Source organism: Rhodopseudomonas sp. BR0M22 (assembly GCF_010907035.1).
In the GTDB taxonomy this organism is placed as follows: Bacteria; Pseudomonadota; Alphaproteobacteria; order Rhizobiales; family Xanthobacteraceae; genus Rhodopseudomonas.
Window position 1 is genome coordinate 1 of the sequence record NZ_QUMK01000004.1, and the last position, 110441, is coordinate 110441.

100 protein-coding genes are annotated in these 110441 nt (G+C 64.9%); 64 read left to right on the forward strand and 36 right to left on the reverse strand.

What is annotated here, in order from left to right:
• Positions 1–76: 76 nt before the first annotated feature.
• Positions 77–1495, reverse strand: coding sequence for a circularly permuted type 2 ATP-grasp protein (locus DY468_RS01955; protein ID WP_164601890.1), 1419 nt, complete (start codon positions 1493–1495; stop codon positions 77–79).
• Between the two features lie 227 nt (positions 1496–1722).
• Here DY468_RS01955 and DY468_RS01960 point away from each other — a divergent pair, with 227 nt between their 5' ends.
• The 3 genes from DY468_RS01960 to DY468_RS01970 all read left to right on the forward strand — a co-directional run bounded on the left by DY468_RS01960 (position 1723) and on the right by DY468_RS01970 (position 4109).
• The gene (locus tag DY468_RS01960) at positions 1723–2460 is read left to right on the forward strand and encodes a competence/damage-inducible protein A (RefSeq protein ID WP_164601892.1); all 738 of its coding nucleotides are present in this window, start codon (positions 1723–1725) and stop codon (positions 2458–2460) included.
• Between the two features lie 159 nt (positions 2461–2619).
• Positions 2620–3141 (forward strand): xanthine phosphoribosyltransferase, encoded by a 522-nt coding sequence (gene gpt, locus DY468_RS01965; protein WP_107355332.1) that lies wholly within the window; start codon positions 2620–2622, stop codon positions 3139–3141.
• A 293-nt stretch (positions 3142–3434) separates the two neighbouring features.
• Positions 3435–4109, forward strand: a complete 675-nt coding sequence (locus DY468_RS01970; protein ID WP_164601894.1) for a hypothetical protein — start codon at positions 3435–3437, stop codon at positions 4107–4109.
• Positions 4110–4301: 192 nt separating this feature from the next.
• Here the strand turns inward: DY468_RS01970 and DY468_RS01975 are convergent, their stop codons facing one another.
• Positions 4302–5324 (reverse strand): methionine synthase, encoded by a 1023-nt coding sequence (locus DY468_RS01975; RefSeq protein ID WP_164601895.1) that lies wholly within the window; start codon positions 5322–5324, stop codon positions 4302–4304.
• 139 nt (positions 5325–5463) lie between these two features.
• Here DY468_RS01975 and DY468_RS01980 point away from each other — a divergent pair, with 139 nt between their 5' ends.
• The 6 genes from DY468_RS01980 to DY468_RS02005 all read left to right on the forward strand — a co-directional run bounded on the left by DY468_RS01980 (position 5464) and on the right by DY468_RS02005 (position 10836).
• Positions 5464–6183 carry a glutathione S-transferase N-terminal domain-containing protein gene (locus tag DY468_RS01980; protein WP_164601897.1) on the forward strand — a complete coding sequence of 240 codons (720 nt, stop codon included), beginning with the start codon at positions 5464–5466 and terminating at the stop codon, positions 6181–6183.
• 105 nt (positions 6184–6288) lie between these two features.
• Positions 6289–6909, forward strand: coding sequence for a 2-hydroxychromene-2-carboxylate isomerase (locus tag DY468_RS01985; RefSeq protein ID WP_164601899.1), 621 nt, complete (start codon positions 6289–6291; stop codon positions 6907–6909).
• Positions 6909–7883, forward strand: coding sequence for an NADPH:quinone oxidoreductase family protein (locus DY468_RS01990; RefSeq protein WP_164601901.1), 975 nt, complete (start codon positions 6909–6911; stop codon positions 7881–7883). Before DY468_RS01985 ends, DY468_RS01990 begins: the two co-directional genes overlap by 1 nt.
• Before the next feature lie 91 nt (positions 7884–7974).
• On the forward strand, positions 7975–8442 hold the full coding sequence (locus DY468_RS01995) for a MaoC family dehydratase (protein WP_164601903.1): 468 nt from the start codon (positions 7975–7977) through the stop codon (positions 8440–8442).
• A gap of 18 nt (positions 8443–8460) precedes the next feature.
• Positions 8461–9378: an SDR family NAD(P)-dependent oxidoreductase gene (locus DY468_RS02000; protein ID WP_107355338.1), complete on the forward strand. Its 918-nt coding sequence runs from the start codon at positions 8461–8463 to the stop codon at positions 9376–9378.
• Positions 9379–9603: 225 nt separating this feature from the next.
• Positions 9604–10836 (forward strand): BaiN/RdsA family NAD(P)/FAD-dependent oxidoreductase, encoded by a 1233-nt coding sequence (locus tag DY468_RS02005; RefSeq protein WP_164601905.1) that lies wholly within the window; start codon positions 9604–9606, stop codon positions 10834–10836.
• 232 nt (positions 10837–11068) lie between these two features.
• On the opposite strand, the gene DY468_RS02010 is transcribed toward DY468_RS02005, so the two are convergent.
• Positions 11069–12886 (reverse strand): ABC-F family ATP-binding cassette domain-containing protein, encoded by a 1818-nt coding sequence (locus DY468_RS02010; protein ID WP_164601907.1) that lies wholly within the window; start codon positions 12884–12886, stop codon positions 11069–11071.
• Positions 12887–12894: 8 nt separating this feature from the next.
• Positions 12895–13371 (reverse strand): YaiI/YqxD family protein, encoded by a 477-nt coding sequence (locus tag DY468_RS02015; RefSeq protein ID WP_164601909.1) that lies wholly within the window; start codon positions 13369–13371, stop codon positions 12895–12897.
• A 101-nt stretch (positions 13372–13472) separates the two neighbouring features.
• Here DY468_RS02015 and DY468_RS02020 point away from each other — a divergent pair, with 101 nt between their 5' ends.
• Together DY468_RS02020 and DY468_RS02025 are read left to right on the forward strand one after the other, a co-directional pair.
• Positions 13473–14273 (forward strand): hotdog family protein, encoded by an 801-nt coding sequence (locus DY468_RS02020; protein ID WP_164601911.1) that lies wholly within the window; start codon positions 13473–13475, stop codon positions 14271–14273.
• A gap of 194 nt (positions 14274–14467) precedes the next feature.
• On the forward strand, positions 14468–15682 hold the full coding sequence (locus DY468_RS02025) for an ABC transporter substrate-binding protein (RefSeq protein ID WP_164601913.1): 1215 nt from the start codon (positions 14468–14470) through the stop codon (positions 15680–15682).
• A gap of 221 nt (positions 15683–15903) precedes the next feature.
• On the opposite strand, the gene DY468_RS02030 is transcribed toward DY468_RS02025, so the two are convergent.
• On the reverse strand, positions 15904–18279 hold the full coding sequence (locus tag DY468_RS02030; protein ID WP_164601915.1) for a xanthine dehydrogenase family protein molybdopterin-binding subunit: 2376 nt from the start codon (positions 18277–18279) through the stop codon (positions 15904–15906).
• A gap of 240 nt (positions 18280–18519) precedes the next feature.
• On the opposite strand from DY468_RS02030, the gene DY468_RS02035 reads away from it, so the two are divergent.
• The 7 genes from DY468_RS02035 to DY468_RS02065 all read left to right on the forward strand — a co-directional run bounded on the left by DY468_RS02035 (position 18520) and on the right by DY468_RS02065 (position 25289).
• Positions 18520–19581 (forward strand): Ppx/GppA phosphatase family protein, encoded by a 1062-nt coding sequence (locus DY468_RS02035; RefSeq protein WP_164601917.1) that lies wholly within the window; start codon positions 18520–18522, stop codon positions 19579–19581.
• A 72-nt stretch (positions 19582–19653) separates the two neighbouring features.
• Positions 19654–20367 (forward strand): RlmE family RNA methyltransferase, encoded by a 714-nt coding sequence (locus DY468_RS02040; RefSeq protein WP_164601919.1) that lies wholly within the window; start codon positions 19654–19656, stop codon positions 20365–20367.
• 161 nt (positions 20368–20528) lie between these two features.
• Positions 20529–20708 carry a hypothetical protein gene (locus DY468_RS02045; protein WP_164601921.1) on the forward strand — a complete coding sequence of 60 codons (180 nt, stop codon included), beginning with the start codon at positions 20529–20531 and terminating at the stop codon, positions 20706–20708.
• A 215-nt stretch (positions 20709–20923) separates the two neighbouring features.
• Entirely contained in the window at positions 20924–21826 is a 903-nt protein-coding gene (locus DY468_RS02050; protein ID WP_164601923.1) for a LysR family transcriptional regulator, read from the forward strand.
• A gap of 189 nt (positions 21827–22015) precedes the next feature.
• Positions 22016–22663: an RraA family protein gene (locus DY468_RS02055; RefSeq protein WP_164601925.1), complete on the forward strand. Its 648-nt coding sequence runs from the start codon at positions 22016–22018 to the stop codon at positions 22661–22663.
• 241 nt (positions 22664–22904) lie between these two features.
• Positions 22905–24275: an MFS transporter gene (locus DY468_RS02060; protein WP_164601927.1), complete on the forward strand. Its 1371-nt coding sequence runs from the start codon at positions 22905–22907 to the stop codon at positions 24273–24275.
• Between the two features lie 18 nt (positions 24276–24293).
• Entirely contained in the window at positions 24294–25289 is a 996-nt protein-coding gene (locus DY468_RS02065) for a phosphoglycerate dehydrogenase (RefSeq protein ID WP_164601929.1), read from the forward strand.
• A gap of 52 nt (positions 25290–25341) precedes the next feature.
• Here the strand turns inward: DY468_RS02065 and DY468_RS02070 are convergent, their stop codons facing one another.
• Entirely contained in the window at positions 25342–26817 is a 1476-nt protein-coding gene (locus DY468_RS02070) for a DHA2 family efflux MFS transporter permease subunit (protein WP_164601930.1), read from the reverse strand.
• Positions 26818–27008: 191 nt separating this feature from the next.
• Between DY468_RS02070 and DY468_RS02075 the strand changes: the two genes are divergently transcribed.
• The 7 genes from DY468_RS02075 to guaA all read left to right on the forward strand — a co-directional run bounded on the left by DY468_RS02075 (position 27009) and on the right by guaA (position 34662).
• Positions 27009–27257 carry a hypothetical protein gene (locus tag DY468_RS02075; protein ID WP_164601932.1) on the forward strand — a complete coding sequence of 83 codons (249 nt, stop codon included), beginning with the start codon at positions 27009–27011 and terminating at the stop codon, positions 27255–27257.
• Positions 27258–27332: 75 nt separating this feature from the next.
• A complete protein-coding gene (locus tag DY468_RS02080) occupies positions 27333–27653 on the forward strand; it encodes a hypothetical protein (RefSeq protein ID WP_164601934.1) in 321 nt (106 codons plus the stop codon).
• Complete coding sequence (locus tag DY468_RS02085; RefSeq protein ID WP_164601936.1) at positions 27637–28302, forward strand: nucleotidyl transferase AbiEii/AbiGii toxin family protein; 666 nt, start codon at positions 27637–27639, stop codon at positions 28300–28302. Before DY468_RS02080 ends, DY468_RS02085 begins: the two co-directional genes overlap by 17 nt.
• Positions 28303–28490: 188 nt before the next feature.
• On the forward strand, positions 28491–29987 hold the full coding sequence (gene guaB, locus DY468_RS02090; RefSeq protein WP_164601938.1) for an IMP dehydrogenase: 1497 nt from the start codon (positions 28491–28493) through the stop codon (positions 29985–29987).
• A 242-nt stretch (positions 29988–30229) separates the two neighbouring features.
• Positions 30230–31255: an NADPH-dependent curcumin/dihydrocurcumin reductase gene (gene curA, locus DY468_RS02095; RefSeq protein WP_164601939.1), complete on the forward strand. Its 1026-nt coding sequence runs from the start codon at positions 30230–30232 to the stop codon at positions 31253–31255.
• Positions 31256–31449: 194 nt separating this feature from the next.
• Complete coding sequence (locus tag DY468_RS02100) at positions 31450–32751, forward strand: RsmB/NOP family class I SAM-dependent RNA methyltransferase (RefSeq protein WP_164601941.1); 1302 nt, start codon at positions 31450–31452, stop codon at positions 32749–32751.
• A gap of 288 nt (positions 32752–33039) precedes the next feature.
• The gene (guaA, locus tag DY468_RS02105) at positions 33040–34662 is read left to right on the forward strand and encodes a glutamine-hydrolyzing GMP synthase (RefSeq protein ID WP_164601943.1); all 1623 of its coding nucleotides are present in this window, start codon (positions 33040–33042) and stop codon (positions 34660–34662) included.
• Between the two features lie 93 nt (positions 34663–34755).
• Here guaA and DY468_RS02110 read toward each other — a convergent pair whose 3' ends face one another.
• Positions 34756–35658 carry a DUF3313 domain-containing protein gene (locus DY468_RS02110; RefSeq protein WP_164601945.1) on the reverse strand — a complete coding sequence of 301 codons (903 nt, stop codon included), beginning with the start codon at positions 35656–35658 and terminating at the stop codon, positions 34756–34758.
• A gap of 125 nt (positions 35659–35783) precedes the next feature.
• Here DY468_RS02110 and DY468_RS02115 point away from each other — a divergent pair, with 125 nt between their 5' ends.
• Positions 35784–36395 carry a TetR family transcriptional regulator gene (locus DY468_RS02115; protein ID WP_013502946.1) on the forward strand — a complete coding sequence of 204 codons (612 nt, stop codon included), beginning with the start codon at positions 35784–35786 and terminating at the stop codon, positions 36393–36395.
• Positions 36396–36697: 302 nt separating this feature from the next.
• Here the strand turns inward: DY468_RS02115 and gltS are convergent, their stop codons facing one another.
• Together gltS and DY468_RS02125 are read right to left on the reverse strand one after the other, a co-directional pair.
• Positions 36698–37894, reverse strand: coding sequence for a sodium/glutamate symporter (gene gltS, locus DY468_RS02120; protein WP_164601947.1), 1197 nt, complete (start codon positions 37892–37894; stop codon positions 36698–36700).
• A 100-nt stretch (positions 37895–37994) separates the two neighbouring features.
• A complete protein-coding gene (locus DY468_RS02125; RefSeq protein WP_205511803.1) occupies positions 37995–38897 on the reverse strand; it encodes an AraC family transcriptional regulator in 903 nt (300 codons plus the stop codon).
• Between the two features lie 187 nt (positions 38898–39084).
• Here DY468_RS02125 and DY468_RS02130 point away from each other — a divergent pair, with 187 nt between their 5' ends.
• Positions 39085–39423 (forward strand): hypothetical protein, encoded by a 339-nt coding sequence (locus tag DY468_RS02130; RefSeq protein ID WP_349644231.1) that lies wholly within the window; start codon positions 39085–39087, stop codon positions 39421–39423.
• Positions 39424–39767: 344 nt separating this feature from the next.
• On the opposite strand, the gene DY468_RS02140 is transcribed toward DY468_RS02130, so the two are convergent.
• Positions 39768–40370 (reverse strand): AAA family ATPase, encoded by a 603-nt coding sequence (locus DY468_RS02140; RefSeq protein ID WP_246700853.1) that lies wholly within the window; start codon positions 40368–40370, stop codon positions 39768–39770.
• 172 nt (positions 40371–40542) lie between these two features.
• Positions 40543–41334 carry a phytanoyl-CoA dioxygenase family protein gene (locus DY468_RS02145; RefSeq protein ID WP_164601954.1) on the reverse strand — a complete coding sequence of 264 codons (792 nt, stop codon included), beginning with the start codon at positions 41332–41334 and terminating at the stop codon, positions 40543–40545.
• 574 nt (positions 41335–41908) lie between these two features.
• Between DY468_RS02145 and DY468_RS02150 the strand changes: the two genes are divergently transcribed.
• Positions 41909–42352 carry a hypothetical protein gene (locus tag DY468_RS02150; protein ID WP_164601956.1) on the forward strand — a complete coding sequence of 148 codons (444 nt, stop codon included), beginning with the start codon at positions 41909–41911 and terminating at the stop codon, positions 42350–42352.
• Here DY468_RS02150 and DY468_RS02155 read toward each other — a convergent pair.
• A complete protein-coding gene (locus DY468_RS02155; RefSeq protein ID WP_164601958.1) occupies positions 42342–43322 on the reverse strand; it encodes a helix-turn-helix transcriptional regulator in 981 nt (326 codons plus the stop codon). The genes DY468_RS02150 and DY468_RS02155 overlap by 11 nt on opposite strands.
• Positions 43323–43406: 84 nt before the next feature.
• Between DY468_RS02155 and DY468_RS02160 the strand changes: the two genes are divergently transcribed.
• Complete coding sequence (locus DY468_RS02160) at positions 43407–44051, forward strand: glutathione S-transferase family protein (protein WP_164601960.1); 645 nt, start codon at positions 43407–43409, stop codon at positions 44049–44051.
• A gap of 118 nt (positions 44052–44169) precedes the next feature.
• On the opposite strand, the gene DY468_RS02165 is transcribed toward DY468_RS02160, so the two are convergent.
• Entirely contained in the window at positions 44170–45273 is a 1104-nt protein-coding gene (locus DY468_RS02165; protein WP_164601962.1) for an endonuclease/exonuclease/phosphatase family protein, read from the reverse strand.
• Positions 45274–45391: 118 nt separating this feature from the next.
• On the opposite strand from DY468_RS02165, the gene DY468_RS02170 reads away from it, so the two are divergent.
• Positions 45392–45949, forward strand: coding sequence for a flavin reductase family protein (locus DY468_RS02170; protein WP_164601963.1), 558 nt, complete (start codon positions 45392–45394; stop codon positions 45947–45949).
• A 16-nt stretch (positions 45950–45965) separates the two neighbouring features.
• Here the strand turns inward: DY468_RS02170 and DY468_RS02175 are convergent, their stop codons facing one another.
• The 4 genes from DY468_RS02175 to DY468_RS02190 form a co-directional block, all read right to left on the reverse strand.
• A complete protein-coding gene (locus DY468_RS02175) occupies positions 45966–46355 on the reverse strand; it encodes a type II toxin-antitoxin system VapC family toxin (protein WP_164601965.1) in 390 nt (129 codons plus the stop codon).
• Positions 46342–46620: an AbrB/MazE/SpoVT family DNA-binding domain-containing protein gene (locus DY468_RS02180; protein ID WP_164601966.1), complete on the reverse strand. Its 279-nt coding sequence runs from the start codon at positions 46618–46620 to the stop codon at positions 46342–46344. Before DY468_RS02180 ends, DY468_RS02175 begins: the two co-directional genes overlap by 14 nt.
• 108 nt (positions 46621–46728) lie before the next feature.
• Positions 46729–48531 (reverse strand): NAD(P)/FAD-dependent oxidoreductase, encoded by a 1803-nt coding sequence (locus tag DY468_RS02185; RefSeq protein WP_164601968.1) that lies wholly within the window; start codon positions 48529–48531, stop codon positions 46729–46731.
• A 207-nt stretch (positions 48532–48738) separates the two neighbouring features.
• Entirely contained in the window at positions 48739–50217 is a 1479-nt protein-coding gene (locus DY468_RS02190) for a pyruvate kinase (RefSeq protein WP_164601970.1), read from the reverse strand.
• A gap of 184 nt (positions 50218–50401) precedes the next feature.
• Here DY468_RS02190 and DY468_RS02195 point away from each other — a divergent pair, with 184 nt between their 5' ends.
• From DY468_RS02195 to DY468_RS02215, 5 genes are all read left to right on the forward strand, one after another.
• The gene (locus tag DY468_RS02195) at positions 50402–50749 is read left to right on the forward strand and encodes an ArsC family reductase (RefSeq protein ID WP_164601972.1); all 348 of its coding nucleotides are present in this window, start codon (positions 50402–50404) and stop codon (positions 50747–50749) included.
• Positions 50750–50975: 226 nt separating this feature from the next.
• Positions 50976–51731: an ABC transporter ATP-binding protein gene (locus tag DY468_RS02200; protein ID WP_164601974.1), complete on the forward strand. Its 756-nt coding sequence runs from the start codon at positions 50976–50978 to the stop codon at positions 51729–51731.
• Positions 51724–52470 (forward strand): ABC transporter ATP-binding protein, encoded by a 747-nt coding sequence (locus DY468_RS02205; protein ID WP_164601976.1) that lies wholly within the window; start codon positions 51724–51726, stop codon positions 52468–52470. Before DY468_RS02200 ends, DY468_RS02205 begins: the two co-directional genes overlap by 8 nt.
• A 56-nt stretch (positions 52471–52526) precedes the next feature.
• Complete coding sequence (locus DY468_RS02210; protein WP_164601978.1) at positions 52527–53402, forward strand: branched-chain amino acid ABC transporter permease; 876 nt, start codon at positions 52527–52529, stop codon at positions 53400–53402.
• A gap of 1 nt (position 53403) precedes the next feature.
• Positions 53404–54375, forward strand: coding sequence for a branched-chain amino acid ABC transporter permease (locus tag DY468_RS02215; RefSeq protein WP_164601980.1), 972 nt, complete (start codon positions 53404–53406; stop codon positions 54373–54375).
• 153 nt (positions 54376–54528) lie between these two features.
• On the opposite strand, the gene DY468_RS02220 is transcribed toward DY468_RS02215, so the two are convergent.
• On the reverse strand, positions 54529–57129 hold the full coding sequence (locus DY468_RS02220) for a DUF4407 domain-containing protein (RefSeq protein WP_164601982.1): 2601 nt from the start codon (positions 57127–57129) through the stop codon (positions 54529–54531).
• Between the two features lie 563 nt (positions 57130–57692).
• Here DY468_RS02220 and DY468_RS02225 point away from each other — a divergent pair.
• Together DY468_RS02225 and DY468_RS02230 are read left to right on the forward strand one after the other, a co-directional pair.
• A complete protein-coding gene (locus DY468_RS02225) occupies positions 57693–58337 on the forward strand; it encodes a DUF47 domain-containing protein (protein WP_164601984.1) in 645 nt (214 codons plus the stop codon).
• 14 nt (positions 58338–58351) lie between these two features.
• Positions 58352–59362 carry an inorganic phosphate transporter gene (locus DY468_RS02230; protein WP_164601986.1) on the forward strand — a complete coding sequence of 337 codons (1011 nt, stop codon included), beginning with the start codon at positions 58352–58354 and terminating at the stop codon, positions 59360–59362.
• Positions 59363–59377: 15 nt separating this feature from the next.
• On the opposite strand, the gene sugE is transcribed toward DY468_RS02230, so the two are convergent.
• On the reverse strand, positions 59378–59692 hold the full coding sequence (sugE, locus tag DY468_RS02235; RefSeq protein WP_107355376.1) for a quaternary ammonium compound efflux SMR transporter SugE: 315 nt from the start codon (positions 59690–59692) through the stop codon (positions 59378–59380).
• A gap of 230 nt (positions 59693–59922) precedes the next feature.
• Here sugE and DY468_RS02240 point away from each other — a divergent pair, with 230 nt between their 5' ends.
• The 3 genes from DY468_RS02240 (at position 59923) to DY468_RS02250 (ending at position 66138) form a co-directional block, all read left to right on the forward strand.
• Positions 59923–61548, forward strand: a complete 1626-nt coding sequence (locus DY468_RS02240; protein WP_164601988.1) for a peptide chain release factor 3 — start codon at positions 59923–59925, stop codon at positions 61546–61548.
• Positions 61549–62621: 1073 nt separating this feature from the next.
• Complete coding sequence (locus tag DY468_RS02245; protein WP_164601990.1) at positions 62622–63623, forward strand: AAA family ATPase; 1002 nt, start codon at positions 62622–62624, stop codon at positions 63621–63623.
• A gap of 22 nt (positions 63624–63645) precedes the next feature.
• On the forward strand, positions 63646–66138 hold the full coding sequence (locus DY468_RS02250) for a S8 family peptidase (protein WP_164601992.1): 2493 nt from the start codon (positions 63646–63648) through the stop codon (positions 66136–66138).
• A 340-nt stretch (positions 66139–66478) separates the two neighbouring features.
• On the opposite strand, the gene DY468_RS02255 is transcribed toward DY468_RS02250, so the two are convergent.
• Entirely contained in the window at positions 66479–66940 is a 462-nt protein-coding gene (locus DY468_RS02255; protein ID WP_164601994.1) for an SRPBCC family protein, read from the reverse strand.
• 290 nt (positions 66941–67230) lie between these two features.
• Here DY468_RS02255 and DY468_RS02260 point away from each other — a divergent pair, with 290 nt between their 5' ends.
• Both DY468_RS02260 and DY468_RS02265 read left to right on the forward strand, forming a co-directional pair.
• Positions 67231–68559 carry a tetratricopeptide repeat protein gene (locus DY468_RS02260; protein ID WP_164601996.1) on the forward strand — a complete coding sequence of 443 codons (1329 nt, stop codon included), beginning with the start codon at positions 67231–67233 and terminating at the stop codon, positions 68557–68559.
• An 11-nt stretch (positions 68560–68570) separates the two neighbouring features.
• On the forward strand, positions 68571–70280 hold the full coding sequence (locus DY468_RS02265; RefSeq protein ID WP_164601997.1) for a FecR family protein: 1710 nt from the start codon (positions 68571–68573) through the stop codon (positions 70278–70280).
• A gap of 22 nt (positions 70281–70302) precedes the next feature.
• On the opposite strand, the gene DY468_RS02270 is transcribed toward DY468_RS02265, so the two are convergent.
• Complete coding sequence (locus DY468_RS02270) at positions 70303–70728, reverse strand: hypothetical protein (protein WP_164601998.1); 426 nt, start codon at positions 70726–70728, stop codon at positions 70303–70305.
• 180 nt (positions 70729–70908) lie between these two features.
• Between DY468_RS02270 and DY468_RS02275 the strand changes: the two genes are divergently transcribed.
• Entirely contained in the window at positions 70909–73203 is a 2295-nt protein-coding gene (locus DY468_RS02275; RefSeq protein ID WP_164601999.1) for a CHASE2 domain-containing protein, read from the forward strand.
• A 9-nt stretch (positions 73204–73212) separates the two neighbouring features.
• Here the strand turns inward: DY468_RS02275 and DY468_RS02280 are convergent, their stop codons facing one another.
• On the reverse strand, positions 73213–74631 hold the full coding sequence (locus DY468_RS02280; protein WP_164602000.1) for a sensor histidine kinase: 1419 nt from the start codon (positions 74629–74631) through the stop codon (positions 73213–73215).
• A gap of 553 nt (positions 74632–75184) precedes the next feature.
• Between DY468_RS02280 and irrA the strand changes: the two genes are divergently transcribed.
• The 3 genes from irrA (at position 75185) to DY468_RS02295 (ending at position 77130) form a co-directional block, all read left to right on the forward strand.
• On the forward strand, positions 75185–75676 hold the full coding sequence (gene irrA / locus DY468_RS02285) for an iron response transcriptional regulator IrrA (protein WP_164602001.1): 492 nt from the start codon (positions 75185–75187) through the stop codon (positions 75674–75676).
• A gap of 334 nt (positions 75677–76010) precedes the next feature.
• A complete protein-coding gene (locus DY468_RS02290) occupies positions 76011–76451 on the forward strand; it encodes a c-type cytochrome (RefSeq protein WP_164602002.1) in 441 nt (146 codons plus the stop codon).
• A 4-nt stretch (positions 76452–76455) separates the two neighbouring features.
• Complete coding sequence (locus tag DY468_RS02295; protein WP_164602003.1) at positions 76456–77130, forward strand: cytochrome b/b6 domain-containing protein; 675 nt, start codon at positions 76456–76458, stop codon at positions 77128–77130.
• 105 nt (positions 77131–77235) lie between these two features.
• Here the strand turns inward: DY468_RS02295 and DY468_RS02300 are convergent, their stop codons facing one another.
• The gene (locus tag DY468_RS02300; protein ID WP_349644232.1) at positions 77236–79398 is read right to left on the reverse strand and encodes a TonB-dependent receptor; all 2163 of its coding nucleotides are present in this window, start codon (positions 79396–79398) and stop codon (positions 77236–77238) included.
• Positions 79399–79951: 553 nt separating this feature from the next.
• Here DY468_RS02300 and DY468_RS02305 point away from each other — a divergent pair.
• The 3 genes from DY468_RS02305 to DY468_RS02315 are packed head-to-tail and all read left to right on the forward strand — an operon-like array spanning position 79952 to position 82826.
• Entirely contained in the window at positions 79952–80986 is a 1035-nt protein-coding gene (locus DY468_RS02305; RefSeq protein WP_246700855.1) for an ABC transporter substrate-binding protein, read from the forward strand.
• The gene (locus DY468_RS02310; RefSeq protein WP_164602006.1) at positions 80983–82059 is read left to right on the forward strand and encodes a FecCD family ABC transporter permease; all 1077 of its coding nucleotides are present in this window, start codon (positions 80983–80985) and stop codon (positions 82057–82059) included. The genes DY468_RS02305 and DY468_RS02310 overlap by 4 nt, the downstream gene beginning before the upstream one ends.
• Positions 82056–82826: an ABC transporter ATP-binding protein gene (locus tag DY468_RS02315; RefSeq protein ID WP_164602007.1), complete on the forward strand. Its 771-nt coding sequence runs from the start codon at positions 82056–82058 to the stop codon at positions 82824–82826. The genes DY468_RS02310 and DY468_RS02315 overlap by 4 nt, the downstream gene beginning before the upstream one ends.
• Here DY468_RS02315 and DY468_RS02320 read toward each other — a convergent pair.
• The 3 genes from DY468_RS02320 to DY468_RS02330 are packed head-to-tail and all read right to left on the reverse strand — an operon-like array spanning position 82821 to position 84595.
• Positions 82821–83450: a hypothetical protein gene (locus tag DY468_RS02320; RefSeq protein ID WP_164602008.1), complete on the reverse strand. Its 630-nt coding sequence runs from the start codon at positions 83448–83450 to the stop codon at positions 82821–82823. The two genes, DY468_RS02315 and DY468_RS02320, sit on opposite strands and share 6 nt — an antisense overlap.
• Positions 83447–84052, reverse strand: a complete 606-nt coding sequence (locus DY468_RS02325) for a hypothetical protein (protein ID WP_164602009.1) — start codon at positions 84050–84052, stop codon at positions 83447–83449. Before DY468_RS02325 ends, DY468_RS02320 begins: the two co-directional genes overlap by 4 nt.
• 15 nt (positions 84053–84067) lie before the next feature.
• Positions 84068–84595 carry a hypothetical protein gene (locus DY468_RS02330; RefSeq protein WP_164602010.1) on the reverse strand — a complete coding sequence of 176 codons (528 nt, stop codon included), beginning with the start codon at positions 84593–84595 and terminating at the stop codon, positions 84068–84070.
• A 382-nt stretch (positions 84596–84977) separates the two neighbouring features.
• Here DY468_RS02330 and DY468_RS02335 point away from each other — a divergent pair, with 382 nt between their 5' ends.
• Together DY468_RS02335 and DY468_RS02340 are read left to right on the forward strand one after the other, a co-directional pair.
• A complete protein-coding gene (locus DY468_RS02335; protein ID WP_502706206.1) occupies positions 84978–85310 on the forward strand; it encodes a YjhX family toxin in 333 nt (110 codons plus the stop codon).
• Between the two features lies 1 nt (position 85311).
• Entirely contained in the window at positions 85312–85812 is a 501-nt protein-coding gene (locus DY468_RS02340; protein WP_164602011.1) for a GNAT family N-acetyltransferase, read from the forward strand.
• A gap of 126 nt (positions 85813–85938) precedes the next feature.
• Here the strand turns inward: DY468_RS02340 and DY468_RS02345 are convergent, their stop codons facing one another.
• On the reverse strand, positions 85939–86814 hold the full coding sequence (locus DY468_RS02345) for a helix-turn-helix transcriptional regulator (RefSeq protein ID WP_164602013.1): 876 nt from the start codon (positions 86812–86814) through the stop codon (positions 85939–85941).
• Between the two features lie 74 nt (positions 86815–86888).
• Between DY468_RS02345 and DY468_RS02350 the strand changes: the two genes are divergently transcribed.
• Entirely contained in the window at positions 86889–88349 is a 1461-nt protein-coding gene (locus DY468_RS02350; RefSeq protein WP_164602014.1) for an MFS transporter, read from the forward strand.
• A gap of 38 nt (positions 88350–88387) precedes the next feature.
• On the opposite strand, the gene DY468_RS02355 is transcribed toward DY468_RS02350, so the two are convergent.
• Entirely contained in the window at positions 88388–89002 is a 615-nt protein-coding gene (locus tag DY468_RS02355) for a TetR/AcrR family transcriptional regulator (protein ID WP_164602016.1), read from the reverse strand.
• A gap of 79 nt (positions 89003–89081) precedes the next feature.
• Between DY468_RS02355 and DY468_RS02360 the strand changes: the two genes are divergently transcribed.
• Positions 89082–89444, forward strand: coding sequence for a darcynin family protein (locus DY468_RS02360; RefSeq protein ID WP_164602018.1), 363 nt, complete (start codon positions 89082–89084; stop codon positions 89442–89444).
• 538 nt (positions 89445–89982) lie between these two features.
• On the opposite strand, the gene DY468_RS02365 is transcribed toward DY468_RS02360, so the two are convergent.
• Entirely contained in the window at positions 89983–90495 is a 513-nt protein-coding gene (locus tag DY468_RS02365; RefSeq protein ID WP_164602020.1) for a GNAT family N-acetyltransferase, read from the reverse strand.
• A gap of 265 nt (positions 90496–90760) precedes the next feature.
• On the opposite strand from DY468_RS02365, the gene DY468_RS02370 reads away from it, so the two are divergent.
• The 11 genes from DY468_RS02370 to DY468_RS02420 all read left to right on the forward strand — a co-directional run bounded on the left by DY468_RS02370 (position 90761) and on the right by DY468_RS02420 (position 105681).
• Positions 90761–91651, forward strand: a complete 891-nt coding sequence (locus DY468_RS02370; protein ID WP_164602022.1) for a LysR substrate-binding domain-containing protein — start codon at positions 90761–90763, stop codon at positions 91649–91651.
• A 185-nt stretch (positions 91652–91836) separates the two neighbouring features.
• A complete protein-coding gene (gene gabT, locus DY468_RS02375; protein ID WP_164602024.1) occupies positions 91837–93111 on the forward strand; it encodes a 4-aminobutyrate--2-oxoglutarate transaminase in 1275 nt (424 codons plus the stop codon).
• Positions 93112–93148: 37 nt separating this feature from the next.
• Positions 93149–94600, forward strand: coding sequence for an NAD-dependent succinate-semialdehyde dehydrogenase (locus tag DY468_RS02380; protein ID WP_164602026.1), 1452 nt, complete (start codon positions 93149–93151; stop codon positions 94598–94600).
• Between the two features lie 50 nt (positions 94601–94650).
• Positions 94651–95949 (forward strand): ArgE/DapE family deacylase, encoded by a 1299-nt coding sequence (locus tag DY468_RS02385; protein ID WP_164602028.1) that lies wholly within the window; start codon positions 94651–94653, stop codon positions 95947–95949.
• Positions 95949–97529, forward strand: a complete 1581-nt coding sequence (locus tag DY468_RS02390) for an acetolactate synthase large subunit (RefSeq protein ID WP_164602030.1) — start codon at positions 95949–95951, stop codon at positions 97527–97529. The genes DY468_RS02385 and DY468_RS02390 overlap by 1 nt, the downstream gene beginning before the upstream one ends.
• An 82-nt stretch (positions 97530–97611) precedes the next feature.
• Entirely contained in the window at positions 97612–99201 is a 1590-nt protein-coding gene (locus tag DY468_RS02395; RefSeq protein ID WP_164602032.1) for an ABC transporter substrate-binding protein, read from the forward strand.
• Positions 99198–100220: an ABC transporter permease gene (locus tag DY468_RS02400; RefSeq protein ID WP_164602034.1), complete on the forward strand. Its 1023-nt coding sequence runs from the start codon at positions 99198–99200 to the stop codon at positions 100218–100220. The genes DY468_RS02395 and DY468_RS02400 overlap by 4 nt, the downstream gene beginning before the upstream one ends.
• Before the next feature lie 12 nt (positions 100221–100232).
• Positions 100233–101072, forward strand: coding sequence for an ABC transporter permease (locus DY468_RS02405; RefSeq protein WP_164602036.1), 840 nt, complete (start codon positions 100233–100235; stop codon positions 101070–101072).
• Entirely contained in the window at positions 101069–102727 is a 1659-nt protein-coding gene (locus DY468_RS02410; protein ID WP_164602038.1) for an ABC transporter ATP-binding protein, read from the forward strand. Before DY468_RS02405 ends, DY468_RS02410 begins: the two co-directional genes overlap by 4 nt.
• Positions 102728–102804: 77 nt before the next feature.
• The gene (gene ggt, locus DY468_RS02415) at positions 102805–104382 is read left to right on the forward strand and encodes a gamma-glutamyltransferase (RefSeq protein ID WP_164602040.1); all 1578 of its coding nucleotides are present in this window, start codon (positions 102805–102807) and stop codon (positions 104380–104382) included.
• Positions 104383–104649: 267 nt separating this feature from the next.
• The gene (locus DY468_RS02420) at positions 104650–105681 is read left to right on the forward strand and encodes a thermonuclease family protein (RefSeq protein ID WP_349644233.1); all 1032 of its coding nucleotides are present in this window, start codon (positions 104650–104652) and stop codon (positions 105679–105681) included.
• A 38-nt stretch (positions 105682–105719) separates the two neighbouring features.
• Here the strand turns inward: DY468_RS02420 and DY468_RS02425 are convergent, their stop codons facing one another.
• From DY468_RS02425 to DY468_RS02455, 7 genes are all read right to left on the reverse strand, one after another.
• Positions 105720–107822: a heavy metal translocating P-type ATPase gene (locus DY468_RS02425; RefSeq protein ID WP_164602044.1), complete on the reverse strand. Its 2103-nt coding sequence runs from the start codon at positions 107820–107822 to the stop codon at positions 105720–105722.
• Complete coding sequence (locus DY468_RS02430; RefSeq protein WP_011157887.1) at positions 107819–108157, reverse strand: hypothetical protein; 339 nt, start codon at positions 108155–108157, stop codon at positions 107819–107821. The genes DY468_RS02425 and DY468_RS02430 overlap by 4 nt, the downstream gene beginning before the upstream one ends.
• The gene (locus DY468_RS02435) at positions 108150–108491 is read right to left on the reverse strand and encodes a hypothetical protein (protein ID WP_164602045.1); all 342 of its coding nucleotides are present in this window, start codon (positions 108489–108491) and stop codon (positions 108150–108152) included. Before DY468_RS02435 ends, DY468_RS02430 begins: the two co-directional genes overlap by 8 nt.
• Complete coding sequence (locus DY468_RS02440) at positions 108478–108801, reverse strand: hypothetical protein (protein ID WP_164602047.1); 324 nt, start codon at positions 108799–108801, stop codon at positions 108478–108480. Before DY468_RS02440 ends, DY468_RS02435 begins: the two co-directional genes overlap by 14 nt.
• 17 nt (positions 108802–108818) lie before the next feature.
• Positions 108819–109151 (reverse strand): HMA2 domain-containing protein, encoded by a 333-nt coding sequence (locus DY468_RS02445; RefSeq protein ID WP_164602049.1) that lies wholly within the window; start codon positions 109149–109151, stop codon positions 108819–108821.
• Positions 109152–109158: 7 nt separating this feature from the next.
• Positions 109159–109581, reverse strand: a complete 423-nt coding sequence (locus tag DY468_RS02450) for a hypothetical protein (protein ID WP_246700856.1) — start codon at positions 109579–109581, stop codon at positions 109159–109161.
• A gap of 451 nt (positions 109582–110032) precedes the next feature.
• Positions 110033–110441: Hpt domain-containing protein (locus DY468_RS02455; protein WP_164602054.1), on the reverse strand; the 409-nt coding region annotated here is incomplete at its 5' end.

Here is a 110441-nt window from a genome sequence, read left to right on the forward strand (position 1 = left end):
GGCAGCGGCAGATGGTTATAAGGGACGGGGGGGGGGCCGGCTGCAATTGCGGCCGCATTGATCGTGAACGACGAACCTACTCATCCAGCACCCAGGTGTCCTTGGTGCCGCCGCCCTGGCTGGAATTCACCACCAGCGAGCCTTCCTGCAGGGCGACGCGGGTGAGACCGCCGGGGACGACGGTGATGCGGTCGCTGCCGGTCAGGACGAACGGGCGCAAGTCGACGTGGCGCGGGGCAAGGCCGGCCTCGGTGCAGGTCGGGCAGGTGGAGAGCGCCAGCGTCGGCTGAGCGATGAAGCCCTCCGGCTCGCGCTTCAGCTTCTCGCGGAACGCCTCGATGGTCGCCTTGGTGGCGGTGGGACCGATCAGCATGCCGTAGCCGCCGGAGCCGTGGACTTCCTTGACCACCAGCTCGGACAAATGGTCGAGCACATAGGCTAGGTCGCTCGGTTCGCGGCAGCGCCAGGTCGGGACGTTCTTCAGGATCGGCTCTTCGTCGAGATAGAACTTCACGATGTCCGGCATGTAGCTGTACACCGCCTTGTCGTCGGCGATGCCGGTGCCGACCGCGTTGGCCAGCGTGACGTTGCCGGCCCGATAGGCCGACATCAGTCCCGGCACGCCGAGTACCGAATCCGGGCGGAAGGTCAGAGGATCGATGAAGTCGTCGTCGACCCGGCGATAGATCACGTCGACCCGCTTCAGCCCTTCGGTGGTGCGCATGAACACTTCCTCGTTCTTGACGACGAGGTCGCGGCCTTCGACCAGTTCGATGCCGAGCTTGTCGGCGAGGAACGAGTGTTCGTAATAGGCGGAGTTGAACACGCCCGGCGTCATCAGTGCGACGGTCGGCTCCGACGATGAATGCGACGGGGCGACCGAGCGCAGCGCGGTGAGCAGTTCGTCCGGATAGCGCTCGACCGGCGCGATGCGGTGCCGCGCGAACAGATCCGGAAACAGCCGCATCATGATCTCGCGGTTTTCCAGCATGTAGGAGACGCCCGACGGCGTCCGTGCGTTGTCCTCCAGCACGTAGAAATGTTCGTCGTCGACTCGAACGATGTCGATACCGGCGATGTGGACGTAGACGTCGTGCGGTACCGCCTGACCGTTCATCTCCGGACGGAACACCGGGTTCTGAAAGATCAGATCGTCGGGAATGATGCCGGCGCGCAGAATGTCGCGGCCGTGATAGATGTCGCGCAGGAACATATTGAGCGCGCGCACCCGCTGCTTCAGCCCGAGTTCCATCCGCGCCCATTCCCGCGCCGATAGAATTCGGGGGATGACGTCGAATGGGATCAGCCGCTCCTGCGCCTCGGCATCGCCATACACCGCGAAGGTGATGCCGATCCTGCGGAACAACAGCTCCGCTTCCTGGCGTCGATTGGTGAGGGCTTCGGGCGGCGTTTCGCCGAGCCAGCGGGACAATTCCTGATAGGCCGCGCGTACATCGCCGCCGGGGCCCTTCATTTCATCGAACGCAACTGCCATGAAACCAGTCTGATTCCCATCGGTGCTGCGTGAGAGTGCAGCATTGAACACAGCAGTAGCAAGGGGCGGGCCAGCACGATATGGAAGGAGTGGACGGTTTTTGACCGCGGGCTCACGATGTTGCCTGCAATTCGGGCGGCGCACTGCCCAAATGAGTGGCAGGCGTCTATGGAGACGGCAACAGCGGTGGTTGTCCGGTAATGCGCAGCGGGGAAACGGAAGCATTCATGAGCGAGATCGTTACGGCGGGTATTCTGGTGATCGGCGACGAAATCCTGTCGGGCCGGACCAAGGACAAGAACATCGGTTTCATCGCCGAGTACCTGACCAACATTGCGATCGATTTGCGCGAAGTCCGCGTGGTTGCCGACGACGAGGCGGCGATCGTCGAGGCGCTGGATGCGCTGCGCAATCGCTACACCTACGTCTTCACCACCGGTGGGATCGGGCCGACCCATGACGACATTACCGCCGACTGTGTCGCCAAGGCGTTCGGTGTCGGGATTGATTATCACCCCGAGGTGGTGGCGCGGTTCCGCGAGCGCTTCTCCGAAGCCGGGCTGAACGAAGCGCGGTTACGCATGACGCGGATTCCGGATGGCGCCGAGCTGATCCAGAGCGCGACCATCATCGCGCCCGGCTTCAAGATCGGCAACGTCATCGTGATGGCCGGCGTGCCGTCGATCATGCAGGCGATGATGGACATCGTCGCGCCGACCCTGAAGTCCGGCGTCAAGATGCTGTCGGAGACGGTGAAGGCGAACGCGCGCGAGGGCGACATCGGCGGGCCGTTGCGCGAGATCGCCGCCGCGCATCCAGACGCGATGATCGGCAGCTATCCGTTCCTCGACGAAGAGCGCAAGCCGAACACCAACCTGGTGGTTCGCTCACGCGACCCGGAAAAGCTGCAGCAGGCGATGGCGGCGGTGAAGCAGATGCTGGCGGATCTGCAGGCGGCGAAATAGAGCAAGACAAGTAGGTAGCGGTCGTTGCGAGGGGCGCCGCGACGAAGCGATCCAGCAACGCCCGCGCGGTCGCTCGGTTTGCTTCGCGGAGCGTGTGTCCGGACGGTGCAAAGCATCCGATCCGGGTGCCCGCAATGAGCGTATAGTCGGAGTGAGTGGATGACGCAGAGTGAACCGACCGAGCAGAAGCGGGCGGGCCGACCGTTCCCGGTGTCGTGGGACCAGTTTCACCGCGACTGCCGGGCGTTGAGCTGGCGGCTGAACGAGCTCGGACCGTTTCACGCGGTGATCGCGATCACACGTGGCGGCTTGGTCCCTGCGGCGATCGTCGCGCGTGAGCTTGGCATGCGAGTGATCGATACGGTTTGCATCGCCAGCTACGAGCACGACAAGCAGGGCGAACTGCAAGTGCTGAAGGGCGTGTCCGATCAGACCGCCGCGCTCGGCGGCGGCACCGGCAAGGGCCTGTTGATCATCGACGATCTGGTCGACACCGGCAAAACCGGCCGAATGGTGCGGTCGATGCTGCCGGACGCACATTTCGCTGCGGTCTATGCCAAGCCGAAGGGGCGGCCATTGGTCGATACCTTCATCACCGAAGTGTCGCAGGACACCTGGATCTTCTTCCCCTGGGACACCGGGCTCAGCTTCCAACCGCCGCTGAAGGACGGGGCGGCGTAGAACGCGTGCTGGACGGCAGCCAATTTGTCGTCCCCGGCCTGACCAAGCGCCGCAGCCTAACCTCTCCCCGCGCGCGGGGAGAGGTCGGATTGCGTAGCAATCCGGGTGAGGGGGCGTCTCCACGAGTCCGAGCTTTCGGATGGCTCGCTGCGGTCGCCCGTGATCTGATTGTTGACAGCTGAGGGGCGCTCGGCTGCGCGGCGCCGCCCCCTCATCCCACCCTTCTCCCCGCGCGCGGGGAGAAGGAGCAGGCAGCGCGCGCTGAGCACCCTTTGCCTTGCAGGAGACAGTTGATGCCGCTGCAGAACCGCGTCACCCCGTTCGGCGAGATTGTCGCGGTGGCGGCGCGCGGGATGTTCACGGGCAATCGCGGCATCCTTCACGATCCGGCGACCAAGACGCTGCTTGCGCGGCGCTGGTCGAGCCGGGCTTGGATCACATGCACCTGCGAGTTCCGCGGTCGCCGCCGCGACGTGATGGCGACGCGGAGCTGGACCGAGCTGTTCTTCCTGGATGAGGCCACCGCGCTCGCTGCCGGACACCGGCCTTGTTACTATTGCCGCCGCGAGGATGCGCAGCGCTTCGCGGATGCCTTTGCCCGTGGCAATGGCTTGTCGTGCGTGAGCGCCAGGGAAATCGACGCCACCTTGCATCGCGAACGGCTCGATGGCCGCGCCAAGCGACTGCAACCGCTGCCGTGTGCGGTGAGTGAGTTGCCGGAGGGAGCGATGGTGGCGGACGTAAAGCCCGACGATGCCGGCGTCCGCGATCTTGCCTTGGCGGGCACTGCTTATCTTTCTACACAGGGCGCGCTTCTGCGGTGGTCGTTTGAGGGTTATCAGCCGGCCGAAGTGGTGGTGATCGACGGCTTGCAGGGTCGTCTCGTCCTCCTCACGCCACCATCGACGCTAAGGGCTCTCGACGCCGGGTACCAACCCGCACTGCATCCAACTTCACGCACAAACTAACCACGTCATTCCGGGGCGCTCGCGCAGCGAGCGAGCCCGGAATCCATACCCCCCGTGCATGTGATTGAGCACTGCGGCGCGGGCTTCGAGCTACATTTTCACTGGGGGTATGGATTCCGGGTTCGCGCTACGCGCGCCCCGGAATGACGAAAGAGCGGGCAATAATGCCTTGCGATCGGCGAGTTATGCTCACTACGCAAACCGCTGCCGTGCCAGTTCCGCCCCCGCGCCGAGCGCAAATAGCTTCGCCTCGGCGATCTCCCGCCGCATCGGGGCCATGCCGCAGTTGGTGGTGGCGATGATGTTGCTCTTGGGCACATGCTTCACCACCGCTTCGATCGTGGCGCAGACGTCGTCGGCTGTCTCGACCTCGTCGCTGGCGACATCGATAACGCCGGCCTGCACGATCTTGCCCTTCAGCAGCGACAGCAGCTCCAGCGGCACTTTCGAATTGCGGCACTCGACCGCGACCTGCTGGATTGCGCTCTTGTCGATCGCCGGGAAGATGTCCTCATATTGCCGCCACTCGGCGCCGAGCGTCTCTTTCCAGTCGGTGTTGGCCTTGATGCCGTAGCCGTAGCAGATGTGCACGGCGGTGGCGCAGCTAAGCCCCTGCGCGGCGCGCTCCAGCGCCTTGACGCCCCAGTCGGCAGCCTCGCTCATGTAGACATTGAACGCCGGCTCGTCGAACTGGATCATGTCGATGCCGTCCGCCTGCAGCGCCTTGGCTTCCTCGTTGAGCAGTTCGGCGAAGGCGAATGCCATCTTGACGCGGTCGCCGTAGTAGCGATCGGCGATGGTGTCGATGATCGTCATCGGGCCGGGCAGGGTGAACTTGATCTTGCGGGTTGTATGCGCTCGTGCGACCCGAGCTTCGAGACCGTGGACGCGCTCCCTCAGTCGCAGCGGCGCGACGACCTGCGGCACCATCGCTTTGTAGCGATCGTTGCGGATGCCCATCTCGACCTTGTGGGCGAAGTCGATGCCTTCGACGGCTTCGAGGAAGCCGTGGACGAAATGCTGCCGCGCCTGCTCGCCCTCGGTGACGATGTCGATGCCGGAATCCTCCTGCAGCTTCAGCGCCAGGATGGTGGCGTCGCGCTTGGCGCGGATCAGCTCGTCGCCGCTCGACTTCCACGGCGCCCACAACTTGTTCGGCTCGGCGAGCCATTCGGGCTTCGGCAGCGAGCCGGCGATCGTGGTCGGAAACAGCATGGTTCGCTCCCTCTGGGGCCTGATTGACGCCCTCTGTGCCACGTCCGCGGCGGGGCGTACAGAAGCGCGAGACCGAGGTGACAAGGCGGCCGAAGCCGGGCTAGGATCGGCTCAAACCCGTCAAGAGGACCCAGCGGCCATGATCGATCTGTATTACGCGCCGACGCCGAACGGCTGGAAGATCTCGATCATGCTGGAAGAGTGCGGCCTGCCGTACAAAGTGGTGCCGATGCAACTCGGCCGCGGCGACCAGCACAAGCCCGAATTTCTCGCGCTCAGCCCCAATGGACGGATGCCGGCGATCGTGGATCACGCGCCGCCGGGCGGCGGCGGGCCGCTTTCGGTGTTCGAGAGCGGGGCGATCCTGATCTATCTGGCGGAAAAATCCGGGCAGCTGATGCCGACGGAGACGCGGGCCCGGTTCGAGGTAATGCAGTGGCTGATGTGGCAGATGGCCGGGCTCGGGCCGATGCTCGGGCAGAACGGCCACTTCCTGCTGTATGCGCCGGAGAAGATCCCTTACGCGATCGACCGCTACGCCCGCGAAGCGAAGCGGCTGTACGGCGTGCTCGATCAGCGGCTGGCCGATCGCGACTATATCGCCGGCGACTACTCGATCGCCGACATCGCCTGTTTCCCCTGGATCATGACCCACAAGGCGCAGGGCCTGACGCTCGACGACCATCCCAACATCAAGCGCTGGTACGCGACGTTGCGCGCCCGGCCCAAGCTGCAGGCCGGTCTCGCCCTCGGCAAGGAGGACAAGAAGCCGATGGACGAACAGGCGCGCAAGCTCTTGTTTGGCGTCGATAAGCCGGCGCACGCCGACGCGCAGGCGCAGAGCGCGCAGCAGCAGTGAGGGCCGCTTATACAGTATCCGCGTTTGTCATTCCGGGTTCGCGCTGAGCGCGCCCCGGAATGACAAGATGAGAGACAATCAATAACAACAACGGAGGAAATCCCGATGCTCGAATTCTTCTTCGACTGCTCCAGCCCCTGGACGTATCTCGCCTTTCACAACATTCAGCCGCTGGCAAAAGAGATGGGCGAGGAGATCACCTGGCGGCCGATCCTGGTCGGCGGCATCTTCAACTCCGTCAATCCGAGCGTGTACGAGTCCCGCAAGACGCCGGTGCCGCTGAAGGCGCGTTACATGAAGAAGGATTTGGCGGACTGGGCGCGATCGTCCAATCTGGCGATCAAGATGCCGCCCAGCGTGTTTCCGGTGAACAGCGTCAAGGCGATGCGCGGCTGTCTCTGGTTGCTGCGCGACAAGCCCGACGCGATGGTGCCGTTTGCGACCGCGGTGTTCGAAGCGTACTGGGGCGACGATCAGGACATCTCCAAGGACGACGTGCTGACCGCCATCTGTGCTCGGTGCGGCCTCGACCCGCAGGCATTCTTCTCCGCGATCGCGGAGCAGAGCATCAAGGACCAGCTTAAGGACAACACCGACGAGGTGATGGCACGCGGCGGCTTCGGCTCGCCGACCATCTTTGTGGACAAGACCGACATGTATTTTGGTAACGACCGGCTGCCGTTGGTGCGCGAGGCGCTGGCGCGTCGCAAGGCGGGTGCAGCCTGATGCCGAAGGCTGTGGTGTGCCGCGAACTCGGACCTCCCGAGTCGCTGCGGTTTGAAGAGATCGAACGCAAGGCGTTGAAGTCTGGTGAGGTGCGCGTTGCGATCCGCGCCGCCGGCATCAACTTCCCCGACATCCTGATGTGCGCCGGCGAGTATCAGCTCAAGCCGGAGCTGCCGTTCATTCCAGGAATGGAAGCGGCCGGTGAGATCATCGAGCTCGGCGCAGATGTGACCAGCGTCAAGCTCGGCGATCGGGTGATCGTCAAGCTGCGGTTCGGTGCCTATGCCGAAGAGGTGGTGGCTGCGGCCTCGCAGCTCACGCCGGCACCGGCGAACTTCGATTTCGCCGAAGCTGCGACTTATCTGGCCGGCCATGGCACCGCCTGGCACGGCCTGGTCGAGCGTGGCCAGTTGCAGCCCGGCGAAGTTCTGCTGGTGCATGGCGCCGGCGGCGGCGTCGGGCTCGCGGCGGTCGAGGTCGGCAAGTATCTCGGCGCCACCGTGATCGCGGCGGCGTCGAGCGAAGAGAAGCTCGCGGTGGCACGGCAGCGCGGCGCCGACCATGGCATTCTCTACGGTGCCGAGCCTTTCAAGGATGCGGTGAAGCGCATCACCGAGGGCCGCGGCGCCGACGTGGTGTTCGATCCGGTCGGCGGGCAGATCTTCGAAGACAGCGTGCGCTGTATCAATTGGGGCGCGCGGTTGCTGGTGGTCGGCTTCACCGGCGGCATCGGGCTCGCGCGCACCAACCTGATCCTGATGAAGGGCGCAAGCGTGATCGGCGTCCGCGCCGGCGAGGCGGTGCGGCGTGATCCGGCGCGCGGCGAGCAGCGCACCGCCAAGCTGCTCGAGCTGGCCGCCAACGGCGTGCTTCGCCCCAACGTGTCGCATCGCTTGCCGCTCTCCGAGTGGGCACCGGCGATGCGTTTGCTGATCGACCGCAAGGCGATCGGCAGGGTGGCTTTGCTCCCGTAACACGGAATGTTCTGCACCCGCGCCGCGCGAAGATTTCGCTTGGCGCGGGTTTCGCGATGTGGAAAGTGCAGCGCGGAACAACGAGGTTGGAATGAGCACTGAACTGGAACTCGACGCCTATATGAAGCTGGTCGGCACCGAGATCGGCGTGTCGGAATGGCATGTGCTCGATCAGAAGCGGATCGATCAGTTCGCCGATTGCACCGAGGATTGGCAGTATATTCACGTCGATCCGGAGCGCGCCGCGCGCGAGACGCCGTTCGGCACCACGATCGCTCACGGCTTTCTGACGCTGTCGATGCTGAGCGTATTTTCCTACGAGGCGATGCCGAGGATCAAGGGCGTCACCATGGGTGTCAATTACGGCTTCGACCGTCTGCGCTTCATCTCGCCCGTAAAGGCGGGGTCGCGTGTGCGTGGCCGTTTCATGCTGGCTGAAGCCACTATGCGCAAGCCGGGCGAATTGTTGTCGCGTACCAGCGTCAACGTCGAAATCGAGGGCGAGAAACGCTCCGCGCTCGTGGCCGATTGGCTCGGCCTGATCTACTTCGAACAATAATCCGGGGAAGCAACACACATGGCTATCAGGTTCGACGGACGCGTCGCCATCGTCACCGGCGCGGGCAACGGTCTCGGCCGCGCGCATGCGCTGGGTCTCGCGGCGCGAGGCGCCAAGGTGGTGGTGAACGATTTCGGCGGTGCGCGTGACGGCACCGGCGGTTCGATGACCGCGGCCGAGACGGTGGTCGAAGAGATCAAGAAGGCTGGCGGCACCGCGATGGCCGACGGCGCCGACGTGTCGAACTACGAGCAGGTCCAGGCGATGGTCGCGAAGGCGACCAAGGAGTGGGGCAGCGTTGACCTGCTCGTCGCCAACGCCGGCATCCTGCGCGACAAGTCGTTCGGCAAGATGGAGCTGAGCGACTTCCAGAAGGTGATCGACGTGCATCTGGCCGGCACGTTCTACTGCTGCAAGGCGGTGTGGGACGGCATGAAGGAGCGCAACTACGGCCGCATCGTGCTGACCACCTCGTCGTCGGGCATGTTCGGCAATTTCGGCCAGGCCAACTACGGCGCGGCGAAGGCCGGCATCGTCGGGCTGATGAATGTGCTGGCGCAGGAAGGCCGCAAGACCGACATCCGCGTCAACACCGTCTCGCCGACCGCCGCGACCCGCATGACCGAAGAGCTGCTGCCGCCGCAGGCGCTGCAACTGATGAAGCCGGAGGCGATCACGCCCGCGGTGCTGTTCCTGCTCAGCGAGAACGCGCCGACCCGCACCACGCTCGGCGCCGGCGCCGGCTCGTTCGCGCAGATCAAGATCATCGAGACCGAAGGCATCAACCTGCCGGAATCCGAATGGACCCCCGACGCGATCGCGGCGCATTTCGCCGAGATCAGCGACGACTCCAAGGCCCAGGCGCTCGAAGGCGCGTTCCAGCAGACGCAGAAGTACGTGGCCCAGGCCGCCGCGCGCCTCGGCATCAAGATGTAATGCGGTCGTCATTCCGGGGCGCGCCGAAGGCGCGAACTCGGAATCTTAGCGTAGCAGAACAGCTCGGGATTCCGGGTTCGCTCGCTGGCGCGAGCGCCCCGGAATGACGGGGAAGGTGCTCTCCACGAGTCATTCCGGGGCACGCCGAAGGCGTGAACCCGGAATCTCTACGCCGATCCCGGTTGGTGTATAAGCGCCGGATGATTTTCTCCGGATACAGCCGTCGTGGCTGACATTCTCGACATCGACGCTGCCGTGATCGGCGCCGGCCCGGCCGGGCTGATGGCGGCCGAGCAGCTCGCACGCGGCGGGATGCGCGTCACCGTGTTCGACGGGATGGGTGCGCCGGCGCGGAAGTTTCTGCTGGCCGGCCGCGGCGGCCTCAACCTCACGCACAGCGAAGCACTGCCGGACTTCCTGGCGCGCTACGGCGCCGCGCAGGCTCACCTGACCCCGGCGATCGAGGTGTTCGGGCCGCAGCAGCTGCGTGCCTGGGCCGACGAGCTCGGACAGCCCACCTTCGTCGGCACGAGCGGGCGGGTGTTTCCGGTGGCGATGAAGGCGTCGCCGCTGCTGCGCGCCTGGCTGCGCCGGCTGGATGCGCAGGGCGTGCAGCTCCGCCTGAAGCATCGCTGGACCGGATGGGACGGCGAGGGGCGTCTGTCGTTCGACACGCCGGAAGGCCCGCGAAGCTTTGCGGCGGGGGCAACGGTGCTGGCACTCGGCGGCGCGAGCTGGCCGCGGCTCGGTTCGGATGGAAGCTGGAGCGATATGCTCGCCCGCAAAGGCGTTACGGTTGCGCCACTGAAGCCGGCGAATTGCGGTTTTGTGGCCGCATGGTCCGCGCTGTTCGCTGACAAGTATCAGGGCGCGCCGCTGAAGAATGTTGCGTTGTCGTTCGGCGGACGCACCGTGCGCGGCGAGGCGGTGATCACCCGCGACGGATTGGAAGGCGGCGCGATCTACGCGCTGTCGGCGCTGCTGCGCGATGCGATCCTGGCCGAGGGCGAAGCGAAGCTGTCGATCGCGCTGCGGCCCGATCTCACTACAGCCGATCTCGCCGCGCGATTAGCGAAGCCGAAGGGCAAGCAGTCGCTGTCGACGTATTTGCGCAAGACCGCCGGGCTGTCGCCGGCCGGCATCGGCCTGCTGCAGGAGGCCGCCCATGGATCGGGCGTCGCCCTGGCGACGTTGCCGGCTGATCAGCTCGCCGCGCTGATCAACGCTGTGCCGGTGCGTCTGGTTAGCACCACGCCGATCGAGAAGGCGATCTCGACCGCGGGCGGCATCGCGCTCGACGAGATCGACGCGAACTACATGCTGCATAAGCTACCCGGCGTCTTCGCCGCCGGCGAGATGCTCGACTGGGAAGCGCCGACCGGCGGCTATCTGCTCACGGCCTGCTTTGCGACGGGCCTCGCAGCGGGCCGTGGGGCGGCGAACTATCTGGGGCGATAACGCGAACGGCGGCGCGGTCGTTCGCGGGCGAACAGGTCGTCTCGTCATTGCGAGCGAAGCGAACCAATCCAACTCAGTGCTCGGGTTGGATGCTTCGTCGCTTCACTCCTCGCGATGACGGGAGTTGTCGTCATTCCGGGGCGCCGGGCAGCGGCGAACCCGGAATCTCTCTTGGTGCCAACTTCGGGGTTCCGGGTTCGCGCTTCGCGCGCCCCGGAACGACGCGGTGATCCTACGCGCTTTCGATCTCTTCGCGCAGCATCTCCAGCTCGAGCCAGCGCTGCTCGGCGGCGTGCAGCTCGTCGTGCGCCTTGGCCATCGCGGCCGAGACCTTGTCGAACTTGGCGCGGTCCTTGGCATAGAGCTGCGGATCGTCGAGCTGCTTCTGCAAGTTCGCGATCTCGGCTTCCAGCTTGGCGATGGTCTTCGGCAGCGTTTCCAGCGCGTGCTTCTCGTTGAAGCTCAGCTTGCGCTTCGGCGCGGGCGCGGCGGCGGGCGAGGGCGCCGCCTTCGCGGCCGTCGGCTCGGTCGCGGCGGCCTTGGCCGGCTGCCGGGTCAGGTCGGCACCGCGCTGCCCCAGCATGTCGGAATAGCCGCCGGCATATTCGATCCATTTGCCGCCACCGTCCGGCGCGATCACCGAGGTGACGACGCGGTCGAGGAAGTCGCGGTCGTGGCTGATCAGGATCACGGTGCCGTCGTAGTCGCCGAGCATCTCCTCGAGCACGTCGAGGGTTTCGAGGTCGAGGTCGTTGGTCGGCTCGTCGAGCACCAAGAGGTTGGACGGTTTCGCCAGCGAGCGCGCCAGCATCAGCCGGCCGCGTTCGCCGCCGGACAGCGCCTCCAGCGGCGTGCGCGCCTGCTCCTGGGTGAACAGGAAGTCCTTCATGTAGCCGATGACGTGGCGCGGCTTGCCGCCGACCATCACCTGGTCGCCGCGGCCGCCGGTCAGCGCGTCGGAGAGCGTCGATTTCGGATCCAGGCTGTCGCGGCTCTGGTCGAGCGTGGCGATCTCCAGATTGGTGCCGAGCCGCACCGTGCCGCTGTCGGGAGCAAGCGCGCCGGTCAGCAGGCTGATCAGCGTGGTCTTGCCGGCGCCGTTCGGGCCGACGATGCCGACGCGGTCGCCGCGATTGATCCGGATCGAGAACGCATCGACGATCGGCCGGTCGCCCCAGGCCTTGTTGATCGACTTGGCTTCGATCACCAGCTTGCCGGACTTGTCGGCTTCCGCAGCGGCGAGCGAGGCGGCGCCAGTCGGGCCGCGATAGTCGCGGCGCTGCGCGCGGAGCTCGTGCAGCCCGGCGAGCCGCTTGACGTTGCGCTTGCGGCGGCCGGAGACGCCGTAGCGCAGCCAGTGCTCTTCCATCACGATCTTGCGGTCGAGCTTGTGCTGATCGCGCTCCTCTTCGGCCAGCACGTCGTCGCGCCAGCTTTCGAACTGCGAGAAGCCGCGGTCGATCTGGCGGATCACGCCGCGGTCGAGCCAGGCGGTGGCGCGCGACAAATTGGTGAGGAAGCGGCGGTCGTGGCTGATCATCACGATCGCGCATCTGCGCTGGGCAAGATCGTTTTCCAGCCATTCGATCGTGGTCAAGTCGAGATGGTTGGTCGGCTCGTCGAGCAGCAGGATGTCGGGATCGGGCGCGAGAATCCGCGCCAGCGCCGCGCGCCGGGCTTCGCCGCCGGAGAGATTGGCCGGGTTCTCGTCGCCATGCAGGCCGAGCTGTTCGAGCAGATAGGCGGCCTGATAGTGATCGTCGCCCGGCGCGAGCCCGGCCTCGACGTAAGCCAGCGTGGTGGCGAAGCCGTCGAAATCCGGCTCCTGCGGCAGATAGCGCACCGTGGCACCGGGCTGCACGAAACGGCTGCCGCGATCGGGCTCGATCAGGCCGGCGACGATCTTCAAAAGCGTCGATTTGCCGGAGCCGTTGCGGCCGATAAGGCACAGCCGGTCGCCGGCGGAGACGGCGAGTTCGACGCCGTCGAACAGCGCCGATCCGCCGAAGGTCAGCGCGATGTCTTTCAATTGAATCAGCGGCGGCGCCATGGTTTGTCTCAGCTCTGGTCGGTGCGGCGGCGCGCGATCCGGCGGATCGCGCTGTCGAGCGCCGAAAGAAAGGTGGAGCGGTCGCGCGGCGAAAACGCGCGCGGGCCGCCGGTGATCTCGCCGGTCGAGCGCAGATCGGTCATCAGATTGCGCACCGCCAGCGTCATGCCGATCGACTCCTCGGTGAACGGCTTGCCGTTCGGAGCGATCGCGGTGGCGCCCGCTTTGACGCAGCGGCTCGCCAGCGGAATGTCCGCGGTGATGACGATATCGCCCGGTTTGATCCGCTCCGCAATCCAGTCGTCGGCCGCATCCATGCCGGAACCGGCAGCGACGCGCTCGATTCTCGGATGCTGCGGCACCCGGATGAAGCCGCCGGCCACCACCGTCACCGGAAGATGGTGACGCTCGGCCACCTTGTACACCTCGTCCTTCACCGGACAGGCGTCGGCGTCGACATAGATGCGGGTGAGGGCGTCGGTCATCGGGCGGTGTGCGGTTCTCTGGGCGGCCTTGCGTTGCCGGCGCAGTGGCGTAGCATCGCCGGCAACGATCGCCAACAAGATCGGGCAAACCGGGAGACACCATGGCCGCATCGCTTGCGCTCTGGCGCGTCAGCGCCTTCAACACCGCCAAACAATCCGAAAACAAGATGCACGACGACACCGTGGCCCGCCGCTTCGGCTTCACCGGCGGCCTGGTGCCCGGGGTCGAGGTGATGGCCTACATGATGCATCTGCCGGTCGCCCGCTGGGGGCGGGACTTCCTGGAGCGCGGGCTGATCGAGGCGCGGTTCGTGAGGCCGGTGTACGACGGCGAGACCGCGACGGTGACAGGCGAGGAGCAGGGCGAGGCCATCACGCTCGCGGTCGAGAGCCGCGGCGAGCTTTGTGCCACCGGCAGCGCATCACTGCCGGCACGGGCGCCGGCTGTCGATCTGGCCGCCTATCCGGAGACAGCCGCGGCGGCGAACCGGCCGCCGGTGGATGCGTCGTCGTTTCCCGAAGGGCACTGGTTCGGCACCGCACCGGTGAGCTGGGGCGGGGCGAAGCTGCGCGCGTATCTCGACGAGATCCGCGAGACCGATCCGATCTACCAAAGCGATGACCTGATCCATCCCGGGACGCTGCAGCGGATCATGAACCGCGTGCTGGTCGACAATGTCGTGCTCGGGCCGTGGATCCATGTCGGATCGAAGATGCAGCTGCTCGCCGCCGCACGCGGCGACGACGTGCTCACCGCGCGGGCCAGGGTGGTCGCCAACTACGACAAGAAGGGCCACCGCTTCGCCGAGTTCGACGCGCTGATCGTGGCGAATGGCGACCGGCCGGTGGCGCATTGTCACCACGTCGCGATCTTCGCCCCGCGACAGCAGGCGGCCGCGTAGCAGACGTTTATTCCGTCAGGCGGATAGCGGGCGACGTCATGCGACGTTCTGCCCCTCTCGCCTTGCGGGCGGGCGCAGCCAGAATGCTTGCCGACAATCACAGCAACCAGGAGGGCGGGGGCACATCCATTCATGCGCGGGAGCCGGCGATACGGCCGAACTGATAACAAATCAAAAAATCATCCGGAGGAAACATGACACTCGTTCAACGGGCGGCGGCGATGATGCTGGCTGCGCCGCTGCTGCTGGGCGCACCCGCCTTCGCGCAGCAACAGGCTCCGCTCAAGATCGGTCTGCTCGGCGACTTCCAGTCGGTGTATTCCGACATTGGCGGCCAGGGCAACGTCGAAGCCGCCAAAATGGCGATCGAGGAGATGGGCGGCACGATGTTCGGTCAGCCGATCGAGTTCATCTCGGCGGACGTGCAGAACAAGCCCGACATCGCCGCGTCGCTGGCGCGCAAATGGTACGAGAACGAAAACGTCGACATGATCGTCGATCTGCCGACCTCGGCCACCGCGCTTGCCGCGATGGAGATGAGCAAGAAGTTCGAGAAGATCATGATCGTCACCGACGCGGCGTCGTCGGACATCACCGGCAAATCGTGCTCGCCCTACACCGCGCACTGGACCTACGACACCTATTCTAACGCCCACACCGTCGGCTCGGCGATCGTCAAGAACGGCGGCGACACCTGGTTCTTCATCACCGCGGACTATCTGTTCGGCCATTCGATCGAACGCGACACCGGCGAGGTGGTGAAGGCGGCGGGCGGCAAGGTGCTCGGCAGCGCACGGCATCCCCTGAACAACGCCGACTTCTCCTCGTTCCTGCTGCAGGCGCAGTCGTCGAAGGCCAAGATCATCGGCATGGCCAATGGCGGTGGCGACACTATCAACACCATCAAACAGGCGGCCGAATTCGGCATCGTCACCGGCGGCCAGAAGCTCGCCGGCATCGTGATGTTCATCTCCGACATCCACAGCTTAGGGTTGAAGATGGCCAACGGCCTGATCATCACCGAGGCGTACTACTGGGACCTCAACGACCGCACCCGCGAGTTCGGCAAGAAGTACTTCGAACGCATGAAGCGGATGCCGACGATGAACCAGGCCGCGACCTACAGCGCGACACTGCACTATTTGAAGGCGGTGAAGGCGGCGAACAGCAAGGACACCAAGACGGTGCTGGCGAAGATGCGCGAACTGCCGGTGCGCGACGCCTTCACCGACAACGGCTTTCTGCGCGAGGACGGCCGAATGGTGCACTCGATGTTCCTGTTCGAAGTCAAGAAGCCGGAAGAGTCGAAAGCGCCGTGGGACTACTACAAAGTCCTCGCCGAAGTTCCCGGCGACCAAGCGTTCCGTCCCCTGAAAGACGGCGGCTGCCCGCTGGTGAAGGCGGAGTAGAGAGCAGGCTTCTGACGACTAGGTAACATCCTTGCCGCACAACAGACGTCGTCGCCGGGCTCGACCCGGCGACCCACCTTCTTGGATAGGACGTTGTCGTTTGCGCGCTCCTCGCGCGATGGATGCGCGGGTCAAGCCCGCGCATGACGATCTGGTTTGAGGAGGCGCAGTGCCACAAGCACAGCGTCATTCCCCGCATGCGCGGGCGATGACGGGGTGGACTACGCCGCCGTCTTTGCCTTGGCGTCGTGGATCGCCCGCCACACCTTCTCCGGCGTCAGCGGCATGTCGAGCGTCGTCACGCCGTAATCCTTCAGCGCATCGAGCGCGGCGTTGACGATGGTCGCAAGCGAGCCGGCGCAGCCGGCTTCGCCGCAGCCTTTGGTGCCGAGCGGATTGGTCTTGGCCGGCACCGGGTGATCACCGACCGCCATCAGCGGGACATCGTCGGCGCGCGGCAGTGCGTAGTCCTGCAGCGAGCCGGTGATCGGCTGGCCGTCGGCGTCATACGAAATCTTCTCCATCAGCGCCTGGCCGATGCCTTGCGCGACGCCGCCATGGAGCTGACCGGCGACGATCATCGGATTGACGACGGTGCCGAAATCGTTGACCGCGGTGTAGCGCACCACGCGGGTGACGCCGGTGTCCGGATCGATCTCGACCTCGGCGACATGGCAGCCGTTGGGGAAGGCGGAGGGGGCTCCTTCGGTGGTGTGGTCGACGTCGAGCGATGCCGGCACGCCGTCGGGCAGCTCAGTGCCGCGCAGCCGCTGCGCCAGCTCCATGATGCCGATGCTGCGGTCGGTGCCGGCGACGGTGAAGCGGCCAGCCTCGAATTCGATATCGGCTTCGGCAGTCTCCAGCAGATGCGCGGCGGCGCTCTTGCCCTTGGCGATCACCTTTTGCGACGCCTCGACGATCGCCATGCCGCTGGCGGTGATCGAACGCGAGCCGCCGGTGCCGTTGCCGCTGTGGACGATGTCGCTGTCGCCCTGTTCGAGCCGGATGCGATCGAACGGCACGCCGAGGAACGCGCTCAGCACCTGGGCGAACGGCGTGGCGTGGCCCTGGCCGTAGTCGAGCGTGCCGGTGATCAGCCGCACCGTGCCGTCGTCTTCGAACACGATCTTGCCGAGTTCGACGCTCGGCGGCGCGGTGACTTCCAGATACGAGCCGACCGCGATGCCGCGCAGCTTGCCGGCCTTGCGCGCGTCCTTCTTGCGTTTGGCGAAGCCTTGATAGTCGGACAGTTCCAGCGCCTGTCCGAACACGCCGGCGAAATCGCCGCTGTCGTAGGTGACACCGGAGCAGGCGGTGAACGGCATCTGCGCCGGCTTGATGAAGTTGCGCTTGCGCAGGGTGAGGCGGTCGATCCCCATCTCGTCGGCGGCGCGATCGATCAGCCGTTCCAGGAAGTAGTTGGCTTCAGGACGTCCGGCGCCGCGATAGGCACCCATCAGCGTGACATTGGTGACGACGCATTTGATGTCGACGCTGAGCAGCGGCGTGCGGTACACGCTGCCGATGTTCTTGCCGGTGTTGAGCGACAGCGGCAGCGGCGCGACGCCGGTGATTTGGGCGCCGAGATTGCCGGTGCCGGAGAGGCGGATCGCGAGAAAACGCCCGCCGGCGTCCAGCGCCAGCTCGGCGCGGATCTGCTGGCCGCGGCCCTGACTGTCGGACAGGAAGCTGGTCGAGCGCTCGTCGGTCCATTTCACCGGACGTCCGAGCGCTTTGGCGGCGTGCAGGATGCAGATGTACTCCGGATAGGAGATGTTCTTCATCCCGAACGAGCCGCCGACCTGGCCGGTCAGCACCCGCACCTTGTCGGTCGGCACGCCGAGCAGTTTGGCGAGCGTGTTCCGGTTGCCGGAGACACCCTGGGTCGGCAGTTGGATGGTGTAGCGGCCGTTCTGCTGATCGTAGGAAGCGAGCCCGACCCGCGGCTCCATCGGCACCGCGGCGACGCGGGTGTTCTCGATGTCCAGCGTAGTGACATGCGCGGCCGCGGTGAACGCCGCGTTCACCGCGGCGGTGTCGCCGAAGTGATAGTCGAGCGCGACGTTGTTCTCGATGTGATCGTAGAGCTGCGGCGCGCCGGGCTGCATCGCGGCTTCTGCATCGGTGACGGCCGGCAGCGGTTCGATGTCGAGTTCGACCGCTTCGGCGGCATCGCGGGCCTGCGCCAGCGTCTTGGCGACCACGCAGGCCACGGGTTCGCCGACGTAGCGCACCTTGTCGGTGGCCAGCGCGCCGTGATGGGTCTGTTTCAGCGGGGTGCCGTCTCGGCTCTTCAGCGGCAGGCCCGAGCTGAACGGTGCGTAACCTGCGGCGGCGAGGTCGGTGCCGGTGTAGATCGCGCAGACACCCGGCATTGCCTTGGCGGCCTCGGTGCCGATGCCGCGGATGATGCCGTGCGGATGGGGGCTGCGCACCATCACGGCATAGAGTTGCCCGGGCAGGTTGCAATCGTCGGTGTAGCGGCCCTTGCCGCGCAACAGTGTCTCGTCCTCCTTGCGCCGGACCGGCTGGCCCACGCCGAATTTGTGCAGCGCGAGGGACGTGTCGAGCGACGCGTTGGCGGGGCGGTCCTGCATGAGGCTGATTTCCGGCGTAAGAGACGTGCGTGACGGGAAAAAGCCGCGTGTGGCGGCTCTTCTGCGCGGGCAATGTCAGTGCTGATAGTGTTTAGGGATAACGCAGCCGACCGCACGCGACAACGCATGAAACCGCATGCTTCGCCCGCAGGTGGGTTGCGCCCGGACGGTGCGCTGCTAAACTTTCCGTGAATGATGATTTCGACGTCGGTCGCGCGCGGCCGCGGAAAGACGAATTAGATGGACGACGAAACGCGGCTTCGCCCGGGCTCGCTGCCGGGCGAGGATCCGCACGCGATCGTTGCGATCGCTGAGGAGGAGCGCGCGCCACACGGCGACGGCGTCTACGCCGCGCTCGACCTCGGCACCAACAACTGCCGGTTGCTGATCGCGCGACCGGCAGGCGATGGCTTTCGCGTCATCGACTCGTTTTCGAGGATCATTCGGCTCGGGGAGGGCGTCGCCACCACCGGCCGGATCAGCGACGCGGCGATCGCGCGTGCGATTTCGGCGCTGGCGGTGTGCCGCGACAAGATCGACGCCCGCCACGCCAAGCGGCAGCGGTTGATCGCGACCGAAGCCTGCCGCGCCGCCAGCAATGCCGACGAGTTTTGTGACAAGGTCGCGCAGGCCACCGGCATCCGGCTGGAGATCATCGACCGCGAGACCGAAGCGCGGCTCGCCGCCACCGGCTGTTCGCCGCTGCTCGATCCGAATGGCCGCGGCGCGATCCTGTTCGACATCGGCGGCGGCTCCAGCGAACTGGTGCGGATCGCCCGCGATCCGGAGCGGCCCGAGCTGGCGCCACGGATCGACGCCTGGATGTCGGTGCCGCTCGGCGTGGTGACGCTGGCGGAAGCGTTCGGCGGCAGGGTGGTGACGCAGGAGACCTATGAGGCGATGGTCGCCGAAGTCGCCAAGCACGTCGCGCCGTTCGCCGCGAAGCATGGCGGCGATCTCGGCCGGATGCATCTGCTCGGCACGTCGGGCACCGTGACCACGCTGGCGGGGCTGTATCTCGATCTGATCCGCTACGACCGTCGCCGGGTCGACGGCATCTGGATGAACGACGACGAACTCAGCGCCACCGTCGAGAGACTGCGCAGCATGAGTTATCACGACCGCGCCCACAACCATTGCATCGGCAACGAGCGCGCCGATCTGGTGCTGGCCGGCTGTGCCATCCTGGACGCGGTGCGCGCCGCCTTTCCGCTGCCAAGGCTGCGGGTCGCCGATCGCGGGCTGCGCGAGGGGATGCTGGTCGAAATGATGCGTGAAGACGGTGTGCTGGGGGCCGTGTAGGCCGCTTCCGCACTGGTTTTTCCGGGCCCGTCTGCTAAGCAGCGGCCTTATCCCTCGATCGTAAGCAAAGCCATGGCCAAAGACACAACCGGACGAATGCGCGTCACCGTCAAGAGCGGCGGGCGGATGAAGCTGTCGTCGAAGCTGTGGCTGGAGCGCCAGCTCAACGATCCCTATGTGGCGCAGGCCAAGCGCGACGGCTATCGCTCGCGCGCCGCCTACAAGCTGACCGAGATCGACGACAAGTTTCGTCTGCTGAAGTCAGGCATGGCGGTGGTCGATCTCGGCGCTGCGCCAGGAGGCTGGAGTCAGGTCGCCGCCAAGAAGGTCGGCGCCGCCGAAGGCCGCGGCAAGGTGGTGGCGATCGATCTTCTGGAGATGGGCGAGGTGCCCGGCGTCATCTTCGCGCAGCTTGATTTCCTCGACCCGTCGGCGCCGGACCGGCTCCGCGAGATGCTGGGTGGCGGCGCCGACCTGGTGATGAGCGACATGGCCGCCAACACCACCGGCCATCGCAAGACCGACCAGCTCCGCATCGTCGGCCTGGTCGAGACCGCGGCGATGTTCGCGGCCGAAGTGTTGAAGCCGGGCGGGGCGTTTCTCGCCAAGGTGTTTCAGAGCGGCGCCGATGCGGCGCTGATGGCCGAGCTGAAGCGCGACTATGCCAGCGTGAAACACGTCAAGCCGGCGGCGAGCCGTAAGGACTCGTCCGAGCGCTACCTGCTGGCGACCGGATTTCGCGGTGGTGCCGCCAGCGCCCCGGCGGCGGACGGCGAGATGGCGTGAGTGCGTTCGGTTCTTAGGTTGATTAGCTAAAGTGCGAATTAGTTGCGCATCAAATCGGGAATTCATCTGGTTAATTGTTGGTAGAGGTAGCTTTCTACAGAGAACTTCTCCGTAGTTCTCATAGGCTGATCGGTATCCATCGGGCGAATCGGGAGGGACCAATGGAGATTCCTACGCCGATGTGCAGAACCTGCGGGGTCGATCGCGAGCTGATCGAGATCGAGCACGCCAATGCGTCGTTCGACGTGCCGCATTATCGCTGCCCGATCTGCAACGACGTGCTGCGCCTGGCTGTCCGTCATGCCGACCTCACACCGAATCGCGGCGACAATCGTCATTAGCACGACCACCGAGACGGGGGTGGAGTTCGGTCCGCCGCCGGCTCAGCCAGTCCGATAACGATCAACCAGCATCGCATAATCGAACAACGCGCGGCCGGCGCAGGACGCGGGTGAGCGTAGCCATCGGCCGACAGGTCAGAAGGTGATGGTAATGTTCATTGAATGATCGCTCCAAAGAATGTAGGGGGTGCACGGCATTCGTCAGGGAGATCGCCATGTCCATCACCCTCAAGCAGATCGAGGCGCTTCACTGGGTGGTCCAATTGGGCACGTTCGACCGCGCAGCGAACCGGCTCCACACCAGCCAATCGGCTGTATCGAAGCGGATCATGGAGCTCGAAGCGACGGTCGGCGTTCCGATCTTCGATCGGAGCCAGCGGGGCGCCCGGCTGACGGAGCAGGGTGAGCACTTGCTTGCCCTCAGTCAGGACATGCTGGACATTCAGGATCGCATGATGGCGCTCAAGGACGCGGGCACCATGCCGGCGCGACGCCTGCGGCTCGGAATTACCGAACTGTCCGCGCTCACTTGGCTTCCACGGCTGATTTCCGTGCTACGCGAGACGTTTCCCACTCTGGAGATCGAGCCGGACGTTGACACGAGCCGCGATCTTTACGCGCGATTGCAGGAAGACGAGCTCGATCTGATCGTCATTCCGGAATGCTTCGTCGATCCGGAGATTGTGTCCGATCGGTTGGCGGAGGTCGGCAACGTTTGGTTTGCCCGGCCGGGTCTCGTGAAATCGCGGCGGGCGCTGACGCTGGAGGAGCTTGCGGCCTATCCGGTGCTGATCCAGGGGCGCCGGTCGGGGTCGGGCCTGTTCGTCAATAAATGGCTGAAATCCCAAGGTGTGGCGTTTCCGCGGGTGTTGTCCAGCGACAACCTGACGACCGTATTGGCTTTGGCGGTGGCTGGGCTTGGGATCGGATATCTGCCACGGCAGTGTTTTCGATCGATGGTGACCGAAGGCAAGCTGGTGACGGTGCCGACCAAGCCGTCGCTGCCGCTGGTTCCCTATTCGGCGATGTATCGGAACGATCGCCCGTCGATGTTCATCGCGAAGGTCGTGGAGATCGCCAAAGAGGTTTGCGATTTCTCGGTTCAATTCCAAGCGTAGAGTCCAGTCTGCCGATGAGCCGCGCGGCGTCGACGGCACCGCAGCAGCTCGCCCGTCACTCAGGGGAGCTGCTGTCTTTTTCGATATATGCGCGGAGAGAATGAATCGGGATGAATTAATATCGTTTTTCCGACGGCGCTGTGGACGCTAGTGCTGCGTCCACACAAGTGAAACTCGTGGGGAGAACTTATGATTGGTGATCGTCGTCATCCGAATGCAGCTCAGGCCGACGCCGGCTTGATCGAAGCGTTCAAAACCGCGGCAACCGCGATCATCAGCGACAATCTCGGCCGTTTGCCGGGAGCCGTCGGGTTGCGGGCATTCCATCGTGCGGACCGGGTAATGGTCGGTACCGCGCTCACGGTGAGCACGCGCGCTGGGGACAATCTAGCGATCCACAAGGCGCTGGACATGGTTCGTCCTGGCGATGTGATCGTCGTCGACGGTGGCGGTGATACCAGCAGGGCGCTGGTCGGCGAAATCATGATGACCATCGCACAGGTTCGCGGCGCCGCTGGCTACGTGATCGACGGATCGATCCGGGATTGCGGCGCCTTTGCGCGCGCCGACTTCCCTTGTTTCGCAAAAACCGCCATTCACCGCGGCCCCTACAAGAACGGGCCAGGTGAGATCAATGTGCCCGTCACTGTCGGGGGAATGGTGGTCGAGCCCGGCGATATCGTCGTCGGCGATGAAGATGGTGTCGTTGCCTTCCCGCAATCTATCGCCACGGAGTTGCTGCAGGCTGTACGTGCTCAAGAGAGCAGGGAGGCGGAGATCCTGCAAAGCATCCGAGAGGGGCGGTACACCGGGGTCTACGGTAAGACCGCCGGATAGCCGAGGACGACCGATACGACGCGTCGGCGCTTGCGTTGAATCGAGCATGACGGCTCGGGATCGCTGCGTCGTAACGGCAGACCGATCTTTCAATTCGCTGTTCACGATGTGCGGAGCGGAGCCCCTTTGAGGGGGCCAGCTTCGAGCAGTCGAGCGCGTCGTTCGGCAGCGTCATGCAGTTCGAAGCGATTGCAGAACAATAGTCGTCTCCGACGACACAACAAAACGTGGGAAAGCGCCGATGGCCTCACAGTCTCAAGCAAGCCGATATCGTTGGATCGTGCTCCTGCTGATTTTTCTGTCCTACATGATCGCCGGTGCCGACAGGGCGAACATCGGTGTCGTTGTCCCGTTCATGAAGAAGGAATTCGAACTCAGCAACACTGATATCGGTGCGATGGCGAGCCTGTTCTACCTTGGCTATGCGTTCATCCAGGTCCCGGTCGGTCTGCTGTATGAGAAGTTCGGCGTGCGGCGCATCTTCACTTTCGCAATGGTGGCGACGTCGTTGTCGACGATGTTTCTCGGCTTCGCGCACAGTGCTTTGCAACTGAAGATCGGTCGCGTGCTGCTTGGCCTGGCGGAAGGGCCGATCAATGTCGGCATTCTCACCGTCATCAATCGCTGGTTTCCGCCCCACGAGAAGGCGACCGCGGTCGGGGTGTTCATGTCGTCGATTAAATTCGCGCCAGCGGTCGTGCCGCCGCTTTGCGCGTTCATCATCTACACTTTCGGGTGGCGCGAGGTCTTCTACATCTTCGCGCTGCCGGGACTGTTCATTGCCGCCATCTGGTTCTTCTGCGTGAGTGACGATCCGCGGCGCAGCCGCTTCGCGAATGCGCAGGAGGTCGCATACATCGAGTCGACCGCGGTGACCGATGGCAGTGCGCCGACCGACGGCGTGAAGACCCGCGCAGGCTGGCCGATCCTGGATCGACTGATCATGGCGCGCGAGATCCAGCCCCTTGCTGACAATGTCGCCATTCTGCGGTCGTGGAACGTCTGGGGATGCGCGCTCGGATACGGCTTCATCGTTGGCGTCGCCTATGCCATCATGACCTGGGTGCCGACCTATCTGATTAACGTAAAGCACTATCCCCTTTTTCAGATGGGGTTTGTTGCCGCGACGCCGTGGGTTGGAGCAATTATCGGCAATCTGATAGGCGGCGTGTTGTCCGATCGGTTGTTCGACAAGCGTCGCAAGCCGGTGATGATCCTGACGGCGGCGTCGACGGTGCTGATGATGTACGCGCTGATCTATTCACCGGGCGATCCGTTCCTGCTCGCGGGGTTGTTCATCGCCACCGGCATTCTTCTCAACCTCGGCTATTCCACGTTCTTGGTTTATCCGATGGGGCTGGTCGCCAAGGACAAGGTGCCGCTGGCATCCGCCATTGTGAATACCGTGGGGTCGCTCGGTGGTGCGTTTGCGCCGTTCGTCGTGGGCATGATTCTCGATCGCTACAGCTGGGACATGGTGTTCCTGTTCCTTGCCGCATCTTCGCTCGCCACTCTGGCGCTCGTCCTCACGATCATCGAGCCGATCGCGCTGTTTCGCCAGGCGCCTTCGGCTCCGGTGACGGAAGTCCCCCGCACCGAGCCGATCGCATAGCTGGGAAGGGCATTGCCAATGACGACCAAGCATAAAGTGCTGGTGACTACGCGCTTCTTCGATGACGCGGCAGAGGCGTATCTGCGGCAACACGGGTGCTCGATCGTCACCGCCGGCCTGCCGCATGGCCAGACCGATGTCGAATTGTCTGCCGCTCGCTTGCACGAGTTGCTCGCGGGTGTCAGCGGTTGGGTCGTGGGAGTGGCTCCGGTGACGCGGGAGGTCCTGGCGGCTTCCCCTGAGCTTCGGGTCATCGCTCGCCGCGGCGTCGGCTACGACAATGTCGACGTGGCGGCGGCTAAGGAGTTTGGCAAAGTCGTGACGATCGCGGCCGGAGGTAACGAGGCTTCGGTCGCCGACCATGCGATTGCGATGATGCTCGCACTCGCCAAACGGCTGCGCGAGACGCACGAGCGCATGACGGCGGGCCACTGGATTCCGCTGAGTGGCTCGGAACTGTACCGCAAGACCGTGGGACTCGTGGGCCTGGGACGGATCGCCCGCGGCGTCGCGCAGCGGTTACGCGGGTTCGAGGCCAAGATCCTGACTTACGATGTCGCGCCGGATCTGGCCTATGCCGAAAGCCACGACATTTCGGTGGTGGATCTGCCGACACTGTTGTCACAGAGCGATTATGTGAGCCTCCACCTTCCGTTGCTGCCGCAGACGGCGCATTTGATCGACGCGGCGGCTCTGGCGCTGATGAAACCCTCGGCGATTCTCATCAATACGGCGCGCGGCGGATTGATCGACGAGGCGGCGCTGCTGGCGGCGCTGCAGGACGGCCGGATCGCTGGTGCAGGTTTGGATGTTTTCGAGGCGGAAACTGACTCCAGCAAACGGCCCACGGCCGACGCACTGCTAGGGCTGCCCAATGTGATCGCATCGCCGCATGCTGGAGGGGCAAGTCGAGAGGCGCTGGCGCGCGCCAATCTGATTGCGGCGCAGACCGTCATCGATGTGCTCGACAATCGGACGCCTGCGGCCGAGCGTGTTGTCGTCGATGGGCGGTAGACCCGGCCGGGCGCGGCGCGTAATCCGCTCCCGCACTTCGCCCGGTTCGTCGTCAACCGAGCCGCTGATCGCGTGCGTCCTGGGTTTCTTCCGACGCTGCTTTGGTGGCCGCCGCCGCCACGCCCTTCTTGCTGGCGATCGCGATCGCCTTGCGGCCTGAGATTTCGTGGCCGGCGTCGTCCGGCATCTGCCAGAAGAAGTACGCCGACAGCGCTGCCAGGACCGCGACGACCACGAAGGCCGGACCGAAATCGCCGGCGCTGAGCTCGGTGACGTGGCGCAGCGCCATCGTGGTCTCCACCGAGAACGCGCCGATTGCCACGCCGGCGGAGATCGCGAGCTGCTGGCCGACACTGACCAGCGTGGTCGCCCGGCTCATCTGTGCCTGCTCGACTTCGGCATAGGCGACGGTGTTGATCGCGGTGAATTGCAGCGAGCGGAAGAAGCCCCCGACCACCAGGATGATCATGATCAGCAGCAGCGGGGTGCCGGGGGTGAACAGCGCGCAGGCGGCGAGAAACACCGAGCTGACCACGGCGTTCACCGTCATGATGTTGCGGAAGCCGAAGGTGCGGATGATCCGCGCCGCCAGCGTCTTCATCCCGATCGCGCCGACCGCGGAGGCGAAAGTGACCAGACCGGAGTGAAACGGCGACAGGCCGAAGCCGATCTGCATCAACAGCGGCAGCAGGAACGGCAGCGCGCCGATGCCGAGCCGGAACAGGAATCCGCCGACCAGGCTGGAGCGCAGCGTCGTCAGGCGCAGCAGCGAGAAGTCCAGCACCGGCGCGGGCACCCGGCGGGAATGGAACACGTACAGCGTCATTGCGATCGCGCCGACGCCGATCAGCGCGGTCACCACGGTCCATGGCAGCAGATTGAGGCCGGCGACCGACAGCCCGAAAGCGATACCGGCGACGCCGATCCCGGCCAGCACCAGCCCCCACAGGTCGAACTTTTCGAGGTGGTCGCTGCGGATCGGGTCGATATACCGCAGCGCCATCACGATCCCGATGAGCCCGATCGGAATGTTGATCAGGAAGATCCAGTGCCAGGAGAAGTACGTGGTGATGAAGCCGCCGAGCGGCGGCCCGATCACCGGGCCGATCAGTGCCGGTACGGTCACCCAGGCCATCGCCCCGACCAGCGCGCTCTTGTCGATCGAGCGCAGCAGCACCAACCGCCCGACAGGAGTCATCATCGCCCCTCCGATGCCCTGGACGATGCGGGCGATGACGAAATCGGTGATCGAGCTCGACAATGCGCAGCCGATCGAGCCGACCATGAACACCGCAATCGCGATCGAGAAAACCGTGCGTGCGCCGAACCGGTCGGCGGTCCAGCCCGACGCCGGAATGAAAACTGCCAGCGACAGCAGATAAGACGTGATCGCCAGTTTCAGCGTCAGCGGCGAGGTGCCGATGTCGGCGGCGATCGCCGGCAATGAGGTCGCGATCACGGTGGCGTCCATGTTCTCCATGAACAGCGCGGCAGCCACGATCAGCGGAATAACTCGATCTTTGTTCATCGGAGATTTCGACCAGAGGAGGGCGCTCGGGCTGTAGCACCGTGTCGCGGCCCCGGCTATTGCGGAGCTTGCGCGGTTACCTAAATCCTCCGTGACCGGGCCACATTCCTCATGGCGGAATCGCTTTGAGATGTGCAGCCGGTGATCACGATGAGCGGCGCCTCGATCGGTTCCGCGACGGAGATTGGCCGATGATCTACCTGCTCGCTGCCTTCCTGCCGCCGCTCGGCCTGTTGTTCAACGGCCAGCCACTGTCGGCGGTGTTCAACCTCGTGCTGCTGGTGGTGTGCATCGTCCTCGGACTGATCTTCCACCCGCTGCTGGTGATCCCCTCGCTACACGCGCTGATTGCCGTGCGGATGGAGCGCGAAAAGCGCATGCACCGCGAAGTCGTGGAGGCGATCCGCGAACACGGCCTTCCGCCGGGCTATCGGCGCTGAGCGCGCCGTCGGCAAAACGCCTCATGGACAATGGGAATCGTCGCAAAAGCAGCGGTTTCGTGCTAGTCTGCCACAATGACCGTCGCCCTTCGGATGCCTCCTGATTTTGCGGCCGAGCTGGAGCGGAAGTATTTCTGGTGGGAGGCTGTCGACGCCGCGCCGCGCACGGAGGCCCGCATCCTGGCACAGGCGATGAGCTTCGCCAATTTCGATGAGGTGCGGAGGCTGGAGACCGTGCTGGGTCCCGACGCGCTGGTCGAAGTGATGCTGGCGGCGCAGCCGGGTTGGATCGATCCGCGCTCCTGGGAGTTCTGGCGGGGTCGCCTGCAGCGGGCGACCGGCCGGTCGATCCCGGACATCCCGCCGCAGAGAAAGTTCGATGCCGGAGACGTTTGAGCCGTGCCTTGAGGTGCTGCCGGAAGCCCAGCGACAGATTTGGCCGCTGCTCGGATTCAGCTCCGGCCTGAACTTCGTGCTCTATGGCGGGACCGCGGTCGCGCTGCATCTCGGCCATCGCGTTTCGGTCGATTTCGACTTTTTCCGTTCCGAGCCTCTCGACAAGCATCAGGTGGGCGCCGCCCTCGATCGACTTCCCAATTCCGACATCGTCCAGGAAGCCAAGGATACGCTGGTGGTTCGGGTGGCGATGCCGGCCGGTGCGGTCAAGTTGTCATTCTTCGGCGGCCTCAACTTCGGCAGGCTCGCCCCGCCATTGCTGACCGCTGACCGTGTGATGCGGGTTGCGTCGCGCCAGGATTTGCTGGCAACCAAGCTGAAGGCGATCTTGGACCGGGCCGAAGCCAAGGATTATCGGGACATCGCGGCGTTACTGGCGTCGGGCGAATCGTTGCCCCGTTCGTTGGCAGGCTTTTCGAAGATGTTCGGCCGCGATCCCGCTCTGCCATTGCGGGCGATTGGATTCTTTGAGGACGGCGACCTCGCCGCGGTACCCGAAGCGGACCGCCGAGTGCTCCGCTCGGCCCGCGATGCCGTCAGCGAAATCCCTGAAATTGCGTTGATTTCCGGCTCGCCGGCGGGCCCTTGAGGAATGCTTGGGGAGCGGGGCGGGGCTGTCGTGCTTGCCTCTTTGATTCGTCATATCCCCATGCTATCGACCACCGCCAACCCTACCGACGGGCTCGATTCGACGGTGCCGCACCCAGCGGCGCCGAACGTGCCTCCCGTCCCCGCAAAATCGAGCGCGGCCTTCGGCGCCGCTGAACGGAGTTGGCCATGGCGTCAGTGAGCGCATCCCCGCAATTTGTCGAAGCTCTCACCTTCGACGACGTGCTGCTGAAGCCCGGCCTGTCGGACGTGCTGCCGTCCGAGGTCGACATCCGCTCGCGCATCACCCGCGCGATCCCGCTCAACATCCCGATCATCGCCTCGGCCATGGACACGGTCACCGAAGCCCGGATGGCCATCGCGATGGCGCAGGCCGGCGGCATCGGTGTGATCCATCGTAACTTCGATCCGGAAGGGCAGGCCGCGCAGGTCCGCCAGGTCAAGAAGTTCGAGTCCGGCATGGTGGTCAACCCGCTCACCATCAGCCCGGACGCCAAGCTGGCCGACGCGCTAGCGCTGATGAATCAGTACGGCTTCTCCGGCATTCCGGTGGTCACCGGCGCCCAGGGCCACGGCCCCGGCAAGCTGGTGGGCATCCTGACCAATCGCGACGTGCGCTTCGCCACCGATCCGTCCCAGAAGGTCTCGGAGCTGATGACGCACGAGAATCTCGTCACCGTGCGTGAGGGCGTCAGCCAGGGCGAGGCCAAGAAGCTGCTGCATCAGCACCGCATCGAGAAGCTGCTGGTGGTCGACGATCAGTATCGCTGCGTTGGCCTGATCACCGTCAAGGACATGGAGAAGGCGGTCGCGCATCCGCTGGCGTCGAAGGATGCGCAGGGCCGGCTCCGCGTCGCCGCCGCGACCACCGTGGGCGAGGGCGGTTATGAGCGTACCGAGCGGCTGATCGAAGCCGGCGTCGACGTCGTCGTGGTCGACACCGCGCACGGCCATTCGGCCCGTGTGCTCGACGCGGTCACCCGCATCAAGCGGATCTCCAATGAGGTTCAGGTGATCGCCGGCAACATCGCCACCCGCGACGGCGCTCAGGCGCTGATCGATTCCGGCGCCGACGCGGTCAAGGTCGGCATCGGTCCGGGTTCGATCTGCACGACGCGCATCGTCGCCGGCGTCGGCGTGCCGCAGCTCACCGCAATCATGGACGCGGTCGAGGCCTGCAAGAAGGCCGACGTGCCGGTGATCGCCGACGGCGGCATCAAGTACTCGGGCGACCTCGCCAAGGCGCTCGCTGCCGGCGCCGATATCGCCATGGTCGGCTCGCTGCTCGCCGGCACCGACGAGACTCCCGGCGAAGTGTTCCTGTGGCAGGGCCGCTCCTACAAGGCGTATCGCGGCATGGGCTCGGTCGGCGCGATGGCGCGCGGCTCGGCCGATCGTTACTTCCAGCAGGACATCAAGGACACGCTGAAGCTGGTGCCGGAAGGCATCGAGGGCCAAGTGCCGTACAAGGGCCCGGTCGGCAACGTCGTGCATCAGCTCGCCGGCGGCCTGCGCGCTGCAATGGGCTATGTCGGTGCTAAGGACCTCGGCGAATTCCACACCAAGGCGCAATTCGTCCGCATCACCGGCGCGGGACTGCGCGAAAGCCACGTCCACGACGTCACCATCACCCGCGAAAGCCCGAACTATCCGGGCGGGGTGTGAGGCGGCTGACTTAAGTAACGACCTCTTCTCAGTCATTCCGGGGCGCGCGTGAAACGCGCGAACCCGGAATCTGGAGATCGTCGCCGTCTCTGAGGTGCGCCGAACTGCGAGATTCCGGGTTCGCGCTTCGCGCGCCCCGGAATGACGATGAAGGCTGCCTGCACGGCTGCGCAGTTGGCGAATGCGGTGGTGTCGCTTACAGTCGCGGCCCTGACGACAACGAACATCAAAAAGGAAACGAAATGCCCAAGGGTCAGCGTATCGTGCTCGCGTCGCGTCCGGTCGGCGAGCCGACGCCGCAGAATTTCCGCCTCGAAGAGTTCGACGTTCCGGCGCCCGGCGAGGGGCAGGTACTGCTGCGGACGATCTGGCTGTCGCTCGATCCGTATATGCGCGGCCGCATGAGCGATGGTCCGTCCTACGCGCAGCCGGTGCCGGTTGGCGGCGTGATGGAAGGCGGCACCGTTTGTGAAGTGATCGATAGCAAGAGCCCGGCTTTTGCCAAGGGTGACATCGTGCTCGCGCATTCGGGCTGGGCGACGCATGCGGTCGCCGATGCCAAGCCGCTGCGCAAGATCGACCCGGCGCTGGGCCCGATCTCGACCGCGGTCGGCGTGCTCGGCATGCCGGGCATGACTGCCTATACCGGCCTTTTGGACATCGGGCAGCCGAAAGAAGGCGAGACTGTCGTTGTGGCTGCCGCGTCCGGCGCGGTCGGCTCCGCGGTGGGGCAGATCGCGAAAGTGAAGGGCGCGCGGGCGATCGGCATCGCTGGCGGCAGGGCCAAATGCGACTACGTCAAGCAGGAACTCGGCTTCGACGATTGCCTCGATCACCGCGACCCCGATCTCGCCGCAAAGCTGAAGGCGGCGTGTCCGAACGGCATCGACGTGTACTTCGAGAATGTCGGTGGCGAAGTGTTCGAGGCAGTGTTTCCGCTGTTCAACAACTTTGCCCGTATGCCGGTGTGCGGCCTGATCGCGCAGTACAACGCGTTCGAGACGCCGCCGACGCCGAAATGGGCGACCGCTTTGATGCGCCACGTGCTGACCAAGCGGCTCACCATCCGCGGCTTCATCGTCAGCGATTTCGCCGGCCGCCGTCAGGAATTCTTGCGCGAGATGTCGGAGTGGGTGCGCGACGGCAAGGTGAAGTACAAGGAGTTCGTCACCGAGGGCGTCGAGAGCGCGCCGGAGGCGTTCATCGGTCTGCTCAAGGGCGCGAATTTCGGCAAGCAGCTGGTCCGCGTCGGGCCGGACAAGGCGTAACCGGAAGCGCGGCGTGGCGGAGCCCCGGCATCGCCGGGACTCTGCGTTGCGGTGGCTCGATTGTCATCGGCGGGGGCGGCGGTTATAGCGGGGGCCGGAAAGCGTCGGACCGACAGTGCCCTTTGCGCAGGTCGCGTCCATGTTGTGACGCCGCTCGGCGCGTTGCGCGCCCTCGACCTGATTGAAAGCTCCGCATGACCCCCGCCGCACGGCTTTCCGCAGCCATCGATCTGATTTCGACCATCGACAGTCAGCGCATTCCCGCTGCCAAGGCCCTGAAAGAATGGGGGACCGCGCATCGCTACGCCGGGTCCGGGGATCGGGCGGCGATTGCCGGCCTGGTCTGGGACGTGCTGCGCCGGCGCGCGTCCAGCGCCTTCATCATGGATTCCGATACCGCCCGGGCGCGGGTGCTCGGCATGCTGAAGCTGGAGCGCGGGATGACGGCGGAGGCGATCGCGGCGCTGTGCGACGGTAGCCGGTTCGCGCCGGCGCCGCTGACCGACGCCGAACACGCCGCGCTGTCGGGGCGGACGCTGGACGGAGCGCCGCCGCATATCGCCGGCGACTATCCGGAATGGCTCGACGGCGCGCTCGCCGAGATGTTCGGCGAGGCCCGCGTCGCCGAGGCCGCAGCGATGGCCAGCCGGGCGCCGCTCGACCTGCGCGTCAACACGCTGAAAGCCGCGCGCGACAAGGTGCTGGCCTCGCTGGCGCATCTGCGCGCCAAGGCGTCGCCATGGTCGCCCTGGGGGCTGCGGATCGAACTGCCGGCCGACGCACGCAATCCCGGCGTCCAGGCAGAGCCGGATTTCATCAAGGGCGCGGTCGAGGTCCAGGACGAGGGCTCGCAGCTCGCGGCACTGTTTTCCGCCGCCAAGCCCGGCGAGCAGGTGATCGACCTCTGCGCCGGGGCCGGCGGCAAGACCCTGGCGCTGGCGGCGATGATGCAGGGCAAGGGCCGGCTGATCGCCACCGACGCCGACAAGCGCCAGCTCGCCCCGATCCACGAGCGGCTGTCGCGCGCCGGCGTCCACAACGCCGAGGTGAGGGCGCCGAAGGGCGAGGCCGATCCGCTGGCCGACATCAAGGGCAGCGCCGATCTGGTGCTTGTCGACGCGCCGTGCACCGGCACCGGCACCTGGCGTCGCAACCCGGACGCGAAATGGCGGATGCGCCCCGGCGCGCTGGACATCCGCCTCAAGGACCAGGCCGAGGTGCTCGGCCGTGCCGCGCGGCTGGTCAAGCCCGGTGGGCGGATCGCCTATGTCACCTGCTCGGTGCTGGCGCCCGAAAATACCGGCCAGATCCAGGCGTTTACCGCCGCCCATCCGGAGTTCGCCGTCGTCCCGCCGGCCGAGGTTGCGGCTGCGCTGTGGGACAAGACCGAGCTGTTCCTGGCCGCCGCCTGGACCTCGCCCGAAGGCCTGCTGATGACCCCGCGCCGCACCGGCACCGACGGGTTTTTCGTCAGCGTGCTGAAGCGCAGAGCCTGAACCGGGCGGGGCGCAGCGCTTCTTTTTTGAGTCCGCGTCCGCCCCAAGCACGGCGCGCTCCCTCTCCCGCGCACTGGAGAGGGCTGGGGTGAGGGCGCCCCAGGTACAGTGCGCTCCCTCGCCCCGCCCTTGCGGGGAGAGGGTTGGGTTGAGGGGCGCTGCGGGCACTGAGTCTCGGCCTTGCGGAGGCGCCCCTCACCCGACCCGCATGGGGAGAGGTCAGGGGACGCTGCCGCTCATCCTGTTTTCCCCGTTGCGAGCCGGGCTGCGGTCGCGTATCTGCTGCCCATGACAGCCCCCAGCACATCCTCCGCTTCGTCCGTCGTCCCCTCTGGCGCCGACACCTCGCCGCACGTCGCTGCGATCCACGAGAAGATCCTGATCGTCGACTTCGGCTCGCAGGTCACCCAGCTGATCGCCCGCCGCGTCCGCGAGGAGGGCGTGTATTCCGAGATCGTGCCGTTCCAGAAGGCGGAGGCCGCCTTCGCCGAGATGAAGCCGAAAGCCGTGATCCTGTCCGGCGGCCCGGCCTCGGTGCTGGACGACAACGCCCCCAGCGCACCGATGGCGATCCTGGAGGCCGGCGTGCCGGTGCTCGGCATCTGCTACGGCGAGCAGACCCTGGCCAAGCAGCTCGGCGGCACCGTCGAGGGCGGCCACCACCGCGAATTCGGCCGCGCCCAGATCGAGATCACCGACGACTGCGCGCTGTTCGACGGCGTCTGGCAGAAGGGCGGCAAATACGACGTCTGGATGAGCCATGGCGACCGCGTCACCAAGCTGCCTGACGGTTTCCGTGCAGTGGCGCAGGCGCCGGGTTCGCCGATCTCGGTGATCGCCGACGACACCCGCAAGTTCTACGCGATGCAGTTCCACCCCGAAGTGGTGCACACCCCGGACGGCGCCAAGCTGCTGCGCAACTTCGTCCGCAAGGTCGCAGGCCTGACCGGCGACTGGACGATGCGCGCCTTCCGCGAGGAAGCGATCGAGAAGATCCGCGCCCAGGTCGGCAGCGGCAAGGTGATCTGCGGCCTGTCCGGCGGCGTCGATAGCGCGGTGGCGGCGGTGCTGATCCATGAGGCGATCGGCGATCAGCTCACCTGCGTGTTCGTCGACCACGGCCTGCTCCGCAAGGACGAGGGCAAGACCGTCGTCGACCTGTTCCGCCACCACTACAACATCCCGCTGGTGCACGTGGATGCGTCGGAGACCTTCCTCGGCGCGCTGAAGGGCGTCACCGATCCGGAGCAGAAGCGCAAGACCATCGGCAAGCTGTTCATCGACGTGTTCGAGGCCGAAGCCAGACGCGTCGGCGGCGCCGACTTCTTGGCGCAGGGCACGCTGTACCCGGACGTGATCGAAAGCGTGTCGTTCACCGGCGGTCCGTCGGTGACGATCAAGTCGCATCACAACGTCGGCGGCTTGCCCGAACGCATGAACATGAAGCTGGTCGAACCCTTGCGCGAACTGTTCAAGGACGAAGTCCGCGCATTGGGGCGTGAGCTCGGGCTGCCCGACGTGTTCGTCGGCCGCCATCCGTTCCCGGGTCCCGGCCTCGCGATCCGCTGCCCCGGCGAGATCACCGAAGAGAAGCTCGAAATCCTGCGCAACGCGGACGCGGTGTATATCGACCAGATCCGCAAGGCCGGCCTCTACGACGACATCTGGCAGGCGTTCGCCGTGCTGCTCCCGGTCCGCACTGTCGGCGTGATGGGCGACGGCCGCACCTATGAGTACGTCGTCGGCCTGCGCGCCGTAACGTCCACCGACGGCATGACCGCCGACTTCTACCCGTTTGAAATGTCCTTCCTCGGCGCCACCGCGACGCGGATCATCAACGAAGTGAAGGGCGTCAATCGCGTGGTGTACGACGTCACGAGCAAGCCGCCGGGGACGATTGAGTGGGAATGATTTTGTCGACCCATAGGATGAGTATTCGGTGTTGATGGGGGGGGATCACCTCTAATTTCTCACGGTGCTGAGCACGATGGCGGCAACAAATCGTTATTGGGTTGCTGCTGCGTCGCGGTTAGCGAGTGTCGGCGGGGGAGGATTTTGTTTGCCTCCCTGGTCTGTCCAGCCGGGCGGCAGGCCGATGCCGTCTCCGAGCAGGCCGACGACGCCGGGCAACCTTCCGAAAGCTTCGCAGGCTGGATATTTGGGTGCAGCGCCGAGGGCAGCCATCAGCGCGTTGGCCGACGGAGCTGAAGGGAGGCCACCGAACGGCGTCTTCCCGATCACGAGCATCTTGCTGAAATCGTCACCGAACGATGCCGCGAGACCATAGGCGTCGCCTTCCTCGGCCACCCGACCCGGATCGAGCGCTGTGGCGCCGCGGCCCCAGACCATCGCAGCCTTTTGGTTGCCGCGGTCGTCGGTCGCTTCGGCCTCGAGCGACAGGCTGCCGAGGCCGATCGGGATGCGCGGAATGGGGAAGGGGACGCCGGGAAGAAGCACTGTTTTGGCCACGAACGCGCCTTTGGAGAGGCCGACTGCCACGGTGTTGGTTGGTGTGACGTGGGTGATGACGGCTCGCACGGTGAGATCGGCCGGCTCCGCTCCGCTCACGACCCGAAAACGCTCACTCAAACCATAACAGAGTGTCCTGTCGGCGGCATTCGTGACGAGTCTGCGCTGTGTCGCCGTGAGCGGTCCGCGACCGTCGGGGTCCGGAAACGCCGTCGGAACAATCCGCACCGTCTTTGCTGCAAGTACGTCTTCCCGGCTCACCTTCAGGAGTGAGCGGGTCACGAGCCCGTCCGACGGCTTGAGATCGGCATAGCCGTGGAGCGATCCGGCACGGTTCAGGGGGGCGGTGGCGCATCCCGACATCAATCCCGACAGAACCACCGCCGTGCAACAGGTGAAGTCGGCCGAACGGCGAAGGGACGGCGCGGGAGGGGGCATAAGGATGGTTTCCGAGATGCGTGAATAATTGCACTCGGGTGTAATTTAAAAGTGCGGCCGTTTTGTGAAAACATTGCACTCAGGTGTAATTTTACTTCGAGCGCAATTGATGGGAAAAGGCGCTCATGAAAGAGCTGCAGACAAAACAGGACGTTTCCGAGAAGCCGGAAGGCCTTCGCGAGCGAAAGCGGCGCGAGACCTTGCAGCGCATCTCCGACGCCGCGCTCGAGCTGTTTCTCAACAAGGGCTTTGATGCGACGACGCTGGATGAGATCGCCGAGGCCGCCGGCATCTCCCGCAGAACCTTCTTCTACTATTTCGCGAGCAAGGACGACATTCTCACCGCATATCTTGGCCGACGCACGGACGAACTGAGGGCGGCTGTGCTCCAGAGCTCATCGGCTGGCGAGCCCATCGATGTGGTTTGCAACGCGTTGCTCAAGCTCGCGTCCAAGTTTGGCGATCGCAAAACGATTGCGACCGCGGGGCTGGTGTCAGGCAGCGAGTTCTTGGGTACTCGCGCTCAGAGCCGGTATCAGACATTCGAGCAAGGTGTTGCCGACGCGCTGTTCGAGATCTGGCCAAAGAAGGATCGCCGCGACGGCTTGCGGTTGGTCGCCATGGTCTCGATCGGCGCCCTGCGGCTTGGCGTCGATCGATGGCTCGAACACGGTGGCAAGCGTCCGCTCGCCAAGTACATCGAGGACGCCTTCAGGAATTTGAAGGCAGAGATCTAAGCTCTGGTCGGGATACCCGGACCGGAGCAAGCAGTGCCGGCTATCTCCGCCCGCTCACCCCGTCCGCAGCATCGCCGCCGCGAAGTTCCGATACGTGTGCAGCGGCCTGCCCAGCAGCTTGGTGAGCCGCTAGACATCTCCGGTCTCCGGGATCGTGCCGTCGCTGACGTCGCGTTCGGCCATGAGGTGCATTTTGTAGGCAGTTCTTTCGGCCTGAAGCTCACCATGGTCTGCTCGAAGCCGCTCGGATCGTCGCCGGAAAAGATCCACGAAGGATACCCGAACCGTGATATCGCGCTCTCTCAACCGACAAAGACGGAAATGATCAGGGCGTTGACGATGTCGATGAAGAAGCCGCACACTAGGGGCACGACGATGAAGGCGCGGTGGGCGGCGCCGTATTGCTGGGTGACCGCTGTCATGTTGGCAATGGCCGTGGCTGTCGAGCCCAGCGCGATTCCGCCGAAGCCCGCCGAGATCACCACAGCCTCGTAGTCCTTCCCCATAAACCGGAACACGATCGATATGGCGAAGATGACCGCCAGGATGATCTGCACGACAAGGGCCGAGGCGACGAAGGTGAAGACGCCATTGAGCTGCCAGAGCTGAAGTCCCATGAGCGCCATGGTCAGGAACAGGCCGAGGGCGAGGTCGGAGACGAGCGCCAGCCCGTCGTCCACGCCGGGCCAAAGTTTCTGGACGCGCGAGCTGACGGCGATGGGCATGAGGTTGCGGATCAGGATTCCGGCCATCAGGCAGCTCACGAAGGCGGGCAGGTTCAGGCCTGTGCGTGTCAGCGCATCATGAATGCCGAGCCCGAGGATGATGGCGAGGTTCAAAGCCAGCACTGCCCAAAGGATGCAGAAGTAGTCGAGCTTGGGCTGACGGCCGTCATTGGAAACGCCGATGGAGAGTTCAGGGTCGTCGGTGGCGGCGACGCTGTGACGCTTCATCAGGAAGGCGGCCACGGGGCCGCCGATCATGCAGGCCGCGATCAGCCCGACTGTGTTGGCCGCAACCCCCAATTCCATGGCGTTCGGGATGCCCAGCTGCTCGGTGAATGTCGGGGCCCAGGCGAGCGTCGTGCCGATGCCACCGGTCAGCGAGATCGAGCCCACCATCAGTCCGGCCTTGGCTTCGAGTCCGAACAGCGAAGCCATGCCCATGCCGGCGAAGTTCTGGATCAGCATGAGGACGACAGCGAGCGACAGCAGGATGACCAGCGGTCGGCCGCCGGCCAGAAGCATCTTGACCTCGGCCTTCAGTCCGATGCCGGCAAAAAACAACAGCAGCAGAAAGTCGCGCATCGCGAGATCGAAGGTGACCGGCCGATCGAAAAGCGTGTAGCTGAGCGCAACCACCGCTGTGCACAGGAAGCCGCCGATGACCGGCTCGGGAATGGAGTATTTGCGCAGCAGCGGCGCGTTCAGTGTCGCGATCTTGCCGGTCAGAAGCAGGATGACGGCGATCGTGAACGTATAGAAGGCATCGATTTCCATAGGCTTTTCGGATTCCAATGGGGACCAGGCAGGGACAGCAGTTTTGTCATCACTGCGGACGGGGGGATCGGGCTGCTCGCTCAACGCGCGCGATTGGCAGTCACCGGGAGGGGCGGGCGTGGGACACCGCGATGCGCTTATGCCGGCGAAGGCGTGGTTTGGGCGGGTCTGAGCTCCGAAGAGAAACGCTTGTCTGCCGTTCCACGAGATAGCGGATCGGCGGCTTGCCGACCATCTTGCGAAACATCGTCACGAAACTGCTGGCGCTCTCGTAGCCAAGGTCGAGAGCGACGGTCTGGACCGTCTCGCCCGCGCTCAGCCGCCGCAGCGCGAGGATGACGTGGAGCTGGCGACGCCAGTGGCCGAAACTCATGCCGATCTCGTCCATCAATATGCGGCTGAGACTGCGCTCGCTGAGCGCGACCCGACCGGCCCATTCCGCAACGGTCGCATGGTCCGCCGGCGATGACACTAACAGCTCGGCGAGCTGTTTCAGTCGCTGATCGGAGGGGATCGGAAGGCAGAGCTGCTCGACCGGAGCTTTGGCGAGCTCATCGAGAATCACCGCAACGATGCGGCCGTCGGGGCCATCGACGTCGTAGCGCTCCGGCAACTCGCTCGCCCTGATCAGCAGATGCCTCAGCAGATCCGAAATCGCGATCGTGCAACATGTGACCGGCCGGCCCGCGGCCGCATCCGGCGCGACGAAAAGGCAGATGCATTCCACCTCGCCGGAGCCGAAGGCCGCATGCGGCAGACCGCCGGGAATCCAGATGGCGCATTGCGGCGGCACGATCCAGACGCCGTCTTCGACCTCGCAGTTGATGACGCCTCTGGCGCAATACAGCAGCTGCGCCTTGTCGTGACGATGCCGCTTGGATTGCTCGATGCTCTCGAGGCTGCCGACACCATTCGCTGCGACGAGGTCGCGCGGGACCTCATCGACATACGATGACCAATCTCCTCGGAGAGTCCGATCCACGGGGCTCGCTGCGACAACCATTTGGCCGGTTTAAAACATGCAATGTCGTGGTTGCGCAATGACGCCAATTGCGCGTCGCTCTATCGTCGAGGCTAGGCTCAGGTTGACGCGGCTCGCCGCCGCCGACCGATCGTAGATGGATGGACCTGGGATGGACGACAGCAGACAAATCCAGCTTCCGCTCGTTTGGCTGATCACGGCGGTCGGCGTGACGATCTACGGCATGATTCAGATTTTCACCTACCTGGCGCATGCCGGCGCGCAAGAGGCAACGCCGCCGCTGAACTTCACCGCCGCGCAAGTGTGGACGATCGCGGCCTTCTACGGTGCTTGGGTGATCCCGGCTCTGCTGGCGCTGATCGAGCGACGCGTGGCCCATTGGGCGTCACTGATCCTCGGCGGGATTCTCGTGGTGCTGACGACGCTCGCGGGCGTGTTCGACGGCATCCGCGACGGCGGCCATCTTGTTGTCTTGGTGCTGTTGGCCGTCACGCTTCCCGGCGCAGCCGCGACCGCGCTGTCGTGGCGGCGGCTTCGGGCCGCCTGATCAGTACGACAGACCGATAAGGAGCAAGCCATGCCGATGGACAACTCGAATTTCCCTTTCGTCTGGATGAGCTACACAGACGGCCCCGGTCACGATCATGACGAGGACTTCGCATCGTTTGAAGAGAATCTGAAGCGCGGCGAGCCGTTCGTGGTGCTGACCGATTCCGCCCCGAGCGAAGACCATGAGCATTCGCAGACGGAACGAAAGCGGACGTCGCTGTGGATGAAGAAGCACAAGGCCGAGCTGCGGAAGCTCGTGCTGGCCATGATCATCGTCGAGCCGAGCGCCGCCAAGCGCCTCGCGTTGAAGGCGTTCGGCATCACGTTCCAGAAGTTCTGGGGCTACCCGATGCTGCTCGCCTCGTCGCGCGACGAGGCGATGGCGATCGGTCGCAAACTGCTGTCGGATCGCGCCGGGCCGAACGCTGCCAGCACGAAATCGGCGCGGGCTGCGGTGGGGAGCTTGGGGAGCGGTACGACGTCGTAGCCCAGCGCCGGATAGGCTGCGGATAGGCGGTCGTATTCGGCAACGGCCTCGTCGAAACCGTGGCGGCGGCCGTCGTCGGCGACGTAGATCTCGGGCCAGGGCGGGGCCATGAACATGCGAGGGTGATAACGGTGCGCCGCGGCCAGCGGGCGCAGCACGTCGTCGCCGGTCAGGGCCTGCAGCGCCGCTGCCGCATCGATCAGGCCGCGGTCGAAGAAGGTCCAGCCGGTGTTCTTCGCCGCCGCCGCATGGTCGGCGATTGCCATCGCGATCGCGCGGCGCAGGAACGCGGCGAGATCGCACCACGGCAGCGCGCTGCCACCGACAGCCGTCTCCTCGGCGATGATGCGGCGGCCGGGCTCTTCGACCACGCGATGTCCTCTCGCCTTTAACTCGGCGAGCAGGCTGGATTTTCCGCCGCCGGAGCAGCCGGAGATCACCACAAGTCCACCGTTCAAACCTGACACTCCTGTGTTGCGGATTGACGCTGCGCGATTGAAGCGAAGTCTGCGGCGTGAGGAGCGCATCGAAGATCGCTGATCGGGTTGCTACGGCTCCCGAAGGGGGACGGCCCGGGCCCTCGACGTCGCGTGTTTGGGCCCGCTACGTCGTGTCCCGGGCCCGTTCAGCTTACCCCATCATCCCGATCGCCTTGCGATTTGCGATCTGGACGGGTGAAGCTGGAAGTGACGGGTCGAACTCACCCTTTGGTAGCAGCGGGGGTTGAGCCAAGAAGCGCGGCTGAGACCCTCGATGCGGTTGTGCCGAATGCACGAGGAAGGGATGGCAAAGATAGACCGTTCCTGCCTCGCCGGTGGCGAGCACCACATCGTAATTCTCGGTCGAAGCGAAGTTGTCGGCTGCGAGTTCACCGAGGGTGAGGCCTCGCTCGCCATGCGGCAACAACTGCCTGGCTATCGGCAGATGCGAGCCACAGCGGATGCGGGTCGGCGCATCATTCTCTCCGATGTCCGAGAAGAGGAACAGCATCAGCAGAGCACGTCCGCTGCTCTTGACGTTGGCGCGCCATTGCAGGAAGTCGGGATGATCGGTCCCGAAGCTGACGTCGATGTGCCATCCCGTGTCGCCGGGATCGATCGCAGAGGGGAAGCGGATGGGAAACGTCCCAAGCCCGTTTGGCCTCAGCCAGCGTCCAGCACCCACCAGAGCGTCATATGCGCGGTGCAGGATCGGCGTGTTCGCGGCCTCAACAAACGGGCCGCAAGTCATGAAGCCAAGACGAACGACCGGCTGTTTCCAAGTCTCCGGTGCATCTGGCGAAAGGCCCATGGCGTTCCACAGTTGATCCCGCCCCAGACGAGCGAGTTCGTTATCGAAAGCACCTGCGAGCTTGAGATATCCGTGGTCGATGAAGTGCTCGATCTGAGCGGGGCTTAGATCTGAATGATATGGGTCCGACATTCAATAAATCTCCGCACGACCTCCACTCGGGAACGGCCGTTGATGATCCAGACGGCATAGAAGTGCCGCGACGACGAACGCCGTCAGATCAGCGGAAAGTATGTGGATTTGAACATCATTGCCCCGATAATTTAGCGATACGTGGCCTCACAGGCAAGACACACGGGCAGACAGATCGATGCATGTCCGGGACCACAAAGCGCAGCGATCTGTACGTTTTTGTATTTGGTCGGCGTGATCGCGATTGTCGTATCGCCTGACCATCGTCGTGCGGCGGAGCGAGCGGCTCGCCCCGGCCGGAGATCGCCACGTCGCGATGATTCAAGCCCCACACTCTCTGTGCTGCGGTCGGAGCGGTCGCGACGGGCGTTTCGCGGTCCTCCGGTGCGGCAAAGATCGACCGGCACCCGGCAACAGTTTCCTGCATTCCGTGGAGCGCGATGCGCGCGTCATCGTCGGTTCGTTCAGAAACAACGAGAAATCATGCGGTTCCGGATGGCACGGCGGTTGCTTCGAGTCCGGCTGAGCGATTGGGTCGAAGAGTCCAGTCGAGCGATGGGATCGAAGGTGCGCCATGAGCATTTCCGGCATCGGGTCGTCTGCTGCGGCCCAGAGCATCACCCCGTGGAGCAGCAGCGCCAAGAGCGCGTCGGCTGCACCGGCATCTGCCGGCGGCGCGACGTCATCGGCATCGGGCAGCGGCGGTGTACAGAGGACCGACTTCACTCAGATGACCCGCAAGGATCTGTTCGACTGGATCAACAGCAAGATCGCCAGCGGCGAGATGAGTTTCGACGAGAGTTCGACCTTCGTCAGCATGACGGTGAGCTTTCGCGAAGACGGCACGTCCTCGGGGCTGGACGACACGCAGCAGGTCGATTTCATGCAGGCGCTGAGGGACGGCATGGCACGGGCGCAGAAGACCAACGATTCAGAGCTGTTCGACCGGCTGCAAGCCGCACTCCGCACCATGCAGCGCTATCAGGGCGAAGTCCGCGGCGTCGACATCACGGCGTGAGCGCTTTTGCGTATCGCGCAGCCATGGCACGCGCCATCTCTGCGATCGTGTCACGTAGATCGGTGGGATGCAGCACCTCGACCTCCGGACCGAGCCGGAGGAGTTCGGCTGCTGCGTGCCAGCAGGTTCTGCCAATCGGAATTCTTGCCGTGCGCCAGCCGTCGGCATCGGCGACATCGTCGAGCTGCGTCCGCGTTCTGACGTAAGGCTGGCTCAGCGCATTCAGCAGCTTAACGCCGATCGGCGACAGTCGGACGGTCGCCAGGTTGGGATGTAGTTCGGCCTCCATGCGTAGCGTCGCGCTCTGCCAGTAGGCGGCGAGATCGAAATCGGCCGGACGTTTGAAGCTGTCGTCGAGCGCCGTGCAGTCGAGCACGCGCGAGATCCGATAGGTCCGGACGCTGCGATCCACCTGTCCGGCGAGATACCAGCTACCGCCCTTCAACACCAGGCCGAGCGGGGCGACGCGGCGGCGCTTCTGCCCACGCCAGCTCTCGTAGCGGATGTCGATCAGCGTGCCGCGCAGCACAGCGCCGGCGACGGCGCGCAGATGCGCGGGTTCTTCGGACTCGCCGAACCAGCCCGGCGCATCGAGATGAAAGCGCTCCTGCATCCGCGCTGCGTCGTCGCGCAAATTCGCCGGCAGCGCAGCCATCAGCTTGTTCTGTCCGGCAATCATCGCCGCATCGAGCCCGAGCGCTGCGGCGGGGCCGGGCAGGCCGGCGAGGAACAGCGCTCCGGCTTCGCTCTGCGACAGCCCGTTCAGCCGCACGCGATAGCCGTCGAGCAGCCGATAGCCGCCGTCCGCTCCGCGGTCGGCATAGACCGGCACGCCCGACGCTGAGAGCGCGTCGATGTCGCGATAGATCGTCCGGACCGAGACTTCACAAGCCTCAGCCAGCTCCGGCGCGGTGGCGCGGCCCTTGGCCTGCAGGGTGGTGAGGATCGACAACATTCGGCTCGCTCGCATGAATCATTGAACCATACCTGACACAAGATGTCAGGTATGGGCTGCTACGACGGTCGCCTCGTAAGATGGCCGATGGAGACCGCCTTGACCGATCCGAACCGACTGACCCTGTTCTATTCGCCGCAAACCCGGGCAACCGGCGCGCGCGTGCTTCTGGAGGAATTGGGCGCGCCCTACGACCTCCATGTGCTCAACATGAAGGCCGGCGAGCAGCGCCAGCCGGCGTATCTCGCGGTCAATCCACTCGGCAAGGTGCCGGCGATCCGCTACAGCGACGCGCTGGTGACCGAGCAGGTCGCCATCACGATCTATCTCGCTGATCTGTTTCCGCAGGCGGGCCTCGCGCCGGCGCTGGATGATCCGCTGCGTGGTCCTTACTTGCGCTGGATCGCGTATTACGGCTCCTCCTTCGAACCGGCGGTCGTGGACAGGTTCATGCAACGCGAGCCAGCGCCCATTACGATGTCGCCCTATGCCGACTACGACACGATGCTCGGTGCCCTCGAAGCTCAACTCGCGCGCGGGCCGTATCTGCTCGGCGACCGCTTTACCGCCGCGGACGTGCTGTGGGGGATGGCGCTCGACTGGACGATGAATTTCGGCCTGGTGCCGAAGAACGACGTCTTCGTGCGCTACGCAGAGAGCATCACGGCGCGGCCCGCGTTTCAGCTTGTCAACGCGGCCGATGCCGAGATGGCGGCGCAGCATGCCGCCGCGACAGGTGCCTGAACCGGCATAATGGTTTAGAAACCGGCGACGGCGGACACCGCCGCGCGGATCAGTGCCTTCATCGCGCGTACCCCGACGCGCGATGATCCGCAATCCGCGTCAGGACCGGATGCTCTATCTAAATGTCCAGCTCGGCCCAGATCGCCGCGTGATCGGATGCCGCTTCGGCTTGTTTTGTGATCTCCGGATAGTGCGGGAACAGTTTTCCGTTCTTTCCGCCCCACACCCCCTTCCTGAAGATGCCACCGGCCGTCGCCTTGTCGAACAGCGCAGGCGACAGCAGGATGTAGTCGATCTTATTGGATGCCGTACCGTTCTTGTAGGTGCCCGGTCGGCCGTCATCGTCGAATCCCGGGATTTCGCTGATGTCCTTGAGGCCGGTCTGATGGAACAGCGGGCTGATTGGATCACTGTCGGGGGTGTCGTTGAAGTCGCCGATGATGGCGATATAGTCGTGCTGCTGCCGGATCTGCCGATAGATCGTCGCGACCCGTGACGCTTGGCGTTTGCGCTTCGCGTTCGAGCTGGCGAAGCTGCCGAATCCCTTGCTCTTGAAATGATTGATCAGCACGATCAGACGGTTGCCGTTGGCGGTAGATACTTCGTACTGCGCGCAGTCGCGGCTGAAGATCGTGCCGTCCTCGTCGGCGTCGTCGACATGACTGACGATCGAGAGAATATCGAACTTGTTGCGCGTCATCAGTCCGACGTCGATGCCGCGTTCGTCGTTGCCGTCGACGAGCATGATGTGATCGTAGGGTTTTCCGGCGACCGCGGGCAGGACATAGTTGGAAAAACGCACGAGCGCCGGCCGGCTTTCAGCCTCGACCACGCCGAGGACGTCGGCATCGATGTCGACGATGACCCGCGCGGTGTTCCGGGTCGCGCTCTCATTGACCTGCTCGACGACGAGATCGACCCAACCGATCCAGTCGCTCCGTCCGTCGGCGACAACGGTGATCTCGCCGCCGCTCCGCTTGACCAGATGGCCGCGGTTCTGGCGCAGAATAGCGAATTTGCTGTCGTCGGAGTTCTTCAGGCCGAGCTGGTCGAGCAGTTCGATGATCTTCGATTTGTCGGCGGTGGTATAACGTTGCTTGCCGAGGATGCGATTGATGTCGGCCTGAGCCTTCAGGATCTCACGCCCTTCCGCGAAGGTTTCGTTGTTGAGGGCGCGGGCCCGCAAAAACAGGTTCTCGACGTTGAACGAGGCGAGCTTCATCGCAATCACTCCGTTAAGAATTTGTCATGATACAAATGAATGGCAGTCGATCTGGAGAGTGACCGCAAAGCCCGATTCTGCCAACTCACATTCTGGCGGTCGACGGGGAAAGAGCCGCATGCGCCGTATCGCAAAATCCGACTTTCCGGTCTCTCGCGTGCGCCGCTATCTCGAGCCGGGGCCGATCGTGCTGGTGAGCTCGCATTGGCGCGGCGCGCACAACGTCATGACGCTCGGCTGGCACGTCGTGCTGGAATTTGCCCCCTCGCTGATCGGCCTGATGATCTCGAGCGGTAACCACTCGTTCGAGATGATCCGCGGCTCCGGCGAATGCGTTGTCAATCTGCCGACCACGGCGCTGACCGATATCGTCGTCGGCATCGGCAACACGTCGGGCGCCGAGATCGACAAGTTCGCCCATTTCGGACTGACGGCGGAGAAGGCGACGGCGGTTGCGGCGCCGCTGATCGCCGAATGCCACGCCGCGTTCGAATGCCGGCTGCACGACGATGCCATGGTCGACAAGTACAACTTCTTCATCTTCGAAGTCGTCAAAGCCCACGTCGCCGCCCGGCCGAAGCATCCGGAGACGCTGCATTACACCGGCGACGGCGTATTCATGGTCGCCGGCAAGACGATCAGCCGCAAATCGCTGTTCCGACCGGGGATGCTGTGAGTGCGGGCGGCGCCAATCAGGGCGCCGAAACGTTTGTGAGACCAACTGCCTTGGCGGCGCGGATTAAGCGTTGATCGAACGTGACGAAGCCATCGCAGGCCTCCGCGCAGCCGAGATGCAGGGCATCGGCGAAGTCCAGGCCGGCCTCGACGCGGTCGAGGGCGGCGGCGACCAGCGCTGGGTTCTCAAGCGTGACGCTGGGCAATCCGGCGAAGCTGCGGAGCGCGTGACATACCGCGGAACCATCGAACTCGTAGGCGCTGCGCAGCACCCATTCTGTCTCGAGCATCACCGTCGTGGCGACGAAGACGTCCTCGCCATCGATGGTGACGCGGGCTCGGGCGGATTGCATGGGATGATCACCGGTCAGATACCGGACGATCAGATTGGTATCAATCGCGCGCATGACGACGCCGTGCTTCCGCGGCTACCGCGGCGGCCATGTCGTCCAGCGATTTCGGTGGCCCGTCGAAGCGTAGCGAGGCGTAAACCTGATCCGGCCGGGTCGAAGCGAACAGCGGAGCAGGGCGCAGCAGCACGCCGTCAGGCGTCTCTTCGACGGTCAGTCGGGTGCCGGCCGGCCACTGCCGGCGCTGCCGGATCGCCTTGGGCAGGATGACCTGCCCCTTGGTCGAGACTGTCGTCGTTAGCTTGTCGGCCGGTGCTGCCATTGGTCGTGCCCTGTAAGACGAACGTAAGATAGGGCGGGCTTCGCCGGTCGACAAGCCAGAGCGATGCCGGAGGGTGGCTGTAGCCGCTCCCCAGGGGGCGGTAGTCACTCAACCCAGGTGATGCACCTGTTGCAAGCCATAGACCGGGGTGGGTAGGCCTTCCATCCGGGCTTTGAGCTGCAGCGCCAGGAACTGCGAGTAGTGGCGCGACTGGTGCAGATTGCCGCCGTGGAACCACAAGCCTTCCTGTTGGGTCGGCTTCCACATGTTGCGCTGCTCGCCTTCCCACGGGCCGGGGTCTTTGCGGGTGTTGGAGCCGAGGCCCCAGACTTTGCCGACCTTGTCGGCGACCTCTTTCGAGATCAGGTCCGCGGCCCAGCCGTTCATCGAGCCATAGCCGGTGGCGTAGACGACGAGATCGGCCGGCAGCTCGGTGCCGTCGCTGAGGATGACGGAATTTTCGGTCAGACGCTGAACGTCGACGCCGCTCTTCAGCTTGATCCGGCCGTCGGCGACCAGTTCGGAGGCGCCGACGTCGATGTAGTAGCCCGAGCCGCGGCGCAGATACTTCATGAACAGGCCGGAATCGTCGTCGCCGTAGTCGAGCATGAAGCCGGCCGCTTCCAGCCGCTTATAGAACTCGGCGTCGCGCTCCCGGATCGCGTTGTAAATCGGGATCTGGAATTCGTGCAGAATCTTGTAGGGCAGCGAGGCGAAGATCAGGTCGGCCTTGGCGGTGGTGATGCCGTTCTGCACCGCCTGCTCGGAGTAGAGACCCGCGAGCCCGAGCTCCATCAGCGAGTTCGACTTGACGATGTGGGTCGACGAGCGTTGCACCATGGTGACATCGGCGCCGGCTTCCCATAGCGCCGCGCAGATGTCGTGCGCCGAGTTGTTCGAGCCGATCACCACCGCCTTCTTGCCCTTCCACGCATCCGGCCCGGGATGCTGTGAGGAGTGGTGCTGATCGCCCTTGAACACGTCCATGCCCTCGAATTTCGGCATGTTCGGCTTGGCCGACATTCCGGTGGCGAGCACGAGCTGCTTCGGCTTCAGCGTGATCTCCTGGCCGTCGCGCTCGACCACCACGGTCCATTGCTTGGTGGCGTCATCGTAGGAGGCGCGCTTGCAGACGGTGGAGCCCCAGTAGTTCAGCTCCATCACCTTGGTGTACATCTCCAGCCAGTCGCCGATCTTGTCTTTCGGCGCAAACACCGGCCAGTTCGGCGGGAACGGCAGATAGGGCAGGTGGTCGTACCACACCGGGTCGTGCAGGCAGAGCGACTTGTAGCGCTTGCGCCAGCTGTCGCCTGGGCGCTCGTTCTTCTCGATGATGAGCGTCGGCACGCCGAGCTGGCGTAGCCGCGCGCCGAGCGCGATGCCGCCCTGGCCGCCGCCGATGATCACGCAGTAAGGCTGACGGGTGATGCCGAGTTCGGCGGCCTCGGCGTCGCGTTCTTCCTTCCAGGTCTTGCGGCTGGGATCAGCGCCGTGCCTGACGCCCATCGGGCGCTGAAAGCCTTGCGGCTCTTCGAAGCCTTTCAGTTCGGCCATGGTGGTGAGCAGCGTCCAGATCCGGCCGTCCTTGATGCGGAGATGGCCGACGCCGCGGGCGAGCGCGGTGTCGAACTGAATGAAGCACTCGACGATGCCGTCGGTCTCGGCGGCGTCCTCGCCGTCGGCGATCCGCCAATGCGACGGCTTGGTATCGGCGAGCCGTGCGGTCAGCATGTCGCGGACCTGGTCCTTACCTTCCATGGTCTTGATGTTCCAGGTGAAGGCGATCAGATCGCGCCAGTAGCAGTCGGTCTGAAACAGATCGACTGCGCAGTCGATGTCGCCGGCGCTCAGCGCGTCGTCGAGTTGTCCGAGGAGCGTGGTGACTTTGCCGTTCGGTGCGGTGTCGAGCATGCTGATCCTCCCATCGTGATTTGTTGCGGCGCGATAGGCGCTCTTGTTAGTTCGACGATCCTAACATCGGCCGCCCGGGAGGCGAGGGCGAAGCCGGTGCGGTCCAGCAATCGTGATCATGCGTTCGCAGGCGCATCATGGGCGCCGCAAACCGGATTGCACGAGAATCGGAAGAGGATCGGCGAGCGCGCTTGCGGGGCGGGGCGCTCAGCCCCAGCTCTGCAGCCGGCGAAGCTGCGGCGTTTTCTTGTGCTGATGGTCGGCCATCCGACCGAGCAACGTATCGAGTTCGGTGATCGCCTTGAACAGATACGGGCCCTTGTTCAGCATCACACACTCGGCGCGCGCTGCCATCGCGGCGTCGGTCATCTCGCCGCGCGACGGCGTGCCCTTCTTCACCAGATGTTCGAGCACCTGGGTGGCCCAGATCACCGGGACATGGGCGGCTTCACCGATCCACAGGATCTCTTCCTGCATCTCGGCGAGCCGGGCAAAGCCGATCTCGACCGCCAGATCGCCGCGCGCGATCATCACCGCGGTCGGCTGGCGGCCGGCGGCCTGGACCAGAATGTCCGGCAGGTGCGCGACCGCATCCGGCGTCTCGATCTTCAGCACCAGGGACAGCTTGTGCCAGTCGTCGGGCCGGCGTTCGGCGAGCGCATCCTGCAGCATCTTCACGTCGCCGACCGACTGCACGAACGAAAACTCGACGCCGTCGGCATGGGCGGCGACGAAGTCGAGGTCGGCGCGGTCCTTGGCGGTGAGCGCCGGGATGTCCAGCGGCGTATCCGGGAAGTTCAGGCCTTTCTCCGGCTTCAGCCGGAAGCCGGTGTCGGCGGTGGCGGTGACGCGGCCGACGAGACCCCAGGCGGTCTTGCGCTCGATCCGGACGCACAGCTTGCCGTCGTCGACGAACACCCGGGCGCCGACGGCGGCGCGGGTCAGCGGATCGGGCAGGGTGCATTCCACCGCGAAATGTTCGTCGTCGAGATCGATCCGCTCGAATTGGCCCTGCGCCACGATCGCCACCAGATCGCCGGTGACGATGCGGTCGCGGCCGTCGGGCGTGCGGGCTGCGCCGGTGCGGATCTTCGGGCCGGCAATATCCATCAGCACCTTCATCCGCCGCCCGGTGGCCTCCTCGGCGACATGGAGGTGATTGATCATCCGCTGCCAGGCGGCGGCATCGTCATGGGCGCAGTTGATCCGCACCGCTTCGACGCCGCGCTCGGCGAGCCGCAGCATGAAGGTCGGATCGTCGGCCGCTTCGCTCGGGCAGGTGACCAGCAGGGCGGAACGGCGGGCGCCGGACAGCGGCCCGAACAATTCGGCGCTGCGGCTGGCGAGATTATGCTCGCCGGCGAAGAACTGCTTCGACGACGGCCGCAGCATGTCCGGCTCGCCCGCCAGCGCCGCCAGGGTGGCGCGCACGGAGAGCAGCGTCGGCATCACCCGGCTTTCCAGCCGGCCGAGCGACGACAGACCTAGCGCCATCAAGGCATGCTGCAGCGGGCGCAGATCGTGGTGACGCAGCGCCAAATAATGAGCGAGGTTTGCCGCGCTGGGGCCGAAGCCGGGGCGATGGATCTGGTCCGCCCAACCATCGATCCGCGGCCTGCTGTCGGTTTCGATCTCCGAGATCAGCGTATCCAGCTTATGCTTGAGGCGAAGGATTTCTGTCGGCATCGCAGGCGGCTCACGGGTTTGGGCGGCGCGCACTGCCGCATTCCATCCGCTCTAGAAGTGCTGGATGAAGCCGATGTGACATCTGGTGCTGCGCAGTCTCAGACTTTCCTCTGAAGCGCTTGACGGGTGAGGGCGCCGCAGCCTGAATGCGACTCGTTTGCTTGACCTTTTGCGGAGCCTGCGCGTGCCCACCACTCTCTATGGCATCAAGAACTGCGACACGATGAAGAAGGCGCGGACCTGGCTGGATGGCCACGGCGTCAGCTACACGTTCCACGACTACAAGACCGCAGGCATCGATCGGGAGCATCTCGAGCGCTGGGCGAAGCAGGCCGGCTGGGAGACGCTGCTCAACCGCGCCGGCACCACCTTCCGCAAGCTCCCCGAGGCGGACAAAGAAGGGCTGACCGAAGCCAAGGCGATCGCGCTGATGCTGGCACAGCCGTCGATGATCAAACGCCCGGTGCTGGAGCACGGCCGCAAGCTGCTGGTCGGCTTCCGCCCGGAAGCTTATGCCGAAGTGTTCGACTGATATTGAAGACTGGCCGCCAATGCTGCCTGTCAGGAAGTTTCCCCAGCCCCGACCAGCTTGAAACGCTGCCCAGCTTTGCATCTTGCACAAGGCTTGCGAATAGCGGCATAGTCGGGGACAGAAAAACCGGGCCGCGGGCGCCGATCGAGGCGCTCCGAGCACCGGCTCACAAGAAGACATCGGCTGTGCGCGTCGGCACCGCGCGCGATCGATGGGGGGAATTTGCTTGGCCGATGACATCATCCTCGAAACCAACGGATTGACCAAAGAGTTCGCCGGTTTCTTTGCCGTGCGCGACGTTAATCTGCGGGTCCGCCGTGGTCACATTCACGCGCTGATCGGCCCTAACGGAGCCGGTAAGACTACGTGCTTCAATCTGCTCACCAAGTTTCTGCGGCCGTCCGCGGGGCAGATTATGTACAAGGGACGGGACATTACCGCGATGGCGCCGGCCGACGTGGCGCGCCTAGGGCTGGTGCGCTCGTTCCAGATCTCTGCGGTGTTCCCGCATCTGACTGCGCTGGAGAATGTTCGGGTCGCACTGCAGCGGCAGCACGGCTCGTCGTTCGATTTCTGGCGCTCCAAGAGCGTGCTTGACAAGTACAACCAGCGCGCGCGCGAGCTGCTCGACGACGTCGGCCTGAGCGAGTTTACCGATACCCCGGCGGGAGAGATGGCCTACGGCCGCAAGCGCGCGCTGGAGATCGCCACCACGCTGGCGCTTGATCCGGAAATGATGCTGCTCGACGAGCCGATGGCCGGCATGGGCCACGAGGACATCGACAAGATTGCGGCGCTGATCAAGCGGATCTCGGCGAAGTACACGATCTTGATGGTCGAGCACAATTTGAGCGTGGTCGCCAATCTGTCGGACGTGATCACCGTGTTGACCCGCGGCCAAGTGCTCGCAGAAGGGAATTACAACGACCTCACGCAGGATCCACGGGTCAAGGAAGCCTATCTCGGAGCGGGTCATGGTTGAGGCGACGACATTGCAACGGCCCGTATCGTCAGCCGCGGCTGCGGCACTGTTGAGCGTGCGTGACCTGCAGGCGTGGTACGGCGAGTCCCACATTCTGCACGGGATGAATTTCGAGGTTCGCGAAGGCGAGGTGGTGACGCTGCTCGGCCGCAACGGAGCTGGCAAGACCACCACGCTGAAGTCGGTGATGGGTATCGTCGCCAAGCGCAGCGGCAGCGTCATATTCGATGGGACCGACATCGGCCGCGCGACGTCGGACAAGATCGCCAAGCGCGGCATTGCGTTCTGTCCAGAGGAACGCGGCATCTTCGCCAGCCTCGACGTTCGGGAAAACCTGATGCTGCCGCCGCAGGTTCGCCCCGGCGGGCTGTCGCTCGAGCAGATCTTCGAGCTGTTCCCAAACCTGCGGGAGCGGCTGAAGAGCCAGGGCACCAAGCTCTCGGGCGGTGAACAGCAGATGCTGGCGATCGCCCGCATCCTGCGCACCGGCGCGCGGTTCCTGATGCTCGACGAGCCGACCGAAGGCCTCGCCCCGGTGATCATCCAGCAGATCGGCCACACCATCGCGCGGCTGAAGAAGCAGGGCTTCACCATCCTGCTGGTGGAGCAGAACTTCCGCTTCGCCGCGACGGTGGCCGACCGCTACTACGTGGTCGAGCACGGCAAGATCATCGACGGCTTCGCCAATTCCGAGCTCGAAGCCAACATGGACAAGCTACACACCTATCTCGGCGTCTGACGTTTCTTGGCGTCCGACGTTGGGAACGGTGACTTCCTCGAAAGACTGAGAGCAAGATGGATATCAATGTCCCCGCTCTGCTGGCGCAGCTTCTGGTCGGCCTGATCAACGGCTCATTCTACGCGCTGCTCAGCCTCGGCCTCGCCGTGATCTTCGGCATGCTCAACATCATCAACTTCGCGCACGGCGCGTTGTACATGATGGGCGCGTTCTGCGCGTATTTCCTGCTCAATCTGCTCGGCCTGAACTATTGGTGGGCGCTGATTCTGTCCCCGGTCATCGTCGGCGTGTTCGGGATGGTGATGGAACGCACGCTGCTGCAGTGGCTGTCGGGGCTCGACCATCTCTACGGCCTGCTGCTCACCTTCGGCGTGGCACTGATCATCCAGGGTGTGTTCCAGAACTATTTCGGATCGTCCGGCCTGCCTTATGCGATCCCCGAACAGCTCCGCGGCGCGATCAATCTCGGCTTCATGTATCTGCCGGTTTATCGTGGCTGGGTGGTGGTGTTCTCGCTGGTGGTCTGCCTGCTCACCTGGTTCCTGATCGAGCGCACCCGGCTCGGCGCCAATCTTCGCGCTGCCACCGAGAACCCGACCTTGGTGCGGGCGTTCGGCATCAACGTGCCGCGAATGATCACGCTGACCTACGGCCTCGGCGTTGGCCTCGCTGCGCTGGCCGGCGTCCTGTCGGCGCCGATCAACCAGGTGCGCCCGCTGATGGGCGCCGATCTGATCATCGTGGTGTTCGCGGTGGTGGTGATCGGCGGCATGGGCTCGATCATGGGTTCGATCATCACCGGATTCACCCTCGGCGTGATCGAGGGCTTGACCAAATATTTCTACCCCGAGGCCTCCAACACCGTGGTGTTCGTGCTGATGGTGCTGGTGCTGTTGGTGAAACCCTCGGGCCTGACCGGACGGGCAACCTGACATGACCACGATTACACAGAATTCCGTCCCGACCACGACCCGCCGCCCGGTACGCGACGAGATGATCGCTTTCGCGATCATGACCGTGCTGCTGTTGGTGGTCCCGTTCACCGGGGTCTACCCGTTCTTCGTGATGCAGGGGCTGTGCTTCGCGCTGCTCGCCTGCGCCTTCAACCTGCTGATCGGCTATGGCGGCCTGCTGTCGTTCGGCCACGCGATGTTTCTCGGCACCGCCGGCTATGTCAGCGGCCATGCGCTGAAAGTGTGGGGGCTGCCGCCCGAACTGGCGATCGTCGCCGGCACTGCCGCAGCGTTCGGGCTCTCGGTGATCACCGGTCTGATTGCGATCCGCCGCCAGGGCATCTATTTCGCGATGATCACGCTGGCGCTTTCGCAGCTTTTGTACTTCATCTATCTGCAAGCGCCGTTCACCCATGGCGAAGACGGCATCCAGGGCATTCCGCAGGGCAAGCTGTTCGGCTTCATCGATCTGTCCAACACCGACACGCTGTATTTCGTGGTGTTGGCCGGCTTCCTGATCGGCTTCCTGATCATCTACCGCGCCATCAACTCGCCGTTCGGCGAGGTGCTGAAGGCGATCCGTGAGAACGAGCCGCGCGCGGTGTCGCTCGGCTACAAGACCGATCAGTACAAGTTGTTGGCGTTCATCCTGTCGGGCACGCTGGCGGGCTTTGCCGGCGCGCTCAAGGTGTTCGTGGCGCAGAACGCATCGCTGACCGATGTGCACTGGACGATGTCGGGCGAGATCGTGCTGATGACCCTGGTCGGCGGCCTCGGCACCGTGTTCGGTCCGGTGGTCGGCGCCTTCGTGATCATCGCCATGCAGCAATATCTCGCCGGCTTCGGCCAGTGGGTCACGGTGATCCAGGGCGTGATCTTCGTCGCCTGCGTGCTGACCTTCCGCCGCGGCATCGTCGGCGAGATCGGACATCTGTTCAAACGGTCGCTGTAAAGCCGGCGAGGCGAGGGCTTCGGCTCGACGTGCGGGCCGCTGCGAGCTTCACTTCGCGTCCCCTGAAATTTGGTGCCTGTCCAAACGAAAAACCGCCGCGCGGCTGAGCCGGGCGGCGGTTTTCTGTTTTGGGTAGGCCTGTTCCGGTCGGCGCTATGCCTGCGGCGGCGTCTTGTTTCGCACCTTGTGCTCCAGCGGCAATTCGGCTTCGCCGTCGGCGTGGTGCTCCCGCCGTGGATGCGCCGCCTTCTTGCGGGGCCGCGACAGCTCGACGGCGTCGGTCATCAGCTTCTCGACGTCGGCGCTGAACTTCGGCAGCGGGCCGATCTCTTCGGGATGAGCGTCCCCTGCGGTTGCAGCTTCGTCCGACGCTGTCGTCTGCGGAGAAGGCGCTGGCTGCTCCGCCGGAACCGCGCGCGTGCGCGTCAGCACGTTCGGCAGCACATCCGGCTCCAGAGCCTCCGGCGGCGTGGACAGCGCTTCGGCGACTGTGAGGACCGGTTCCGGTTCCGGAGTGGAGGTTGCCGGGTCCGCTACAGCCGTGGCGGTGGGCTCGGTCGCGACAGCTTCTGAAACCACGGGCGAGATCATAGCCGGTTCGCTTGGTACCGGCGCGGCGGGGGAAGGCTCGACCGGGCGGATCGGTTCGACGCGCGTGGTGGTCTCGGCCTGCGCTGGTTCGCTGCGGATCGGTTCGGCGCGGGCGGCGGTGCCGGCATCGGCCAGCACTTGGCGGACCAGTTCCCGGGTGTTGAGGTCGTCGACCGGAATGCCGTCCGGCCAACGCAGGCTGCGTTCGGCGACGGGCTCCAGGGCAGCGTTCCGGGCCATCGCCCGGTCATCGACGGGGGCCCGAATCCGCGCAGCCAGTTCGACCGCGTAGGCCTCGCGCCGCGCCGAGCCGCGCCGCGGCATGATCAGGTTGCGAACGTCGAGGTCGCTGGTCTCGTACTCCGGTTCGCTGAAGTCGCGGCCGCCATAGTCGCGGACCGCATAGTCCCGTGCGACGAATTGCGGCTGGGCCCGCCGAGCGGTGGCGCGGCGCGGCCGCTCGTCGTAGCGATCGTAGTCGTGGCGACGGGCAAACTCCCGGCGTTCGAACTCGCGCGGATCGTAATCGTCATAGCCGCCGTCGCTGTCGCGACCGCCATGGCGCCGCCACTCGTAGGCGCGGCGATCGTCCCGGCGGCGCATCTCGTCGTAGTCGGCTTCGTTTTCATGCAGAGCATTCTCGAAGTCGCGGGCCGTCTCGACCGGGCGCGGCGGCGCGGCCGGCGGTTTGGCGGCGCGCACTGGCTCCGGAGCTGGGGCTTGTGGTTTCGGCGCCTGAGCCTGAGGCTGCGCGACGGTGACGGGATCGAGTGCCATCGCTGGCAGCGTGATGGCAGCCATCGCCGGGGCAGGGGCGGGCGCCTGCTTCTCGTCTTCGAGGTCCTCGTTGTTCTCGATCCGCTGCCGGGCGCGTTCGACCTGCGCCTGAATCTTGGCGGCGTAGACGCTGGGCGGCGAGAAGAAGATTTTCGCAACCACCGGCACGATTTCCAGGAAGATGATGAAGCACCGGGTCATCCACGAGAACAGCGTCATGGTCGCGCCGTCACGCGGGTCGTTCTTCAGTTCCTGATAGGCGGCGATGCGCGTGAGCGGATCGAATGTGTCTTTCTTTTCCTGGAAGTAGGAGTCCGACATCACCTTCTTGCGGAAGTCGGCGACGCTTGCGGTCTTGTCGACCTCGAATTGCTTCAGGTCGGCGCGCGCGGCGTCGATCCGCAGTTGCAGCGCATCGGCGCGGGCCTTGATCGCCGCGCGTTCCTGCTCCCGACCGGCGAGCGCGTCGGCGGTGATCTTGGCCTGCACCGCCCGCAGATCGTCGCGGCGGGCGTGCAATTGCGCGATCTCGGCCTCGCGCTCGACGCGCTGGGCCTGAAATGCCTGCCGCTGTTTCTTGGCGAATTCGTAGCGCGGACCGGCGCCCGGACGGCCGGAGTTGTTCGGCGCGGCCTTCAGTCCGAACTCCTCGGCGTTCATGTCGGCGGTGTAGCGCTGGATCGTTTTGTCGATCTCGGCGATGTCGGCGCGGATCCGGGCCTCGCGCTCGGTCACCGACCTGATCTGCTGCTCGATGTCCGAAGTGCGAGTCTGGGTGGTCGGTTCAGGCTTCGGCTGCTCGGTGAGGGCGGCGCGATGGAGCGCTTCGAGCTGCTCGATATCGGCCTGCCGGCGCCTAGCCTCTGCATTCAGACCGGCCTCGAAGGCGGCGATCTTGTCGTAGATCGGCTGATTGGCGGCGACCCGGTCGGCTTCGATCTTCTCGTTGATGGTCGAGGAGAAGATCGCCAGTTCCAGGAACATCGCGATCACCCAGGCCAGCCCGAACGACAGCATCAGACGGATGCCGACGCGGACGAAGCGCCACGCCGTCTGCCGGGCCTCGGCCCTCGATACGATCGGCGAGGTGTTCCACAGCGTGCCTTGATAGAACCAGTCCGATTGGCACAGCGCGCGGTCGAACATCAGCACCGTCAGCGCGATCACGGTGGACACCAAGAGCCGGGTCCAGATGTTGTCGATCATGTAGCCGGTGGCGTGAAACGACACGCCGAGCACCACGATGAAGGACAGGCAGAGCGAGGCGCCCAGATGCGTGGCCCATAATTTGTCCGACGCCGGACAGCTCTGCAGGGTCTTGCGATCGACGCCGGCGATGATGCCAAGGACGCGTTGAATCATGGCCGCCCAGTTCTGCGGTGACATGCGCCGCGGTTTGAAGTGACAAGTCGGCCGAGTCTAACAGAGCGTAAACAAATTCAATACGAGTTGCGCTTCGCGGGCCGATTCAACTGGTTCGGATTTTGTCTGAACAGTCGCTGCTAAGTGTTCGTGATCGATTGGAAACTTGCTGAGTTGGTGGAGCGGCGAGGGGGCTCGTCCCGTCCTCATTAATTTGTCGGCGAAGCTGCTTCGGTCATGCTCATCCCGTCCTCGATTACCACTCGGAATCGTGGGCGCGGCGTTCGATTTCACTTCAAACGCTTCAAGTGATTCGCGAGCGGGCCAGGGAGAAGACGACGGCAAGGCGGCTCTCCAAACCACGGCGTCGTCAATCCTGTGGACGGACCCGCTGGGCGATCGACGTGCTGCGGCTGGCTCAAGCCGGCTCCGACGAGCGCGGCGCGGAGCCGTCCCGCGCGATCCGGAATCCACGGTTGCCTGACCGCCTCCGAAGTGTTTTATGACGCCGGTGTGACGCGGCCGGTTGCCTCCGGTCTCGGACGGCCGACCTGCGAACCCGCGTCACGTCAACCGGATAGCTCCCGATGCTACGTTACTTTCGAGCCTTTCTGCCCAAGGAAGAGAGGTTCTTCGACCTGTTCGCCCAGCACACCCATACCGTCGTGCAAGGCGCCCAGGCGCTGCAGGACATGCTGCGCGGCGGCGACGAAACCCTGGTGCACTGCCAGCGCGTCAGCCATTTCGAATCCGAGGCGGACAACGTCACCCGCGAGGTGCTGACCGCGGTGCGCCGCACCTTCATCACCCCGTTCGACCGGGTCGACATCAAGAACCTGATCACCTCGATGGACGATGCCATCGACCAGATGCAGCAGACCGCCAAGGCGGTGATCCTGTTCGAGGTTCGGGAGTTCGAGCCGCCGATGCGTGAGATCGGGGCGCTGCTGGTCGAAAGCGCCAATCTGGTCGGGCGGGCCGTGCCGCTGATGCAGTCGATCGGGCCGAACCTGCAGATGCTGACGGCGATGACGGAGGAAATCACCAAGCTGGAAGGCCGGGTCGACGATCTGCACGACATCGGGCTGAAGGAACTGTTCCTCAAGCATCGTCACGCCAACACCATGGATTACATCGTCGGCGCCGAGATCTACGACCATCTCGAAAAGGTCGCCGACCGGTTCGACGACGTCGCCAACGAGATCAATTCCATCGTCATCGAGCAGGTCTAGGGCAGGGGCCGGCCGTGGACGCTTCGCTCGGGCTGCCCATCCTGGTCGGGTTGATCGCCGTCGCACTGCTGTTCGATTTTCTGAACGGCCTACACGACGCCGCCAATTCGATCGCCACCATCGTCTCGACCCGGGTGCTGCGGCCGCAATATGCGGTGCTGTGGGCGGCCTCGTTCAATTTCATCGCCTTCATGGTGTTCGGCCTGCATGTCGCCAACACCATCGGCACCGGCATCATCGAACCCGACGTGATCGACGCCGCCGTGATCTTCGCGGCGCTGACCGGCGCGATCGTCTGGAACCTGGTGACCTGGGGGCTCGGGATTCCGTCGAGCTCGTCGCACGCGCTGATCGGCGGCCTGCTTGGCGCCGGCCTTGCCAAGGCCGGGCTGTCGGCCGCGGTGTGGAGCGGCCTGACCAAGGCGCTGCTGGCGATCGTGCTGTCGCCGCTGGTCGGCTTCTTGCTGGCGCTGGTGCTGGTCGCGATCGTCTCGTGGGCGTCGGTGCGCTCGACGCCGTTTGCCGTCGACCGCGCTTTCCGCATCCTGCAGTTCGCCTCGGCGTCGCTGTATTCGCTCGGCCACGGCGGCAACGATGCCCAGAAGACCATGGGCATCATCGCTGTGCTGCTCTACTCGCAGGGCTATCTCGGCGGCGAGTTTTCGGTACCGTTCTGGGTGGTGCTGTCGTGCCAGGCGGCGATGGCGCTCGGCACCCTGATGGGCGGCTGGCGGATCGTCCGCACCATGGGTCTGCGCATCACCAAGCTGACGCCGATGCAGGGCTTCTGCGCCGAAACCGGCGGCGCCGCCACGCTGTTCATGGCGACCTTCCTCGGTGTGCCGGTGTCGACCACCCACACCATCACCGGCGCCATCGTCGGCGTCGGTGCGGCGCGGCGGATGTCGGCGGTGCGCTGGAACGTGGCGAGTTCGATCGTCTACGCCTGGGTGATCACGATCCCGGCCTCGGCGATCGTGGCCGCCCTGGCGTATTGGGGAACCAAGCTGCTGCCGACGTTCTGACGGGCCGGCCCGCTGTCAGCCCACCATTTTCAGCCCGACGATGCCGGCGACGATCAGGCCGATGCAGGCGAGGCGGCCGACCGTGGCCGGATCGCCGAACAGCGCGATGCCGAGCGCCGCGGTGCCGACTGCGCCGATGCCGCTCCACACCGCATAGGCGGTGCCGATCGGCAGCGTCTTCAGGGCGAGCCCGAGCAGCGCGACGCTGGCGACCATCGCCGACACGGTCAGGGCCGTCGGCACCAAGCGGGTGAAGCCTTCGGTGTATTTCAGGCCGAGCGCCCAGCCGATCTCCATCAGACCGGCGACGAACAGATAGAACCAAGCCATAGCGGCCTCCTTGCGCACGTCCGGGCAAATTTCATGAAGCCATCCAGCGGGATGGCGCGCCGGCGCGATGCGCGGTCTTGGCGGAGGCCGGGTCGTCCCGGCCGAAAAGGTGATTTTGAGGTCGTCCTCGATCCCCTATATGAGGGAGGCCGTTCCGCCGTGCAACTGCCGGCGCTGCGTCCCGCCGGAAGCCCTTGATCGCGCCGGCTTTCCCTGCCACAGGCTGATGAATGTCCGACACCGCTGTTCCGGCCGACGCGCCGTCCTCGACTCCGTTTTCGCTCGCCCATGAAGTGGCGCGACGGCGCACCTTTGCGATCATTTCGCATCCTGACGCCGGCAAGACCACGCTGACCGAAAAGCTGCTGCTGTTCGGCGGCGCCATCAATCTCGCCGGTCAGGTCAAGGCCAAGGGCGAGCGCCGCAACACCCGCTCGGACTGGATGAAGATCGAGCGCGACCGCGGAATTTCGGTGGTCACCTCGGTGATGACCTTCGAGTTCGACGGGCTGGTGTTCAACCTGCTCGACACCCCGGGCCACGAGGACTTCTCGGAAGACACCTACCGGACGCTGACCGCGGTCGATTCCGCCGTGATGGTGATCGATGCCGCCAAGGGCATCGAGGCGCGCACGCGGAAGCTGTTCGAGGTCTGCCGGCTGCGCGACATTCCGATCATCACCTTCATCAACAAGATGGACCGCGAGACCCGCGATATCTTCGATCTCTTGGACGAGATCGAGAAGACGCTGGCGCTCGACACCACGCCGATGACCTGGCCGGTCGGGCGCGGCCGCGACTTCCTCGGCACCTACGACGTGCTCGACGGCGGCGTGCGCCTGCTCGAAGGCGGCGGCGCCAAGACCGGCGCGGCCGAGCAGATCACCATCGAGGAACTCGGCAAGCGCCATCCCAATCTCGACGTCGCCGCGGTCAAGGAGGAGCTCGAGCTCGCCACCGAAGCCTGCAAGCCGTTCGATCTTGAGGCGTTTCGCGAAGGCCATCTGACGCCGGTGTATTTCGGCTCGGCGCTGCGCAATTTCGGCGTCGGCGATTTGCTGCAGGGCCTCGGCCGCTACGCGCCGCCGCCGCGCGCGCAGGAAAGCAGCGCCCGCAAGGTCGAAGCCGACGAGCCGAAGATGAGCGCCTTCGTGTTCAAGATCCAGGCCAACATGGATCCGAACCACCGCGACCGGATCGCCTTCGCGCGGCTGTGCTCCGGCAAGCTGACCCGCGGCATGAAAGCCAAGCTGGTGCGCACCGGCAAGGCGATGCCGCTGTCGAGTCCGCAGTTCTTCTTCGCCCAGGATCGCTCGGTGGCGGATGAAGCCTTCGCCGGCGACGTCGTCGGCATTCCCAACCACGGTAGCTTGCGGATCGGCGATACGCTGACCGAGGGTGAGGACGTCACCTTCGTCGGCGTGCCTTCCTTTGCGCCGGAAATCGTCCGCCGCGTCCGGCTGACCGATGCGATGAAGGCCAAGAAGCTGAAAGAGGCGCTGCAGCAGATGTCGGAAGAGGGCGTCGTGCAGGTGTTCCGCCCGCGCGACGGTGCTCCGGCGCTGGTCGGCGTCGTCGGCCCGCTGCAGCTCGACGTGCTGAAAGCCCGGCTCGCCGCTGAGTATCAGTTGCCGGTCGATTTCGAAGTCTCCGAATTCCAGCTCGCGCGCTGGATCTCCTCCGACGACCGCAAGAAGCTCGAGACTTTCATCGCCAATAACGGCTCGTCGATCGCCGACGACGTCGACGGCGATCCGGTGTACCTCGCCAAGAACGAATTCTATCTCGGCTACACCAAAGACCGCGCCGAGGGCATCGTGTTCTCGGAGATCAAGGACGTGAAGAAGGCGGGGTGAGGCGACGTACTACGCGCCATCACGATGCGTCATTGCCGGGCTTGCCCCGGCAATCCATCCTCTTCGCTTAGTCGCTGTCTTTGTCGCGCGCTAAGCGCGCGATGGATGCGCGGGTCAAGCCCGCGCATGACGACTTTCATATAATCAATCCTGTCAAACAGCCACACCTCCGCATCCTCGCGGCGCAATGCGCCCGAGCTTTGCCCGAAGAGCCGCCCCCAAGTGAGGGGCGGCGGCGCGCCGCAAGACGCGGCGTTGGTCGTGTCGCGATCCGGCCTTCGCCCGCGCGAGGGGCGAAGATCGCGAACCGCGCGTCGCCTTGCGGCGCGCCACCCCGGCGGTTTTTGGCTGAAGGACCGCTCTTCCGGGACCGAGCGAGCTTGCGGGCTTTCCCCGGCCTCTACTCGACCCGTCCAGCCTCTGAAGCGGCGGCCGCTCGTAGTAGCGGCGGACGGTGACCCTCAACCTCCCGGGCGCGTGCTTGCGAGGCACGTCACGCAGGACGCCGTATCCCGCTCCGCCTCGCAAGCGCCCTCGAGAAGCGCCCCTCGCGAACGAGACATATAGGAATATAATCCATGTCCGCGGGAGCGTCAATCCGGTCGTGCGGATCTGGCGGACCTTAGCGCGATCGAAGAAAACGGCGCGAGCGAGCTGCACGAACGGCACCTGCATCGGCGATTGGCGAAGCCGCGCAGCCGATCAGAGGCCGATACTAGCCGCGAAGCGCGACTTTCAGGTCCGGAGAATGTACTCAAGTCGATGTCAGGTAATGACCCGAAGCGGGCGCGGCACCATTTCGAATCGTGTCGGGTGCGCCACCAAATGGACAGCTCTCTCGGACTGACTTAACCAGGGCCTGCGACTAGCTCAGAACGGCGCTCTCACACGCCGCTGTACCCCCGGCAGAACAGGCATCTGCATATAAGATCCAAGCTGTCCTTGGTTCTTGCCTAGAGGGCCGGTATGATCGGTCAGCGGCTTTACCCGAAATTTGCCAAGGAGAGCGCGCCGTGTTGAGTGGCGAGACTCCTTTGATGGACCATTGTCCTGTTGAGAGCTGACTGAAAGAAATGCCAAGCGCTGACCAGGTAAAAGCACTTATTTCGTCCCTTACCGAAGGAGACGAAGGGCATTTCTTTGCCGTTGCTATGCAAATTGCCGCGCATGAGGCCCGGATGGGTCATGGCAAGCTCGCCGAAGAGATTCGCGGCCTGATCGACAAGGCAAAGTCACGGCCCCGCTTCCCCGCTAAAAATACTATCCCGTTGGCTCGGCCTCGGGGAGAAGCCTCTGAGCTGTTGAGCGTCTCCTATCCGAACGTTCGCCTTGCCGACATGGTGCTTGCTCCGGCCACAAAGAATAAGCTGGAAAGAGTGGTCCGCGAACAGCGCGCCATTCAGATGATTCGCGGTAAAGGTCTTGCGCCGCGACGCAAAATGCTTCTCTCGGGAAAGCCGGGCACCGGCAAAACACTCACGGCTTCCGCTCTGGCAGGCGAACTCGGCTTGCCATTATTCGTGGTCCGCCTGGACGGCCTCATTACGAAGTTTATGGGGGAGACAGCCGCGAAGTTGCGGGTTGTCTTCGAAACAGTCGCTCAAACACGCGGCGTATACCTCTTCGACGAATTTGATAGCATCGGACCTGCCCGCGACCTGAGCAACGACGTGGGGGAGATCCGCCGCGTGGTGAACAGCTTCCTGCAGATGGTCGAGCAGGATCAATCCGAGAGCCTCATCGTTGCGGCGACGAACCACGTCGGGATTTTGGATGAAGCCCTGTTTCGACGCTTCGATGACATTATCGAGTATGACCTCCCAGATTCTGCTCGTATTACCGAGACGCTCAAAGCAAGGCTCGCTGGGTTTCATACGACCAAAGACGGATGGCTGAAGCTCGCGAGAATTGCGCGTGGATTAAGTTTTGCTGATATTACCAAGGCATCCGAAGATGCCGTAAAAGAGGCCCTCATCAACGGCGATACGGCCGTAACGCAGGCTCTGGTTGCACAGGCACTTCAAGACCGAAAGACGTCAGTTACCAAAACAGTTAGTTCAAAGAAAAAACGTTAAATTCATAGCATTTTGAGGCGGCATGGCTCGGCACCCTCATCTGTTTGTCCAAGAAAATCCCGATCCTGTAAGGTTCACCAGCCCAAGCTCCGGTCGCCAAGATCCGTTCTCGCTGCCGCCGAGAAACCGCGCCGAGCATGCACGTGCTCTCGCCACAAAGCTTGAAGCGATCGAGGGCACCTTAAAAGAACGTACCGAGGAGCAGAGGGCATTCGGGTTGGACGAAGGCTTCGGAATTTACCTGACGTTCCAGAGCGAACCGAATTTCGAATTGAAGTTCGAAAGCCTCGATGTTTCCAAAAGCGGTATTGAGCTTTGCAATCTCAAACTGACAGCCGACAATCGCGTCCAGGCGACCGTCTATGTGCCCGACGGCAAGCTCGACCTATTCCTCAAAAAGATAAAAGCTTACCGCGATAAGATGACCACTCCCAGGGTGGAAGGCGGACCCACGCGGCCCAAAAATCAGGATCTGGTTGAGAGCATCGCCGATATCCAACTGGCTGCCCTTGAGGCTCTCTGGACAGAACCCGAAATTCCCTTTCCTCAAACTGACCAGCCATTAACCTGGGAAGTTTGGCTGCGGCGCTCCAAAGCCTTCGACCAGCTTGAGCGGCTGCGAGAACATGCTCCCAAGTTTGATCTCGTCGTTGGTAGCCAGAGCGTATCCTTCGTTGATCGGAAAATCGTTCTGGTCACAGGGACTGCTGCCAACCTATCGCGCTCAATCGAAATCCTTGGGATGATAGCGGAGCTGCGACAGCCAAAAGCTACGGCGGCTTTCTTCGCGGAAATGACCGGTAGCGAACAGACTGAAGCCATACAGGCCTTCGTCGCCCGTCTTACACCCGCAGCGGCGAACGCTCCATATGTGTGCATTTTCGATTCCGGTGTCGATCATGGACATCCGCTTCTGACTACCGTCGCCGCCGAAGCGGACATGCACAGCTACAAACCTGCATGGGGCAAGAACGACTGGCAAGATCACGGCACACCAATGGCTGCCCTCGCCGCATTCGGCGATCTCACCGACGCCTTTTCGGGCGGAGGTCCGGTTTCGACGACGCACCGGCTTGAGTCCGTAAAAATCGTTCAACAGGCCGACCCGCACGACCCCGAGCTATATGGCGCGGTAACACAAGAAAGCGCGTATCGTGTCGAGGTCATACCCGAGCGTCAGCGCGTGTTCTGCATGGCAGTGACCGCCACCGATAGCCGGGATCGGGGCAAGCCATCGTCATGGTCCGCAGCCGTGGACTCGCTCGCACGCGGCGATGACGATGCTAGCGGACGGCTCATTATCCTGTCGGGCGGTAATACAAATCCGCACAATCGCCATCTGTATCCGGATTCAAACATGACTGACGGCATCCACGATCCCGCACAGTCCTGGAACGCCCTGACCGTGGGAGGCTACACCACCAAGGCGCAGATTGACGCGACCAAGTATCCCGGCTGGACGCCCCTCGCTCCTAGCGGCAACCTCTCACCGTCTAGCTGCACGTCGATGACGTGGGAAAAATGGCCCATCAAGCCAGACCTGGTGATGGAAGCCGGGAATATGGGGCGCAATCCGGAATTCCAGGAGCCCGATTATATCGACCCAAATTTGCAGCTCATCAGTGCTAGCAAAAACCGTTCTATCGGACGCTCGCTTACAAGCTTCGGCGACACTAGTGCAGCCACAGCGCTCGCTTCACGCTTCGCTGCTATGGTCTGGGCAAAATATCCAGATCTGACGCCCGAGACCGTCCGCGCTCTGATGGTGCACTCAGCCGACTGGACGCCTGAAATGCTGGCCTCCTCAACCGAGAACGGCCAAATCGATTTGAAGAAGCTGGTTCGCTGTTACGGACACGGTGTTCCCGATACGCGGAGACTTCTTTCCAGCCTCGATAATTCTCTGACGCTGATCGTTCAAAGCAGCCTTCAGCCGTTCTTCAAAGACGAGGAAGACCAGCAAAAGCGTGTAAAAACGCGAGAAATGCGCTTACACGCGCTGCCATGGCCGACAGCCGAACTCGCCGCCCTCGAAAACACCGAGGTCACTATGCGTGTGACGCTATCTTACTTCGTTGAACCGAGCCCCGGAGCCCGCGGCTGGACGCCTAAATATGGCTATCAGTCTCACGGCTTGCGATTTGCGGTGCGCAAGCCGCTCGAAGCCGTGCCCGTATTTGCACAGCGGATCAACCGGGCGGCGCGTGAAGAGGATTATGAATCTGCCGGTCTGGGCGATCCGGGGTGGCGGTTCGGTTATGCCAACCGCTCACTCACGTCCATAGGGTCGCTGCATTGCGATACATGGCGAGGCCGCGCGGTCGATCTCGCCTCGCGTGGACACATCGCCGTTTACCCGACAATGGGCTGGTGGAACAAACGGCCTCAGCTTGAGGGCTGGAAAAAATCAGCCAGATACTCGCTCATAGTCACCATTGAAACGCCGAACGTGGAGACGGATATCTACACGCCCGTAGCCACCAAGATAGGCATCCCGGTCGAGATAGAGATATAGAAATCATCGCGAGAAGGAAACTCACAGCCTTCCTGCCAGTTATCTCAAGGCTTCTTTCCCACCTTCAAGAATCTCGCTCACGCGCTCCGTGTTGATCGCCGCGGCTTCTGCCCCCAACCGGCGCCCAACATTGCCCCCGCTTGATCTGCATTAAGTGCCGGGATTCATTTCGAATTGAAGAAGGAAGCCGGGCGAGTGTTGGAAGCCGAAAGGGGCAATGTTCGGGGCCGCGACACATGCGATAAGCGAGCGAGATTTGCGACAACTATTAGGTCCGCTTCTGGCCCATAGCGGCCATTAGGCGGTGTCGACCCTGTTGGCCACCGCTTCTCCGGTCGGCTCACCGCCGCTCCACGATCTTCTTGATATTCCCCAGCCCCAGCTCCGCCTCCGCGCTCATCCGCTCGACCATCTCCGCGGTCGGCGGTTTCGGCCTCGCCGGATTGCGCAGGATGCGGGTGAAGCGGGTGCCGCCGGCTACGGCTTCGAACGTGTAGTGCACCACCACCGGGCCCATGAAGCTGGTGGTGGTCACGCCGATCCACAGCGTCGGGCGGTCGCAGGCGATCACCAGCCAGTCGAGGTCCACCGGTCCGGTACGTGTCGACCAGTGCTCGTGGAAGGTGGCGCCGAACCCCATCGGGCGGTCATCGCACTCCAGGGCATGGGAGGAGGGCAGCCATTCCGGCCACGACTTCGGGTTGGTGACGTAGTCGAACACGGCTTCGGGCTGGGCTGCGATCACCACCGCGTGGCGGATTTCAAACGGGAACGTCGCGGCGGGGGCGGGAGCATCGGCCATCGGTTTCTCTCGTTTGGCGAGTTGAGCGGCGGCCGTGGTGGTCGCCGCTGCGGGCGGGGCTTGGAGCGTGCCCGGCCGCGCAGCTCAATTCTTGCGCGAATCCGTCGGTTCCGTTCTGTTTCGGGACGTTTCCGGTGTGTCTGCGTGGCAAAAAGGCCACGACGACGTGCAATTGCGGACCTTTCGCGTAAAAAACAATACCGCTATCTGAACGCCTCCCGCAAAATCCCGACCAATTAGCTCGGCCTACGAGCAAACGGTTTCCAGACCAGATTATTTCGGGGTGCGGCGTGCGATTGAAAGCGACAGGGGTGGGCGCTGTGGCGGCGATGCTGTTCGCCGCGTCGGGCGCATCAGCGCAAGAGGCGAAACCAACGCCGGCGGCGATGGTGCAGCAGGGCTATGATGCGCTGTTCAACCAGATGTATCAGCAGCCCGCGAATCTCGATGTCAGCTTCAAATTCGCCCATGCGGCGGTCGAGCGCGGCGACTACGAGGCGGCGATCGGCGCGCTGGAGCGGATGCTGTTCTTCAATCCCGATCTGCCGCGCGTGAAACTCGAACTCGGCGTGCTGTACTTCAAGCTCGCCTCCTACGAGATCGCGCGCGGCTATCTGGCCGATGCGATCAAGGGCGGCAACGTGCCGGACGACATCCGCGCCCAGGTGATGGCGTATCTGGCCGAGATCGACCGCCGGCTGTCCAAGCACGAATACAGCGTGTTCATGCACGGCGGCATGCGCTATCAGACCAACGCCAATATCGGGCCGAATTCGCTGCAGGTGCGCGCGCTCGGCCAGGACGCGATCCTCGATCCGCGGTTCGGCCGCAAGCCGGATTGGAACGCGTTCCAGACCATCACCGCGGCCTACGCCTACAAGCTCAATCTGCGCGGCGACGCGATCGAGACCACTTTCCTCGGCTACAATTCACGGCAGTTCACGCAGAGCCAGTTCAACCTCGGTCTGCTCGAAGGCACCATCGGCCACCGCGTCGGGATCGGCCAGAACGCCTCGTTCAAATACTACGCGATCGGCGACAAGGTCTGGCTCGGCGATTACAGCTATTTTGGCGCGTTCGGCGGCGGTCTGTCGGCGCGCTCGACGATCGGCGACAACGGCCTGATCGAAGGCTATGTCGAGACCCGGCATCGCAAGTTCACCGACTCCACCTACTATCCGACGGCGGGCACCCAGACCGGCGACCTGACGACCGCGGCGATCACCACCGACTTCAGGTTCGGACCGGTGCATTGGACGACGCGCGGCGGCTACGACGTCAACAAGGCGGTCGCCGATTACAACAGCTACAAGCGCTATTCGATCGACATGGCGTTTCCGGTCCAATTCGTCGTGCCGGTGTTCGGCCAGCCGCATCAATTCGTGGTGGCGCCGACGGTCGGCTACAGCCGCTCGACCTACGATGCGCCGAACCTCATCGTCGATCCGACCACGGCGCGGCGCGAGGACGAGTATCGCTACGGCGCCATTCTCGATGCGCAGATCGCCGGCCATGTCGGACTGCGCACCCAGGTGCTGTACACCAAGATCGACTCCAACCTGCCGAACTATCGCACCAACAACCTGTCGGCCTCGATGGGGCCGACGGTGCGTTTCTGAGGAGGCTCGCGATGCGTTTGTCGGGATGGATGATCGGGGCCGGTGTGGTGATCGCGGCCGGGAGCATGGCGAGCGTCGCGGTGGCGCAGGAAGTCGGCAAGGCCTCGGCGGTGAACCCCGCTGCGACGGCGAACTTGCGGACGATTTCGATCGGGCAGTCGATCGCCCACAAGGAGCGGATCAAGACCACCGACAAGGGCTCGGTGCAGATCCTGTTCATCGACAAGACCTCGATGACGGTCGGGCCGAACAGCGATCTGACGATCGACGAATACGTCTATGATCCGAACGCCGGCACCGGCAAGCTGGCGGCGCGGCTCGGCAAGGGCGCGCTGCGCTTCGTCGGTGGCCAGATCAGCCACACCGGCGATGCCGAGATCAAAACCGCCTCGGCGACCGTCGGCATCCGCGGCGGCGTGGCGATGATCGGGCCCGGCTTCGTGTTCGCCGGCTATGGCTCCTCGACAGTGACGACACAGGGCGGCACGGTGACGCTCGGCGCCGGCGAATTCACCCAGACGCCGGGCGGCGGCCAGCCGCCGTCACCGCCGGCTCCGCCGCCGCCGAACTTCGTGCAGAGCCTGATCCAGTCGTTCCAAAGCGCGCCCGGCCAGAGTGGCGGCGCCGGGCAGGGCACTGCGTCTCGCGGCAACGTGCAGCGCGCCGAAGCGCGGGCCACGGGGAGCCCGAACGGCGCGGTCGCGGGCTCGCTCACCCCGCAGCCCCCGCCGACGCCGCTGCCGGCGATCAACCAGGTCGCCTCGTCGCTCAACCAGACGATCCAGACTTCCACGCAGCAGGCCGCGGTGCAGAGAGTGGAGGCCAGGGATACGTCGTTGTTCGGCTTCGTCGGCGGACTGATGACGGCTTGGCTGACATCGGGCAGCGGCAATCTGTACAGCAACTCATCGGTGGGCCGCTACACCGGAACCGCGGAGATCGGAATCGACAGTGTCAGGGGACGGGTGCAGGCGAATTTCGACGGCACCGTGTCGCACGATCAACAAGGCCAGTACCTGCCGGGATCTTTCAACTATCAGTTCGGATTCCTGGATCCGAAGGAAGACTCGCAGAGCGGCTTCTATGATTCGTCGAACTTCGTTGCGGGGCCGGCAATCCGGAGGAACGGTGAGATCGTATCCAGGATCGATGGAGCGCCGATCACCAACCAAACCGGCGTGATGGTCACGATGTCACGCGACATGGCGCAGTACTACGTTTCGCTTTACGGCATGGGCAGCGTGACGCCGTGCGACTGCGACTACACCAAGTGGGGATTCTGGAGCAGCACCAGCGACCAGGGCCCGTACAAGGATCTTGCGCAGGGCTTCTGGGTCGCCGGCCGCCCGACGACCGCGGGTGAGGTGCCTTTGAGCGGTCAGGCGACCTATGCGGGGCACGTCGCGGCTGCGATCCAGAATGCGGGCAGCATCTATTACGCCGCCGGTGCCTTCAGCAACACGGTGAATTTCGCGACGCGTACAGGGCAGGTGTCTGTCACGGGCCTCGACGGCACGAATTACGCCGGGCAGGTGTACCTGACCCAAGGCTCGACCGCGTTCGGTGGCTCGCTTGCCGGCAATGTCGGGGGCCGAAACATGGCGCTCGAAGGCGCGTTCTTCCGCGGCGTCGCCAGTCCGGTCGGCGAGATGGGCGGCAACGTGTCGATCAGCGGTCCCAGCTATCTCGGCGCGGGCATCTTCGCCGCCAAGATGCAGTGATCGTAGCTTCGCTCGGCAGCGGTCACATGTGAGACGGCGGTCCGGCGTGGGTGCCGATCGACGCCGACTGTTGATCGTGGCGACCGAAGCTCGGTGGGACATAGCGGGCCGTCGACCGCGCGCTCTGCTGCGATGCCGGATCTGTGACCTCGACCGATACTTCCATCGACTGGTCGGATACAGGGCCGGGACGGACGACAGCCGGGCGATGGCCGAGGACCCGTTGTGCGGCGGCGGTCGAAACAGCGCTTCGGCGCTGAGACGTCAACGGCGCCGAGGCGGCGAGCGCATTGACGCCGGCCAGCGCCGCTTCATCGGCGAGGCGTTGCAGCGGCGGATCGTTGCGATGCAGTAACGGCGCGGCGAAGACGGCGCCGACACCCACCGGAACAGCGAGCAGCAGCGCCAGCGGCGCGGTCAGCCGTGGAGAGGAGCGGTACGGTCTCATGGCCTGATCCTCCCTGGTACGCCGGCGACCGGCGTCCTCCCGGTTCGCTCTGCGATCTGCTAACGTCGGGCCGATGCGTCAGTTCCATGATCCTAGCGTCGGTCTTCGGCGCCCCTGCGCCCGGCTCATTGCCGGGTGTGCACCTCTCGGCGGCCTTCGGCTTTGCGAGCAGGCTCGATCATGCGCGTGCTGAGCGGCGCGGCACATCCGCTGCTGATCCGTCTGGCGCGCGGTTTCGTGCGGCTGAGGTGGCTTGCCCGCGGCAAATACATGCGTGCGGCCTCGGCCGCGTTGCTGATGTTGCTCGCGCTCACCGCCCTGCGGACCTACGAGCCGCGCATCGTCACCGAAACCAAGGAGCGCGTGTTCGACGCCTATCAGCGGCTGAAGCCGCGGCAGCCGGCGGAGGACCTGCCGGTCCGGATCGTCGACATCGACGAGGCCTCGCTCGCCACCTTCGGGCAATGGCCGTGGCCGCGGACGCGGCTGGCGGCACTCACCAAGCGGCTCGCCGAACTCGGCGCCGGGGTGATCGCCTACGACATCATCTTTTCGGAGCCGGACCGCACCACGCCGGAGCGGCTGGCCGCCGATCTCGCAGGCTCCGATCTGCCGGACCGCGACCGTGCGTTGGCTCTCCTCAAGAGCCTGCCCGATCATGATACGAGCTTCGCTGATGCGATGCGGCAGACCCCGGCGGTGCTCGGGTTTGCCGCGACGCGGCGCGCCAACGATACAAGGCCGGCGGTGAAGACCGGGCTGGCCTTCGTCGGTATCACGCCGACCAAGGTGCTGCCGCCGTTTCACGGCGCGGTGGCGAATCTGCCGCTGCTGGAAGAGGCCGCGTCCGGCGTCGGCGCGATCAACCTGTCGGCGCGCGACCGCGGCGGCGTGGTGCGGCGGCTGCCGATGCTGATGTCGGACGGCGATCGAGTTTATCCTGGCCTCGCGGTCGAAGCGTTGCGTGTGGCGCAGGGCCAGAAGGGCGTCATCATCCGCGGCACCGGCGCTTCCGGCGACGACGACACCGGCCACGCTGCCCTGGTCGACATGCGGGTCGGCCAGTTCAAGCTGCCGCTGACCGACGACGGCGAGGCCTGGCTGTACTACACCCGCGACGATCCCGCTCGCTACGTCTCGGCCAAGGACGTGCTCGACCCGGCGCAGACCGACCGGATGCGCGATCGGCTCGAAGGCACGATCGTGCTGGTCGGCGCCACCGCCTCCGGGCTGGTCGATGCCCGCGCCACCGCGATCGGGCAGGTGATGCCCGGCGTCGCCATTCAGGCGCAGATGATCGAGCAGGTGGTGTCGCAGGAATTCCTCGAACGACCCGACTGGGCGCGCGGCTTCGAGATCGTGATGACGCTGCTGCTCGGCTCGCTGGTTGCGGCGCTGGTGCTGCTCGCCGGCGCGCGGTTCTCGCTGGTCGCTTGCGGGCTGGTGTTCGTCGGCGCGATCGGTGGCTCGTGGATCGCGTTCTCGCAGTTCCGGCTGCTGATCGATCCGGTGTATCCGTCGCTGGCGACGCTGTTGACCTACATCGCGGTCGAGCGCGTTCTGCACACCGCTTCCGACCGCGAGAAGAAGTTCGTTCGCCAGGCGTTCGGGCAGTATCTGGCCCCGGATCTGCTCGCGCAGCTCGAACGTGCGCCCGACGGGCTGCGGCTCGGCGGCGAGCAGCGCGAACTCAGCGTGATGTTCATGGATGTGCGCGGCTTCACCCCGATCTCGGAGGCGCTGAGCGCGACCGAGCTGGTCGATTTCATCAACACGCTGCTGTCGCCGCTGTCGGACGCGATCCAGGACGAGCTCGGCACCATCGACAAGTACATCGGCGACTCGATCATGGCGTTCTGGAATGCGCCGGTCGATGTGCCGGATCACGCCGCGCGCGCCTGCCGCGCCGCGCTACGGATGCGCAGCGTGGTCGAGCAGCTCAACGACGCCGACGCGTTCGGCTTCGCCGCGCGCGGGCTCGCCGATCCGGTGGTGCGGATCGGCATCGGCCTCAACACCGGCATCGCCTGTGTCGGCAACATGGGCTCTGCGAGGCGCTTCAACTATTCGGCGATGGGCGACGTCGTCAACGTCGCGGCCCGGATCGAGAGCGCGTCGAAAGAGTTCGGCACGGATCTGTTGGTGTCCGAAGAGGTCGCGCGCGCTGCGCCGCGGATCGCGCTGCTCGAGGCCGGCGAGATCATGCTGAAGGGCAAGTCACGGCCGACCCGGCTGTATGCGCTCGCCGGCGACGAGACCTATGCGGCGACCGAGCGTTTCGCCGAATTGCAGCGGCTGCATCGTGGCCTGCTCGATGCGCTGGAAGCGGGAGATGCGATGCGCGCGGCGACGATGCTGTCGGCGTGCCGTGCCGACGCGCCGCCGGCGCTGGCCGGCCTGTATGATCACTTCACCGCGCACGTGGCGAGGCTCACGGGCGTTCCACGGCCGCAGCTCGATCGCGCGGGAAGTTAATCGAGCGAATTACTCCGCCGCCGGGCTGAACGAGATCTGCTGACGGATCGGGTCGGCGCAGGGCAGGGTGAAGCGGAACAGCGTGCCGCCGCCCGGCGCCGGCTCGGCCTTGATCGAGCCGCCATGCGCCTGGATGATGGTCTGCGAGATCGACAGGCCTACTCCCATGCCGTCGGCTTTGGTGGTCGCGAACGGCTGGAAGATCCGCTCGGCGATCAGCGCGTCGAGGCCCGGACCGGTGTCGGCGACTACCACTTCGACCATGTCGTCCTCGACCGGCCGGCTGCCGATTGTGAGCTTGCGATCAGGTTGTTCGCGCATCGCCTCGAAGGCGTTGCGTATCAAATTGAGGAACACCTGCTGCACCTGCACCTTGTCGACCAGCACGCGGTCGAATGCCGGATCGAGCGCCAGCGCGACGTCGACCGGACGGTCGCGGGTCAGCACCGAGCCGAGGGCGAGGGCGTCTTCGGCGATCGCGCGCAGGCTCTCGATGGTCTTGTCGGTCTCGCCGCGGCCGACGAATTGGCGCAACCGTTGGATCACCGCGCCGGCGCGCAGCGTCTGCTGCGCGGCTTTGTCGAGCGCGGTGCTGATCTTGGTCTTGTCGGGATGATTGCTGGCCTCGATCAGCCGGCGCGAGCCCTGCACGTAGTTGGTGACGGCTGCGAGCGGCTGGTTGAGTTCGTGCGCCAGTGCGCTCGACATCTCGCCCATGGTGCTGAGCCGAGCCACCCGCAACAACTCCGCCTGCAGCGCCTGCAGCCGCTGGTCGGCCTCCTGCTGCCGCGCCACCGCGCGCTGATGCTCGAGCAGGAACGCCGCAATCGCCGCGCTGCCGACCGCGAGGATCAGCAGGCAGGCTGTAATCAGCGCGGCGGCGAGACTTTCCCGGTCGTGGCGCGACAGGCGCTGGATCAGGAGCCCCTGCTCGGTGCGGGTCAGCACGCCAAGGCTGGTTTCGATCCGGTCGGTGAGGCGATCGACCCGTGCCTGCTCCAGGATGTCCAGCGCCTCGCGCATTCGCTCCGGCCCCAGCTCCACCACGCGGCCGAGCTGTGCCATGCGCATGTCGGTGAGCAGCCGCAATTCGTCGAGATGAGCGATCTGTTGCGGATTGTCGGCCAGCACTGCGCGCAGGCTGTCGAGCCGGGAGGCCAGCGCGTCGCGGGCGTGACTGTAGCTGTCGCGATAGGTCTGGACACCGGTCAGCAGGTAGCCGCGTTCGCTGGTCTCGGCTTCCAGCACGGCCTGCTGAATCGAGGCGATCGCCAGCAGCGCTTCGTTGGTCTGCTGCACCCAGGAGAAGCTGTCACGTAGCCGCATCAGGTTCAGCACAAGCGCGCCGGCGATGACGATGAACAGCAGCAGGGTGGCGCCCAGCAGCCAAGGGCCGAGTAAGCTAGTTGATAATGATTTTCGCGACATCGCCACTCACGCACACACGACCCGAATACCCTAGAGCAAATCCGTTGCGCTTTGAATCGCATCAAACTCGTAGATTTGATCTAGTTTGGCATGAGTGGTGCACGAAATGGTGCTGTTGCGCCGGTCAGTTAGACGAAAGGCGAGTGCGGTGCACAGCGATTGCGCCGTGCCGCAAACGATTTGCGGCAGGGAACCTACAGCTTGCGGCTGACGGGGAACGCTCCGCGCACCTACCCCGAGTGCGAAACCTGTCGCTTGAACGGCGGGAGACAGAGCCTGGATCTTGGCCGCTACGTCCGGCCTCAGCGCGCTGCCACGGCAGGTCGGGCATAATTCGGCGGTCAGGACAGCTTCAATTCACCCGAATATCTGCTGTCCGCGATGCTCGTCGATTTCGGCATGGCGCAGCGAGGTTGCGGGCGTGCCGGCGATCTGCCTTCGGGTTGCCGCACCCCAGAACCGCCAATGCGAGCGGTTCTCGATAATTGATTGGGATCAATTCGCAACGTCGTGCTGCTTCTTATAGTCATCTCCAGAATCGGAGGTTTCCGTTGTGAATTTCAGACCCGACAGCAGTCATTTTGAGCTCGCCGAGATCGAGCCGATCGATTTCAATCGTTTGGGCCGGCAGTCGAAACCGTCTCGTGAAGGCGATATGCTGCAGTCGGTCGGGCTGCGGCCGACGGCGCAGCGGCTGCTTCTGACCCGCCTGCTGTTCGGTGGCGGCGATCGGCATGTGACGGCAGAGATCCTGTACGAAGAGGCGAGCCGGTCGAGCGCTCAGATCTCGCTCGCGACGGTCTACAACACGCTGAATCATTTTGCCGAGCTCGGCTTGGTGCGCCGGGTCAGTGTCGACGGCAGCAAGACCTATTTCGATACCAACGTTTCCGATCACCATCACTTTTATCTCGAGGCGAAGCACGAGCTGATCGACGTACCGGTCAGTCACGTCGCGATAGGTGCCTTGCCCGCCATCCCTGAAGGCTACGAAATCAGCCGGGTCGACATGGTGGTGCGGTTGCGGCGCAAGTCCCGCGAGTAAATCTCGCGGTCGAAGCGCGAACGGCGAATCGGCGGCGTCAATCGCAGAAGCTGCATCGCGGCAAAATTCAACCATCCTAATTCGTGGGCTCTTTGCGGTTCTGCGGAGGGTTCCGCCTGCTGTTTGCAGCGGCACCAACCCAGGGCTATGAGAGAGCCGGTGGGACAATGAATCGCACCATTCCGCTTCCGGCTTTGTGACCATGTCACTGCATGGTCAGGTTGGATGTGCGAATCTGCGACCATGGAAACGCTTCACCGGCATGGGCGAAGTTGTCGGTCGTCGCAGCAGCGCTTTGCGGACGACCCATCCGATCGGAAAGGGATTTGCTAAGATGAAACTGAAAATCGCTACTATCGTCGGGCTGGCCGTTGCGTTCAGCGGCGTCGCGGTTGCTCAGACCGACGTGATCGCGCAGCGCAAGGCGATCCTGAAGCAGGTGGGCGAGGCCACCAAGCCGATCGCCGCGATGATGAAGGGCGAGGCGCCGTTCGATCAGGCGGTGGTGCAGAAGTCGCTCGGCTTGATCGCCGACGATGCGAAGAAGCTTCCGGCGCTGTTCCCGGCCGATTCTAAGACCGGCGGCGACACCGCCGCGCTGCCGAAGATCTGGGAAGACAAGGCGAAGTTCGAGGACCTGTTCGCCAAGCTCGCAGCGGCCGCGACCGCCGCGCAGGGCACGATCAAGGATCAGGCCTCGCTGAAGGCGAACATGGGCAGCGTGTTCGGCGCCTGTAAGTCGTGCCACGACGATTTCCGCGCCAAGAAGAGCTGACGGAATGAAGGAAGCGAGCGTCGTCGCCTGGGACGGGCCCACGCGCGTCTTCAAGTGGGCGCTCGTCTTCGTGGTGGTCGACGGCTGGATCAGCAACAAGTATGGCGGGGGCTTCCCCGCCTGGCACAAGCTGAACGGCTACACCGCGCTGGTGCTGATCGTGTTTCGAATCCTGTGGGGCTTCGTCGGCGGTTCGACCGCGCGGTTCGGCAGCTTTGTCGCGATGCCGGGCAAGGTGATGGCCTATCTCGCCGACAAGAAGAAGTTCCTTGGGCACAATCCGCTCGGCGGCTGGATGGTGGTGGCGTTGCTGGCGCTGGTGCTGGCAATGGCGACCACGGGCCTGTTCTCGGGCGACGAGGATCGCCTGATCATCGACGGGCCGCTCGCTAAGACTGTGTCTGACGCAACGGTCGAGTCCGCTGCGCTCTGGCACCGGCGGATCTTCACCGCGATCGAGCTGTTCGTTCTGGTCCATATCGCGGCCAACGTGATCTATGCCCTGACCAGCCGCGAGCCGCTGATCCGGGCGATGATCACCGGCCGCAAGCCAGCGGAAGACTATGCCGACATGCCGGCGGCCGAGCCGGGTCCATGGGGCAGGGCGCTGGCCTGTCTAGCCGTCGCGGCCTTCATCGTGCTGGCGCCGATCTACATCGTCGGCGGCAGACTTCTGTAAACGCGAGGGCCGGCTTGCTTCGCTGCGGCCGGCCTTCGGATCTCGATCGATCTCGATTTCAGCGAACCGGCGCCCGCCATGGCGGGCGAGCGCCGGCGCATGCCCTCAGAAGGTGTGGACGAGACGGGCGGTGAAGTTGCGGCCCGGCTCCAGCAGCGGGTTGTACATCGACTGCGGATACGACCTGTTCACATAGGTCGCTGCGCTGACGTAGGACGTGTCGAAGATGTTCTGCAGGCTGAGATGCACCTTGGTGTCGCCAAGGCGCGGCGAAATCAGAATGCCGAGATCGAGCGACGCGTAGATGCTCGGCACCGCGTAGCCGCCGGTCGGGTACTCCTCGGTGGGGCTGATGCGGGTCTTTGCTCCCGCCCAGTCGACCGCCGCCGCCAGCGAATAGCCGGAGCCGAGCGGAGCGTATTGCACGCCGAACCGTCCCTTCCACGGCGCGATGAACGGCAGCGGCGTGTCGGTGTCGGTGTTGGTCGCCTGCAGCCAGGCGGCGTTGCCGTAGAGGTTGAACGACGGCGTCGCCTGCCAGCGCCATTCGGCCTCGACGCCGTTCACCGTGGCGTGGCCGACGTTCTGACGCTGGGTCATCGAGGAGCCGTTGTAATTGACGAATACGGTCTGCAGGAAGTCCGTGTAGTGGCTGTCGAATGCCGTCACCTTGATGGTCGCGGTCGGGAAGTTGAGCTGGAATCCGCCCTCATAGGTGAGGCCGGTCTCAGGCTTGAGTTCGGGATTCGGAATCGTCGTGCCCGAAAACGCGAACAGCTCGGAATTGGTCGGATAACGATACGAGGTGCCGACGGATGCGAGCAGATCGAGCACCGGCGTCAGATGGACGGTCGCGCCGAAGCTGCCGGTCGGCGCGGTTTTGGAGACGTCGGCGTTCTGCCGCAGCACCTGCAGCGCCTTCGCCGAGCTGACCGGAGACAGTTCGGAGGTGGTGTTGAACCAATCGAACCGGCCACCGGCCGACAGCGTCAGCAACTGCATCGGAGTCCATTCGTGCAGCATGAAGGCGCCGACATTGGCCTGGGCATTGTCTGGCGCGGTCTGAGTTTCCGCCGTGGTGGTCGTGGTGGTCGCCGTCTGACGCGTCGACCATGACGTGCTGCCAGGCCGCCATTCCTGGAATCCGTCGATGCCGAACGTGGTCTTCACCAGCCCCCACGGTGCCGGCTCCCACGGGATCACGCCCTGGGCGCGACCGCCGATCACCAGCGGTCCGCCGACATTGCTGACCGAACTCGTCACCACGCCGGCAGTCGCGGTGTTCACCGTCGAGAGCTTGGTGTCGAAGTAATTGGCGTAGAATGAGCCCTCGACGTGCTGCACCAACTGGTCGGTGAAGTCGCCAGAGTAAGACAGCTTCGCCATGTGGACCTTGTTCGGCTGCTGCCGCACTTGCGTGTAGGGCCAGCCCGGAGCGCCGCCGACGCCGCCGGCGCGGCCGTCCTCCTCCCAATAGTCACGCAGCGTCAATTCGAAACGCTGATTGTAGGTCGGCGACCAGCCGAGCCGCAGATTGCCGCCGATGCTCTCGTAGTCGCTGTTGAGCGCCGCGCCGCTCGGCGTCTGATAGTTGCCGCCCTTGCGATAGCTGATGCCGCCGAGCACGTCGAAGCCGAGCCCCGCCGCTTGCGCCCATTCATAGGTGCTGAAGCCGTTGTCGACCGAACTGTAGCCGGCCGAGAAGCCGCCATGCGCGATCCGCCAAGGACCGAACGGATCGACCTTCGGCCGCCGCGTGACGACATTGACGAGGCCGGTCATCGCTTCCGAACCGTACACCACCGAACCGGGGCCGCGGATCACTTCGACGCGCTCGATCTCCTCGGGCGCAAAGTAATTGAGCTGCAGCGTGTTGCGGCCGCGGAAGCGATCGCCGTCGATATACATCGGTGAGCGCCAATTGTTCGACGAGAAACCGCGCAGATAGATCTGGCCGCCGATGCCGCCGGCGCGGGCGATCGACACGCCCGGCACATTCTGGAGAATGTCGAGCAGGCTGGTGGGGCTGGTCTGTTCGATCTGCGCGCGATCGACGACCGTGATGCTCTGCTGCGCCGGATGCGGAATACCAGCCTGCGGCAGTCTGCCGCCCATCGGCTTGAGAGCGCTGTCGTCGGTCGCCGCACCTGACGCAGCAGCTTGCTCGCCCTGCGCCGGCTTCGGTGCTTGTGCCACGTTGCGACGCGAGGCGCGGCCCGCATTCGGACGCGACGCGCGCTGCAGCTTCGCCGCATTGGCCGCTTCCACGCGCACTTCCGGCAAGACGTGCCTTGCGCGCTGCGACGGCACTTCCGCTGTTTGCGCGCGTGCATCGACGCTCGTTATCACGCAGGCCAGCGCGACGCTCAATCCGCACGTCGACGCGAGTAATGCGCGTTTCTTGGTTTCGAGCGTGAATGCTCTTTGAATCATCGGATTAGTCCCCAGCTCACGAACAGTGAGTGGGGTCCTTAACGATTCGTCATCTCGTCGGCCACCATCCCCACGTTAGCGAGTGGGCCGGTTACCACCACGCGGATGCAAACTTCGACACATTACAGATTGCGGTGCGCGATCCATGAGCGTGCGATTAGCAGGGACCGCAACTCGACGAAATCAATCCTTGAACGATTCCATTGTCGGAAGCGGCGCTTTCGATGGCAGATGGTGTTTTGGTTTTGCGTTTTCGTATCGCCGTCTCCTATGTAGGGGCGTCCTGCCGCCACGCTATCCGTGGTGAGCGTTTTCGAGATTTGAGGTCATGTTGTCACGGCTGCGTTGGATCAGGTGGGGTCTTGCGATCGCGATCGGCGCTGCCTCTATGTGCGTCGCATTTGGGTCTGCGCGTGCGAGCGATCTGACCGATCAGCGCGGGGCGACCGTTGCCGTCGCGACGCCGGCGCAGCGCGTGGTGTTTCTGCCGATGCCGGCGCCGTCCACCTACATGGCGATCGATCGTTCGGCAGCGCACGTCGCGGGGATGAATCCGGCATCGGCGACGGCGATGCAGTCCGGCATTCTCGGCCGCATCTTCCCGTCGTTCGAGAGTATCCCGACCGGGATCACGCGCGGTGCCGGTGTGGTGCCGAACGTCGAAGCGATCATGGCGCTGCATCCGGACGCCGTGCTGCAATGGGCGACATCGGGGGAAGAGCCGATCGCGATGCTCGACCGCGCCGGATTGACCGTGCTGGGGCTGCGTTACGGCGGTCAGGACGAGGTCGAAGGCGCGATCCTGATGATGGGGAAGCTCGCCGGGCAGGCGTCGCGCGCCGCAGCGATCGTAGAGCGCCAGCAGCAACGACGCGCGGCGCTGGCCGCTGCGCTCGAGGCTGTGCCCGCCGCGGACCGACCGCGCGTGCTTCATCTGTCGCGCGCATCCGACTCGTTCGCCGTCGCCGGTCGCGACACGTATGCGGACTTCGTGATCCGCATCGCGGGCGGCCGCAATGCGGCGGATGAAATCGGCGGTAGCCGCACCGTCACGCTCGAGCAGATGCTGGTGTGGAATCCGGACGTCATCCTGCTCGGCAATTTCGACACCGCCACGCCGGACGATCTCTATCGCGATCCGCGGCTGCAGAGCATCAAGGCGGTCACAGACCGGCGGGTGTACCGCGTGCCGCTCGGCGGTTATCGATGGGATCCGCCGAGCCATGAGTCGGCGATGTCCTGGGCCTGGCTTGCAGGTCTGCTGCATCCCGGCCGCGTCGCGATCGATCTGCGCGCCGACATGCGCGGCTGGTACACGTTCCTGTACGATCACGCGCTGAGCGACGGCGAGATCGACGATATTCTCCGAACGCGGCTGAACGGCGGGTCGGCCGGCTACCCGCGGTTAGCGGGCGCCCGATGAGCACGCTCGACGCCACCATGCTCCAGCAACGGCGACCGATCGCCGCTCCGCTTGCGATCGGCGCACTGGTCCTGCTGCCCGTCGCCACCGCGATGCTGTGCCTGTCCGCCGGGCGCTATCAGGTGCCGGCGGGGCACGTCTTCGGCATTCTGCTGCACGATGTTCTGAGACTGCTCGGTCTCGATCCGACGGCCGTCGTTACCGCGACCTGGACGCCCACCGAACGGATCGTCGTGACCACCGTGCGTCTGCCGCGGGTGTTGATGGCAGGATTCGCCGGGGCCGGGCTGGCGCTATCGGGCGCGGTGTTGCAGGGCATGTTTCGCAATCCGCTGGTCGGCCCGCAGACGATCGGCGCAGCATCCGGGGCGTCGCTCGGCGGCGTCGTCGCCATCCTGCTATTCGGCTTCGGTCTGCCGGTGCATCTCGGCGCGTTCGGCGGTGCCGCGCTCGCGCTTGCGGCGGTGCTGATCGTTCACCGCGGCGACGGCGTCTCGCCGGTGTTGACGCTGGTGCTGGCCGGCGTCGTGGTCGGTGCGTTCTGCAGCGCGCTGGTCGGCTTCGTCACCTTCATCGCCGATCCGGAAGTGAGGCTGCCCGGCATCGTGTTCTGGCTGCTCGGCAGTTTTGCAGCGGCCAGCTGGCCCAATCTGGCATTGCTGACGGCATGCACCTTGGTCGGCGGCGGCGTGATGCTGGCGATGCGCTGGCGCGTCAACGTGTTGTCGCTGGGAGACGAGGAGGCGCGTTCGCTCGGCGTCGCGCCGGGCCGCGACCGCGTCATCCTGCTCGCTGCGACGTGTCTTGCGATCTCGGCGCAGGTCGCGGTGTCCGGCACGATCGGTTGGGTCGGCCTGGTGATCCCCAATCTCGTGCGGATGGTGGTCGGTGCTGATCACCGCCGCTTGCTGCCAGTTTCGGCAGTGGCCGGAGCTGCGTTCCTGATGGCGGCCGATACTCTGGCACGCGACTTGTCGGCGGCCGAGATTCCGGTCGGCATCGTCACCGCGATCGTCGGCACGCCGGTGTTCGCCTGGCTGCTGCGCCGGCACGCGAGAGGACAGGCGGCATGATCAGAGTCGAACAGGCGGGGCATTGGTTTCGGCCGGAGCAGTGGTTGTTTCGCGATCTGTCATTTGCAGTGGCCGAGGGCGAGGCGACCGCGATCCTCGGACCCAATGGCTGCGGCAAGACGACGTTACTGCGCGCGCTGTCCTCGACGCTGGCGCTGAAGCAGGGGCGGATCAGCGTCGACGGCATCGTCGGCGTGGTGCCGCAGGCGTTGCGCGGCGATGTCGGCTACCGCGTGATCGACATGGTGCTGCTCGGCCGCAGCCGTTATCTCGGCCGCTTCGGTGCGCCCGGCCGGCGCGATCTCGCCCGCGCTGAAGCCTGTCTCGAGGCTGTCGGCATCGCTGACCTCGCCGAGCGGCGCTACGACCGGCTGAGCGGGGGGCAGCGCCAGCTCGTGCTGTTCGCCCGCGCGCTCGCGTGCGACTGCCGGGTGCTGCTGCTCGACGAGCCGGCTTCGGCGCTCGATCTCGCCAATCAGGGCGTGGTGCTGCGGTTGATCCGTCGCCTGGTGCGCGACGACGGCATGACCGTGGTGTTCACCACGCATCATCCCGATCACGCGCTCGCGGTGGCCGACAAGGTGCTGATGATGGCGGGCGAGCCGGTGTTCGGTCCCGCTGCGACGACGCTCGACGAAGCCAATCTGGCGCGCCTTTACGGCGTTCCGGTCCGGCGCGTCACCATCGAGGCGGACGGCGAACGGATCGAGGCGACCGTGCCGGTGCATCGGCTAGTGGCCGACGCACCGGGCGCGACGCCGTTATGATCGCGCGGTGGCCTGCGCCCAGCGCAGGAAGCCGTCGAGGAAGCGCGTCGTCGCCGGCATGAACCGGCTGCCGTGGTGATAGAACGGATCGAGCGTCGACACGATCAGACGGCCCGGCGTCGACACGCGGTCGTCGTACAAGAGCGCGCCGCCTGGATCGCGACCGTCGCGATCCGCCGGCACAGTGACGAGCGGCTGCGCGCCCTCGGGTGGAAACAGCACGCCGTGGATGTGCCAGATCGTCGAGTCCGGCACGACGTGGCCGAACATCTCGTGCTCCGGCGCGACGATTTGATGCGGCGGCTTCTGCGCGGGATCGAGCCACCACCAGAAATTTGTCGGGCGCGGTGCGATGCGCACGCCGGGGGCCCAGGTCTCGGCGTCGCTTTCACCGAGCACCACCAGGGTTCGGCCGCGGGCGAGAAAGTTGGCGAGCAGCGGCCGATGTCGTCGCATCAGCTCGGGATTGCTGCGATCGGGCACGATCAGCAGCGTCGGCTCGGCGAGATCGTCCGCGGTCAGCGCCGGGGTATAGATCACGCGATCGAAACGGTCGCGGAAGCGTTCGCCGAAAATGGTCTCGTGATGATAATAGGTGCCGCCGTCGAGAACAGCTACGGTCATGGGCGTGCCTCCACCAGCCAGGCGATGAGTTGCGGCAGCAGACGCCGCGTCGAGTCGTCGCCGCCGAAGCTCCACAGGTCGTTGCCGCCGTGCATCAACACCTCGCCGCGGCCGTTCCGATAGATGAAGTCGAGCGGTCGGGCCTCCGGCCCGAGGGTGTGGATCACGGCCGCGCCGTCCGGCGGACTGTGCCAGGCGTGGCCGTAGAAGCCGGCGACGCCACGGCGGAAGGTGAGGTCGTCGAGCGCGACGCCGTCCCAGATCGGATGCGCGATGGCGCGCGACACGGTGAGGTCGGCAATGCCTCCGCCGTCGAGCGGCTGAACCGGGCCAAGGCCAGTGAGGAACGGGTGGGCGATGTGCCCGCTGATCACGACACGGCCGCCGGCAGCGACGTAGTCGTCGAGCAGCGCGGTGTTCGTCTGCAGGAAGCGCTGGTCCATGTGCATGCCGATCAGCAGCGCGGCGGCGCTGCCGAGTAGCGCGGCGTCGAGCGTGTAGAGATCGACATCGCGAATGCTGCAGTCGAGACCGGCGAGCCGTTCGGCCCAGGCCGCCGAAGATGTCCTGTGGCCGCAGAATGGGCGAATGATGGTTTTCATGTGCGTGCGTCCAGGTCACAGCCGGTCGAACAGCGTGTCCGGGGCCGCGGCCAGCACGTCGCCAGCAACGCGTCGCTTCAGCGCCGACAGTTCAGCGTTCTCGTCGTCGCTGCGCGCGGCACCGCGGCCGATCAGTTCGAAAAATCGGTCCGGAACCACGCCGGAACGGAGCGCCACGCGGACGCTGCGATCGCCCGCCGACAGCCGCCAGCTGTAGGACATGTCAGCACCCGGACACAGCCGTGCCTGCGGCAGCGAGCGGTCGACGGTGTAGACGCCGCGCGTCACCGCGCGGGTGACGAATTCGAAAGCGTCGCGCACGCCCGGGCCGGGATGGCCGCTGACCACAACAAGATCGGCGCGCTTCATCGGCCGCTCGGGCGACAGCGCCGGCAGCATCAGCCGCAGCGCCTGAAACGTCACCGCGAGCATCGCGAGCGCCGCTTGGCCGTGATACGCCGCGACCGCGTCGAAGCCGATATCGATGAGGTCTTCTTCGCCCGCGACGGTGAGTGTCGGGCGAGTGCCGGGAGTTGCAGTCATGGTAGTCCGATCGAGTTGGATGGAAGCGACGACGCAGGAAAGTGCTTCGCGTAGCAACAAGGTTTGAGCGCAGCAATTTGCGAGTCTCACGCATCGCGTGCAGCAACTGCTTCGGCTTGGCGTAACTCACTCGCGGTAAACGCTTCTTCGCGAGATTTAGAATTGACTGAAACTCCCGAAGAGTCGCTCGCTTGCGCGGCAAGTCGCCGGCGCTGTCGAACGCGGTCATTGCGGACAGGCTGACGAGTCGCTCTCGCCGTTGTCAGGCGCGCGCATTCGCTGTAATGCGGAGCTTGCGCGGCGACGAGGGTCGCCGTGCTGCGAATGTGGATTGGATGTCAGAGCTTGTGTGATCAGGCTCTCTGATTGTTCAGAGAGCCTCGTGAAGTCGAAGCCGGCGGGCGCAACGGTGCTCGCGGGCGTTTGTTCACGTCCATCACACGAGACATCCATGAATATCTCACGAAACGAACAGCGTGCGCTGCACGTTCTGGCCCTCGGCGGCTGCATCCGTCACGCCCGCAGCCATGGCCGCAAGATTTCGTCTGTCCTCTGCATCACGCGCGAGGGAATGATCCTCGCCGATTTCGATCTGGAGCTGTTCGAACGATTGCGGCGGAGGCGTTTGATCGAATCCCGCTCGGGCAGCCCGTATCGGATCTCGCAGCTCGGTCGCATTTGCGTGCGTGCTCAGCTCGACAATCAGGGAGCATGACATGCTGATCCGCAATGAAACCGCGGCCGATGTCGCCGCGATCGGCCGGGTCGTCACCGAAGCTCTCCGGATGCTGCCGCAGGCCACCGGCACCGAGGCGGAGATCGTCGAGAGGCTGCGCGCGCAAGGCGCTCTTGCCTTGTCGCTCGTCGCCGAGGACGACGGCGACGTCGTCGGCTATCTGGCCGCCTCGGCGGCGCGGATCGGTGCGCAGCACGACTGGGGACTGATCGGTCCACTCGCCGTTTTGCCGTCGCGGCACCGCCAGGGGATCGGCTCGGCGCTGATGGCGGAAGCGCTCCGCCGGTTGCGCGCCACGTGCCGCGGAGCGGCACTGGTCGGTGATCCTGGCTACTATGGACGGTTCGGCTTTCGTGCCTTCCCGGGCCTGCGGGTGACCGGCTGCCCTCCCGACGTGGTTCAGGCGTTGCCGTTTGACGGTATGGAGCCTTGCGGCGAACTGATCCATCATCCGGCGTTCGGTCTGAACCAGCAGACGTAGCACGAGGCCGGGCTGCGCCAACGCGAGGCGCAGCCCGGCTGCTGGCCGAAGTCGCCGGGCAGGCGAGTAGGGCGCGACATCGCGTCTCGACGAGCGGCGAAGTCCGGCTGAAGCGCGATTGGGCTGCTACCTGACGACGCGTGCTCGCGGCGGCGGAAGCGTCGTTGCACCTGCTTCGGATGCCGGGCCGCTGTCGTGGTCGGTCACGGCCGCGTAGAACACGAGGCGAAGGTGTTTCTCCTCGTCGACGATGAAGGACGAGTGGTCGAAGGTGACCGCACCCTGGCCCTCGATCTTGAAGCTGCGGCGGCCCTCGCACCGGCCGTGGACGTCATGTTGATTCCACAGCGTTCCGAAGGAGGGCGAGACCTGCTCCAGCGCCTCGACGAGCGCGACCATGCTTTCATCCTCCGGGGCCTGCGCGAAGTCGCGCCGGAAGCTCGCGAGCACTTGCGGCGCCTGCACCGCCCATTCGACGATCCGGCTGCTCAGCCGATCATCCGCAAACAGCATCCACAGCACGTTCCGCTCAGCCGGCTCGCGCGCCTCGAACCCGAACAGGCGATCCGCAGCGGCGTTCCAGCCGATCACATCCCATCGCAGATTCAACACATAGGATGGCCGCAATGTGAGGTCGTCGAGCAGTCGGCGCACCAGCGGCGGCAGCTCGCACCAAGCACGGCCGGCCATCGCCGGAGGACGCTGATGCGCGAGTACGAACAGATGCCGTCGCTCGACTTCGTCCAGCTTCAAGACCCGGGCCACGTTGTCGAGAAACGCCGTGGAAACCTTGATGGCTCGACCCTGTTCCAGCCACGTATACCAAGTCAGCCCGACACCGGCGAGGGTGGCGATTTCCTCACGGCGCAGCCCAGGCGTTCGCCGCCGCTTACCGGCCGGCAGACCGACGTCGAGCGGCGACAGACTCTCCCGGCGGCGGCGCAGAAAGTCCGCCAGCTCGGAGCGCGTGCGATCGAGTCGGTGATCCAGCGTATCACTCATAGTAATACGATAACTTGTTCCATAGTAATAGCTTAACGGCGGTGCCATGCGACTTCAAGACGATTGGAGTTGCCATGACCGTTCGCTGTCCGCCTGCCACCATCGCTTCCGCCTCGACCACCCATCCCTCAGCGCTGGCGCTGGGAATCCTGTTGCTCGGTGGGTTCATCACGGTGTTCGACCTGTTCGTCGTCAACGTTGCAATTCCCTCGATGCAGGCCGATCTCGGCGCGAGCTTCGCCGACATCGGCTTCGTCATCGCCGGCTATGAGGTGGCGTTCGGCGTGCTGCTGATCGCGGGCGGGCGGCTTGGGGACCGTCATGGGCGCCGCCGGCTGTTCGTGTTGGGCATGGCCGGATTTGCCGTGACGTCGTTCCTCTGTGGCATCGCGCCCGATGCGACCAGCCTGATCGTTGCTCGTCTGCTGCAAGGCGCGACCGGCGCGCTGCTGTTTCCGCAAGTCTATGCGCTGCTACGCGTGCTCTACGACGAGGCGGGGCGTCGCCGGGCATTCGGCCGTCTCGGGATGACGCTGGGACTGGCCGCGATTGCCGGGCAGGTGGTCGGCGGTCTGATCGTCGAGAGCGATCTGTTCGGGCTCGGCTGGCGGATTGTCTTTCTCATCAACCTGCCGATTGGCCTGGCTGCGGCGTGGTCGGCACGTGTCATTCCGGAATCGCGTGCGGCCGACGCGCTGCGCGTCGATTGGGTAGGCATCGGATTGGCGGCGGCCGGGTTGCTGCTGTTGCTTTTGCCGCTGCTCGAAGGTCACAGGCTCGGCTGGCCGGCATGGACATGGATCAGCATCGTCGCGTCGGTCGTCCTGCTGGCGCTGTTTCTCGGATGGGAGCGCCGCATCGCGGGGCGTGGCGGCGATCCGGCCGTCGATCTGGCCTTGTTTCGAAATGTGGCGTTCTCCATTGGGGCGGTGGTGGTGCTGCTGATCTATTCGACGGCGACTTCGCTGTTTCTCTGCTTCGCTCTGTTGGCGCAGTCCGGACTCGGGCTGTCGCCATTCGAGGCAGGCGCGCTGTTTGCGCCCGCGAGTATCGGGTTCGTCGCGGCGTCGCTGCTGGCTCCGTGGCTGGTGGCGCGGTTTGGGAACGCCACGATCGCGGTCGGCGCACTGATCTACGCTGCCGGAATCCGCTGGTTGATCGCCATCGCCGCCGGCCTCGACGATCGCGCCGGAACGCTCGCGCTGCTGCCGCCATTGGTGATCTTCGGCTTCGGACAGGGTTTGTCGATGACGCCGCTGCTCAATCTGGTGATCGGCTCCATCGCGGAGCGACATGCCGGAATGGCGGCGGGGTTCATCTCGACGATGCAACAGGTGGGTGGGGCGTTCGGCGTTTCCGTCGTCGGCATCTTCTTCGTCCGCATTCTCGATCGGGAAGCCGGCGCGGGCCTCTCCGAGGCGCAGCGTTACGCCGACGCATTCTCCGGTGCGATGATCTACAATGTCGCCGCCATCCTCGTGGCTGCTGCGCTGATCGCAGTCCTGGTGCGGTTCAGGCGGGCCGGCGAGACATGATGGCAGGCGCCGGTGTCTGACGAGAGTTCGATGCGACGTTACGCAGGGCTGCCGAGATAGCCGTAGACGGCGCGTCGTACCCGTGCGGTCAGGTCGACGTGATCCTGCTCGCCGCGCTCTCCGGCGACATCGACGATGCCCTTGATGATTGCCAGCACATCCTGGGTCGCGGTGTCGAGCGCGAGCCCCGCCGGAACATCGGCGCGTGTCAGAACATCGCGCAGGATCGATCTCAGCCGGTCGGTGACACGCCGGGTTTCGTCGTCGAACGGAAGCCGTGCTTCCTCCAGATCGATCAGCCGCGCCAAGGCCGGCCGCCGGAGCTGGTGAGCCACCGCCGCTGCGATCAAACCGGCCAATGCATCCCGGCCGGAGGCGGTCGCAGCTGCGGCTTCCCAGTCTTCGATCAATCGGGTGGTCTCGCGAACGATCAGCGCGCCGATCAGCGCTTCCTTGCCTGGGAAGTATTGGTACAGCGAGCCGATGCTGACGCCCGCTCGTTCCGCCACCGCGTTGGTCGTGAACGCGCCCAGTCCGCCTTGCTCCAGAATGCGAGCTGCGGCCTCGACGATCGCCCGCACGGTCTCGGCCGAACGGGCCTGTCGGGGCGATTTCCTTGGGGGCGGGCGCTGCTGCTGGGACGTCTCGGGCATGGGATCGGGATGCGAGTAGCCAATTGTGAGGATTTGCTCGCATTCTATCGGCGTTCAACAACGACGCAAGGATCCCTTCATGACCACCCCGCAATTGCCGTTCGAACCGAACCTCACCGTCTTCATGCTGGTCAAGACTTCGCCCGAATGGCTGGGCTTTCCGGTGGACCGCCGGTTCGAACTGCTCGCCGAACAGTTCACCCCGATTCTGAAAAAGCACGCGGCCAATGTCGCGCTGCGCTTCTTCGACGTCGAGTTCTACTCCACCCGCGTCACCGACATCTGGATGTGGGACGCCAAGGATCATCACTCTTACGAGCTGCTGGTGGAGGATCTGCGCGAGACCGCGTTCTGGGATCGCTATTTCGACATCGTCGAAATCCTGACCGGTGTCGAAAACGCCTACGCGAAGAACTACGACCGGCCGACCGTGACGGCCTGACGATATCGAGGGCAGGCTTCGGCCTGTCCTTGCTTCCCGACGCACCGGCGAACCCATACGATTACTTGGCAATTCGCTGAGCAGCTCGCGGACAGTGTGTCGATGACCGATCCAGTCGAACCGCACCGGCGTTGCACGATGTCGATTTCGTCCTGCGGCGAGGCAGCGAGCGGCGGCGTTCCGGCACGTCGGCCGGCGCTGGCTTGCAATAGGCCGTGGCTCGGATGCCTGAACAGCTCCTGACCCTCGACGAGCCGCCTGAAGGACTCGACGACGCGACCGCCACTGGGGTGATGCGAGGTATGCAACAGCTCCGCGGCGAGTGCAGTCTGCTGATCGTCTCGCATCGAAACGGGGCGCCGCACCTGACTGATCATCCTGCAAGGCACCATGACGCAGGACAGCGAGAACCAGTGTGTGCTGACGCCGACAAGCCTGCTGCTGTTTCTATTGCGGATGCCTAGACGCCGGGCCTTTGCCGGGCAGGTTCTTCGCTCGGCGCCATTGCGCGCTTGTCGGGATAGGGCTCAGGTGCCAGTCAGAGACGTTTCCGCATGGCACAGCGCCGGGCCTTGGGGAGCCCGGCTTGTTCCTCGGCGTCCAGAACCGCGCGCAGTCGGTGGTTTAGATCGCCATCGCCGAGCGTGATGAATCCGAGCCGTTGATAATAAGGCTCGTTCCAGGGAACGTCTCTGAACGTGGTCAAAGTCAGCGCCGCGACACCATGGTCCGTCGCAAAGCGCTGCGCCGCATCGATCAGGTGACGTCCGATCCCGCGCCGCTGTCGATCGAGGTGGACCGACATCTGCCAGATGTGAAGCGCGTCCGGCTCCACCTCGCCATTCAGAAACGCCACGATCCCATAGTCCGGCAGTTCTGCAACCAATGCGAGGCCATCCGCGATCAGGGCGCGGTGCCGTTGCTCCGTTTGCACCTCGTCGTCCGCGATCCATTCAAGCCCCGGTGATAGCCGGAAGATCTCGCCGGAGCTGCGTTCGATTGCGGGAAGAAGGGGCGCGTCAGTGTCGCGTGCGTGTCTGATCCGGATCATGCGTACAGACTAGCCGGACAACGGTTGTCGATCGAGGTCGCGCGCCTCCGTCCTTGCCCCCGAAACCGCGTGGCAAGGAGCTGGGATTGCGCGGCGAGGGGAAGGTCTGGCATTTGTGACGGTTGCTTCGGCGCGCGACAAGAGCGAAGAGTTCGCCGGCAGATCAAATCTGGATCGCGGATGACCTCGGTCGGAAGCGAGTGCGTGGAGGCAGAAGGTTGATAATGTGTGAACGCCGTTGCCGTGCCCGGGCAATCCGAGGCTGATGATGCGCCGTCGTTTGCCGTCGCTGATCGCGCTCCGCGCCTTCGAGGCAGTCGGCCGCACCGGCAGTGTACGTGCCGCCGGAGACGAACTGGCGGTCAGCCATACGGTCGTCTCGCGGCATCTTCAGAATCTGCAGAAGTTTCTCGGCGTTGCTTTGGTCCGCGGCGAGGGACGCGGGGTCATCTTGACCGAGGCCGGCGTCAGCTTTCACGCGCAGATTTCCCAGGCGTTCGACATCATCGCCCGCGCCACCACGAGCGCACGGCCGGCGTCGCTGCCGACGCTGAACATCTGGTGCATCCCGGGCATCGCCAACCGTCTGCTGCTGTCCCGTTTGCCTGAATTGACCGGACCGCCGCGCAACTGGGAGGTGAATCTGCAGCCGACGTTGACCCATCCGGATCTGTCGCGGGCCGAGGCCGACGCCGAGATCGTCTATGCTGACGTGATCGATTCCCGCGGGCCGCTGATGGCCGAGATTCTGGTGCGGCCGCGTGTGTTTCCCGTCGCCAGCCCGGCCTATCTGGCGCGCTATCCGGCCATCACCAGTCTCGAGGATCTGTCGAAGATCGCGCTGATCCACGAGGAGTCGACCATGCAGTGGACCCGCTGGTTCGAACTGGCGGGTCTCGACGATCTGCCGCCGCTGCGCGGCCAGCGGTTGTGGCACGCCCATCTGGCGATAGAAGCGGCACGGCTCGGGCAGGGCGTTGCGCTCGGAAACGACGTGCTGGTCGAGGAGGATTTGCGCTCCGGCGCTCTGGTCGAAGTTGTCACCTCGTCGGTTTATATGGAGACTTATCAGCTCGTTGCGCTGAAGGAGCGGTGGGACGATCCGGAGATCGTTGCATTGCGGAATTGGTTGAAGCGGGTGCTTGCAGAGATCTAGCCGCGCGGGCCGAATGCGAGCCGTCTGGCGACGCGTTGGGCGGTTCGCTCAACAAAGCATCATTCTCTGCTCGCAATGGTGCAGCATTTTTCGATTGGTGCATGGAAGTCACCAGATCGAACTTACAAGCTGATTGATTGTCCTCTTCGTCGCTTTAGCGTTGTCGTCAGTTCAGGAGAGAGCTGATGACGAATAGTGAATTGCTGACGCGCAGGCAGACAGCTGTCGTGCGGGGTGTCAGCCAAGCCACGCCGGTTTTTGCAGAGCGTGCGCTGAATAGCGAGATCTGGGACGTCGAGGGCAAGCGTTACGTCGATTTCGCCGGCGGCATCGCCGTGCTCAACACCGGTCATTGCCATCCGCGCATCGTCGCGGCGATCCGCGAACAGCTCGACCGCTTCACGCATACCTGCTTCCAGGTGGCGCCCTACGAGGGTTACATCAAACTCGCCGAGCGCCTAAATCAATTAGCGCCGATCAACGGGCCGCTGAAGTCGATCCTGCTCAGCACAGGCGCGGAAGCCACCGAGAACGCGGTCAAGATCGCGCGCGCGGCGACCGGGCGCAGCGGCGTCATCGCCTTCACCGGCGGCTTTCATGGACGTACCGCGTTCGCCTCGGCGATGACCGGCAAGGTCATTCCCTACAAGAAGGCGCTCGGCCCGCCGCTGCCGGGCGTCTGGCATGTGCCGTTCCCTGTGGTCGGTGGCGACGTCTCCGTCGAGGATGCGCTGCGCTGCGTGTCGTTCGTGTTCAAGGCCGATATCGATGCGTCGCAGGTCGCCGCGATCATTATCGAGCCTGTGCAGGGCGAGGGCGGCTTCCATCAGGCGCCGCCCGAACTGATGCGCGGTTTGCGCAGGCTGTGCGACGAGAACGGCATCGTGCTGATTGCCGACGAAGTGCAGACCGGCTTCGGTCGCACCGGCAAGATGTTCGCGATGGAGCATTACGACGTTCAGGCCGACATCGTCTGCGTCGCCAAGAGTCTCGCCGGCGGCCTGCCGTTGTCGGGCGTGATCGGCCGCGCCGCGATCATGGATGCGGCCGAACCGGGCGGCCTCGGTGGCACCTATGCGGGCAATCCGCTGGCCTGCGCCGCCGCGCTCGCGGTTCTCGACGTGTTTGAAGAAGAGAATTTGATCGCGCGTGCAAACCAGATCGGCGAACGACTGCGCAACGCGATCGATCGCTTCGCGCTGTCGAATACGCTGGTGCCGACTTCCGTGGCGCGCGGTCCGGGCGCGATGGTCGCCTTCGACATCCTCAAGCAGCGCGGCAGCAACGAGCCCGACGCGGAGATGACCAAGCGGGTGACGCGGCTTGCTCACGAGAACGGCCTGATCCTGCTGTCGTGCGGCACCGCGGCCAACACCATTCGCATCCTGGTGCCGCTGACCGCTTCCGACGAGATCGTCGACGAGGGGCTGGCGATTCTGGAGCGTTGCCTCGCTGCGTAGCAAAAGGCGCGCTGGCGCCGAAATGGGACTAATCGAGATGCTGATGCCGAGTGATCCCGGCCTGTTGGCCGAGCGCTGCCTGATTGGCGGCAAGTGGTGTGGCGAGCCGGTCGATGCCGTTTTCAACCCGGCGACGGGAGAGCGTATCGGCGCGGTGCCGCGGTTCGGTGCGGACGAAGCCGAGGAGGCGGTGCGCGCCGCCGACATCGCATTCCGGCAGTGGTCGAAGCTGCTCGCCAAGCAGCGCGCGACCATGCTGCGGGCGTGGTTCGATCAGATCATGGCCAACCGCGAAGACTTGGCGCTGCTGTTGACGCGGGAGCAGGGCAAGCCGCTCGCCGAGGCGCTCGGCGAGATCGACTACGCGGCATCGTTCGTCGAATTCTACGCCGAGGAAGCCCGGCGCATTTACGGCGAGACCATTCCGTCGCATCGCGCCGATGCCCGCACGATGGTGATCCGTCAGCCGGTTGGGGTCGTCGCCGCCATCACGCCGTGGAATTTCCCGGCCGCGATGATCACCCGCAAGGTCGCGCCGGCACTCGCCGCCGGCTGCACCGTGGTGATCAAGCCGGCGCCCGAAACGCCGCTGACGGCGCTGGCGCTCGGCGTGCTGGCGCAGCGCGCCGGCTTTCCACCGGGCGTGCTCAACATCGTCACCGGGGATGCGCCGGCGATCGGCAAGGCGTGGACGGAACATCCGACCGTGCGGGCGATCAGCTTCACCGGCTCGACCGAGGTCGGCAAGATCTTGATGCGCCAGGCTGCTTCGACCGTGAAGAAGGTCGGGCTTGAGCTCGGCGGCAATGCGCCCTTCATTGTGTTCGACGATGCCGATCTCGATGCGGCGGTCGAGGGCGTGATCACCTCGAAGTTTCGCAACATGGGCCAGACCTGCGTGTGCGCCAATCGCATCTATGCGCAGGAAGGCATCTACGACGCCTTCGTGGAGAAGCTCACCGCCAAGGTGACGAGCCTGCAGGTCGGCAACGGCGTCGATGCCGGCGTGACTCAGGGCCCGCTGATCACCAAGGAGGCGCTCGCGAAGGTCGAGCGCCATGTCGCCGATGCTGTCGGCAAGGGCGCCAAGGTGGTTCTCGGTGGCAAGCGGCATGCGCTGGGGCGCACCTTCTTCGAGCCGACAGTGCTGGCCGGCGTCACCACCGCCATGCTGATCACCCGCGAGGAGACCTTCGGTCCGGTCGCGCCGGTGTATCGCTTCACCGACGAAGCCGACGTCATCGCGCAGGCCAACGACTCGCCGTTCGGTCTGGCGTCCTACTTCTACGCCCGCGATCTCGGCCGCGTATTCCGGGTCGCCGAGGCGCTGGAGTCCGGCATGGTCGGCGTCAACTCGGCGCTGCTCGGGGCGGATGTGGTGCCGTTCGGCGGCGTCAAGCAGTCCGGACTGGGCCGCGAAGGTTCGCGCCACGGCATCGAGGAGTATGTCGAGACCAAGTACATCCTGCTCGGCGGCCTCGACCGCTGACACTGCCAGCTGCATTGGGACGAATTTCAGATCCAGGGGAGAGACGAGACGTGGCGACTGAGACATTGACGAAATCGGATGTGATCACCGAGAGCCTGCGTGCTGCTGTCGATCGCAACTTCGACGACCAGGTCGCGTTTCTCCAGCGCATGGTGCAGTTCCGCAGCCTGCGCGGCGAGGAAGCGCCGCAGCAGGAATGGCTGGCGCAGCAATTCGCCGATCGTGGCTACAAGGTCGACACTTTCAGTCTCGCCGACGTCGATATCGCCAGCCACCCCAAGGCGGCGCCGATGGACACGATCGATCCCGCCGGCTCGATGCAGGTCGTCGCCACCCCGGACTTCGACGGCAAAGGCCGCAGCCTGATCCTGCAGGGACATATCGACGTGGTGCCGGAAGGTCCGGTCGATCTGTGGAGCGATCCGCCGTTCGCCGCCACTGTTCGCGACGGCTGGATGATCGGCCGCGGCGCGCAGGACATGAAGGGTGGCGTGTCGGCGATGATCTTCGCGCTCGATGCGATCCGCACCGCCGGCTACGTCCCCGATGCGCACGTCCATGTGCAGACGGTGACCGAAGAAGAAAGCACCGGTAACGGCGCTCTCTCGACCCTGATGCGCGGCTATCGTGCCGATGCCTGCCTGATCCCGGAGCCGACCGGCCACACGCTGACGCGCGCCCAGGTCGGTGCGGTCTGGTTCCGGCTGCGGGTGCGCGGCACGCCGGTGCATGTCGCTTACTCCGAGACCGGCACCAGCGCCATCCTGTCGGCGATGCATCTGATCCGTGCGTTCGAGGAGTACACCAAGAAGCTCAACGCGCAGGCGGTACGTGATCCTTGGTTCGGTCAGGTCAAGAACCCGATCAAGTTCAACGTCGGCATCATCAAGGGCGGCGATTGGGCGAGCTCCACCTCCGCCTGGTGCGAGCTGGATTGCCGGCTCGGCCTGCTGACCGGTGATACGCCCGAACAGGCGATGCGCGGTATCGAACAATGCCTTGCCGAAGCGCAAGCGAGCGACACGTTCCTGTCGGAGAATCCGGCCGAGCTGGTCTGGAGCGGATTCAAGGCCGATCCGGCGGTCTGCGAACCGGGCAGTGAAGCCGAAGCGGCGCTCACCGTCGCGCATCAGGCGGCCTTCAAGGCGCCGCTGGATGCGCGGCTGTCGACCGCCGTCAACGACACGCGCTACTATTCGGTCGACTACGGCATCCCGGCGCTGTGCTATGGACCCTACGGCGAAGGGCCGCACGCGTTCGACGAGCGCATCGACCTCGAAAGTCTGCGCAAGACGACGCTGAGCATCGCGCTGTTCGTTGCCGAGTGGTGCGGGCTGAGGAAGCTGTGATGGTGATCGCAGCCGTGTCGACCTCCGCCACACAATCGATGACCGGGGCCGACCGGCTGTGCGACGCGCTGCTGGCCCACGACGTCGACGTGTGTTTCGCCAATCCCGGCACCTCGGAGATGCACTTCGTCGCGGCGCTCGATCGTCAGCCGCGGATGCGGTGCATCCTCGGCCTGTTCGAGGGCGTCGTCACCGGCGCGGCCGACGGCTACGCCCGGATGAGCGACCGCCCGGCGGCGACCCTGCTGCATCTCGGCCCCGGCCTCGCCAATGGCCTGGCGAACATGCACAACGCCCGGCGCGCGCATTCGCCGATGATCAACATCGTCGGCGATCACGCGGTCGAGCATCTGCCGCTGGATTCGCCGCTGACAAGCGACATCGACTCCCTGGCGCGGCCGATGTCGCGCTGGGTCAGGCGGATCGCCGACCCGACCCGGATCGATCATGACGTCGCCGAGGCCTGGGCACAGAGCATGGCGCCCGGCATCTCGACCCTGATCCTGCCCGCCGACATGGCGTGGAACGAGCACGTCTATCGCGAAGATCTCGCGCGCGGAGAACGTCTGCCGCAAGCGCCGCTCGAACAGGCAACGGTCGCCCGCGTCGGTGCAGCCATCCGCGGCGGCCGCAAGGTTGTTCTGTTGCTGACCGGCGCCGCGTTGCGCGAGGGAGCGCTGCGGATCGCGGACGGCATTCGTCGCGCTACTGGTGTGGAGATTTACGCCCAGGGCAGCAACGGCAGGATCGAGCGTGGCCGCGGTCGCGCACCGATCGCCAAGCTGCCGATGACGCATGAGGGCGGTGGGCCGTTGCTGCGCGGCGTCGACATGCTGGTGCTGATCGGCGCCAAGGAGCCGGTATCGTTCTTCGCTTATCCGAACCGGCAGGGCCGGCTGGCGCCACCGTCGTGCGAGATCGTGCGATTGGCCGGCCCCGATCAGGATTTGCCGCATGCGCTGGCATGGCTGGCGGACGAGGTGGGTGTCAAAATCGATGCGTCGCCGATGGCGACCTCGGCGCCGGAGAACCCGAGCAACGGCGCTCTCACCGTGGATGCTGTGAACCGCCTCGTTGCTGCGCGGCTTCCAGAGCAGGCGATCATTTGCGACGAGGCGCTGACTTCGTCGGGCTTCTTCGATTATTCCTACGACGCTCCGCCGCACGACTATCTGCAGATCACCGGTGGGGCGATCGGAATCGGCATTCCGATGGCCGCCGGCGCGGCGGTCGCGTGCCCCGACCGCAAGGTGATCAACCTGCAGGCCGACGGCAGCGGCATGTACACGGTGCAGGGGCTGTGGACCCACGCCCGCGAAAATCTCGACGTCGTCACCATCGTGTTCTCGAACCGCTCCTACGCCACGCTGTGGGGCGAGATGAGCAAGGTGGGCGCGCAGACGCCGGGACGTAATGCGCAGCGAATGCTGCAGCTCGATCAACCCGAACTCGACTGGACTAAGCTGGCCGGCGGGCTCGGCGTCGAATCCAGTCGGGTTTCGACGGTGTCGGAGTTCTCGCGCGCGCTCGACGCCGCGCTCGGCCGGCGCGGTCCGTACCTGATCGAGGCCATAGTGTGATGCAGAGGTCGGTGTCGATGCCATCGCCGCCGGCCACGACGACGAACGATCTAATTCGACTCAACTCAACGCGGGGGATCTCATGAACAGACGCGAATTCACCAAGCTCGGCCTGCTCGCTGGCGCAGTCGGCATCGGCGGGATCCCGCTCGGCGTTACACGCGCGGTTGGACAAACCCGCGGCGGAACGCTCAACACCATCATTCAGCCGGAGCCGCCGATCCTGGTCACCGCGCTCAACCAGCAGCAGCCGACGCTGACCTTGGGCGGCAAGATCTACGAGAGCTTGCTGCGCTACGATTTCGATCTCAAGCCGCTGCCGGGCCTGGCGCAGTCCTGGGAAGTGTCGCCCGACAAGCTGACCTACACCTTCAAGCTGTTCCCCAACATCACCTTCCATGACGGCACGCCGCTGACTTCGGAAGACGTGGTGTTCTCGATCACCAAGATTCTGATGGAGAACCACGCGCGGGCGCGCAACACCTTCTCGCGCATCGACAAGGCCGAGGCGCCGGACCCGCTCACCGTGGTCTTCACCTTGAAGAAGCCGTTCGCACCATTCCTGACCGCGTTCGATTGCACCACGGCGCCGATCGTGCCGAAGCACATCTACGAGGGCACCGACTATCGCAAGAATCCGGCCAATGCGAAGGCGATCGGCTCCGGTCCGTTCAAACTGAAAGAGTGGGTGCGCGGTTCGCACGTCCATCTCGTCAGACACGAAGGCTATTATCGTCCGAACGAACCGGTTCTCGACGAGATCATCTACCGCGTAATCCCGGATTCCGCCTCGCGCTCGGTGGCGCTGGAGCAGGGAACGGTCCAACTCACGCAGTGGACCGACGTCGAACTGTTCGAGGTGCCGCGGCTGTCGAAGTTGCCCAACCTGACAATGACGACCAAGGGCTACGAGTTCTTCGCGCCGCATACATGGTTGGAGATCAATAACCGGATCGCGCCGATGAACGACAAGCGGTTCCGGCAGGCGGTGATGTATGCGATCGACCGCAAGGCGCTGCTGAACCGGATCTATTTCGGCCTCGGCAAGGTCGCGACCGGTCCGGTGTCGTCGAAGACGAAGTTCTACGAAAAGGACGTCAAGAAGTACGACTTCTCGCCGGAGAAGGCGAAGGCGTTGCTCGACGAGATGGGGCTGAAGCCTGGCCCGGACGGCAAGCGCGTGACGATTCCCTTCCTGGTGCCGCCGTATGGCGAGACGCATCAGCGCACCGCCGAGTTCCTGCGCCAGTCGCTCGCTCGCGTCGGCATCGATCTTCAGTTGCAGGGAATCGACGTCGCCGGCTGGGCCGAAAAGTTCAGCAACTGGGATTTTTCGATGACCACCACCACGGTCTATCAGTTCGGTGATCCAGCGCTCGGCGTGTCGCGGAGCTACGTCTCCACCAACATCCGCAAGGGCATCCTGTTTTCCAACACCTGCGGCTATTCCAATCCGGAAGTCGATCGGCTGTTCGAGGAAGCGGCGGTGGCGACGACCGACGACAAGCGCCAGGAGCACTACAGCGCGCTTCAGAAGATCATGGTCGAGGAGGTTCCGGTCGCCTGGTTGCTGGAAATCGATTACCCGAACCTCATGGATAAGCGACTGAAGAACGTGATCACGACGGCGATCGGTGTGCATGACACCTTCGGCACGGTTTCGTTCGGATGAGAGCGCTAGCCCTGTCAATCACCGGCAGCCGCGGCGTGGCGATCGCGATTGCGATCGCCCAGTGGTTGGTGCGGTTCGTCGCGGTGGTCCTGGTGATCGCCACGTTCAACTTCGTGCTGGTGCATGCAGCGCCAGGAGATCCCGCACAGGTGATGGCCGGGCAGAGTGGGTCGGCCGACGAACAGATGCTGGCCCAGCTTCGCGCCGAGTACGGCCTGGACAAGCCGTACCCGGTGCAACTCGCGATCTACCTGAAGCGGATCGTGACGCTGGATCTCGGCTATTCCTATCGGCAGCAGCGCAGCGTGCTGTCGCTGATCGCCGAGCGCCTGCCGGCGACTCTGCTGCTGACCTGCAGCGCGTTCCTGCTGTCGCTCGTTGCTGGTGTCTCGCTCGGCACTTTGGCCGGCGTGCGCGCTGGGAAATGGTCGGACACTGCGCTGACGATCATCTCCCTGTTTCTCTACGCGATGCCCGTGTTCTGGCTCGGCCTGATGCTGGTGTTGCTGTTCTCTGTGAAGCTCGATTGGCTGCCGGCGTTCGGTTATGTCAGCATCGGTGTGCCGATGACGCCATTCGAACGTGTCGTGGACATCGCGGCCCATATGGTGCTGCCCGTCGTGTCGCTCGGTTCCGTGCTGATGGCGATCTATGCGCGACTGATGCGTTCCGCGATCATCGACGTCGCGCACCAGGATTTCATCAAGACCGCGCGCGCCAAGGGACTGAAGCGCGGCCAGATCATCTTCCGCCACATGCTTCGCAACGCGGTGCTGCCGGTGGTCACCGTTGCCGGCATGCAGGCCGGCACGCTGGTGGGCGGCTCGGTGGTGATCGAAACGGTGTTCGCCTGGCCCGGGCTCGGCCGGCTGACCTTCGATTCCGTGTTGCAGCGCGACTATCCGCTGATGCTCGGAATCTTCTTGGTGATGTCGGTGATCGTGATCGTGCTGAACTTCCTCACCGACACGATCTACCGGATCGTCGATCCGCGCGTATCGCTGCGCGCGGCGTCCTGAGCGGAGGGTGGGATGGAGAGGTTGAAGACGTTCCTGCGTCACCCGACCGGCATGATCGGACTGGTGATCTTGATGGCCGTGGTGGTCCTCGCGGTGTTGGCGCCGACGCTGTTCCCGGACGATCCGTGGGAGATGGTGGCGGCCCCGTTCCAGCCTCCGGCCAGCGAGGGGTTACCTCTCGGCTCGGACATGCTGGGCCGTAGCGTTGCGGCCGGCATAGCTTATGGCGCGCGGGTTTCGTTGACCATCGGCGTCGCATCGACGCTCGCGGCGTTGTGCATCGGTGTCACGATCGGTGCGATTGCCGGTTACTTCGGTGGCAAGGTCGACGATCTGATGATGCGCATCACCGAGCTGTTCCAGACCATTCCCGGTTTCGTTCTTGCGATCCTGCTGGTGGCCACCATCGGACCGACGCTCACCAACGTCATCATCTCGATCGGTGCAGTGAGCTGGCCGCCGTTGGCGCGGCTGACGCGGGCGGAATTCATGCGGCTGCGGGGACGCGAATTCGTCCAGGCTGCTGTGTGCCAGGGACAGGCGCCCATGGTGGTGGCACTGCGCCACATTCTGCCCAACGCGATTTCGCCGATCATCGTCACCGGATCGCTGACGATCGCGACCGCGATCCTGATCGAGAGCGCGCTCAGCTTCATGGGGCTGGGCGATCCCAATCTGATGTCGTGGGGGTTGATGATCGGCGCATCGCGCACGGTGATCCGTCAGGCGTGGTGGATGAGCATGTTTCCAGGCATCGCCATCGTGCTGACTGTGCTGGCGATCAATCTGGTCGGTGAGGGGCTCAACGATACCCTGAACCCGCGTATCTCGCGAAAGGCGCGCAAAGCATGAACGACGATATCCTGCTGGCCGTCGAGAATCTGTCGGTGGCGCTGCCGAAGGGCGGTGACCGTGGTCACGCAGTCGCGGACGTGTCGCTCAGCGTGCGGCGGAACGAGATCGTCTGCCTGGTCGGGGAATCCGGCTCGGGCAAGTCGATCACCGCCCATGCCGTGCTCGGGCTGTTGCCGTCCAACCTGTCGATCGGCGGCGGGGCCATCCGGTTCCGTGGCGCCGACATCGCACATGCGGACGAAGGCACGATGCGCGGCCTGCGCGGCGGCGCGATCTCGATGATCTTTCAGGAACCGCTGAGCGCGCTCAATCCGCTGGCGCGGGTCGGTGATCAGATCGCCGAAGCGATCGTGACCCACGCCAGTCCACGGCCGAGCCGCGCCGAGCTCGATGCGCGTGTGCTCGAGCTGATCGCTGCGGTCGGGCTGCCGGAGCCGGCGACCCTGGTCCGCAGCTATCCGTTCCAGCTCTCCGGCGGTCAGCGCCAGCGGGTGATGATCGCGATGGCGATGTCGAACAATCCGGCGCTGCTGCTTGCCGATGAGCCGACTACCGCACTCGACGTCACCACGCAGAAGCAGATCTTGGCATTGATCCGCCGGCTGCAGGCCGAGCGCGGCATGGGCGTATTGTTCATCACCCACGATTTCGGCGTCGTCGCCGACATCGCCGATCGGGTGGTGGTGATGCGGGGCGGCCGCGTCGTCGAGCAAGGCAGCGTCGACGAGGTGCTGCGACGGCCGAAGGACGATTACACCAAAGCGCTGATCGCGGCGGTGCCCGGCTCGCGTCCGGCCGCCGAACGGGATCGTCACCTCGACGGCGAGCCGCTGCTCGACGCCCGTGGGCTGAACAAGACCTTCGTCACTGCGCAGGGGCTGTTCCGGCCGCATCGCACGGTGCCGGCGGTGCGCGATGTCGCGCTCAGCCTGCGCCCGCGCGAGACCGTCGCGGTGGTCGGCGAATCCGGCTCCGGCAAATCGACGCTCGGCCGCATCATCATGCGTCTGGTCGAGCCGGACGCGGGCGCCGTCGAGTTCGCAGGCATGGACTTCCTCCAGCTTCGCGGCAGTCAGCTGCGAGCGATGCGGCGCAAGGTCCAGATCGTGTTCCAGGACCCGTTCGCCGCGCTCGACCCGCGGCAGAAAGTCGGCGACGCGATTGCGCGCGGACCCATGGCCTACGGCGTGCCTCCGGCGGAGGCGATCGCAGATGCCAAACGCCTGCTGGCGCGCGTCGGGCTGGAGGCCAGTGCGGCCGAGCGCTATCCGCACGAATTCTCCGGTGGTCAGCGCCAGCGCATCTGCATCGCGCGCGCCCTGGCGCTGAAGCCGATGGTGCTGGTCGCCGACGAGGCGGTGTCGGCGCTCGACGTGTCTGTGCAGGCGCAAATCCTCGACCTGCTGGCGGAGCTGCGCGAGGAAATGAACCTTGCGATGCTGTTCATCACCCACGATCTGCGGGTCGCGGCGGAGATTGCCGACCGCATCGTGGTGATGCGCCGCGGCGAAATCGTCGAGCAGGGTGATACCAAATCGGTGTTCACCTCGCCGCAGCACCCCTACACTCGGGCGCTGCTGGACGCCATTCCAGGCCGCAGCCTGTTCGCGGGCCCCGAGGCGGCGGCGACGCTGGACGTGATGACGGCATAATCGCGCGTGTGTGTCTGCGGGCAGCGGAGCTTGCTGGCAGACAAAACCGCGATCACGAATCCAACAGGGAACCAAGCATGCGCGATTTTCACAAGACCGGCCGCTCGCTCGCGGTCGCGCAGAACGGCATGGCGGCGACGTCGCATCCGCGTGCGACCCTGGCGGCGATCGACATTCTGCGCCGCGGCGGCAATGCGATCGACGCCGCCGTGGCCGCAGTCGCGATCCAGGGCGTTGTCGAGCCGCAGATGACCGGCATCGGTGGTGATTGCTTCGCGCTGGTGGCGCTGGGCGGCGGCCGGCCGATCGCGCTGAACGGCTCCGGCCGCACCCCGGCCGGCACTGATGCGGAGAAATATGCGGGCGGCGAAGCGCGCGACATTCCGCCGACATCGCCCGAGGCCGTTACCATTCCGGGCGCGATCGATGCGTGGTGTACGTTGATCGAACGCCACGGCAGCCTGCCGCTGGCAGACGTGCTGGCGCCGGCGATCGAGGCCGCCGAGCAAGGCTTCTGCGTCACGCCGCGCGTTGCTTCCGACTGGCGCCGGTTTCGCGCGCGCGTCGAGATCGACCCGAACGCGGCGGCGCAGTTTCTGCCCGGCGGCCGCGTCCCTGAGATCGGCGATGTTCGCGCCCAACCGCGTCTCGGGGCGACGCTGCGCAAGATCGCACGCGAGGGCCGCGCCGGCTTCTACGAGGGCGAAGTTGCCGAAGAGATGGTCGCTGTGCTGCGGAAGCTCGGCGGCGCGCACAGCATGGATGATTTTGCAGCGCATCGCTGCGAGCATGTGACGCCGATCTCAGCCGATTATCGCGGCTTCACCGTGATGGAATGTCCGCCGAACGGGCAGGGGCTCGCGGCGCTGATGATCCTGCGTGTGCTCGAAGGCTTCGACGTCGGCAAGCTGAACGACGCCGACCGGATTCATCTGCTCGCGGAGGCGACCAAGGCGGCTTATGCGACCCGTGATGCGTATTTCTGCGATCCGGCGATCACTCCGCTCGAGCCCGCGCGGTTCTTGTCGGACGCGGTGATTAGCAAGATCCGGCAAGCAATCAGCATGGATCGCGCCGGTGAGGCGCAGCCGTGGCTCGACACCGAACATCGCGACACGGTCTATGTCACCGTGGTCGACCGCGATCTGAACGCGGTGTCGCTGATCAACTCGATCTTCTCGCCGTTCGGCAGCGGTATCTACGCGCCGAATTCGGGCGTGCTGCTGCACAATCGCGGCTGGAGCTTCCGTGCCAAGCCGGGCCATCCCAACTCGCTGGCGCCTCGTAAGCGGCCGATGCACACGATCATTCCCGGCATGCTGATGCAGGGCGATGAGGCGGTGATGCCGTTCGGCGTGATGGGCGGCCATTATCAGGCCGCCGGGCACGCGAACTTCCTTTCCAACGTGCTCGACCTCGGTCTCGACATTCAGGCTGCCGCAGAACGACCGCGGAGCTTCTGCTTCGACGGAGAGCTGACGCTCGAGACCACGATCAGCCGAGACGTCCACGATGAGATGCTGCGCCGCGGCCACACCGTGCGCTGGGCCGAGCAAGCGATCGGCGGCTGCCAGGCGATCCGGATCGATCGTGCGCGTGGCGTTCTGCTCGGTGCGTCCGACCATCGCAAGGACGGCGTCGCACTCGGATACTGAGACCAGCGAGGTAGGGACCGCGATCGGCCCCATAGCCTTTCGGGGCTGACGGACATACAGCGGCCCGATTTATTCAATCGGGCCGCATCGGTCCCGCATTGTCTCGACCCAATTTCCGCCCAGAAAAGCCATGATTTCTGAGCATTCGGCACGGGTGCAGGCGGGGCGTCTTGATGCGACGCCCGGCCATGCTGAGCCGCGCGTCGGAGGCGATGGGTTGGAATGCGAATTTTCTCGAAGATCGCGATCTGCGCGGCCGCATCGGCTGTGATCGCACTTGCCCCCGGCGCGGCCGATGCGCGGGGCTGGGACACCGTGCATCGCTTCGTGCACAGGACAGGCAAGTGCGGTGCGGGCAAAGAGGTGCTGGCGTCGCTGTATACGATCGGTACGCGGACGAGCAGCGGCGAACCGATGAACCATGACGGTCTGACCGCGGCCTCCCACGAATATCCCCTCGGCACCACCGTCGTGGTCACCAACCCGGCGAATGGTCGAAGCTGCAGCATTCGGGTCAACGACCGCGGCCCCTACGGCAAGCCGCGAGATCTCGGCGTGAAGATCGACTTCACCCTCGGCTCAGCACGGTGCCTCGGCATGCGCAGCACGCAGTATGTCTGCCTGCCGGGGGAGGAGCCGGTCGAGATCGCCGGCATACCGCTGGTAATCGATGGCAATACGGTCGAAATCAGCGGCAGGAAAATTCGGCTGCAGGGGATCGACGCGCCGGAAACGGACCAGATTTGCGTCGACGAGAAGGGCACAGGCTGGACCTGCGGTCTTGCCGCGCGTGACGAACTCGCCAAGCGCTTCGGCGACAAGCCATGGACCTGCCAGGTGGCGGGGCACGACAAATACGGCCGGTCGCTCGGAAGCTGCGCCGTGAAGGAGGAGAGCGTCGAAGAATGGATGGTGCGCTCCGGCTGGGCCGTATCGCTCGTTCGCACGGCCCGCACCTATGAGGCCGCCGAAGTCATCGCCCGGGACGCGCAATCCGGCCTGTGGTCAGGCGCTTTCATCATGCCGTCCGATTGGCGGAATCGAAACCAGAAGACCACCATCGTCGGGGTCGCCAACGTGCCGAGCAGCGCGCTGGAAATCCTGCGCGGCACAGCATCTGTTGCCGAAGCGCCGTCGCCGGAATGCGCCATCAAGGGGACTATCGCCAAGGGCGGCCAATGCACTTACCAGCAGCCAGGCAGTCGTCTCTACGCGAAGCTGAAGATGGGCCCGGGCAAGCGCTGGTTCTGCAGCGTCAAGGAAGCCGAGGGGGCGGGGTGCCGGGCCGTCAAGAAGTGAGCCGTCCCTAACCGGTCGGGCTTTTATTGCTTGAAGGCTTAGCGGTCTCCAACTCGGGGGACTGCAACCCTCGGCAGGGTATTTCTGAGGGCGTTCAGCAGGATTCCGATCGTCGTGCCGTTGTGCAGGACGGCGGTGGTGATCGGTGCCAGCACGCCCATTGCTGCGAGCCCGAGGATCGTGGTGTTGAGGCCCACCGTCAGTTTGTAGTTGCTGGCGATCCGCGCCATCGCGCGATTGGCAAGTTCCTTGGCGTCCGCGACGCGGTCGACGCCGTCTTCGAGCAGGGCGATGTCGGCGGTGAGCCGCGCGATGTCCGCCCCCTTGTGCATGGCGATGCCGACATGGGCGCCGGCCAGCGCCGGCGCGTCGTTGATGCCGTCGCCGACGAACGCAATCTTGGCGCCCTTGGCATTCAGGTCGGCGATGATTGCGGCCTTGTCGGTCGGCAGCAGCTCGGCATGAAAGCCGTCGAGCCCGAGCTCTTGCGCCATTTCGGCGGCGCGGTCGCGGTGATCGCCGGTCAGCAGCAGAATGCGCTTGGCGCCGGCGCGGCGCAGCCGTGCGATGGTCGCGGCGCTGGTCGGGCGGACCGTGTCTTTCAGTCCGAGGACGCCGAGCAGACGGCCGCCGAAGCCGATGAACAGCAGCGTCTTGCCTTCGCGATACAGACGATCGATCGGATCTCGATAGGGCGCGATATCGACGCCTTCGTCCTCTTCGACGAAATGGCGCGAGCCGACGACGATGCGCTCACCATTGATGACGCTGGCGACGCCGTGGGCCACGATGAATTCGACCTCCGCATGATCGAAATGATGGCCGTGCCGCGCCTTGGCGGCATTCACGACTGCGAGTGCCAAGGGATGGAAGTAGTGTTCTTCGACCGAGGCGGCCATGTAGATCAGGTCGTCGGCACTGTAGGCGGAGTCGAAGGTGATCGAGTCCGTCACCTCCAAGGTGCCGCTGGTTAGCGTTCCAGTTTTGTCGAAGATGAAGGTGTCGGCCTGGGCGAGGCGTTCGAGCGCGCTCGCGCCCTTGACCAGAATGCCGATCCGGCCGGCGTGATACATCGCGGATTTGAACGCGACCGGCGTCGCCAGCTTCAGTGCGCAGGAATAGTCCGCCTGCAGCACCGAGGCGGCCGAGCGCCAGTCGCCGGTGAGCAGAACGGAGAAGCCGGCGAGCTTCAGCACGGTGGGCACCAGTCGATCGGCGAGGCGAGCGGCCTCGATCTGTGCCTCGCTTTTCGCGGTCAGCGATTGTTCGACATAGTCGGCGATCCGCGCGGCGGCGGTCCGGCGACCGACCTGCTCGGCATAGATCGTCAGGCGACCGTCCTCCAGCATGGTGCCGGACAGAACCTTGCAGCCGCGGCTCTTGACGACCGGCGCGCTCTCGCCGGTCATCGCCGCCTCATTGACGGTGGCTTCGCCGGACAGAACTGTGCCGTCGACCGGAACGACCGCGCCGGCGCCGACCACCACGGCATCACCGGCCGCCACCGCGTCGGCGGAGATCTGAACTTCGACGCCGTCGCGCAGAACCCAGACGCCGTCGCCGGTCGGGCGCAGCAGGTGTTTGAGCAGATCGTCGGAGCGGCGGGCGATGGAGTCTTCGATCGCTTCGCCGAGCGCCAGGATGAACGTCGTGGTGTTGGCGGCGACGAAGTCGGAGCGCGCCAGCGAGATCGACACCGCCATCGCCTCCAGCACGTGGCTGGTGACGCCATGGGTTCGAAGATCGGCCGCCGCGTGACGTAGCAGCGGCAGCGCGGCGGCGAGGCTGACGGGGAGGCGAGCCGGCATCGGCAGCGTGCTGGTCCCGAGCAGAACGGCGAGTGTCGCGGCGACGTCCGAACCGCCGTCGTCGTTTCGCGGATTTGTGACTGCCTCCGATGCCCCAAGGCCCGCAATCGTCGCGACGATGGTGTCGGAGTCTGTGTGGGCCGGATCGAAACAGACGATCAGCGACGCGGCGCGCGGATTGACGCGCGCCGACGTCACGCCGTCGATCAGCCTTACGATGCCGGCGAGGAGAGCGGCGTCGGATGTCTTGGAGCGGCGCCGATAGCGCAGGCGGATGCGGCCGGGCAGGCGGTGAACGACCTCGACTGCCGACAGCCACCGGTTATCGGTCATACGGTGCCGCTCTGCTCGGCCTCGACTTCCGCACTGAGGTCGGCGAACTGTTCCTTCAGCTCGGCGACGCTTCCCATCATATTGGCGTAGGCTTTGATCGCGCCCTTGAACAGCTTGCTGCGTAGTTCCTCTTCGGAGAGCACGTAGGCCGCGAGGCCGCCGATCAGCAGTCCGAGCAGAAACTGCTCGTTGCGGCCTTTGGGCAGCAGCCCGCCGAGATTGCCGAGCATTCCTTGCCGCTGGCGGTTGCCGGCGAGGGTGAGTTGTCCGGCGAGCAACTGCTCGATCTCGCGACGCTTCAGGCCCTTGCCGCGCTTTCCCTTCTTCTTAGCCAAGTCCAATCTCCTCGGAAGTTTCGGTCGCGGCCGCCAATTCGGTCGCCAAGAGAGTTTCCAGAGCCAGGGCGCCGAGCGCCCCGCCAGCGAGCGCGCTGAGTGCGCCGAAATAGTCCTGGTCGCGCATGCTTTCGGCGACGGCTGCGCCGGCCGCCAGCGCCACGCCGCCCTGCAACGCCTGGCGCAGCAGTTTGCGGCCATGAGGCTTACCGGAGGTGCGGCTGTCCTGGATTGCGGCGAGCAGGCCCGCGGCGATCATGCCGCGAGTGAAGTTGGTAGTGATTTCCTCAGCAGCGAGCGGCGCCGCGCGTGCTTTCGCCTTACGCTTTTTCATTCGGGGCAGTCTCGTCGGCGGACGGGGCTGGTGTGATCTCTGCTGCCGCCGCGTTCGGCGCAGCGTCGGTCGCTGCTTCGTTACCATCCGTGGTGGTCGACAGTTTCGACCGGAGCGCGGCGCTGGATTTCTCGACAGCGCTGAGGCCGGAGACGGTCGCCTCGCGCAGTTCCTCGCCGGCCTTGTCCAGTCCGCTGCGGGCTTTCTGGGCAAACGATTTAACGGCTTCCGGCGCTTTGGCCTGCTTCAGCAGGTGCACGCCGACGACGCCCACAAGAATACCGGACGCAAATCGCAGAAGTGGGAGCATGATGAAATCCTTCCGAACTATGAGCCGGCCAACAGGCCGTGCAGATTGTTGCGCAGCGTTTCGCCCTCCGGCGTCGTGTCGCCCGAGACGAAGTCGCGCCAGGCGGAGGGCGGAATTCCGGATGGGTCGTATTCGACCACGCAGGATCGCGCGAGCGGGTTCAGGCTGATCGAGCGGATGCCGTCCATCTTCGCCAGCGCTTTGCCGAACCGCTTCGCTTCGTCCGCCATCGCGATCAGCTCGCCGTCGAGCGGGACCTTCAGTTTGAGGCGGATGCGACCGGGCAGGTGGTGCGCAATCTCGAGGTGATGCGTGAAGCGCAGAAGGCCTGCGGCGGAAGCTTCAGACACGGACGACCTAACGGAATGTGCGGCGCCAATGCACCGCGAGGTGGGTGAGGGTCGCCGCGATGGCGACGATGCCCATCTGAGCATGCAGTTTGCGGCTGACGCCGAGTGCCGCGACGGTGCCGGCCATGCCGGCGAGCGCGCCGATTTTGGCGACGCGATTGATCGTCGACCGGGTCTGTGCCCGGCGCCGCAGACGGGCGATTGGGTCGGTGGCCGCGACCTCAGCATCGGCGGCTGGCGGATTCTGCGGCCCATCTGACGCCATCGTGGGCCACATCGCTGCGACCTCGGCACGGATGCGCGCTTCCATCTCCGTATCGGCTGGATCATACCGCAGCAGGAACGAGCCGACGGCCGGATTGCCATCCACCGCGACCAGCGCGCGCAGCTTATCGTCGAGTGCGGCATAACGGGAGCGGTCCCGCAGCATGCGATGCCGTAACCGAATTCGCCCCGGCAGGACTGAGACGAAGGCTGCAGCGGGATCGTTCGGTCGCGTCATCGCCGCACCGAATTTTGCTGACGCGCGTCAAAGCCGTTCGGTGCAATTGCCCCGGGGTGAGAGCGAAGCCTGGGGCGGCTGGGCTGACAGTTGGTGATGCAAATACCGTCGCCGCTGGTCTCGGATCGATAGCTGGCAGACAAAGTGAATCCTTCAGGTCACCCGAGCCAGAACCTTCCGTTGCCCGACGACCCTACCGAAGGGCTGCTCAGGTCGTAGAGTGCGGCGCTCGAATAGCGAGCCTACTGCTCATGACTATCAGCTTTGATCGTGGCGGCGGGAGCTTTCCTTGATGCACGTCAAATATCGAGGTGCCGGCGCTAACCATCCCGACGACGGCGCTTGGGTCATCCGAATCCGGATGCTCCGGTTACTCGGTTCAGCCTGTCCGTCTTGCTGCGGGGGCTGCCTCTTGAAGCGCGAGCAAACGGGTGCGGCTCATGTCGAACAACCGCACCATGCGAATCCGCAGTTTGTCGAGATCGCCGACGGTGCCTTGCTGTCGCGCCAGCGTCTCGAACTGTTCAGCCGTCGCAGCGAGCGACAACGCGCCGACGATCCGGCCCGAGCTCTTGATGGTGTGGGCCGGCATTACCGCATCCTCGATCCGACCGCCCTCGAGCGCGGTTTTGATCGCAGCGAGATATTCGGCCGTGTCGTTGATGAAGAACGTCACCAGCGTGTCGAACCGATGCATCGCGCTACGGGTGGTCTCGTAGACGGTCAGGTCGATGATTGCGACGCTGGGTTCTGCGGCCCGCTCAGCTGGTGCAGATGGGGGCGTGGGA

Coding starts and splice junctions, on each gene's coding strand:
- DY468_RS01955 (WP_164601890.1), bottom strand. CDS start 1,495: ATGGCAGTTGCGTTCGATGAAATGAAGGGCCCCGGCGGCGATGTACGC.
- DY468_RS01960 (WP_164601892.1), top strand. CDS start 1,723: ATGAGCGAGATCGTTACGGCGGGTATTCTGGTGATCGGCGACGAAATC.
- gpt (WP_107355332.1), top strand. CDS start 2,620: ATGACGCAGAGTGAACCGACCGAGCAGAAGCGGGCGGGCCGACCGTTC.
- DY468_RS01970 (WP_164601894.1), top strand. CDS start 3,435: ATGCCGCTGCAGAACCGCGTCACCCCGTTCGGCGAGATTGTCGCGGTG.
- DY468_RS01975 (WP_164601895.1), bottom strand. CDS start 5,324: ATGCTGTTTCCGACCACGATCGCCGGCTCGCTGCCGAAGCCCGAATGG.
- DY468_RS01980 (WP_164601897.1), top strand. CDS start 5,464: ATGATCGATCTGTATTACGCGCCGACGCCGAACGGCTGGAAGATCTCG.
- DY468_RS01985 (WP_164601899.1), top strand. CDS start 6,289: ATGCTCGAATTCTTCTTCGACTGCTCCAGCCCCTGGACGTATCTCGCC.
- DY468_RS01990 (WP_164601901.1), top strand. CDS start 6,909: ATGCCGAAGGCTGTGGTGTGCCGCGAACTCGGACCTCCCGAGTCGCTG.
- DY468_RS01995 (WP_164601903.1), top strand. CDS start 7,975: ATGAGCACTGAACTGGAACTCGACGCCTATATGAAGCTGGTCGGCACC.
- DY468_RS02000 (WP_107355338.1), top strand. CDS start 8,461: ATGGCTATCAGGTTCGACGGACGCGTCGCCATCGTCACCGGCGCGGGC.
- DY468_RS02010 (WP_164601907.1), bottom strand. CDS start 12,886: ATGGCGCCGCCGCTGATTCAATTGAAAGACATCGCGCTGACCTTCGGC.
- DY468_RS02015 (WP_164601909.1), bottom strand. CDS start 13,371: ATGACCGACGCCCTCACCCGCATCTATGTCGACGCCGACGCCTGTCCG.
- DY468_RS02020 (WP_164601911.1), top strand. CDS start 13,473: ATGGCCGCATCGCTTGCGCTCTGGCGCGTCAGCGCCTTCAACACCGCC.
- DY468_RS02025 (WP_164601913.1), top strand. CDS start 14,468: ATGACACTCGTTCAACGGGCGGCGGCGATGATGCTGGCTGCGCCGCTG.
- DY468_RS02030 (WP_164601915.1), bottom strand. CDS start 18,279: ATGCAGGACCGCCCCGCCAACGCGTCGCTCGACACGTCCCTCGCGCTG.
- DY468_RS02035 (WP_164601917.1), top strand. CDS start 18,520: ATGGACGACGAAACGCGGCTTCGCCCGGGCTCGCTGCCGGGCGAGGAT.
- DY468_RS02040 (WP_164601919.1), top strand. CDS start 19,654: ATGGCCAAAGACACAACCGGACGAATGCGCGTCACCGTCAAGAGCGGC.
- DY468_RS02045 (WP_164601921.1), top strand. CDS start 20,529: ATGGAGATTCCTACGCCGATGTGCAGAACCTGCGGGGTCGATCGCGAG.
- DY468_RS02050 (WP_164601923.1), top strand. CDS start 20,924: ATGTCCATCACCCTCAAGCAGATCGAGGCGCTTCACTGGGTGGTCCAA.
- DY468_RS02055 (WP_164601925.1), top strand. CDS start 22,016: ATGATTGGTGATCGTCGTCATCCGAATGCAGCTCAGGCCGACGCCGGC.
- DY468_RS02060 (WP_164601927.1), top strand. CDS start 22,905: ATGGCCTCACAGTCTCAAGCAAGCCGATATCGTTGGATCGTGCTCCTG.
- DY468_RS02065 (WP_164601929.1), top strand. CDS start 24,294: ATGACGACCAAGCATAAAGTGCTGGTGACTACGCGCTTCTTCGATGAC.
- DY468_RS02070 (WP_164601930.1), bottom strand. CDS start 26,817: ATGAACAAAGATCGAGTTATTCCGCTGATCGTGGCTGCCGCGCTGTTC.
- DY468_RS02075 (WP_164601932.1), top strand. CDS start 27,009: ATGATCTACCTGCTCGCTGCCTTCCTGCCGCCGCTCGGCCTGTTGTTC.
- DY468_RS02080 (WP_164601934.1), top strand. CDS start 27,333: ATGACCGTCGCCCTTCGGATGCCTCCTGATTTTGCGGCCGAGCTGGAG.
- DY468_RS02085 (WP_164601936.1), top strand. CDS start 27,637: ATGCCGGAGACGTTTGAGCCGTGCCTTGAGGTGCTGCCGGAAGCCCAG.
- guaB (WP_164601938.1), top strand. CDS start 28,491: ATGGCGTCAGTGAGCGCATCCCCGCAATTTGTCGAAGCTCTCACCTTC.
- curA (WP_164601939.1), top strand. CDS start 30,230: ATGCCCAAGGGTCAGCGTATCGTGCTCGCGTCGCGTCCGGTCGGCGAG.
- DY468_RS02100 (WP_164601941.1), top strand. CDS start 31,450: ATGACCCCCGCCGCACGGCTTTCCGCAGCCATCGATCTGATTTCGACC.
- guaA (WP_164601943.1), top strand. CDS start 33,040: ATGACAGCCCCCAGCACATCCTCCGCTTCGTCCGTCGTCCCCTCTGGC.
- DY468_RS02110 (WP_164601945.1), bottom strand. CDS start 35,658: ATGCCCCCTCCCGCGCCGTCCCTTCGCCGTTCGGCCGACTTCACCTGT.
- DY468_RS02115 (WP_013502946.1), top strand. CDS start 35,784: ATGAAAGAGCTGCAGACAAAACAGGACGTTTCCGAGAAGCCGGAAGGC.
- gltS (WP_164601947.1), bottom strand. CDS start 37,894: ATGGAAATCGATGCCTTCTATACGTTCACGATCGCCGTCATCCTGCTT.
- DY468_RS02125 (WP_205511803.1), bottom strand. CDS start 38,897: ATGGTTGTCGCAGCGAGCCCCGTGGATCGGACTCTCCGAGGAGATTGG.
- DY468_RS02145 (WP_164601954.1), bottom strand. CDS start 41,334: ATGTCGGACCCATATCATTCAGATCTAAGCCCCGCTCAGATCGAGCAC.
- DY468_RS02150 (WP_164601956.1), top strand. CDS start 41,909: ATGAGCATTTCCGGCATCGGGTCGTCTGCTGCGGCCCAGAGCATCACC.
- DY468_RS02155 (WP_164601958.1), bottom strand. CDS start 43,322: ATGCGAGCGAGCCGAATGTTGTCGATCCTCACCACCCTGCAGGCCAAG.
- DY468_RS02165 (WP_164601962.1), bottom strand. CDS start 45,273: ATGAAGCTCGCCTCGTTCAACGTCGAGAACCTGTTTTTGCGGGCCCGC.
- DY468_RS02170 (WP_164601963.1), top strand. CDS start 45,392: ATGCGCCGTATCGCAAAATCCGACTTTCCGGTCTCTCGCGTGCGCCGC.
- DY468_RS02175 (WP_164601965.1), bottom strand. CDS start 46,355: ATGCGCGCGATTGATACCAATCTGATCGTCCGGTATCTGACCGGTGAT.
- DY468_RS02180 (WP_164601966.1), bottom strand. CDS start 46,620: ATGGCAGCACCGGCCGACAAGCTAACGACGACAGTCTCGACCAAGGGG.
- DY468_RS02185 (WP_164601968.1), bottom strand. CDS start 48,531: ATGCTCGACACCGCACCGAACGGCAAAGTCACCACGCTCCTCGGACAA.
- DY468_RS02190 (WP_164601970.1), bottom strand. CDS start 50,217: ATGCCGACAGAAATCCTTCGCCTCAAGCATAAGCTGGATACGCTGATC.
- DY468_RS02205 (WP_164601976.1), top strand. CDS start 51,724: ATGGTTGAGGCGACGACATTGCAACGGCCCGTATCGTCAGCCGCGGCT.
- DY468_RS02210 (WP_164601978.1), top strand. CDS start 52,527: ATGGATATCAATGTCCCCGCTCTGCTGGCGCAGCTTCTGGTCGGCCTG.
- DY468_RS02215 (WP_164601980.1), top strand. CDS start 53,404: ATGACCACGATTACACAGAATTCCGTCCCGACCACGACCCGCCGCCCG.
- DY468_RS02220 (WP_164601982.1), bottom strand. CDS start 57,129: ATGTCACCGCAGAACTGGGCGGCCATGATTCAACGCGTCCTTGGCATC.
- DY468_RS02225 (WP_164601984.1), top strand. CDS start 57,693: ATGCTACGTTACTTTCGAGCCTTTCTGCCCAAGGAAGAGAGGTTCTTC.
- sugE (WP_107355376.1), bottom strand. CDS start 59,692: ATGGCTTGGTTCTATCTGTTCGTCGCCGGTCTGATGGAGATCGGCTGG.
- DY468_RS02240 (WP_164601988.1), top strand. CDS start 59,923: ATGTCCGACACCGCTGTTCCGGCCGACGCGCCGTCCTCGACTCCGTTT.
- DY468_RS02245 (WP_164601990.1), top strand. CDS start 62,622: ATGCCAAGCGCTGACCAGGTAAAAGCACTTATTTCGTCCCTTACCGAA.
- DY468_RS02250 (WP_164601992.1), top strand. CDS start 63,646: ATGGCTCGGCACCCTCATCTGTTTGTCCAAGAAAATCCCGATCCTGTA.
- DY468_RS02255 (WP_164601994.1), bottom strand. CDS start 66,940: ATGGCCGATGCTCCCGCCCCCGCCGCGACGTTCCCGTTTGAAATCCGC.
- DY468_RS02265 (WP_164601997.1), top strand. CDS start 68,571: ATGCGTTTGTCGGGATGGATGATCGGGGCCGGTGTGGTGATCGCGGCC.
- DY468_RS02270 (WP_164601998.1), bottom strand. CDS start 70,728: ATGAGACCGTACCGCTCCTCTCCACGGCTGACCGCGCCGCTGGCGCTG.
- DY468_RS02275 (WP_164601999.1), top strand. CDS start 70,909: ATGCGCGTGCTGAGCGGCGCGGCACATCCGCTGCTGATCCGTCTGGCG.
- DY468_RS02280 (WP_164602000.1), bottom strand. CDS start 74,631: ATGTCGCGAAAATCATTATCAACTAGCTTACTCGGCCCTTGGCTGCTG.
- DY468_RS02290 (WP_164602002.1), top strand. CDS start 76,011: ATGAAACTGAAAATCGCTACTATCGTCGGGCTGGCCGTTGCGTTCAGC.
- DY468_RS02295 (WP_164602003.1), top strand. CDS start 76,456: ATGAAGGAAGCGAGCGTCGTCGCCTGGGACGGGCCCACGCGCGTCTTC.
- DY468_RS02305 (WP_246700855.1), top strand. CDS start 79,952: ATGTGCGTCGCATTTGGGTCTGCGCGTGCGAGCGATCTGACCGATCAG.
- DY468_RS02310 (WP_164602006.1), top strand. CDS start 80,983: ATGAGCACGCTCGACGCCACCATGCTCCAGCAACGGCGACCGATCGCC.
- DY468_RS02315 (WP_164602007.1), top strand. CDS start 82,056: ATGATCAGAGTCGAACAGGCGGGGCATTGGTTTCGGCCGGAGCAGTGG.
- DY468_RS02320 (WP_164602008.1), bottom strand. CDS start 83,450: ATGACCGTAGCTGTTCTCGACGGCGGCACCTATTATCATCACGAGACC.
- DY468_RS02325 (WP_164602009.1), bottom strand. CDS start 84,052: ATGAAAACCATCATTCGCCCATTCTGCGGCCACAGGACATCTTCGGCG.
- DY468_RS02330 (WP_164602010.1), bottom strand. CDS start 84,595: ATGACTGCAACTCCCGGCACTCGCCCGACACTCACCGTCGCGGGCGAA.
- DY468_RS02340 (WP_164602011.1), top strand. CDS start 85,312: ATGCTGATCCGCAATGAAACCGCGGCCGATGTCGCCGCGATCGGCCGG.
- DY468_RS02345 (WP_164602013.1), bottom strand. CDS start 86,814: ATGAGTGATACGCTGGATCACCGACTCGATCGCACGCGCTCCGAGCTG.
- DY468_RS02350 (WP_164602014.1), top strand. CDS start 86,889: ATGACCGTTCGCTGTCCGCCTGCCACCATCGCTTCCGCCTCGACCACC.
- DY468_RS02355 (WP_164602016.1), bottom strand. CDS start 89,002: ATGCCCGAGACGTCCCAGCAGCAGCGCCCGCCCCCAAGGAAATCGCCC.
- DY468_RS02360 (WP_164602018.1), top strand. CDS start 89,082: ATGACCACCCCGCAATTGCCGTTCGAACCGAACCTCACCGTCTTCATG.
- DY468_RS02365 (WP_164602020.1), bottom strand. CDS start 90,495: ATGATCCGGATCAGACACGCACGCGACACTGACGCGCCCCTTCTTCCC.
- DY468_RS02370 (WP_164602022.1), top strand. CDS start 90,761: ATGATGCGCCGTCGTTTGCCGTCGCTGATCGCGCTCCGCGCCTTCGAG.
- gabT (WP_164602024.1), top strand. CDS start 91,837: ATGACGAATAGTGAATTGCTGACGCGCAGGCAGACAGCTGTCGTGCGG.
- DY468_RS02380 (WP_164602026.1), top strand. CDS start 93,149: ATGCTGATGCCGAGTGATCCCGGCCTGTTGGCCGAGCGCTGCCTGATT.
- DY468_RS02390 (WP_164602030.1), top strand. CDS start 95,949: ATGGTGATCGCAGCCGTGTCGACCTCCGCCACACAATCGATGACCGGG.
- DY468_RS02395 (WP_164602032.1), top strand. CDS start 97,612: ATGAACAGACGCGAATTCACCAAGCTCGGCCTGCTCGCTGGCGCAGTC.
- DY468_RS02400 (WP_164602034.1), top strand. CDS start 99,198: ATGAGAGCGCTAGCCCTGTCAATCACCGGCAGCCGCGGCGTGGCGATC.
- DY468_RS02405 (WP_164602036.1), top strand. CDS start 100,233: ATGGAGAGGTTGAAGACGTTCCTGCGTCACCCGACCGGCATGATCGGA.
- DY468_RS02410 (WP_164602038.1), top strand. CDS start 101,069: ATGAACGACGATATCCTGCTGGCCGTCGAGAATCTGTCGGTGGCGCTG.
- ggt (WP_164602040.1), top strand. CDS start 102,805: ATGCGCGATTTTCACAAGACCGGCCGCTCGCTCGCGGTCGCGCAGAAC.
- DY468_RS02425 (WP_164602044.1), bottom strand. CDS start 107,822: ATGACCGATAACCGGTGGCTGTCGGCAGTCGAGGTCGTTCACCGCCTG.
- DY468_RS02435 (WP_164602045.1), bottom strand. CDS start 108,491: ATGAAAAAGCGTAAGGCGAAAGCACGCGCGGCGCCGCTCGCTGCTGAG.
- DY468_RS02440 (WP_164602047.1), bottom strand. CDS start 108,801: ATGCTCCCACTTCTGCGATTTGCGTCCGGTATTCTTGTGGGCGTCGTC.
- DY468_RS02450 (WP_246700856.1), bottom strand. CDS start 109,581: ATGCTGCGGGACCGCTCCCGTTATGCCGCACTCGACGATAAGCTGCGC.